Origin of the sequence: Tepidanaerobacter sp. EBM-38 (assembly GCA_001896545.1) — a bacterium.
Taxonomy (GTDB): domain Bacteria; phylum Bacillota; class Thermosediminibacteria; order Thermosediminibacterales; family Tepidanaerobacteraceae; genus Tepidanaerobacter.
Genome location: MPOT01000027.1, coordinates 1 through 107,953, shown reverse-complemented (window position 1 = coordinate 107,953; position 107,953 = coordinate 1). Strand labels below are relative to the sequence as shown.

Annotated in this window: 111 protein-coding genes, 1 pseudogene, 1 riboswitch and 1 other annotated feature; of the genes and pseudogenes, 6 read left to right on the top strand and 106 right to left on the bottom strand. The window is 38.4% G+C overall.

Annotated features, from left to right (window positions below):
• Positions 1-45: 45 nt before the first annotated feature.
• From BUC45_RS03170 to BUC45_RS03155, 4 genes are all read right to left on the bottom strand, one after another.
• Entirely contained in the window at positions 46-681 is a 636-nt protein-coding gene (locus BUC45_RS03170; protein ID WP_296970242.1) for a DUF6305 family protein, read from the bottom strand.
• 22 nt (positions 682-703) lie between these two features.
• Positions 704-2,434, bottom strand: coding sequence for a gamma-glutamyltransferase (gene ggt, locus BUC45_RS03165; protein ID WP_296970241.1), 1,731 nt, complete (start codon positions 2,432-2,434; stop codon positions 704-706).
• Positions 2,435-2,636: 202 nt separating this feature from the next.
• Positions 2,637-3,077 carry a hypothetical protein gene (locus tag BUC45_RS03160; protein WP_296970240.1) on the bottom strand — a complete coding sequence of 147 codons (441 nt, stop codon included), beginning with the start codon at positions 3,075-3,077 and terminating at the stop codon, positions 2,637-2,639.
• A complete protein-coding gene (locus tag BUC45_RS03155; protein ID WP_296970239.1) occupies positions 3,074-3,211 on the bottom strand; it encodes a hypothetical protein in 138 nt (45 codons plus the stop codon). The genes BUC45_RS03160 and BUC45_RS03155 overlap by 4 nt, the downstream gene beginning before the upstream one ends.
• Before the next feature lie 441 nt (positions 3,212-3,652).
• On the opposite strand from BUC45_RS03155, the gene hydG reads away from it, so the two are divergent.
• Complete coding sequence (gene hydG / locus BUC45_RS03150; protein ID WP_296970238.1) at positions 3,653-5,065, top strand: [FeFe] hydrogenase H-cluster radical SAM maturase HydG; 1,413 nt, start codon at positions 3,653-3,655, stop codon at positions 5,063-5,065.
• Positions 5,058-5,381 (top strand): hypothetical protein, encoded by a 324-nt coding sequence (locus tag BUC45_RS03145; protein ID WP_296970236.1) that lies wholly within the window; start codon positions 5,058-5,060, stop codon positions 5,379-5,381. The genes hydG and BUC45_RS03145 overlap by 8 nt, the downstream gene beginning before the upstream one ends.
• 24 nt (positions 5,382-5,405) lie before the next feature.
• Here BUC45_RS03145 and BUC45_RS03140 read toward each other — a convergent pair whose 3' ends face one another.
• The 79 genes and pseudogenes from BUC45_RS03140 to rpmE all read right to left on the bottom strand — a co-directional run bounded on the left by BUC45_RS03140 (position 5,406) and on the right by rpmE (position 80,265).
• Positions 5,406-6,098 carry an anaerobic ribonucleoside-triphosphate reductase activating protein gene (locus BUC45_RS03140; RefSeq protein ID WP_296970234.1) on the bottom strand — a complete coding sequence of 231 codons (693 nt, stop codon included), beginning with the start codon at positions 6,096-6,098 and terminating at the stop codon, positions 5,406-5,408.
• On the bottom strand, positions 6,092-7,927 hold the full coding sequence (locus tag BUC45_RS03135; protein WP_296970233.1) for a ribonucleoside triphosphate reductase: 1,836 nt from the start codon (positions 7,925-7,927) through the stop codon (positions 6,092-6,094). The genes BUC45_RS03140 and BUC45_RS03135 overlap by 7 nt, the downstream gene beginning before the upstream one ends.
• Before the next feature lie 102 nt (positions 7,928-8,029).
• Positions 8,030-8,211: riboswitch (cobalamin riboswitch) on the bottom strand.
• Positions 8,212-8,311: 100 nt separating this feature from the next.
• Positions 8,312-9,553, bottom strand: a complete 1,242-nt coding sequence (hflX, locus tag BUC45_RS03130) for a GTPase HflX (RefSeq protein ID WP_296970231.1) — start codon at positions 9,551-9,553, stop codon at positions 8,312-8,314.
• Between the two features lie 53 nt (positions 9,554-9,606).
• On the bottom strand, positions 9,607-10,782 hold the full coding sequence (locus tag BUC45_RS03125) for a M20 family metallopeptidase (RefSeq protein ID WP_296970229.1): 1,176 nt from the start codon (positions 10,780-10,782) through the stop codon (positions 9,607-9,609).
• A 197-nt stretch (positions 10,783-10,979) separates the two neighbouring features.
• Entirely contained in the window at positions 10,980-11,615 is a 636-nt protein-coding gene (locus BUC45_RS03120; protein WP_296970227.1) for a cyclase family protein, read from the bottom strand.
• Position 11,616: 1 nt separating this feature from the next.
• Positions 11,617-12,444, bottom strand: coding sequence for a Cof-type HAD-IIB family hydrolase (locus tag BUC45_RS03115; RefSeq protein ID WP_296970225.1), 828 nt, complete (start codon positions 12,442-12,444; stop codon positions 11,617-11,619).
• Positions 12,445-12,493: 49 nt separating this feature from the next.
• Positions 12,494-12,961, bottom strand: coding sequence for an RDD family protein (locus BUC45_RS03110; protein ID WP_296970223.1), 468 nt, complete (start codon positions 12,959-12,961; stop codon positions 12,494-12,496).
• A 135-nt stretch (positions 12,962-13,096) separates the two neighbouring features.
• Complete coding sequence (locus BUC45_RS03105) at positions 13,097-13,729, bottom strand: hemolysin III family protein (RefSeq protein ID WP_366749604.1); 633 nt, start codon at positions 13,727-13,729, stop codon at positions 13,097-13,099.
• Between the two features lie 158 nt (positions 13,730-13,887).
• Entirely contained in the window at positions 13,888-14,160 is a 273-nt protein-coding gene (locus tag BUC45_RS03100) for a metal-sensing transcriptional repressor (RefSeq protein WP_296970219.1), read from the bottom strand.
• Positions 14,161-14,163: 3 nt separating this feature from the next.
• Positions 14,164-16,770: a heavy metal translocating P-type ATPase gene (locus tag BUC45_RS03095; RefSeq protein WP_296970217.1), complete on the bottom strand. Its 2,607-nt coding sequence runs from the start codon at positions 16,768-16,770 to the stop codon at positions 14,164-14,166.
• 221 nt (positions 16,771-16,991) lie between these two features.
• Complete coding sequence (locus BUC45_RS03090; protein ID WP_296970215.1) at positions 16,992-18,125, bottom strand: histidinol-phosphate transaminase; 1,134 nt, start codon at positions 18,123-18,125, stop codon at positions 16,992-16,994.
• Between the two features lie 8 nt (positions 18,126-18,133).
• Entirely contained in the window at positions 18,134-19,528 is a 1,395-nt protein-coding gene (gene nhaC, locus BUC45_RS03085) for a Na+/H+ antiporter NhaC (RefSeq protein WP_296970213.1), read from the bottom strand.
• Positions 19,529-19,933: 405 nt separating this feature from the next.
• Positions 19,934-20,374, bottom strand: a complete 441-nt coding sequence (locus BUC45_RS03080; protein WP_296970211.1) for a EutP/PduV family microcompartment system protein — start codon at positions 20,372-20,374, stop codon at positions 19,934-19,936.
• Positions 20,375-20,493: 119 nt separating this feature from the next.
• Positions 20,494-21,594 carry an ethanolamine utilization protein EutH gene (eutH, locus tag BUC45_RS03075; RefSeq protein WP_296970209.1) on the bottom strand — a complete coding sequence of 367 codons (1,101 nt, stop codon included), beginning with the start codon at positions 21,592-21,594 and terminating at the stop codon, positions 20,494-20,496.
• Positions 21,595-21,786: 192 nt separating this feature from the next.
• On the bottom strand, positions 21,787-22,053 hold the full coding sequence (locus BUC45_RS03070; RefSeq protein ID WP_296970208.1) for a hypothetical protein: 267 nt from the start codon (positions 22,051-22,053) through the stop codon (positions 21,787-21,789).
• A gap of 12 nt (positions 22,054-22,065) precedes the next feature.
• The gene (locus tag BUC45_RS03065; protein ID WP_296970206.1) at positions 22,066-22,626 is read right to left on the bottom strand and encodes a BMC domain-containing protein; all 561 of its coding nucleotides are present in this window, start codon (positions 22,624-22,626) and stop codon (positions 22,066-22,068) included.
• Positions 22,626-23,951 (bottom strand): 4Fe-4S dicluster domain-containing protein, encoded by a 1,326-nt coding sequence (locus tag BUC45_RS03060; RefSeq protein WP_296970264.1) that lies wholly within the window; start codon positions 23,949-23,951, stop codon positions 22,626-22,628. Before BUC45_RS03060 ends, BUC45_RS03065 begins: the two co-directional genes overlap by 1 nt.
• A gap of 18 nt (positions 23,952-23,969) precedes the next feature.
• Complete coding sequence (locus BUC45_RS03055) at positions 23,970-24,242, bottom strand: EutN/CcmL family microcompartment protein (protein WP_296970204.1); 273 nt, start codon at positions 24,240-24,242, stop codon at positions 23,970-23,972.
• Entirely contained in the window at positions 24,243-25,076 is an 834-nt protein-coding gene (locus BUC45_RS03050) for a flavoprotein (RefSeq protein ID WP_296970202.1), read from the bottom strand. It lies immediately after the preceding gene.
• Positions 25,045-25,902, bottom strand: coding sequence for an ethanolamine utilization protein EutJ (gene eutJ, locus BUC45_RS03045; RefSeq protein WP_296970200.1), 858 nt, complete (start codon positions 25,900-25,902; stop codon positions 25,045-25,047). The genes BUC45_RS03050 and eutJ overlap by 32 nt, the downstream gene beginning before the upstream one ends.
• Before the next feature lie 2 nt (positions 25,903-25,904).
• A complete protein-coding gene (gene pduL / locus BUC45_RS03040) occupies positions 25,905-26,540 on the bottom strand; it encodes a phosphate propanoyltransferase (protein ID WP_296970199.1) in 636 nt (211 codons plus the stop codon).
• Between the two features lie 11 nt (positions 26,541-26,551).
• Positions 26,552-27,430 (bottom strand): hypothetical protein, encoded by an 879-nt coding sequence (locus BUC45_RS03035; RefSeq protein WP_296970198.1) that lies wholly within the window; start codon positions 27,428-27,430, stop codon positions 26,552-26,554.
• Between the two features lie 118 nt (positions 27,431-27,548).
• On the bottom strand, positions 27,549-27,842 hold the full coding sequence (eutM, locus tag BUC45_RS03030; RefSeq protein ID WP_296970196.1) for an ethanolamine utilization microcompartment protein EutM: 294 nt from the start codon (positions 27,840-27,842) through the stop codon (positions 27,549-27,551).
• A gap of 25 nt (positions 27,843-27,867) precedes the next feature.
• Complete coding sequence (locus BUC45_RS03025; RefSeq protein ID WP_296970194.1) at positions 27,868-29,325, bottom strand: acetaldehyde dehydrogenase (acetylating); 1,458 nt, start codon at positions 29,323-29,325, stop codon at positions 27,868-27,870.
• Positions 29,326-29,753: 428 nt separating this feature from the next.
• Positions 29,754-30,017 (bottom strand): annotated as a pseudogene (locus BUC45_RS11980) (BMC domain-containing protein); the annotation flags it as partial.
• A gap of 13 nt (positions 30,018-30,030) precedes the next feature.
• The gene (eutL, locus tag BUC45_RS03015; protein WP_296970193.1) at positions 30,031-30,687 is read right to left on the bottom strand and encodes an ethanolamine utilization microcompartment protein EutL; all 657 of its coding nucleotides are present in this window, start codon (positions 30,685-30,687) and stop codon (positions 30,031-30,033) included.
• A 15-nt stretch (positions 30,688-30,702) separates the two neighbouring features.
• A complete protein-coding gene (gene eutC / locus BUC45_RS03010) occupies positions 30,703-31,596 on the bottom strand; it encodes an ethanolamine ammonia-lyase subunit EutC (protein WP_296970191.1) in 894 nt (297 codons plus the stop codon).
• Positions 31,597-31,608: 12 nt separating this feature from the next.
• The gene (locus tag BUC45_RS03005; RefSeq protein WP_296970189.1) at positions 31,609-32,973 is read right to left on the bottom strand and encodes an ethanolamine ammonia-lyase subunit EutB; all 1,365 of its coding nucleotides are present in this window, start codon (positions 32,971-32,973) and stop codon (positions 31,609-31,611) included.
• 15 nt (positions 32,974-32,988) lie between these two features.
• The gene (locus tag BUC45_RS03000; protein WP_296970187.1) at positions 32,989-34,428 is read right to left on the bottom strand and encodes an ethanolamine ammonia-lyase reactivating factor EutA; all 1,440 of its coding nucleotides are present in this window, start codon (positions 34,426-34,428) and stop codon (positions 32,989-32,991) included.
• A 150-nt stretch (positions 34,429-34,578) separates the two neighbouring features.
• Positions 34,579-35,157: a response regulator gene (locus tag BUC45_RS02995; RefSeq protein ID WP_296970185.1), complete on the bottom strand. Its 579-nt coding sequence runs from the start codon at positions 35,155-35,157 to the stop codon at positions 34,579-34,581.
• Complete coding sequence (locus BUC45_RS02990) at positions 35,135-36,601, bottom strand: sensor histidine kinase (RefSeq protein WP_296970182.1); 1,467 nt, start codon at positions 36,599-36,601, stop codon at positions 35,135-35,137. The genes BUC45_RS02995 and BUC45_RS02990 overlap by 23 nt, the downstream gene beginning before the upstream one ends.
• Positions 36,602-36,611: 10 nt before the next feature.
• Entirely contained in the window at positions 36,612-36,959 is a 348-nt protein-coding gene (locus BUC45_RS02985; RefSeq protein ID WP_296970180.1) for a BMC domain-containing protein, read from the bottom strand.
• A gap of 437 nt (positions 36,960-37,396) precedes the next feature.
• A complete protein-coding gene (locus tag BUC45_RS02980) occupies positions 37,397-38,017 on the bottom strand; it encodes a DUF47 family protein (RefSeq protein ID WP_296970179.1) in 621 nt (206 codons plus the stop codon).
• Between the two features lie 35 nt (positions 38,018-38,052).
• Positions 38,053-39,105, bottom strand: a complete 1,053-nt coding sequence (locus tag BUC45_RS02975; RefSeq protein WP_296970177.1) for an inorganic phosphate transporter — start codon at positions 39,103-39,105, stop codon at positions 38,053-38,055.
• Positions 39,106-39,156: 51 nt separating this feature from the next.
• On the bottom strand, positions 39,157-39,720 hold the full coding sequence (locus tag BUC45_RS02970; protein ID WP_296970260.1) for a methylated-DNA--[protein]-cysteine S-methyltransferase: 564 nt from the start codon (positions 39,718-39,720) through the stop codon (positions 39,157-39,159).
• A gap of 117 nt (positions 39,721-39,837) precedes the next feature.
• Positions 39,838-41,067: a tyrosine--tRNA ligase gene (tyrS, locus tag BUC45_RS02965; RefSeq protein ID WP_296970176.1), complete on the bottom strand. Its 1,230-nt coding sequence runs from the start codon at positions 41,065-41,067 to the stop codon at positions 39,838-39,840.
• A gap of 50 nt (positions 41,068-41,117) precedes the next feature.
• Positions 41,118-41,326 (bottom strand) — a binding site (T-box leader).
• Positions 41,327-41,446: 120 nt separating this feature from the next.
• Positions 41,447-41,761: a lipopolysaccharide assembly LapA domain-containing protein gene (locus tag BUC45_RS02960; RefSeq protein ID WP_296970174.1), complete on the bottom strand. Its 315-nt coding sequence runs from the start codon at positions 41,759-41,761 to the stop codon at positions 41,447-41,449.
• A gap of 116 nt (positions 41,762-41,877) precedes the next feature.
• Positions 41,878-42,306, bottom strand: a complete 429-nt coding sequence (gene fabZ / locus BUC45_RS02955) for a 3-hydroxyacyl-ACP dehydratase FabZ (RefSeq protein WP_296970172.1) — start codon at positions 42,304-42,306, stop codon at positions 41,878-41,880.
• Between the two features lie 186 nt (positions 42,307-42,492).
• On the bottom strand, positions 42,493-42,798 hold the full coding sequence (locus tag BUC45_RS02950; protein ID WP_296970171.1) for a rod-binding protein: 306 nt from the start codon (positions 42,796-42,798) through the stop codon (positions 42,493-42,495).
• 11 nt (positions 42,799-42,809) lie between these two features.
• Positions 42,810-43,622, bottom strand: a complete 813-nt coding sequence (gene flgG / locus BUC45_RS02945; protein ID WP_296970170.1) for a flagellar basal-body rod protein FlgG — start codon at positions 43,620-43,622, stop codon at positions 42,810-42,812.
• Positions 43,623-43,701: 79 nt separating this feature from the next.
• Positions 43,702-44,478 (bottom strand): flagellar basal-body rod protein FlgF, encoded by a 777-nt coding sequence (gene flgF / locus BUC45_RS02940; protein ID WP_296970169.1) that lies wholly within the window; start codon positions 44,476-44,478, stop codon positions 43,702-43,704.
• A gap of 36 nt (positions 44,479-44,514) precedes the next feature.
• Entirely contained in the window at positions 44,515-45,519 is a 1,005-nt protein-coding gene (mreB, locus tag BUC45_RS02935; RefSeq protein ID WP_296970258.1) for a rod shape-determining protein MreB, read from the bottom strand.
• A gap of 83 nt (positions 45,520-45,602) precedes the next feature.
• Positions 45,603-45,851 (bottom strand): sporulation transcriptional regulator SpoIIID, encoded by a 249-nt coding sequence (gene spoIIID / locus BUC45_RS02930; RefSeq protein ID WP_296970167.1) that lies wholly within the window; start codon positions 45,849-45,851, stop codon positions 45,603-45,605.
• A 212-nt stretch (positions 45,852-46,063) separates the two neighbouring features.
• Entirely contained in the window at positions 46,064-46,987 is a 924-nt protein-coding gene (locus tag BUC45_RS02925) for a M23 family metallopeptidase (protein WP_296970166.1), read from the bottom strand.
• Positions 46,988-47,093: 106 nt separating this feature from the next.
• Positions 47,094-48,095: a stage II sporulation protein D gene (spoIID, locus tag BUC45_RS02920; protein ID WP_296970164.1), complete on the bottom strand. Its 1,002-nt coding sequence runs from the start codon at positions 48,093-48,095 to the stop codon at positions 47,094-47,096.
• 259 nt (positions 48,096-48,354) lie between these two features.
• Positions 48,355-49,605: a UDP-N-acetylglucosamine 1-carboxyvinyltransferase gene (gene murA, locus BUC45_RS02915; protein WP_296970162.1), complete on the bottom strand. Its 1,251-nt coding sequence runs from the start codon at positions 49,603-49,605 to the stop codon at positions 48,355-48,357.
• Positions 49,606-49,679: 74 nt separating this feature from the next.
• The gene (locus tag BUC45_RS02910; RefSeq protein ID WP_296970160.1) at positions 49,680-50,429 is read right to left on the bottom strand and encodes a YwmB family TATA-box binding protein; all 750 of its coding nucleotides are present in this window, start codon (positions 50,427-50,429) and stop codon (positions 49,680-49,682) included.
• Positions 50,430-50,977: 548 nt separating this feature from the next.
• Positions 50,978-51,685 carry a glycosyltransferase family 2 protein gene (locus tag BUC45_RS02905; RefSeq protein WP_296970256.1) on the bottom strand — a complete coding sequence of 236 codons (708 nt, stop codon included), beginning with the start codon at positions 51,683-51,685 and terminating at the stop codon, positions 50,978-50,980.
• 201 nt (positions 51,686-51,886) lie between these two features.
• Positions 51,887-52,507, bottom strand: coding sequence for a V-type ATP synthase subunit D (locus tag BUC45_RS02900; RefSeq protein WP_013779121.1), 621 nt, complete (start codon positions 52,505-52,507; stop codon positions 51,887-51,889).
• Positions 52,508-52,509: 2 nt separating this feature from the next.
• Positions 52,510-53,892: a V-type ATP synthase subunit B gene (locus BUC45_RS02895; RefSeq protein WP_013779122.1), complete on the bottom strand. Its 1,383-nt coding sequence runs from the start codon at positions 53,890-53,892 to the stop codon at positions 52,510-52,512.
• The gene (locus BUC45_RS02890) at positions 53,889-55,658 is read right to left on the bottom strand and encodes an ATP synthase subunit A (RefSeq protein ID WP_296970158.1); all 1,770 of its coding nucleotides are present in this window, start codon (positions 55,656-55,658) and stop codon (positions 53,889-53,891) included. The genes BUC45_RS02895 and BUC45_RS02890 overlap by 4 nt, the downstream gene beginning before the upstream one ends.
• Positions 55,655-55,984 (bottom strand): V-type ATP synthase subunit F, encoded by a 330-nt coding sequence (locus BUC45_RS02885; protein WP_041591582.1) that lies wholly within the window; start codon positions 55,982-55,984, stop codon positions 55,655-55,657. The genes BUC45_RS02890 and BUC45_RS02885 overlap by 4 nt, the downstream gene beginning before the upstream one ends.
• Positions 55,977-56,981, bottom strand: coding sequence for a V-type ATP synthase subunit C (locus tag BUC45_RS02880; protein WP_296970157.1), 1,005 nt, complete (start codon positions 56,979-56,981; stop codon positions 55,977-55,979). The genes BUC45_RS02885 and BUC45_RS02880 overlap by 8 nt, the downstream gene beginning before the upstream one ends.
• Before the next feature lie 4 nt (positions 56,982-56,985).
• Entirely contained in the window at positions 56,986-57,588 is a 603-nt protein-coding gene (locus BUC45_RS02875) for a V-type ATP synthase subunit E family protein (RefSeq protein ID WP_296970156.1), read from the bottom strand.
• 14 nt (positions 57,589-57,602) lie between these two features.
• Complete coding sequence (locus BUC45_RS02870) at positions 57,603-58,082, bottom strand: V-type ATP synthase subunit K (protein WP_296970155.1); 480 nt, start codon at positions 58,080-58,082, stop codon at positions 57,603-57,605.
• A gap of 37 nt (positions 58,083-58,119) precedes the next feature.
• Positions 58,120-60,060: a V-type ATP synthase subunit I gene (locus BUC45_RS02865; protein ID WP_296970154.1), complete on the bottom strand. Its 1,941-nt coding sequence runs from the start codon at positions 60,058-60,060 to the stop codon at positions 58,120-58,122.
• The gene (locus BUC45_RS02860) at positions 60,047-60,370 is read right to left on the bottom strand and encodes a hypothetical protein (RefSeq protein ID WP_296970153.1); all 324 of its coding nucleotides are present in this window, start codon (positions 60,368-60,370) and stop codon (positions 60,047-60,049) included. Before BUC45_RS02860 ends, BUC45_RS02865 begins: the two co-directional genes overlap by 14 nt.
• Before the next feature lie 48 nt (positions 60,371-60,418).
• Positions 60,419-60,640, bottom strand: a complete 222-nt coding sequence (locus tag BUC45_RS02855) for an AtpZ/AtpI family protein (protein WP_296970152.1) — start codon at positions 60,638-60,640, stop codon at positions 60,419-60,421.
• A 331-nt stretch (positions 60,641-60,971) separates the two neighbouring features.
• A complete protein-coding gene (gene wecB / locus BUC45_RS02850) occupies positions 60,972-62,129 on the bottom strand; it encodes a UDP-N-acetylglucosamine 2-epimerase (non-hydrolyzing) (protein ID WP_366749584.1) in 1,158 nt (385 codons plus the stop codon).
• Positions 62,130-62,142: 13 nt separating this feature from the next.
• The gene (locus BUC45_RS02845) at positions 62,143-63,219 is read right to left on the bottom strand and encodes a glycosyltransferase family 4 protein (RefSeq protein ID WP_296970150.1); all 1,077 of its coding nucleotides are present in this window, start codon (positions 63,217-63,219) and stop codon (positions 62,143-62,145) included.
• A 52-nt stretch (positions 63,220-63,271) separates the two neighbouring features.
• The gene (locus BUC45_RS02840; protein WP_296970148.1) at positions 63,272-63,697 is read right to left on the bottom strand and encodes a dCMP deaminase family protein; all 426 of its coding nucleotides are present in this window, start codon (positions 63,695-63,697) and stop codon (positions 63,272-63,274) included.
• 71 nt (positions 63,698-63,768) lie between these two features.
• Positions 63,769-65,178, bottom strand: a complete 1,410-nt coding sequence (locus BUC45_RS02835) for a methyl-accepting chemotaxis protein (protein WP_296970146.1) — start codon at positions 65,176-65,178, stop codon at positions 63,769-63,771.
• Positions 65,179-65,352: 174 nt separating this feature from the next.
• Positions 65,353-66,207, bottom strand: coding sequence for a MurR/RpiR family transcriptional regulator (locus tag BUC45_RS02830; RefSeq protein ID WP_366749601.1), 855 nt, complete (start codon positions 66,205-66,207; stop codon positions 65,353-65,355).
• The gene (locus tag BUC45_RS02825) at positions 66,204-67,109 is read right to left on the bottom strand and encodes an ROK family protein (protein WP_296970145.1); all 906 of its coding nucleotides are present in this window, start codon (positions 67,107-67,109) and stop codon (positions 66,204-66,206) included. The genes BUC45_RS02830 and BUC45_RS02825 overlap by 4 nt, the downstream gene beginning before the upstream one ends.
• Before the next feature lie 26 nt (positions 67,110-67,135).
• A complete protein-coding gene (locus tag BUC45_RS02820) occupies positions 67,136-67,858 on the bottom strand; it encodes an N-acetylmannosamine-6-phosphate 2-epimerase (protein WP_296970143.1) in 723 nt (240 codons plus the stop codon).
• A gap of 32 nt (positions 67,859-67,890) precedes the next feature.
• Positions 67,891-68,724, bottom strand: a complete 834-nt coding sequence (locus tag BUC45_RS02815) for a carbohydrate ABC transporter permease (protein WP_296970141.1) — start codon at positions 68,722-68,724, stop codon at positions 67,891-67,893.
• Positions 68,721-69,602 carry a sugar ABC transporter permease gene (locus tag BUC45_RS02810; RefSeq protein WP_296970251.1) on the bottom strand — a complete coding sequence of 294 codons (882 nt, stop codon included), beginning with the start codon at positions 69,600-69,602 and terminating at the stop codon, positions 68,721-68,723. Before BUC45_RS02810 ends, BUC45_RS02815 begins: the two co-directional genes overlap by 4 nt.
• A gap of 75 nt (positions 69,603-69,677) precedes the next feature.
• The gene (locus BUC45_RS02805; protein ID WP_296970139.1) at positions 69,678-71,084 is read right to left on the bottom strand and encodes an extracellular solute-binding protein; all 1,407 of its coding nucleotides are present in this window, start codon (positions 71,082-71,084) and stop codon (positions 69,678-69,680) included.
• A gap of 175 nt (positions 71,085-71,259) precedes the next feature.
• Complete coding sequence (locus BUC45_RS02800; RefSeq protein WP_296970137.1) at positions 71,260-71,895, bottom strand: GDSL-type esterase/lipase family protein; 636 nt, start codon at positions 71,893-71,895, stop codon at positions 71,260-71,262.
• Positions 71,892-72,806, bottom strand: coding sequence for a dihydrodipicolinate synthase family protein (locus tag BUC45_RS02795; protein WP_296970135.1), 915 nt, complete (start codon positions 72,804-72,806; stop codon positions 71,892-71,894). The genes BUC45_RS02800 and BUC45_RS02795 overlap by 4 nt, the downstream gene beginning before the upstream one ends.
• 351 nt (positions 72,807-73,157) lie before the next feature.
• Positions 73,158-73,787, bottom strand: coding sequence for a uracil phosphoribosyltransferase (gene upp, locus BUC45_RS02790; protein ID WP_013779153.1), 630 nt, complete (start codon positions 73,785-73,787; stop codon positions 73,158-73,160).
• A gap of 18 nt (positions 73,788-73,805) precedes the next feature.
• Positions 73,806-75,044: a serine hydroxymethyltransferase gene (gene glyA, locus BUC45_RS02785; protein WP_013779154.1), complete on the bottom strand. Its 1,239-nt coding sequence runs from the start codon at positions 75,042-75,044 to the stop codon at positions 73,806-73,808.
• A 41-nt stretch (positions 75,045-75,085) separates the two neighbouring features.
• The gene (rpiB, locus tag BUC45_RS02780; RefSeq protein ID WP_013779155.1) at positions 75,086-75,529 is read right to left on the bottom strand and encodes a ribose 5-phosphate isomerase B; all 444 of its coding nucleotides are present in this window, start codon (positions 75,527-75,529) and stop codon (positions 75,086-75,088) included.
• Positions 75,530-75,593: 64 nt separating this feature from the next.
• On the bottom strand, positions 75,594-76,046 hold the full coding sequence (locus BUC45_RS02775) for a low molecular weight protein arginine phosphatase (RefSeq protein ID WP_296970133.1): 453 nt from the start codon (positions 76,044-76,046) through the stop codon (positions 75,594-75,596).
• Positions 76,047-76,060: 14 nt separating this feature from the next.
• Positions 76,061-77,104 carry an L-threonylcarbamoyladenylate synthase gene (locus tag BUC45_RS02770; protein WP_296970131.1) on the bottom strand — a complete coding sequence of 348 codons (1,044 nt, stop codon included), beginning with the start codon at positions 77,102-77,104 and terminating at the stop codon, positions 76,061-76,063.
• Positions 77,105-77,142: 38 nt separating this feature from the next.
• The gene (gene prmC / locus BUC45_RS02765; protein WP_296970129.1) at positions 77,143-78,000 is read right to left on the bottom strand and encodes a peptide chain release factor N(5)-glutamine methyltransferase; all 858 of its coding nucleotides are present in this window, start codon (positions 77,998-78,000) and stop codon (positions 77,143-77,145) included.
• Between the two features lie 18 nt (positions 78,001-78,018).
• Positions 78,019-79,089: a peptide chain release factor 1 gene (gene prfA, locus BUC45_RS02760; protein ID WP_013779159.1), complete on the bottom strand. Its 1,071-nt coding sequence runs from the start codon at positions 79,087-79,089 to the stop codon at positions 78,019-78,021.
• 30 nt (positions 79,090-79,119) lie between these two features.
• Positions 79,120-79,977 (bottom strand): DUF1385 domain-containing protein, encoded by an 858-nt coding sequence (locus tag BUC45_RS02755; RefSeq protein ID WP_296970127.1) that lies wholly within the window; start codon positions 79,975-79,977, stop codon positions 79,120-79,122.
• Between the two features lie 78 nt (positions 79,978-80,055).
• Complete coding sequence (gene rpmE, locus BUC45_RS02750; protein ID WP_296970126.1) at positions 80,056-80,265, bottom strand: 50S ribosomal protein L31; 210 nt, start codon at positions 80,263-80,265, stop codon at positions 80,056-80,058.
• 262 nt (positions 80,266-80,527) lie between these two features.
• Between rpmE and BUC45_RS02745 the strand changes: the two genes are divergently transcribed.
• Both BUC45_RS02745 and BUC45_RS02740 read left to right on the top strand, forming a co-directional pair.
• Positions 80,528-80,959 (top strand): nucleotidyltransferase domain-containing protein, encoded by a 432-nt coding sequence (locus BUC45_RS02745; protein ID WP_296970124.1) that lies wholly within the window; start codon positions 80,528-80,530, stop codon positions 80,957-80,959.
• The gene (locus BUC45_RS02740; RefSeq protein WP_296970249.1) at positions 80,946-81,368 is read left to right on the top strand and encodes a DUF86 domain-containing protein; all 423 of its coding nucleotides are present in this window, start codon (positions 80,946-80,948) and stop codon (positions 81,366-81,368) included. The genes BUC45_RS02745 and BUC45_RS02740 overlap by 14 nt, the downstream gene beginning before the upstream one ends.
• 59 nt (positions 81,369-81,427) lie before the next feature.
• On the opposite strand, the gene BUC45_RS02735 is transcribed toward BUC45_RS02740, so the two are convergent.
• From BUC45_RS02735 to proB, 4 genes are all read right to left on the bottom strand, one after another.
• Positions 81,428-82,624, bottom strand: coding sequence for an MFS transporter (locus BUC45_RS02735; RefSeq protein WP_366749579.1), 1,197 nt, complete (start codon positions 82,622-82,624; stop codon positions 81,428-81,430).
• A gap of 179 nt (positions 82,625-82,803) precedes the next feature.
• Positions 82,804-83,802, bottom strand: a complete 999-nt coding sequence (gene amrS / locus BUC45_RS02730) for an AmmeMemoRadiSam system radical SAM enzyme (protein WP_296970122.1) — start codon at positions 83,800-83,802, stop codon at positions 82,804-82,806.
• Positions 83,803-84,162: 360 nt separating this feature from the next.
• A complete protein-coding gene (locus tag BUC45_RS02725) occupies positions 84,163-85,401 on the bottom strand; it encodes a glutamate-5-semialdehyde dehydrogenase (protein WP_296970246.1) in 1,239 nt (412 codons plus the stop codon).
• Positions 85,402-85,420: 19 nt separating this feature from the next.
• Positions 85,421-86,230: a glutamate 5-kinase gene (gene proB, locus BUC45_RS02720; protein ID WP_366749577.1), complete on the bottom strand. Its 810-nt coding sequence runs from the start codon at positions 86,228-86,230 to the stop codon at positions 85,421-85,423.
• 512 nt (positions 86,231-86,742) lie between these two features.
• On the opposite strand from proB, the gene BUC45_RS02715 reads away from it, so the two are divergent.
• Entirely contained in the window at positions 86,743-87,807 is a 1,065-nt protein-coding gene (locus tag BUC45_RS02715; protein WP_296970118.1) for an HD-GYP domain-containing protein, read from the top strand.
• Between the two features lie 14 nt (positions 87,808-87,821).
• Here BUC45_RS02715 and amrA read toward each other — a convergent pair whose 3' ends face one another.
• The 14 genes from amrA to BUC45_RS02645 all read right to left on the bottom strand — a co-directional run bounded on the left by amrA (position 87,822) and on the right by BUC45_RS02645 (position 102,533).
• A complete protein-coding gene (amrA, locus tag BUC45_RS02710; protein WP_296970116.1) occupies positions 87,822-89,216 on the bottom strand; it encodes an AmmeMemoRadiSam system protein A in 1,395 nt (464 codons plus the stop codon).
• A 181-nt stretch (positions 89,217-89,397) separates the two neighbouring features.
• Positions 89,398-90,549 (bottom strand): MFS transporter, encoded by a 1,152-nt coding sequence (locus tag BUC45_RS02705; RefSeq protein WP_296970114.1) that lies wholly within the window; start codon positions 90,547-90,549, stop codon positions 89,398-89,400.
• Positions 90,550-90,668: 119 nt separating this feature from the next.
• Positions 90,669-91,751 carry a saccharopine dehydrogenase NADP-binding domain-containing protein gene (locus BUC45_RS02700; RefSeq protein ID WP_296970113.1) on the bottom strand — a complete coding sequence of 361 codons (1,083 nt, stop codon included), beginning with the start codon at positions 91,749-91,751 and terminating at the stop codon, positions 90,669-90,671.
• A 23-nt stretch (positions 91,752-91,774) separates the two neighbouring features.
• On the bottom strand, positions 91,775-92,680 hold the full coding sequence (locus tag BUC45_RS02695; protein ID WP_296970111.1) for a quinate 5-dehydrogenase: 906 nt from the start codon (positions 92,678-92,680) through the stop codon (positions 91,775-91,777).
• A gap of 1 nt (position 92,681) precedes the next feature.
• Positions 92,682-93,212, bottom strand: coding sequence for a transcriptional regulator (locus BUC45_RS02690; RefSeq protein WP_213975715.1), 531 nt, complete (start codon positions 93,210-93,212; stop codon positions 92,682-92,684).
• 218 nt (positions 93,213-93,430) lie between these two features.
• On the bottom strand, positions 93,431-94,393 hold the full coding sequence (locus BUC45_RS02685) for a hypothetical protein (protein ID WP_013779172.1): 963 nt from the start codon (positions 94,391-94,393) through the stop codon (positions 93,431-93,433).
• A 38-nt stretch (positions 94,394-94,431) separates the two neighbouring features.
• Positions 94,432-95,403 carry a tRNA dihydrouridine synthase DusB gene (dusB, locus tag BUC45_RS02680; protein ID WP_296970109.1) on the bottom strand — a complete coding sequence of 324 codons (972 nt, stop codon included), beginning with the start codon at positions 95,401-95,403 and terminating at the stop codon, positions 94,432-94,434.
• Positions 95,404-95,460: 57 nt separating this feature from the next.
• A complete protein-coding gene (locus BUC45_RS02675) occupies positions 95,461-96,231 on the bottom strand; it encodes a type III pantothenate kinase (RefSeq protein ID WP_013779174.1) in 771 nt (256 codons plus the stop codon).
• A gap of 4 nt (positions 96,232-96,235) precedes the next feature.
• On the bottom strand, positions 96,236-96,754 hold the full coding sequence (locus tag BUC45_RS02670; protein WP_013779175.1) for an ECF transporter S component: 519 nt from the start codon (positions 96,752-96,754) through the stop codon (positions 96,236-96,238).
• A 173-nt stretch (positions 96,755-96,927) separates the two neighbouring features.
• Positions 96,928-97,383, bottom strand: a complete 456-nt coding sequence (locus BUC45_RS02665) for a DMT family transporter (protein WP_296970244.1) — start codon at positions 97,381-97,383, stop codon at positions 96,928-96,930.
• A gap of 125 nt (positions 97,384-97,508) precedes the next feature.
• Positions 97,509-99,308, bottom strand: a complete 1,800-nt coding sequence (ftsH, locus tag BUC45_RS02660; protein ID WP_296970107.1) for an ATP-dependent zinc metalloprotease FtsH — start codon at positions 99,306-99,308, stop codon at positions 97,509-97,511.
• Positions 99,309-99,410: 102 nt separating this feature from the next.
• On the bottom strand, positions 99,411-99,956 hold the full coding sequence (hpt, locus tag BUC45_RS02655) for a hypoxanthine phosphoribosyltransferase (RefSeq protein WP_013779178.1): 546 nt from the start codon (positions 99,954-99,956) through the stop codon (positions 99,411-99,413).
• A gap of 418 nt (positions 99,957-100,374) precedes the next feature.
• On the bottom strand, positions 100,375-101,601 hold the full coding sequence (locus BUC45_RS02650; RefSeq protein WP_296970105.1) for a sugar diacid recognition domain-containing protein: 1,227 nt from the start codon (positions 101,599-101,601) through the stop codon (positions 100,375-100,377).
• A 62-nt stretch (positions 101,602-101,663) separates the two neighbouring features.
• Complete coding sequence (locus tag BUC45_RS02645) at positions 101,664-102,533, bottom strand: sugar diacid recognition domain-containing protein (protein ID WP_296970103.1); 870 nt, start codon at positions 102,531-102,533, stop codon at positions 101,664-101,666.
• A 412-nt stretch (positions 102,534-102,945) separates the two neighbouring features.
• On the opposite strand from BUC45_RS02645, the gene BUC45_RS11975 reads away from it, so the two are divergent.
• Positions 102,946-103,074 carry an IS3 family transposase gene (locus tag BUC45_RS11975; protein WP_366749571.1) on the top strand — a complete coding sequence of 43 codons (129 nt, stop codon included), beginning with the start codon at positions 102,946-102,948 and terminating at the stop codon, positions 103,072-103,074.
• A gap of 401 nt (positions 103,075-103,475) precedes the next feature.
• Here the strand turns inward: BUC45_RS11975 and BUC45_RS02640 are convergent, their stop codons facing one another.
• From BUC45_RS02640 to BUC45_RS02620, 5 genes are all read right to left on the bottom strand, one after another.
• Positions 103,476-104,462 (bottom strand): zinc-binding dehydrogenase, encoded by a 987-nt coding sequence (locus BUC45_RS02640; RefSeq protein WP_296970102.1) that lies wholly within the window; start codon positions 104,460-104,462, stop codon positions 103,476-103,478.
• Positions 104,463-104,705: 243 nt separating this feature from the next.
• Complete coding sequence (locus BUC45_RS02635; RefSeq protein WP_296970100.1) at positions 104,706-104,852, bottom strand: hypothetical protein; 147 nt, start codon at positions 104,850-104,852, stop codon at positions 104,706-104,708.
• A gap of 144 nt (positions 104,853-104,996) precedes the next feature.
• Positions 104,997-105,131 (bottom strand): hypothetical protein, encoded by a 135-nt coding sequence (locus BUC45_RS02630; RefSeq protein WP_296970098.1) that lies wholly within the window; start codon positions 105,129-105,131, stop codon positions 104,997-104,999.
• Positions 105,132-105,732: 601 nt separating this feature from the next.
• Entirely contained in the window at positions 105,733-107,058 is a 1,326-nt protein-coding gene (locus BUC45_RS02625) for an SLC13 family permease (RefSeq protein WP_296970096.1), read from the bottom strand.
• A 462-nt stretch (positions 107,059-107,520) separates the two neighbouring features.
• Positions 107,521-107,953 (bottom strand): glycerate kinase (locus BUC45_RS02620; RefSeq protein WP_296970093.1); only part of this gene is annotated, 433 nt, incomplete at its 5' end.

Below are 107,953 nucleotides of genomic sequence, written 5' to 3'. Positions count from 1 at the left end.
CTTTTAGAAAGCAGGAGATGCCATCTCCTGCTTTCCAATAAATTATTATTCAAATGCATTCTTCAAAGGTTCGAGAACATCAGCTATATTTGTTACTGAATCTAATGGAATTTTATTTTCCGATGCTATTTTAGTAAACAATCCGTCTTTGTTTCCTTCTTCAACTACAATAATATAATCAGCCTTTTTAGCTGCTGGAACTATAAATTTATCGGATAAATCTCCCCTACGGTTTTCACCGCCTACATGAACTACTATAATAGTCATATTTTTATCCTTAGCTGCGTCAAGTAATGCTTCCAATCTTTTCAATTCATCATCTGCATTAATTCCTGCTGCTCCTAAACCCTTAGAACTTCCTCCTACTGCTAAAACTAGCGTTTTCTCATTACCAATTTCATCTGATTTTACTAATTTATCTAAATTATACTGTATTCCAGCATTATCCATTAAAGCTTTTACCATTTCTACATCAGCACTTTGACCTATAGATGTAAGAAGAGCAGGCTGTTTAGCAATTGGTCCTTCAAGCCCTACTACTTGGGACATTTCTTGTGAATTGTTACTGGAATCGTTATCTCCTGCCGGCTGATTTGATTCTTTTGATCCACAAGCTGTTACAGAAATAACTAGTAGTATTGAAATAGTAATTAATAAAAGTTTTTTACATATCCTATTCATTAAATCTCCTCCCAACAATTTGTTAATATGCTGCTGCTTTTCCGTCTAGCCTAGGGTCTGCTCCACCATGTAATTTGCCGGATTTATCAAACATTACTCCCTGAACTGCACCAAAATCACCATCATAATCTTTATCACTAACTTCAACATAGTGTCCTCTTGACTCAAGTTCTTCAACTGTTTTTTTATCAAATCTACCTTCTAACTTTAGTTCTCCCCGTCTGTCATACATTCTAGGAACATTTATGGCCTCTTGAATATCCATATCATAATCTATTATATTACTGATCACCTGAGCTACTGTTGTTATAATTCTTGTCGCTCCCGGAGATCCTAAAGTCATAAAAGGTTTCCCGTCCTTTATTACTAAAGTTGGAGTCATACTGCTCAAAGGTCTTTTACCTGGCTCGATGGAATTAGAACAACCTGGCTTCACTTCAAAATCGTCCATTTGATTATTTAGTAAAATACCAGTTCCAGGTACCGTCACACCAGATCCAAAATAATAGTTTATGGTTTGTGTTACTGCGACCATATTGCCTTCTTTATCCATAACTGAAAAGTGTGTTGTACTTCCACTTTCATATTTGTAAGGATTACCTGCTTTTACATCTTGAGCTGATTTATTCATATCTATCTTTTTATATAATTCTTTAGCATAGTCTTTGGATATTAATCCTGTTAATGGAACATCTACAAAATCAGTATCAGCCATATACTTATCACGATCAGCAAACATAAGTTTTATAGCCTCAGACCAAACGTGAATAGAATCCGTAGTATTATGACCTAAATCTCTAAGATTGAAATTCTCCAAAATATTTAATAATTGAACTAAATGAGTTCCACCAGAACTAGATGGGGGAACTGAAACTATCTCATATCCGCGATATGTTCCCTTTACAGGTTTTCTTACCTTTACTTCATAGTTTTCAAGGTCTTCTAGTGTCATTATTCCACCGGTTCTTTGAACTTCATCAACTATAGCTTTTGCTATTTCCCCTTTGTAAAAGGCATCTTTGCCTTCCTTGGCTATCTTTTTTAAGGTATTTGCCAAATCTTTGTTTGTAAATATATCTCCCTCTTCATAGGGCAGGCCATTTTTTAAATATATTTCTTTCGTAGCCTCAAAACTATTAATTCTACCAATATTTTCACCCATAATTCTTGAAAAGTTTTTAGACACAACAAAACCATTTTCCGCAAGATCAATTGCTGGCTGCAACACTTCTTCCCTAGTCATAGTCCCATACTTTTCGAGAGCCATAAGCAGACCTGCAATTTCACCTGGGACTGCTACGGATTTACCTCCTAAGGTAGATGCCTCGTTAATTGGTCTTCCATTTTCATCTAATTCATACATACCAGGTGTAGCATTTTTAGGAGCTACTTCTCTAAAATCTAAAAATACTTCCTCACCCGTATCAGCATATCTTATAAGCATAAATCCTCCTCCACCGAGGCCCGAGGCATTGGGTTCTACTACTCCAATAGCAAAAGCTGTAGCAACTGCAGCATCTATAGCATTACCACCTTTTTTTAATATCTCTACACCGACCTCGGATGCTTCAGGTTTTGCCGCAGATACAACCCCATTTTCTCCTATAGCATCCCTGTTCAAATCAATACTCTTTTCAACTTTTTTTTCAACTTTATTTTCTTCCACTGGAGGTTTTGCTGTATTGCCACAACCTACTAATGTTGTAACAAATACTAACAAAATAATAATTGACAATAATTTTCTTTTTGACATAATGGTTCCCCCTTCAATAGTCTTGTTTATTTATATATTTCTCGAATAATATATTAATCCCTATTTTTTCTCTTATTTCTCTTTACTAAAATCTCTTTCAATAATTTATAAAGTTTTCTTGGATAAATATCCATTTATAAATAGATATTTATCCAAGAATCCCATAATACTAAAAATGTATTATGGGATTTGCGAAAAACTTTTATTCCCAATGCACTTCTTCTACATTTTTCATAGGGCTTCCAAGGATATTTTCCCCTATTTTTATAAAATTCTCTACACTCCCACTAGTATAGAATTTATATGTAGCTTCTTCTTTTTTGTCTAGTTTCAAGTGAGATTTAGCTTGGACTACTACTTCTACAGCAGGGTCTACTATGGTAACATCTGGGGAGATAAACTTTTTTATCACCGGAAGTAATACTGGATAATGGGTGCATCCTAACACAAGTGTATTACTATCGCTATCGTCGAAAACTGATATATATTTACGAACAATTTCTTCCACTTCAGGCCCCGAAATTTTTCCTGATACTACCAAGTCATAAAAAGGTGGGCAGGCTTGACCCATGACTTCCACATCTTTATCTAAATCCTTTAAAGCATTTTGATATGCACCACTTTCTATAGTGAAGACTGTCACAATGACACCGATTTTTTATTTTTCGTCGCCTTTAATGCTTCTTTAGCTCCAGGCTTTATTATTCCTAGGACTGGAAAGTCATATTTGCCTTCTACAACAATATCCAATGCTGCTGTGGCAGTATTGCATGCCAAAATAGCTAGCTCAATATCTTTTTTGCATAGAAAGTCAAGGGTCTGTTGAACAAATTGCGTAATTTCTTCTTTAAGGTAGAAGAACAGATTGCCTACAATTCTATATCGGTAACATTTCTTGCTTTTATAAACTTGGATTTACCGAATTATGTAATGTATGTTCATCTCTAGATACTATTTTACTATTACTATGGACTTCTGCCAACATAATCTTTATGAAAATTCGATTTATGGAAAAAGGTTTTGATATTGTAAATTCATTGAGATAGTGATAAAATGTACAAAGAAATGCAATACACCAAGAGAGAAGTAGTTACTGACCTTAAGGTTGCATTAGCTTATATTCTAAAATCTTGGATGCGTTCCGGGATTGAGGAGGTTAAAATCTATATGTTATATGTGTTTTAGCCTCCATAAATATTAAAATTAGGAGGTTTTTTGATGTCCAAAACACAAGATTTTATTGATGATGAAAAGATTATCAGGCAGTTGGAGGAGGGAAAGGGCGCAGAAAAGTCGGAAATCAGGGAGATTTTTGCCAAATCTAAGGAAAAAAATCGCCTGGAGCCGGAAGAGACGGCAAAGCTTTTGCAAATCGAGGATGAGGATTTGCTGGAAGAAATGTTCTCACTGGCAAGGCAGATAAAGGAAGATGTTTATGGCAACAGGATAGTATTCTTTGCCCCCTTGTATATCGGCAATAATTGCATCAATAACTGCCTATACTGCGGGTTTAGACGTGACAACAAGTCTATCGTCAGGAAAACATTGACAATGGATGAACTAAGAGATGAGGTTATCGCCCTTGAAAACAGTGGGCAAAAAAGGCTTATACTTGTTTACGGTGAACATCCCATGTATGATGCCGACTTTATAGTTAAAACCATCAAGACAACGTATGAGACAAAAACGGGAAATGGTGAAATTCGCAGAGTAAATATCAATGCCGCCCCTATGGATGTGGAAGGTTATCGAAAGCTTAAGGAGGCCGGAATCGGCACATTTCAAATCTTTCAGGAAACTTATCACCATGAAACATATGCGAAGATACATCCGAAGGGAGATATGAAGAGCGACTATCAGTGGCGGCTCTATGGACTTGACAGGGCACTTGAAGCCGGAATAGATGATGTGGGAATTGGCGCGCTCTTTGGTCTGTATGACTGGAAGTTTGAGGTAATGGGCCTTTTATATCATACTATTCATCTTGAAGAAACCTTTGGAGGCGTCGGTCCTCACACTATTTCTTTTCCAAGGCTTGAACCGGCTTTAGATACGCCATTTGTACAGCAGACAAAATATAGGGTATCTGATGACGACTTCAAGAAACTCGTAGCCATAATCCGGCTTTCGGTGCCTTACACCGGAATGATTTTAACCGCCAGAGAAAGCCCCCAAGTAAGGAAAGAAGTTATACCGCTTGGGGTATCGCAGATTGATGCCGGCTCAAGAATAGGCATCGGCGGCTATGCCGAAGCCGCAAAAGGTTATATCCCCGAGAAAGAGCAGTTTCATTTGGGAGATATAAGGTCACTTGATGAAGTTGTCCGTGAAATTTGCAGCTTTGGGTGTATTCCATCCTTCTGTACAGCAGGATATAGGGCAGGCAGAACTGGCGATCACTTTATGTCGCTTGCCAAACCCGGCTTTGTTCATAACTACTGTATGCCAAATGCTGTGCTGACCTTCAAGGAATATCTTTTGGATTATGCTTCCGAAGAAACACGTGCAGTTGGCGAGGCAGCCATACAAAAACAGCTCGAGGCCTTTGAAAAGGAAAGCCCTGCAAGAAGAAAGTATGTTGAGGATAAACTAAAGCTGATTGAGCAAGGTCAACGTGATGTATATGTTTGATGATAAATTTAAAGATATGATAGTATCTTGCCTTACAGAGGCACTGGATGCTGAGGACCTAAAATCCGCCCTTGAAAAATCCTCTAAAATCATAACAGCATTTTATCCAAATACTAAGTTATGGTTTACAAAAAGTTTTGGCAAAAGATGGTCCTTTATTGCAGGGGCAGGAGTAGACTCCTTCATTGAGCCTCAAAGAATCGAATATCAGGATGGTTACGCAGCATTTTTACAAAACTTTACTTTTAAGCAAGAGGAGGAAAAGGCGGTCTTGACAGACCTTTTCAGGATAATCACCACCATCCAACACCAATAAATTCATGAGAAAGCCAGGAGCTCTCTATGTAAATTGAAAGCCCCTGGCTTTAAATATTTCAACATATTCTTTAGCTTTTATTGAAAAGGACGATATAGCCCGAGCATCTTCAAAACAAGGGTTTTGCATAGGCTGATTGTCTTTTGTTCTGCAACGCTGGATTACGTACCTTTTAGCTCGAAAAATCCATTCTAAAATTTGGACATAATCATCTTCGTAAAGCGTCGGCCAGGCGGTAGTTCTAAATTCATAATCAATGCCACTTTGTTTGATAAGTTGCATGCTCTTTGAAATAGAATCGCAAGATACTGAGCCTTTGCATATTGCTCGATATTTTTTAGGCGGAGCTTTGATATCCATGGCTATAAAATCAAGTAAATTGTTTTCAATAAGCTGATTGAGCACTTCGGGCCTTGTGCCATTTGTATCAAGCTTAAGCTTAAAACCCAAATCTTTGATTTTTTGGGCAAAATCTACGAGGTCCTCTTGCAATGTAGGCTCGCCTCCGCTTATAACCACCGCATCTATCAAGCCATTTCTTTTTTGAAGAAACTCAATTATTTCATTTTCTTCATATAGGAAATCTGAGTCTTTTGAAATAAGCTGTCGGTTGTGGCAGTAAATACAGTTCATATTACAGCCGCATGTAAATACTACAGATGCCAGCAAACCCGGATAATCTACTGTTGAACACTTATGCAGCCCGCCTATCAGCATAATTGATGTTCCCCAAGTTTAAACATCTTGCGATTAGCATACTCTTCCTGCTTACCTTTATTAAAGTTCTTTACAGGTCTGAGGTATCCGGTAACTCTCGTCCATACCTCAGTTTCTTTGCCGCACTTAGGGCATATAGTTTGTTCCCCTCGAAGATATCCATGGTCGGGACAAATGCTGAAGGTGGGAGTTATGGATATATAAGGTATTTTATAATGGGTGAAGATCTTGCGTATAATGTTTTTACATAACGATATGTCTTCTATGCACTCGCCTAAGTAAACATGGCAAACGGTGCCGCCGGTGTATAAGGCTTGCAGTTCATCCTGCAGCTCCATAACTTCAAAAATATCATCTGTGTAATCTGCCGGGAGCTGAGTTGAATTTGTATAATAAGGGACATCCTTGCCTGCTGTTGTAATAAACGGATATTTTTTTGTATCCAGCATCGCCAAACGGTAAGAAGCTCCTTCGGCCGGTGTAGCCTCAAGGTTGTAAAAATGACCGGTTTCTTTTTGAAAATCAACGAGCTTTTCCCGTAAAAAGTGCATAACATCTAATGCAAACTGCAGCCCTCCCTTGGCAGCTATCCCAGCACCTACAAAATTTTCCAGTGCTTCGTTCATCCCGATGATTCCGATGGTGCTAAAATGATTGTACCAGTACTCGCCAGTCCTCTCTTTGATATGACGCAGATAATATGTCGAATAGGGATATAAGTTTGCCTCAGATTGCTGTTCGATGACTTTTCGCTTTATTTCCAGGGAAATTTTAGCTAGTTCCGCCATCTGTTCCAATCGCTTAAAAAATTCGTCTTTTGTTCGGGAAAGATAGCCTATCCTGGGTAGATTTATTGTGACAACACCGATAGAACCGGTCATAGGATTACTACCGAAAAGGCCACCGCCTCTTTTTCTTATTTCCGAAGTATCAAGCCGCAGTCTGCAGCACATCGATATCGCATCTTCCGGTGAAAGGTCCGAATTTATGAAATTTGCAAAATAAGGTATGCCATATTTGCAAGTAATTTTCATAAAATCGTCAACTACCGGGTTTTCCCAGTCAAAATCCCAGGTGATGTTGATTGTGGGGATGGGAAAGGTGAATACTCTGCCTCTTGCATCACCCTCTAGCATAACTTCGCAGAAGGCCCTGTTGAATATATCCATTTCTTCCTGAAAATCACCATAAACCTGTCTCATAGCTTGTCCGCCGATAATAACCGGGTGATTCCTTAGGCCTCTCGGCACTTTGATATCAAAGGTAAGATTTGAAAAGGGACATTGAAAGCCGACTCGCGTGGGAACATTTAAATTGAATACAAATTCTTGAAGACATTGTTTGACTTGGGCATATGAAAGGCCGTCGTATCGAATAAAGGGAGCGCAATATGTATCAAAGCTGGACCATGCTTGAGCTCCTGCCGCTTCACCTTGAGTTGTAAAGGTTGAATTTACAATCTGGCCGAGAAAAGAGCGAAGATGCCTTGCCGGCCGACTTTCTACTTTTCCTTTAACACCCCCAAAACCTTCCATTAAAAGTTGCCTTAAATCCCAACCAGCACAGTAAGGGCCAAAAAACCCCAGGTCATGAAGGTGTATATCGCCGGATTCATGAGCAAATCTCACATCTGGAGGGTATACTTCATAGAGCCAGTATTTTTTCGTAAATACTTCTCGCACATAATTATTAAGGCCATTTACGCTTCTTCCGGTATTGGCATTTTCCTCTACATGCCAATCTCGGTTGCCCAGGTAATCTGAAAACATTTCAACTGTGGCTTCGATGAGCGCATTGCCTTCATCGCATTTTATTATTTGAGTAATCATAAATATTCCTCCACAAAAAAATTAATCCTCTCGACAAGTAGTCAAGAGGTTATAAAAAACCATAGAATATAAATTTCATATCCTGCCCCCTATCGACCGTAGAGTAAGGTGTTTGACACAGGCAGGTCTTCTGACTTAGGTTCATAGATACTGTAGGCCTTCCCGAAAAACTCAGTGGCAAATTTACAGCATCTCACCAACACAGCGGCGGGACCGTGCAGGATTTTTACCTGCTTCCCTTTTAACCGAAATATTATATCGGCACCTGTGCTTAAATATTAACTTATCAACATATGGATAGTTATATTGTAACGCATACTATATATTGTGTCAATGCTCTTGCACTATTATAAATGAAGCTTATCTTGGAAATTCTGTATTTCTTTAGTTAACAAGATACTTTTCGTATTTTTTCAATATGGCAATATCAATTTCACCTTTTATCTTTACTCCATCGTCCTTATATTCAATTTCATTAATCAGACCGTTTTTATGGATTTCATCCACAGCCAAACCGCTATCATAGGGTATAAAAAGCTCAGCCTTGCGGCGATTGGAGGGAAGTATACGGCATATCGCCTCTAAAAGCTTATCTAGGTTTTTGCCTGTCAATGCAGAAATTCCTATGGTATCATCTTTGTTATATCCCTCGATAAAAACACTTGCATCCCCGCTTATGTCTATTTTATTTATGGCAATTATTATAGGTGTTTGTTCTGCGCCTAGTTCTTTTAAGACTGAATTTACTACGGAAATATCTTCGTCTATTGTAGGGCTTGAACCGTCAGCCACATGAATTAAAAGATCTGCTTCTTTTACTTCTTCCAATGTAGCTTGAAAGGCTTCCACAAGGTGGTGAGGAAGCTTGCGTATAAATCCTACTGTATCTGATAAGAGTACTTTTCGCCCGTCAGGGAGAACAAGACCGCGAGTGGTGGTATCAAGTGTTTCAAAAAGCCTGTCTCCTGTTTTTACATCGGCATCTGTTAAGGCATTCATCAAAGTAGATTTACCCGCATTTGTATAACCCACAAGGCTTATTACAGGATAGCTGCGGGACTGGATGATAATCTTGCGACTTTTTTGTACATTTTTAAGCTCCTCTTTTAGATGATGAATTCTACGGCGAATATGGCGCCTATCGGTTTCCAGCTTGGTTTCACCCGGTCCACGAGTACCAATTCCACCGCCTTCTTGGGAAAGCTCTATACCTTTTCCCGTAAGCCTTGGCATCATATATTGAAGTTGTGCAAGTTCCACTTGAATCTTGCCTTCGGAGGTCTTGGCTCTTTGAGCAAATATATCAAGTATAAGCATGGTTCTGTCGATTATCTGAACACCTGTGAGATCTTCCAGATTTCTAATTTGAACCGGAGAAAGCTCATCATCGCAGATAATGGCATTTGCCCCAAGAGCTTTTACTGCTTGTGCTACTTCTTCTGCTTTGCCTCTGCCTACATAGTAAGCAGGATCTATTTTATTTCTTTTTTGTACTGCCTCCCCAACTACCTCCACTCCTGCGGTTTGGGCTAAAAGTTTTAGTTCCTGAAAGGAGTCTTCATCAGATATATCATTGCACATACTTAAAAGCAGTGCTTTTGTGCTTTTATCTGAAGTTGAAATCATTGCAACACCTCTTGTATTTTGTTACATATGTCTTCTTGACAAAGAAATGCAGATTACTTTGCTCTCTCCAGCCATCTTGCCGCACCTTGAGCATATGCTGCTGCTCCAATTGGCAGACAATCCTCATTGAAAATCACCTTGGGATGATGCCCGCCATAGCAATATCCTTCCTCAGCACTGCCGGTACCTATTATAAAGAACATGGAGGGAACTTTAGCAGCAATTTCGGCAAAATCCTCCGAACCGCTCATACGTTGGTCAACTTGGGCTACGCCCTTTTCACCAAGCATCTCTTTTAAGGCTTCACCTATTATATCAGCCATCTTGGAATCTATATTGAGTGAACATACAGAACCTTTATATTTAATCTCTGCACTGCCGCGGAAAGTAGAAGCTACTCCATCCGTTACCTCTTGTATTCTCTTTAGCATATAGCTTCTTACTTCTTCGTTAAATGTCCTAAGAGTTCCTTCTAAAACAGCCTTTTCGGGAATTACATTTCCTGCTGCTCCGGACTGAAATTTGCCTACTGTTAAAACAACCATTTCCTCAGGATTTGCTTCACGGCTTATCAGTTCCTGAAGTGCAAGGTGTAGATGGACCCCCATGTTAATTGGATCAATTGAAAGCTGAGGGCATGCACCGTGGCTTCCTAAGCCATGGAGTGTGATTATAAAATAATCGGCAGATGCAGCTACTACCCCTTTATTGTAACCTATAAATCCTGTGGGCAAAAGCGGTATGACATGTGCTGCCATAGCTGCATCTACTTTCGGATTTTCCAGGATTCCATCCGCTATTAAAGCTTTCGCACCTTCAAGTGTTTCTTCGCCAGGCTGGAAAACAAGCTTGACGATACCTTCAAGTTCTTCTTCGGATTCCTTTAGCATCTTTGCAGCAGCAAGCAGCATAGCCGTATGCAAGTCATGTCCACATGTATGTGCACATTTCCCCTTAGCTGCAAAAGGCAGGCCGCTTTCTTCTTCCATGGGCAGTGCATCCATATCAGCTCTCAGCAGTATTACTTTGCCGTCTGTTTTTTTGCCGACAGTGGCTGTTACTCCATAACCGCTTATTAGTTTAGGTTCATAACCCATTTCTCTTAGCTTTTCAACCACAAAACCACTAGTCTTGGGAAGCTCCATTCCTAGTTCCGGAATTTGATGCAGATACCTGCGATTTGCAATTATTTCTTCCTTGATTTCCATTGCTCTTTTTAGATAATCCATTACGAATTCTCCTCTAGTAATAATTGATTTCAGTGCAGAAAGTTATGTTAGCAAATTTGACATGCCGTAGCATCAAGCAAGACATGTTATTCTAAAATGCAATCATTTATTGTCACATTCACCTTTACATAATAAGAGTTCTGCATTTAAATCACAATTGCCTTTGCCTTGCTAATAGCTAAGTAAGTGGAAACCGCTTATTTCTCCAATATGGCATATGCACGCGTAAAGCCACCATCGGATTTATCTATAAGCAGTGGGGCAGCAGAAAAGAATACTCTTTGCACATCTATTTCATCAAGCCGGTTAAGATTTTCTATTATAGGTATGCCGCTTCCCATAAGGATTTTATGCACAGGTGCGGTTGTGCTTTCTACAGGATCAGGTGAAATAAAGTCAATTCCAAGTGCTTTTATATTCAGTTTTACTAAAGCCTGTGCCAGTTCCTCTGAAAGATAAGGTGAATCCTCAATATATTTGGGGTTGCCCCAGTATTTGGAATATCCGGTTCTTATAAGCACTATGTCGCCGGGTTTGATATCACAGCCTTTTAATACATCCGCCTCGATTGCCTTTTTGCAATCTACCTGAGCATCTACAATCACCGCATAGCCTACAAAAGTATCCAAGGGAATCTCGTCCAATGTTTTTGCTCCCTTTATGCAGTGAGCAGGCGCATCACAGTGTGTCCCAACATGGACACCGGCATGAAAATCTGTAACCCTAAAACCCCCCTCATCTATCTGGGCAATTTGCTTAATAGAAATAGGAGCTGTCCCAGGAAATAAAGGCATACCAACTTTATAACTCTGTGATAAATCAACTATCTTCATATTAACCCTCCTTATTTAACACATATTTATATATGGCATAGCCTACTCCTGACATATCATTCGACAGTGTTACATAATCTGCCACTTTCTTCAGTTCTTCTTCTGCATTATCCACAGCAATGGACAGACCGGCTACTTCGAACATGCTTATATCATTGTGGTTATCACCGAAAACCACAATTTCTTCGAAATCGATATCAAGATGCTTAGATAGAGTTATAAGTGCGTTGCCTTTTGACACGCCCCAACTCATAATATCGATTAGACCCCTTCCGGAACTTACGATAGCCAAGCTGTTGTCTGTGTTTATATCTTTATTTAACCTTTCCAAAATATGTTTATCTTGGTCGTTTATCAAAACTTTAATTATATCCTGATTGGAAATATCTAAATCCTTAACGCTATAGCTTTGGGCTTGTAGTTCCTTTTTTACGCTCATATTGTATTCTCTAACTAAATTTATGCGTTTTGAGTTTTCGCTGTAATAAATGCCCTCAGGAGTATATACTAAATAGTCCAAACGGTTGTCTTTGCAATAGTCTACAAGCTTTGCGGCAATATCCGGCTCCATTGTTTTCATATACAAAATTTCACCTGTTAGAACATCCTTTATCAATGCACCGTTACAAGCTATTATAGGAGTTGCCAAGTCCAGTTCGTAAAGGTATTTGTTTGCAATAAGGTCATGCCTGCCGGTTGCTATAATAACCTCTTTGCCCTTTGCTTTTAGAATCTCAATAGCTTTTCGATTTTCATCGGTTATTTCTCCGGCAGCATTTAGCAGTGTTCCATCTAAGTCGCATACAATCCATTTATATTCATTCGCCATTTACTTACACTCAATCCTTCTAGTATATTTATGTATACAATGTGTTAAGTTAAATATCTATTACATCATCTTTTTCTTTCAAATCCTGGCTTTCTGCTACTTGGGTATTTGCCCATCTATCGCCCAGTCTTCTACCGTCATTATCTGTTACTGCCAATACAATTTCAACTACCATCAAAACTAATCCAACTATACTGCCGATTATCCATCCTAAAATAGGTACTATGCCAAAAGCACTGCCTATAGCAATAGGTAAGTTCCTCTTTACAGATATTGTCCAATCTATGTCTTTACCTTCCAGAGAAACAACTTCAAGTCCCATAATCTTTTTACCGATACTACGATTTTTAAAATCTGCATTTTTTGTTATTTCAAAGGCTATGGCATCCTTTGTCAGAAGGTAAACCGTGCTCACAATTGCTCCCAATATCGGAATATAGATAAGTAAGCTCGCAATAATGCCGTCAATCAATGCCGCAAGAAACCTTTTGAATAAATCCGCCTTTTTATACTGCATATCACTTGCCCCCCTTACTTTAAAATATTTTTGTAAACCATTGTAAAATTTGCATGAATATTTTTCACGCGTTGCTGTATTTCGTTTTGTATTTGCAGATCTCCAATTTTTAATATAAATAATGGTCTTTACTGCTTACATGGGCAATACAAACTTCATAATCATTGCAAAATGCAGTACCGAGCCTACAGAAATAAATATGTGAAAAATCTCATGGAAACCAAATTTATTGGGAATAAAGTTGAAAATCTTCGTCGCATAGATTATTCCTCCAATGGTATAAGACAGGCCTCCTAAAAATAAAAGCAAAATTGCCTCTTTAGGATATGCCTGGATTAATTTAGCCATTGGAACTATAGCCATCCAGCCAAGTACAATATAAAATATCGTGGAAACCCAGCGGTGTACTCCTACAAAAAACATCTTTATGATTATACCTACAAGTGAAAGTCCCCAAATAATCGCAAGCATCACCCACCTCCATGTTCCTTCTAGGCCAAAATAGAGCACTGGCGTGTATGTGCCTGCTATTAAGATAAAAATTGAGATATGATCCAATTTCCTGAGTATAAGCTGTTTTCTAGGAGTAGTCTTGGCCCAATGGTATGCAGTGCTTGCTCCATAGAGTATAATAACACTGGCTCCGTAAATTGTCAGCGTAATCAGTTTCTCAGGGTTATTATATGAAAATACAATTAAAAAGACTAGGCCGACAATACCTGCTAAAAAGGTGATAAAATGGGTCCATGTGTTCACTGGTTCCCTCATCATTGCTGTGCCTCCTTAAATTGCCGTTGTATTTATTATCAAATCATCCAATTATATAATACATCCGTATATAATATAGTTATTCGTCATAATATATGCAATTCCTTCAAATGTATTTAGCTATATAGCAAAAACCGCCCGTAAAACAAGTTTGGATTTTATTTCGAAAGTTTATCTATTATCTTGATCATTTCATCGATTTTCTGTTTTTTATCTGCCTGGTCACCGGAATCGAAAACCTCGGTTACGCAGTGCTTTAAATGAGCATCGAGTACATCCTTATTGATATTCTTTAGAATCGCAATAGATGCCATCAGCTGATTAGAAATATCGATACAGTAGCGATTATCTTCTACCATTTTGATAAGCCCATCAATCTGCCCTCGCACGGTTTTAAGCTTTCGCAGCGTCTGCTCTTTATCTGCTTTCAAGTCTTATGCCTCCTCCGCAATGGATGTTACTTCATACCCTGCTTCTTCTATAACATGTTTTAACGTTTCATCAGATATCGGTTTTAGATATGCTACCTCGGCCGAACCATTCTCTAGATTAACACTTGCATTAACTCCGTCTATTGCATTTAAAGCCTTTTCAACACGCATCTTACAGTGTTCACACATCATACCTTTGATTTTTAAAACTTTTTTCATTTTTTCAATCTCCCTTTCATTATTTTTATTATTTAAGGAATTACTTACCGTGGCCACAGTTACTGATGCATTTTGCCGTATGTCGCACTGAACGTTACATTCTGTTTTAGGTACAGTAGGTTTAAATTTTCGAAGCCTCAGCGCATTCGTAACTACGAAAAACGAGCTCATGCTCATAGCTGCCGCACCAATCATAGGAGTCAGCTTTATATGGTAGGCAGGATATAAGATTCCTGCAGCAATCGGAATACCCAAGGTGTTGTAGAAAAACGCCCAGAAAAGATTTTGCTTTATATTTCTTATTGTTGCTTTGGAAAGTTCTACAGCCGCCACCGCATCCATTAAATCACTTCTTATAAGGACGATATCCGCAGATTCAATGGCAACATCTGTTCCGGCACCTATGGCTATTCCTACGTCGGCTCTTGCCAAAGCAGGTGCATCGTTAATTCCGTCGCCAATCATAGCAACCTTTTGTCCCCGGCTTTGAAGCTCTTGAATCTTTTTATCCTTTTCATGAGGCAGCACTCCCGCTATTGCTTCATCAATCTCCAACTGCAGGCGTATGGCTTCTGCCGTCTTAGGGTTGTCTCCTGTAAGCATAACTACTTTAATGCCCATTTGTTTAAATTTCTGAACAGCTTGGCGGCTAGTAGGTTTTAAAACATCTGCAACAGCAATAATCCCTAGTAATGTATGAGCGTTTCCAAAGTAAAGCGGGGTTTTACCTTCATTTGAAAAACGGTCTGAAAGCTCAATAGCCATGTTTATGTCAATTTGCTTTTCTTTCATAAACTGCTCATTTCCCGCAAAGTATGCCATCCCCTCAAGATATCCCTCTACGCCTCGGCCGGGAATAGACCTGAATTCATCAATTTCTATCAGCGGAATTTCTCTTTCTTTGCAATAACTTAAAATAGCTTCTGCCAGTGGGTGTTCTGAATTTTTCTCTAATGCCTGGGCAATTTTCAAAAGTTCTTCTTCGGATTCTGCCCCGCAAAGCACAATATCTGTTACCTGAGGCTTACCTTGTGTCAATGTTCCGGTTTTATCTATGACAACGGTGTTTATACTGCAAAGCGCCTCCAAAGCCTCTGCCGACTTTATTAATATTCCGTGCTCTGCCCCCCTTCCGGTTCCGACCATTATCGCAACAGGCGTAGCAAGTCCCAATGCGCAGGGGCATGAGATAACTAAAACCGATATCCCTATTGACAAAGCAAATTCAAAACTGTAGCCTGCAAAAAGCCACGCTATGCTTGCAATAAGCGCAATACAAATCACTGTGGGGACAAAGACGGCGCTTATCCTGTCTGCGAGCTTTGCTATCGGAGCTTTCGTGGCATTTGCATCTTCCACCAATGCTATTATTTTAGCAAGTGTCGTATCTTCTCCCACTTGTGTAGCCCTAAATTTAAAAGCACCTGTTCTGTTTATAGTCCCTGCACTTACCCTGTCTCCAGGCTGCTTTTCTACCGGAATACTTTCACCAGTTAATGCGGATTCGTCCACGGCAGATTGCCCTTCAATCACTATACCATCCACCGGGATTGAATCTCCAGGGCGTATTACTATAATATCTTCTACTTTGACCGACTCTACCGGGATTTCTTCTTCCAAGCCGTCCCTTTCTACCCTGGCGGTTTTTGGCGCAAGGTCCATCAATTTTCTAATAGCGTCTGTGGTTTTCCCCTTGGCTCGAGTTTCTAAAAACTTTCCTACTGTGATAAGGGTTAAAATCATGGCTGCTGATTCAAAATATAAATCATGATAGTATCTGTGGACTAATTCAAAATCGCCGGCACCCAAACCATAACTCATGCGAAAAATGGCAAATACACCATAGATAAGGGCCGAGCCTGAGCCGATAGCTATCAGCGAGTCCATATTTGGATGACCTTTAAATAAAGTCTTAAAGCCTATTGTGTAAAATTTACGATTAACAAAAGCAATTGGTAATACCAATAAAAACTGAGCAAAGGCAAAAGAAACCGCATTTTCTATGCCGGATAAGAAAGACGGCAGCGGCAGATTTAGCATATGTCCCATGGATATATACATTAGAGGTATCATAAATAAAACAGAAACCTTCAAGCGCAGTTTCATATCCTCTATTTCCGCATCTGCCAAAGTTTTAGCTTTAGTTGTTTCTGCTTTTTGCTTTATTCCATTTTCCTCTTTTAAAGATGCCCCATATCCCGCCTCTTCTACAGCTTTTGTTATTTCAATATCTGAAGTCTTTTCATCATCGTATTTAACACGCATGCTGTTTGTCAGCAGGTTTACTGTCACCGACTCTACACCATAAACCTTTTTTACGCTGCGTTCAACGGCCGCAGAGCATGCAGCACATGTCATGCCGGTTACATTATAAGTTTTTTCCACATTCATTTAAATGACCCCACTTTCTATACACCCCCTCAGGGGTATATGTGGGTACATTATATAGCTTTTTCTAAAAAGTGTCAATGGCTCTGCCCAAAAACAAACCGACGGATTATAGTTGTAATATCCATCGGTTTTATACGGTTAAAATCTTTTAAATTATTACCTCTCACTTTTAATATTAATAAGCTCAGCCAAATTTTAAAATCTCATCACTATGACACAGCTTAATTCATTTTTGCTATTTTCTCCAGAAGAACTTCTATATTAGCAGGTATGCAAAGTCGGACATAATTTCTGCCTAAGTTGGTAAATTCATCTCCAGGAGCGGTTATGACTCCATGTTTTAAAAAGTAATCATATAGGTTTCCCTTATCTTTGCACCCAAGGGTAAGTATCGGCACTTCAAGACCAGTTTCGGATATGGTAAATTTCTCCTTGCACATTGATAAAAGTCTTGCTTTGTTCTGCTTTATGTCTTTTCTGCATTGTGATATAAATTCAGTATCCCTTAATGTTTCAGTTATTATATTACTCATAATATCAGGAAAGACAAATGCAGGTATATTTGCAGTATTGTAATATTCTTTGAGGCGGCCTTTAACAATAAGGTAACCTAACCTTATATTAGCAAGCCCCATGCCTTTTGAAAACGAGCGTACTGTCAGTAAATTATCATATTTTTCACAGATACTTATAGCTGAATTTGAAGCACCCATATAATCCCCATACGCCTCATCTACAATAACAGGTATCCCATAATTTGCTGCTCTTTTGACAATCTCCTCTATTATTGCAATCTCCAAAACTTGACCTGTCGGATTGTTTGGATTGTCAATATAAATGACATTATATGAGTCATTGATTGCATCTAAAAATCTTTCATAGGAGAATTTAAAATTTTCTTCTTCTCTCAAGCCAATGAAATTATAAACTCCTCCATATATTTTTACTAAGTTTTCATACTCCGAAAATTGCGGGCAATAACCCAGTACTTTACTGCCATTTTCTATAAATAATCTGTTCAATTTAGCTAGAATTCTTACAGATCCTGCTTCTAAAAAGATTTCATTTTCCTTTAATTTAGCCACACCTGACCAAAGATTTATAATGGCTTTTTTTATTGCGGTATATGATGTATCGGGATATTTAGCAATACCTTCCCAGTAAATATTACTAGTGGCTTTTTGTGCCAGGGTTGAACAGCCATAAGGGTTTACTCCCAGAGAGCAGTCTATAACATCATCTTTTTTTATTTTATATTTTGCTAATTCCTCCCATGGGTCTTTTGTATAAGATTTGGGTTGAAAGTCATGTAAAATCGGTCTGATTTTCCTTATAATCTTGTCAATAGATATCATCCCTTTATTTAACTTTCTTCTGATTCAGCCGGAAACGTTGCAAAACCTACAAAGGCATATATTATAGCAATAATTGGAGCGATAAAGGGGAGATAGCAATATGGGATATATTCTAAGCCAACATTGAGAACATTTTGCGCATAAACCGATGCAACTCCCCACGGTAATGCTCCGCACATTAAGGTAGCACCGGTTTCAAGAGTTCTCGAAAGAACGCTGGTGTGTATCTTCATATCCCGAAATGCGGGCTCTAAAGTCCTGCCGGGAACTATAATGGATACCATCATTTCTCCCGTTGCAAGCAGCATTATATATGCACTTGCCAGTGAAGCTAAGATTAAGTCTCTTGGCTTCTTTATATATTTCATAAGGTTTTCAAGTAATACTTGTAATATCCCACACTTTTCTAATATACCTCCCATAGCAGTTCCCGCCATAATTATGGCAACAGTACTCATCATAGAATTTATCCCACCTTGAGTAAGGAGCTTATCTATAAGCTCATGACCGGTGTTAGAGATAAATCCATTAGCTCCTACCTCAATTATGCCTGCAAGACTAGCTCCTTGAGTAAATATCGATAAAGCACCTGCCGAAATAAAACTAATCATCAGTGCAACAATGGCAGGCACCTTTAATACTGAAAGGATAATTACAATTGCCGGCGGAATTAAAGTCATAATAGAAAGATTAAAATTGCTGCTTAGAGTTGTCAAAATGCTTTCTACAGTTCCAAAGTCGACACTTCCTGCTGTGGCATATCTATGTCCGACAAAGCCGTAAATTGCTAAACAAATTGCCACACCGGGCCCTGATACATATAGCATTGAGCGGACGTGGTCGAATAACTTGGTTCCGGTCATGGCTGCCGTAAGGTTAGTAGAGTCTGACAGTGGAGAAACTTTATCTCCAAACATAGCACCGGAAACTATAGCTCCTGCTGTTAAGGCACTTGGAATACCAAGGCCTTCGGCAATGCCCATAAGGACAATACCCATAGTCGCAATCGTGCCGAAAGAACTGCCTATCAATACAGAGGTTAATGCACAAAGCATAAACCCGGCAGGCACAAATATTTGAGGCGTAAGTAGTTTTAATCCATAATAAATCATAGTTTGAATAGTACCGCCTAAAATCCATGTGCCTATAACCATGCCGATTACTATAAGGATTATGCAAGCACCTAAGCCATTTCTCATCCCATCAAGCATACCTTTTTCGATGTCTTCCCAAGAATAGCCTAAATAAAAGCCTACAATAACAGCTGCCACAGTTCCCAGCACCAATGCCGTTTCAAGAACAAGAGCAGTCTTAATAGAAATCAAAATTACCGTTATTACTAACAATAAAGCTATAACAGCTTCTTTCAAGGTAGGTTTCCTTTTTTCGATATCATTTAGCATGTTTGGTATCTCCTCTCAGATATATTAACTCCTGCATTTAGTAACAGCATGACTATTTTAACCGGCTTGCCGGATTGTTTATGAAGGCCTTATCGCATTTTGACAATACCTTATTATTTTAACACATATTTAGTTCAATAATATTATTAATTATACCATAAATAATCTAACTTCACTTTAGCAACCTTTTTTTCTAGGTTTATATTCAACACAGAGCCCCGATATATCATCATAATCAAATATTTTTGTATTGATTATTGCAAGTAGTGGGCCTGGTGCAGGTGGCAGGGGAATGATGGCTAGCTCAACTTCTATACTGAATTTTGTAAGAGACAGGGTCGAAAATATAAAGCAACAATTATAATCTTGTGGGGTGGGGTAATGCCTAACCAATAGTAATGGCGATTATATGTTTTTGATCAAATTTTTTATCTCTTTAACTCCTTCTCCTGTTATCGACGACACAGGAAAGTATTGCCCTTTCACCCCACACATTTTTAAATATTCCGCAGCTTTTTGTATGTTAGATTCCGGCAAATCTACTTTGCTTATTATTCCGTACACCGGGATATTGAACATTTCAGCAAAGCCTGGAGGGGTTGTAGGTTTAGAGCTTGTGGAATCCTGGACTACAAATATTGCATCGGCATCCATTGCTGTTGTAATTACTGCGTGATTTAAACGTCTTATGTCCATATATTCCCCTGGAATATCTATAAAACCATCTTCGAAAGTAAGCGCTTGGGTTTTTACAGCTTCTCCGCAGCCCCTCAGTGTTTTTATAAGGGTGGTTTTACCCGACCCGGAAGCGCCAATAAACATAACTCTTTTCTGCAATTCTTTCACCTCAAAATTAGCAATATATTTTACTATGGTTTTTCTATCTTTTAAATTATACCATTAATACTTGAAATTAAATATAAAAGCAGCTAATAGCGTCGCTATTAGCTGCTTTTATATAAATATCATGCAGCTATTTTTGTCTTAGAATCCGCGTTCTTAGGAACAAAGAGGCTTGCTACAATTATAGCGGTAATACCTCCCACCAATTTACCCACTATCATAGAGAATATCATTTCCTGTGCTACGCCTGCCGCAAAGCCTAGATGGTCGCCAAATGTAAATGCTGCACTTACTGCAAAGGCAACATTTAGAACCTTGCCGCGATAATCCATATCATGCATCATCTGGAACATGGGAATATTATTAGCCAATGTAGCAACTATACCGGCAGCTGCCACATCATTCATACCCAGTGCCTTGCCCATTGCCATCAAAGGCTTTTTAAATACTTTTGTTATAACACTCACCATAGGAAAAGCTCCGGCTAATACAATTGCAATGCTTCCGATTACTTCTATCCCCTCACTAATCGGAGCCATGCCGGGAATGATTACGATACCTGTAAGAGTTTCGACTATTATTGCTGCAAGACCTATTGTTATTACTACTACAACTCCCTTACCGAATGTATTAAATCCATTTATCATCTTATCGGGTATTTTCCATAGACCTATGGCAATTAAAGCAGCTACGATTATTATCGGTACAAGATTACCTACTATCATGCTGATGGGATATCCGGCTACCAATCCTCCTGCAAGACAGCCAATAGGTATAGTAATAATACCTGCTAAAATCCCTGTAGCAAGTGCTTTATGATCTTCTTTTTGAATTATGCCCAATGCTACCGGTATAGAAAACACAATCGTCGGTCCCATCATCGAACCTAGAATTATTCCTGCAAAAAGACCCGCTTCTTTAGTCTGAGCCATTTCCATAGCTAATGGAAAACCACCCATGTCACAAGCAAGAAGGGTTGTTGCAAACATGGCAGGATCAGCCCCAAGAGCAGAATATATTGGCACCACTACGGGTTTTAGTATTTTAGCTAAAACCGGCGCTAATGATACCACGCCTACCATTGCAAGTGCTAGTGAACCCATGGCGTTGAACCCTTCTTCAAACTGCTCGCCTAAACCATATTTATTCCCAAGAATTCTGTCAATGGCACCTAAAACCATAAATATAACCATAATGTCAACAATGATTTGGTTTATACTCAACTATTCTGCACCCCTCTCTATTTATAAGTATTAAGATAGAAGATTAATACATAAAAGCTTACATTAACACCACTCCCTTTTTTGTCATATATGTAGTAATAACAAGAACAGCAACAGATTTTTATTTACTGGCTCTTGTTAAAATTTTTTACATTAAACGACCTTGCTGGCTAATATATATGCTTACTTATCCTAAATCTTTACATCGCATTTCGCTATAACGCTCTTTATAATTTCATTTTTCATTGAATCAGCAATCTCTTTTTCATCACAACATTCTTCAATTATCTTTTTAATCTGCTCAACTTGACAATCCTTGGTTCTTACTTTTATTCCTGCAGCCATTAGGGCATCCTTAGCTCCTGGCAGTACTATGGTTTCATCATCAATGTAAATTTCTTTTGTACCTTCAAAATACAATTTATCTACATCCTGCCTGGTTAAAACTTTTTTACCCATTCTTTCACCCCCTTAAAGCAGCGCTTTTAGAACATCTTTCGCTATCGAAGGAATCACAACACTCTTCACTAGCATTCCTTCTGGCTCCGCTTTCTGACGACCTGCATCTACTGCCGATTCCACAGCACTTACATCACCCAACATAGTTACATAGGATTTGCCTCCAAGACCCATGGCCGGTCTTATTTCAACAAGTTTTACTCCACCGCTTTTCACAGCAGCATCGGCAGCTAAAATACATGATGCAACGGAAAAGGTTTCAATCACACCTAAGGCTCTAAGCATTCCGACAGCATCATCAATAATCACCGCTGCCTCTAATGCTGGGAATACATCCTCATGAACATTGGAAATTAATATAGAGTCTGCTAAATAATGCCCTATAACATCACGACCTGCTTTTAAAGAGCTTTTTACTGCTGCTACATCGCCACCAATTAGGACTATAAATTTACCGGGGCAAATAGGTCTAGCCAAAAACAACTTAACCGCCGCCATCTTTACCATGGCGTCAGCTGCTTCTATGCCGCCTGCTATACTAATCGATTCTATAATACCTATAGCATTTTCCATTAAGATTCCTCCCCCCGGATAACGATTTTATCTTTATTACTTTGTATTACTGTCCCATCTATACTGGCATGAATGTAGCAGCCTAGTTTGTCTTCAGGGACCTTACCTATTATTTGACCCCTGTGAACTTTATCACCGGTAACAACAGTAGGAACTGCCGGTGCTCCCGTATGCTGTTTTGTGGGGATGCAAACCTCCGGTGGCTTTACAAAATTTCCATCAACTAATGGTGCAGGCCTGTCAAAAGCCGTAAGCTCTAATCGCGTCTTTAATCGAGCGGTAGGAATCTTCCGCCATTCTCTTGCTTCACGAGGCTCAAAGGCAGTCTTACCTGCAGTGTACTTTATGCCTGCCGCTGCCAGTTCTTTTTTAATAACTTGATTGACACGTCGTGGCGAAAGATGTTGAGGGCATGAATAAGCTTCACATAAACCACATTCGCAACATAGAAGAGCTTGTTTTATATAGTTATCTGAAAGCCTAAATCCTACTGTAAGCATAATCTTGCTAGGTTGCAGGTTATGACCCAAAAGGTATCGGGGGCACTGCTCAGTACAGTATCGACATTGTATGCATGAAATCCTTGCCATCTTTAAAATGTATTCCATGTTAGATTCTTTGACAGTAACGGCAGGATGATCCTTAGAAAAAATCAGCAGCCCACCTGTCGTTTTTACAATGGGAAGACCTGGATTTATAATGTTACCCATCATAGGTCCACCATCGATAATAACCTTGCCTTTATAATCTACTCCTAAAAAATCCAATAACCATCCTATATTAGTTCCAACCGGTACTTTTAATGTTATTGGATTTTTAACATCGCCGCCTACCGTTATAAACTTATCGATGACAGGTGTATCTTCTTCAACAGCATTGTATACGTTGTATAAAGTTTCAATGTTATTGACAACCGACCCTACCAAGAGAGGTATTCCTCCTTCCGGTACTACACGACCAGTAACATCATAGACCAGCACTTGTTCATCACCGGCAGGAAAAAAATCTCCCATTTCAAAAAGTCTCACATTAAAATCGGTATTGCTATTCAATTCTGTTTTTAATGCTTTCAAAGGATGCTTGTATTTTCCCTTTAAAGCGATTATTGCTTCGCCGGCACCAGTAAAGTTTTTAAGGTAAGTCAAGCCTTTCAAAACCTTATCAGGAAAGCGGGACATTATCTCCTTACTCACGTCAAGCAATGGTTCGCATTCAGCACCATTTGCTATATAGTAGTCAATACCACCTTGTTTTAGTTTTGCATATGTTGGAAATCCTGCACCTCCGGCTCCTACTACACCCATTTCTCTCAGTTTTTCACGCACTTGCAAGTTCACCATCTCCTAGCTGCCCGAATCTATTTCCATCGAATCAATAATGCCTACAACTGCTGCATCCACCGGCATTGATTCATCAGACACTTTTCGAGCTGAACTGCCCGATGCCACTATCACTAACTCACCCTTACCGGCACCTATATTATCAATTGCTACAAATGGTTCTCCAATTTCTTTTTGTTGCTCATCAACCCGCACTACTATCAAAAATTTCTGACCTTTTAGGCTTTCTTCCTTACGTGTTGCCCAAACATTGCCCTTTACTCGGCATATCTGCATCTATTTCACCGCCCATTCGATAATTATCTTATTATCTCTTGCAGTATCTTGAGCCATGGGTGTGACAATGGTCTTAGGCGGCAAGATAATTCTTTTGAGCCCTGCTGATATCGCCTTATATATAACCTCTGCAGTAACCGGAGCCTTGTCTTCTAAGATAAAGGCATTTGCTTGTATAGGTTTATCGGGTCCTACAGAAATCTCGGATTCACATTCAATGCAGGTTGAAACTGTTTTTACCGCATTATCATCTTTTTTAATATAAAGGACTTTATCGACCAGTTCTTCAGCTTTGCACATATCAACTCCCAATTGTTCCACTCGCTTGAGTATTTCTCCAACCATACGGGCATAGGTTGCAGGCATAGATTTTAATGGGATTGAATCAGTAACAGCAATAACTCTTTTTTTAAGTAGAAGACCACAGGCAAGTGCTTCAGTGGCCACCGAATCCCTGATACCGATAGCTGCCTTTGCAGCGGTATTCTGGGTTAGAGTGGGGAATATTACCGTATTTGTTTTAGATAGAGCATCATACAAGTTTTCATTTAAAATATTCTCAAGCTCTATATCCTGTTGAACACGCTTTCTACCAATGGCTTTCTCTGCCGCTGATGTAAAAATAGCATCAAAACAATATTTATTCGAAAGTGTCTTTAATTGAGCTAGCACCACATCTAAATTCCCGGTTCCTCCGGTAAAAACCAATAGCAATTTTCCCTTTTGCACTTTTTGCTCCTCTTGACTTCCGGTAATTCCGGTTTCTTTTTCCATTTTTCTTATTACTTCACGAACAACAGCTTCAATAATAGGCCTCAACGTTTCTTGATTCAACGCTGCTCACCCCCAAACAACTTAAGGCTATTCCTAAAGGCGTTACCAATAAAGGATCACGTGGTTTAAATGTGGGTATATTCAACTCGCTTTCAATGACTTTTTCAATGCCTTCGAGACAGCATGTTCCTCCAACTAAATAAACGCTGCTGATATTAAAACCTCGAATTTTATTTTTAATAATACTTGCCACTTTTTGTACCACAGGCTTTACCATAAACATAACTTCTTGTTGGTTATCTGCTTGTTTTTTAAAATCTTCCGCTTCTTCAAAGCTTATTTTTTTAGCACCAGCTATAACCAATGAAAAATGAGTACCACCAGTCGGTTCATCAGTGGTATATACTACTTCACCATCCTGAATAATAGCAATCCCGGTTGTGCCACCTCCGATATCTACAACAGCTCCGTTTTCAATGCAAAGTACATTGTTGGCGGCTGTAGGCTCATCCACCATGTTTATCACTTCAAATCCAGCACCCTCACACACATAAAAATGTGATTTTACTGTGCTTTTTCCAGTATCCGGCGGAAAAGCTCCGGCTGCCTTTACCAATTGTGTACCCAGCTTTTGCTCTAGCTCACTCTTAAGTTCCCTAAGCATGCGGCTAGCTCCTGTGAAATCCACTACTACGCCATCACGCACCACTTGAGCAAAGCGGTAAGTTCCCGCAACCGGATTTCCTAAAGAATCTATTACAGTAAGAACCATATATGCAGTTCCTAAGTCAATACCTGCATATATTTCTCCTTTAGCAATTCCCGGCCTAGTCATACATTTTTCTAAATGTTCAATCAGGTTGTCAGCTTTTTCCATAGTAAACATGGTTAAATTTCTCCTATCTCCAAATATACCGTATCATTGTTTTTTATACATAAAGCATTGGCTTCATCGATATCTAGATGGCACTCTAGAGCATAATTTTCATTAACCCTTACAATTACATCGCCTAAAACGCCTCTGCGCATACCTGTACTAAACCTTATTCGAACAAGCTGTTTATCTTTTATGCCATATCTTTGTGCATCGGCAGGCAACATATGAATATGTCTTCTTGCAACTATTACACCTTGAGTAAGCTGAACCATACCGCAAGGCCCTGCAATATATATTCCGGGAGTACCTTCAATATCTCCTGAATCTCTGACCACAGGTTGAACACCCAAATGGTAACAATCTCCTACCGATACTTCCAATTGACAGGCACGGCGCTCTGGACCTACTACTCTAACAGAATCAAAATGTCCCTTAGGGCCTATAACTTTAACTGTTTCCTCAGCAGCAAACTCCCCTGGCTGGCCCAGAAATTTTTTAATCTTAAGAGGATTGTCGCCAAAAAGGATTTTTCTAGTATGCTCATCTACATGAATATGCCTGTTGGAAACTGTTACTGGAATTGGAATCTTAATTTCCCGAGCAATAATTTCTTCAGTTATTAATTTTACGATTTCATCGTTTTTCACGGCTAAAACCCCTAACTTTCATATTTCCCGGCCTTAAGGCGGCACATCATCACATAAATAGCACTACTCATGCGATTTAATGCTTTTACTATATCTTCCCTTTGTAAACCTTCGGTTAAATCAAAGAAGGCTTCAATTGCTGCGATTTCTGTTTCTCTTACTTGTGTCCTGATAAAATTTAACTGTGCCATCATTTCTCCCATCTCATATGATGGCATAAAATGTGACACGCCAAGGTTTTTTTGGGGATTGTGAGAAATTTCCCGAATATCCTGTTCTGTCAAGCCGAATAAAACAAATTCATTCAGCGGTTCTGACAAGACCTCAGCCCTTAAAATATTCCTGGCTAAAGTTAAAATTTCTCCCAAGTCGCTTACCATATTTTCCATTTTTAATGCTTTTGCTTTCACCTGCGCATTAATTATATATGCTTCTAGAGAATCTATTTTACCTCTAAGCTTTATTCTGGGATGGCATTTCGGGACTAAGTTGTTAGCATATAAATGCGTATAAGCCTCGGGTTTTTTATCAGTTCTAACTCCTGCTCCCATTAAAAGATATTTAGGCTTTTTTACTGCTTCATCCTTGCTATCCGGTTTGCTATCTTGTTTAAAATCCTTTTTAACTTCTTCCGGTCCGACCTTTTCATCATCGGAAAAAACTATGTCAATCTTATTTTCCGAAAGAAAACTGCGAGCAGCCGGTGTAAGGATAGTACCTGATGGTACCCTGTAAGTTGTAACAGAACCCATGTTTTTAAGATTTGTACGCAGGTCGATTTCTGTTAAGACTTTCACATTTTCACCCTCCCCACGGCTTAAAATCTTATCTGCGTGTAAAGCTATAAAAGTTGCAATATCAGCCGTCAGATAGTAGTGTTTACTCTCCATTACCATTACTATCTGACGGCCCTGCTTATCTTGTTAAGCATCTATTTCTACTAGAAAATGCACTTTTTTATCATCTTAATAATTCATAAACATGCATCCAATAACACACAAATTAGTATTATTCTTTTCTATCAAGCCGTGGTAAGATGTATTCCACATCTCCATGAGGCCTTGGAATTACATGAACAGAGATGAGTTCACCAACCCTTGCGGCGGCAGCAGCTCCGGCATCTGTAGCCGCTTTAACAGCACCTACATCGCCTCTTACCATTACCGTAACAAGACCTCCTCCTACATGTTCTTTACCAATAAGATATACATTAGCAGCTTTTACCATAGCATCGGCTGCCTCAATAGACGCCACTAATCCTTTTGTTTCTATCATCCCTAATGCAATCTGACCATCTGCCATTTTTATCTTGCCTCCTTAAATTTTATCAAGAAATCTTTTTAAGGACTTCCATTACAATTTTTTTAATCAATTCTTCATCAGAACCGTCATCTGCTTCCGCAGATAAAAGTTGTCTGGTTAGTTCATCTGGACTCATTATTTCATACGCTAATCTCTTTATATTAAGAAGATTCATAGGACCTATGTTATCAGAGGTTGAATTACCTCCAAATGTTCCGCATCCTAGAGTAAGGGATGGTGTAAGTCCCGTTGTTCCGCCTATGGCGCCAAGACATGACGGCGTATTTACTACAATTCTAGATGCGGGCTTTTCTAAGGCAAAACGAGTTATCACTTCTTGGTCTTGCGAGTGTATTGACAGGGTGTGCCCCATCCCACCTAAAGCCAGTAGTTTTTTTGAAAGTCCACAGGCTTCCTGCCAGTTTTCAACTTCATAATAAGCTAGGACCGGGCTGAGTTTTTCTCTGGAAAGGGGATAGTTCATACCCACTCCACTAAGTTCAGCAATTAGCACTCTTGCATCTGATTTTACTTTTACACCTGCTTGTTCTGCAATATGAATCGCAGATTTTCCGACAATGTTCGGACTTAAGCTTCCATCAGCGCGAAAAGCAAATCGTTCGATTTTATGCATATCTTCTTCAGTCAAAAATACCCCACCCAGCTCATCTAAAGACTTGCGAACCTCATGTGCATTTAACTTTTCGCATATAAGTGCTTGCTCTGAAGAACAAATCGTTCCATAGTCAAAAGTCTTGCTGTCAAATATCGCCTTTACAGCTTTTTTAACATCAGCGCTCCTTTCGATATATGCCGGAACATTACCGGGGCCAACACCGAAAGCCGGTTTGCCCGAGCTGTATGCGGCTTTTACCATACCGCTTCCTCCGGTAGCTAATATTACGCTTACGTCCGGATGTTTCATAAGTTGGTTTGTTGCCTCTAAGGTTGGATAGTTGATACAGCCTATAATTCCCTTTGGTGCACCGGCATGGACCGCAGCTTTATGCATGATTTCAGCTGCCTGACAAGTGCAATCCACAGCTCTTGGATGAGGGCTGAAGATTATGGCATTTCGCGCTTTTATTGATATAAGTGATTTAAAAAGAGCAGTAGAGGTCGGGTTTGTCGTTGGGGTTAAAGCAGCAATCACACCAGCAGGTTCCGCTATGTGACAGACTCTATTTTCTTCATCAGTATGAATAATACCGACAGTTTTAAGATCTTTTATACTTTCATATACCCTTTTTGTGGAAAATAAATTTTTTATAATTTTATCCTCATATTTACCTATATCGGTTTCTTCTACTGCCACTTTAGCCAGCCATCTAGACGCTTTTATCCCTTCTTCAGCCATTGTTCTAACTATCTTATCTATTTCTTCTTGAGTAAAGGTTGCTAGAATTTTCTGAGCTTCCTTTGCCTTTTCAACAAGATTTCTTACCTCTTGAATTGAAAGTAAATCTTTATCAATATTCATCATTTCTGATTATCCCTTCCCTCCTTTTCAATAAAATCCATCAGGGTGATTATCAAATCCTTTTTTCTCATACTGGAGATCTGGGATTTGTCTACATCTTGTATTGGCAGTGCTCTTATCACTTTACGCAAAGCCCTTACGCCGTATTTATCCAATCGCTTATCACTATCAAGAGTCGACTCTTCCCTAGTGCCTTTCAGCATTTCCCTTAATCTCTCAACCGCTGCCTTTAATTCATCTTCAGTATATAACTGGCTATCTTCATCAGTCATATCTTCTTCGGTTTTTGTTTCTTCATCATTATCATCATCATTATCAGCGGTTTCTTCGTCTGTCAGTCTCCCATCCTTATCGGTATCTGGCATATCTTGTTCTGTTTTTGGCATTTCTATTTCTTTTTCATAGATAGCCTTTTTATCTTTTATTTCATCAATAATGTTTAGTGTATCATCGGCAGGACGCGGTATAACATGACTTGCTACCAACTCACCTACTTTAGCTGCAGCAGCTGAACCTGCATCTACTGCCGCTCTAACAGCTCCTACGTCACCTGTCACAATAACGCAGATAAGACCACCGGTTGTAAAGCGATATGATATAAACTCAACATTGGCCGCTTTGAGGCTAGCATCCAATGCTTCTATTGCGGCAACCAGGCCCCGAGTTTCAATAAGGCCTATCGCATTTTTGATCATAAATATCACTCACTTAATATCTCTTTGGATATGCAGCAACTTCCATAACTGCTGCCGCAAAAGCATCACATGCAGCTTTACACGCCGATTGGCTTCCTGTTAAAAGAGCACCGGAAAAGTTGGTCTCGGAAGGCGGTGCAAAGAAAACTGTCATACTAACTTCTGCCGCTTTTATAGCCGCATCTACGGCATATACTGCTTCAATAGGAGGAGCGATAAGATAAGCCAAGGGTTCCCCTTCTCGAATCTCACTCATTGCCGAAAGATATGAACCTGTTCGGGATATGCACTGAGCATAAAAGGCTATTTCACCTTCTTCGTCAGCTGCCCAGAAGCATGCATCATTTTCAGCAAAATCTATTGCTGCATTTATGCCGCTTTTTACCTCGGCAGGGTTGGGTCCGGCAAGTATTCCGATGAATTCACCGGAGAGCGGTCCGGATGCATGCGCTGAACCTGCATAAAAAGATTTGGCATATACCACTTCTACATCGGCTTTTTTTGTAGCCTCATCGATAGCAGTATATCCTACATCATCTATCGACATGGTTAACATTCCTATGCTCCGGTGTTCAGGTTTTAAATTAAGTTCCTTTTTTAAAAAATCATTGATATTAGGAATGAGCTTTACTGCAAGTACTTCAGCCTTAATAGGTTTGAATCCATACATTCTTTTTACCTCCTTTTACTTATTCAGTTTTAAGCCACTTGCTTTTGCATCAAAAATCTTTTTAACAATACTTGCCACGTGAGCTCCCGCTTCTATTGGCGGAAGGCCGCCGTCATGGATATTGGAAACGAGAGTTCGGTCAGATTCGATGGTATTTTTATTTGGTTTATAGCACATATATGCACTCATACTTTTGGCTGTAACCAAGCCCGGTCTCTCTCCTATCAGTTCTACCAATACCTCTGGATTGAGTAGCTCACCGATCTCATCCATCACAGCGACTCTGGCATATTTTACAAAAAATGGCTTACCCATTTTTAATCCATAATTTTTAATTGCAGCTTCAAACGCAGGAATAAAATCCATTGCATTAGCCTCAATAGCTCTAGAGCTAAGTCCATCGCATACAACAAATTGCACATCAGGAGATTTTGGACATTCTTGTAATATTTTTTCTTTTGCCTCTTCAGATAACTTTCTACCTAAATCAGGCCGTGTAAGATATTCATCCTTATCTTTAACTACAGTCTGCACCGTAAACAAACCGAGTTTTTCTATAAGTTCTGGGTCAACCTCTTTTAAGACCGCATCTTTAGCTGCTGCTACATCCATCTTAAACCTAAGCCATGGATTTACTTTAAATCTAGTCCCTGCTCTCCAAATACCTATGCGAGCCGGAGAAGTACTCTTCAATCTTGCCAGTCCCTCCGGGTCCTGAGGATTTGGTATTTCCGTCCAAGTAGTCAAATCTCGAAGCCCTAAGTCAGGCAACATTTCGCCATTATCGGAATCTTCAACGGCTTTGGTGGGCTCAGGATTTGAAACGTCCAAACACTCTTTAGTTTCCTTTAGGTTAAGCTCTTTGATTACACTTTCCACTAGTTCTCGAATATCTTTTTCTGATATCATTTTTCTACCCCCTCACTTCAAGAAAATGGTAGGATCTCCGGCTATAGCTGTCAATTTACCATCCTTCATTATCCCCATTTTTTCCAACCATGGTTCAAATTCGGGGCTCGGCCTAAATCCGAAGACTTGCCTCATAGTAGCTACATCATGGAAGCTACCGCATTGATAATTAAGCATTATATCATCACCCATAGGCACTCCTATAAAATAGTTAGTTCCTGCAACAGCTAAGAGTACTGCCAAGTTTTCAATATCATCTTGGTCAGCTTTCATATGATTTGTATAGCAAACATCAACGCCCATAGAAATTCCTGTAAGTTTTCCCATGAAATGGTCTTCAAGGCCGGCTCGTATAACCTGTTTGCTGTCATATAAGTACTCAGGGCCAATAAAGCCAACAACAGTATTAACAAGCAGCGGTTTATACCTTTTAGCCAAACCATAACAACGAGCTTCCATTGTAACTTGGTCGGCGCCATGGTGTGCGTTAGAGGAAAGCTCTGCACCTTGGCCTGTTTCAAAGTAGAAATAATTGGGGCCTCGGCTTGTACCATACTTTTTAATTAGCTCATAAGCTTCATCTAAGATTTCTACAGAAATTCCAAATGCTTCATTCCCTTTTTGACTTCCCGCTAGGCTTTGGAACACTACGCCTACCGGAACTCCCCTCTTAATACATTCAATCTGGGTAGTGACATGTGCCAAAACTGAATGTTGAGTAGGAATATCCCATTTTACAATTATGTCGTAAAGTGTATTTAAAAGTTTTCCGACATTTTCCGGATCATCAATTACAGGATTTATACCAAGTACTGCATCTCCAATGCCATAGCTTAAGCCTTCGTAAGTTTCTGCAATAATTGCATCCACATCATCGGTAGGATGGTTGGGCTGAAGTCTAGAACTCAATGTTCCCGGCAGTCCTACAGTCGTATTTGCATGCGCAACTCTTCTAATCTTCGCTGCACCAGCCACAAGATCCATAGTGGAACTTAGTTTGGCTACTCCGGCTATCATTTCACTGGTTAAGCCTTGGCTTACCCAATCGATATCATCCAATGTTGTTTTGTCATCATGTATAAACTCTTTTAATTCGCCTACTGTCCAGCTTTTTATTTCGTTATAGGACTTTTCATTAACTTGGTCTTGAATCACTCTAGTAACTTCATCTTCTTCATATGGAACTACCGGATTATTCCTAATATCTTCTAAGCACATATTAGCTAAGACTTGCTTTGCCGCAACTCGCTCCTCATCGGACTCGGCGGCTACACCGGCTAGTATATCGCCGGATCTTTCATCATTGGCTTTTGCCAGAACTTCTTTTACATCCTTAAATTTATAAACTCTTCCTCTTATACTTGTTTTAAGAATCATTCTACCTACCCCCTTTTAGCTATTAGAAAATACTAAGGTTTTAATGACTACTGGAACTACACCGCCATCATAAAGTGGCTTACCTATATCAATGTAATCTCCCTCCTTCATAGTAAGTTGGTCTATGGAAATAACAGGTCTCGGCTTGTTTAAGCCATTTTTTAAAAGATTTCCGAAGGCTTTACCTATATCATCTTCACAGATGATTACAAGCGGACCTTTTTGGGTAACTTTTCTAGCTGCCGCAGCGATTGCCTGAGTTAAGCCCTTTATTTTATAAAAAGAATTACCGAAGGCTTTTGATATAACAATCGCCGGCATAATTAGAGTATCTTGAGCGGAAAACTTATCTGCCTTTGCAATTATCTCAGAAGTTACAGCATCAAAATCATCAGTTGCTGTCAGGTAGATGGCCGGCAAATCTCTAAAAGGCAACACATCCGGATCTGAAACATATATCGTAGAACCACTAAGCTCCGTGGTATGTACACCTGCACCAATTACTGTAGCATATATAGTTTCAGCAGGTTTTAATAGCTTTATTGAATCACTGTGGATAGCTTTTTTTACTTCAATCGCCAATGCCGGACCTAAATCGCCAAATCTTGTCATGCTATCAGCATCGGCAATATCCTCTTCGTCATATATTAAACGACCTACTCCGCCTGAAAACATCACATATTCAGGTACAATATCTTCTACTAATTCCCCCAATGCCAGTTCTCTTGCAAGGTTATTTGGCTTGCCTTTTAAGATTGATATTAATGCTTCAGCCAAGGCAGCTCCTATTTTTAAAATCTCACGCTGTGATAATATTTTGCCTTTTTCTAATGTAATGCCTAGGTGCTTTGATGTAATTTCTCCTCCATTAATAAAACCTTGTACTTTATAAGTCCATGGCTCAAATCTAATCAACCTACCTCCTATATCAGCACACAGTGTAGTGATAAGTTTACCGTCTTTAAATACAGAAATATTGCTTGTACCGCCTCCCACATCAGCATTGGCCACTACTTTATGCTCTTGAGCCGAGTAAGCCGCTGCCCCGGAACCTAAACCTGCAATATATGCTTCCAAATGAGGGCCGGCAGTAGCCACTACAAATGAACCTGCCATCCGAGAGATAGCTTTTAAAACATTTTCGGCATTATCCTTTCGAGCTGTATCACCGGTGATTATGACTGCTCCAGTCTTTATTTCCTCAGGGTTGACTTGTGCTCTTTTATACTCTTCTTTCACTATTTTTTCGATACCGTCAAAATCAATGGTAACTTCATCAAGTAATGGTGTAAAATGAACATCACTGCGATAAATTATCACTTTATCAATAATTTCTATCTTAGGCACCACAAAGCCTGATGCCACATTTTTAATTTTTAGTTTACTTACAACAACGGTAGTGGTAGTAGTGCCAATATCTATACCGGCACTAAATATTTCCTCGATTTTGCTCATATATTTCACCTTCGCTTTCTTTGTAGAGGAAATTTATTAATATATAAAAAAGCCCTGCTCATATGCATGAAAAATTTCACACATATGGCAGGGCTGCTTTGCCCGAAGAAAGACCCCATTGTCTTTCAGTTATTTATAAAATTATAATTACTACAAGCTTGCAACTTCATTGCTCAATATTATGCTTTTAGCTATTTCTACCATATCCATACGTTTTTCCATACTGAGCTTTTGAATCTTCCTGTAAGCTTCCTTTTCTTTCATATCATACTTGTCCATAAGAACTCCCTTTGCTACTTCGATTATCTTCCTTTTTTCCAGTTTATTCTTAAGGTCGATATTTTCTTCTTTTAGTTTTTGCACACCTTGCCACTTAGCTACTGCCACTTTTAAAGCAGGATAGACCTCACTTTCCTTTATTGGTTTAACTAGATATCCATACACGCCTATGGCAGTTGACTCTTCAATTAGTTCCGCCTGATGATATGCGGTAAGTAAGACCACCGGGCAAATCTCCTCTTCTATGAGTATTTTTGCCGCTTGCATACCATTTATACTGCCGGCCATCTTAATATCCATAAGGGTTACATCTGGTATGATTGAACGTGCTAAATTTACTGCTGTTTCACCATCCGAAGCTTCAGCTACAACAATGCAGTTGTTTTCAAGTAGTATCTCCACCAAGTCCATTCTGATTATCGGTTCATCATCCACCACCAAAATCCGCATGCCATACCTCCTCTGTCAGCAAAAAAGGAAATCTGACTTCAACCCTGGTGCCATTTTGTTCAACAATATTTATAATTCCTTTAAGATCTTCTTCTACTAATGTCCTGATAATATTTAATCCCAAACTGTTAGCTTTATTAAGGTCTTCTTTATTAAAGCCTACACCGTTATCGTCAACAATCAATATTACTTCACTATTCTCCTGTCTTACTTGTATGTTTACTGTGCCACTCTCTCTACCAATAAAAGCATGCTCTAAAGCATTGTGCAGCAACTCATTGATAATCAAGATAAGCGATGTGGCTTGCCTAGAAAAGAGCATGAATGAGTCGCAAGTCAGGCTAACTTCTATCTGCTTTTCATGATCCAGCACGCCATTTGTTATCATTTCTAGCATTTGCGTTAATGTACTTGATACATCCACCATGTCCATGCCTTCCTTTGAAAGCACTTCATGAACTACCGCAATGCTCATAATACGGCTTATGCTGTCATGCAGGGCTTTTTTTGTCTGCTCGGAGTCTGCTCTTCGGGCTTGAAGCCGCAGAAGACTTGCAACTGTCTGTAAATTATTTTTTATCCTGTGGTGAATTTCTTTAATAACTACTGATTGAAGCATCAACTCTTTTTCTTTTACACGAATTTCCGTAATGTCTCGGATAAGCATTAAAGCTCCAGCAGCCTTTTCATCAGCACTTTTTAACGGAACTGATGTAAATGCAAGATTTAATCCTCCAATTTGAGATTCTATATACATTTGTTCTGCCAGAACATCATATCTAAAATCAAGTTCTGGAAGTATGTCAATTATTTTCTTTCCCTTAATCTCTTTGCCTCTAAAGCCTATCCTGTCAAACACATCCCTTGCAGCAATATTATAATAAATAATTCCGCCTTTTTTATCAAGGATAAGTAGACCGTCCGGAATAATGTTCGAAATCTTTCCCTCAGCAAAAGCCACATTAAAAAGGGTTTCGGAAAGATGCTCCGCAGTTTCCATTAAATCCTTTACTTTCTTTTCCTGAGTAACCTGCTCGGTAATATCCTGTTCCATTATTAAAACGCCAATGGTCCTTGAGTTTTTATTTGTTATTGGAACTACGCTTTGCTTGATAGGCACGCCTTCCTGACTAATACCTCTCATGCCAATAGTTGGAAGGCCTGTCTGCATGGTTCTTAAAACTGCCGGCTCGTTTTTTCTAAGTGCAAGCTGTCCTGCAACTGGGAACCTATAAAGAGAACGAGCAGTTCTGGGCTTAGCTTCGGCTACTACAATTGCGGCATTAGGGTCCCTGGTTACACAATCGATGAATATATCCGCTTGAGTAAGGTCTGCCATAATTTGCAATAGTTCTGCAATTTTTTCTATTATCTTTATATCGTCAGGCTTTAAGTCTGCATATTGCCTACAAATTTCGCCCACATCTTTTGCAGTGATAGCCATAAGTTTCACCTCATGAACGGGTTATGGGAGCCGGAGAAAACTTGAGAACTTCCCTTAACACATTTATGACTTGCCTTAATGATGCCTCAACTGATGCTACATCCCCTGTTATTACTAAAGAACCGCTAAATCTGTCAAGAAAACCTATATCCACACCAGCAGCTTTAGTTGCTATATCAGCTGCAATAATAGCACCCTCACTTGGAGTGATAGTCATAATACCTATTGCTCCTGCCTTTTCTATCCCTAATTTTTGATAAAGAGAATTGTCAGGGCTGGCGATAAGATGTGCTAAGGTAATTTGTTTGCCTGGAACGTATTCCTGTATAATTCTCTGTTTAGTTTCATGGTCGTCCACACCTTCACCGCCTTTATTTTGATATAAAAACACTTATGAAAAAAGATATGGATGTCTAATTTTATCTTATTACATTAAAAATAATAAGTATAAGTATAATTACTATTATATTTATATTCTATATATTTTTGGTTTTTCCTTCTTTATATGAAATTTATTTTTTAAATAAAACAAGCCACGCTATGAGCATAGATCATCATCTTGTGCTTTCATGACGTGGCTACATTGCCATACTGAAAGACGCCATTGTCTTTCAGTTTTTATATATTGTAGTAAATTTATTCTATTATACAACAATATATATAATTTTTCAATATATTATTTTTTTTGGCTATATACTTGTTTGTAATACTTTTTGGTCAAATAGTTTATAAATCGTTTTATTCAATCAGTTATGGTGAAAGAGAGATTAATCCTTGCATTGTTATAACAACTATTTAGGAATTTTTCATTATTACATTTTCTATAACCTCTGCTACATCTTCGCAAGCATCGCAGCATTTTTCCAGATAATGATATGTGTTATCCCATGCGACTATTTCTTTATAATTTACATTGCTGAGATATAATGCTCTTATGGCTTCAGTGTAGAGTGCGTCTCCTTCTTCTTCCAGCTCATTGATTTCTACAATTAGTTCATGGAGTTTTTGAGACTTGCGGAAATTTGGAAATTCGTCAAATGCCTGTCTTAATAGTCTACAGCATTTTACGATAATCTCAGTCATCTTCTGGGCATGCTTTGTAACCTCACTGATGTTATACATGTACATCCGCATTAATACATCTTCGATGGTATCTGTAACAGTATCAATACAATCCGCTATTGCCATAATATCCTCGCGTTCAATCGGGGTTATAAATTCCTTGACCAGTCTTCCAATCATTTGGTGTCTTGCAACATCTGCAGTATGTTCTATGGTATGCATTTCTTCCATTTTATCCTTTATCTGTTTTGAATCGTAGTCAATCATAATTTGATTTAACAAATCTGCGGCTTTACAAGAATAATCTACCAATTGAACAAAAGTATCAAAATAATAATTATCCTTTTTACGCATAATAGTTGCCTTCCCCAATCTATTGTATTTTTGTTTTAAAACAATCTCATAAATAATAATGCCAATAAAAAACTAATTAATCCGCAGCCCGGGAAAGTCATCAACCAGGCAATTACCATTTCTTTTACAATTCCCCAATTCACGGATGAAATTCTCTTTGCTGCACCTACTCCCATTATAGCTGTTGTCTTGGTATGTGTGGTGCTGACGGGTAGCCCTAGCACAGAAGCTAGAAATAAGCATATAACACCTGCCAAATCTGCAGAAAATCCTTGGTAGGTTTCAAGTTTTACCATCTCCATTCCTACAGATTTGATAATTCGCATACCGCCTATGGATGTTCCCAGTGACATCACTACGGAGCACAATATTATCAGCCATAACGGAATAACAAATTCAGTAACCGAAGCCTGTCCTTGCGCAAGAAATATGCCAAGCATAAATACGCCCATAAACTTTTGACCGTCCTGAGCACCGTGCATAAAGGCCATACCGGCGGCACTGACTATTTGAGCATATTTAAACAAACCATATGTTTTTCTACGGTCAAAGCTACTAAAAACCCTTTCAGTTACTTTAACTACTAACCACCCGGAAAAAAAACCTAAGAACAGGGATAGTGCCAATCCATATAAAACTTTTATCCATTCATCGAAATTTATACCACCTATGCCCTTTTGCAGTGCTATTGCAGCACCGCTTATACCTGCAATCAATGCATGACTTTCGCTAGTTGGTATACCAAACCACCACGCTGCGGTAGACCATACCACAATTGCAAATAAAGCCGCGCATAATGCAATAAGAGCTTTATGAGCATCTCCTCCAAAATCTACCATATTATATATAGTTTCTGCTACCCTCGAGTTAACTATTGTCATAACAAATACACCTAAGAAATTAAAAATAGCAGCCATAATGATTGCAGGTTGTGGTTCCATAGAACGTGTGGAAATACATGTAGCAATGGCATTTGGAGCATCGGTCCACCCATTGACCATAACAGTTCCTAGTGTCAATGCTACGGTAATAATCAAAGCCGGGTTTGAAAATAATTGTACTAAAAAATCTTCAAGAGTAACGGTCATAATTAATCATCTTCCCATAAAAATATTTAAAAACAGGTTATTTTCTTTTATTTAGCTTTTGATATTTGATATTCCTTCTATCCTCAGGAGCTTTTCCTTTATTTCTATTCCGCCTGCAAAGCCGGTAAGTGTTCCATCCTTGCCGATAACCCTGTGACACGGTACTACTATGGACACAGGATTTGCACCGATAGCTTTTCCGACTGCCCGCACGGCCTTGGGATTATTAATTTCTCGAGCTATTTGCGAATATGTCTTCGTTGTTCCATATGGTATGTTTAGCAGGGTTTTCCACACTGATATCTGGAAGCATGTACCTTGTAAGTCTAGAGGAATATCGAAGGCATGCCGCCAACCCTTTAAATATTTTTCAAGTTGAATTATATATGGTTTTAATTTATCTTGATTACAGATTAAGTCGGCTTGAGGAAAATACTTATTTACCCAAATCTCTAACACTCGAAATGGCTTGTTGGACCAAAGCACATAGCATAAGCCTTTTGGACTGGCTGCCAAATGCATCTCCCAATCTCTGTATGAAAAGTATCCCCAAAATATGGCTGATTCCTTTATTAAAACCCTCTCCCATTTATAATATTCATCATAATTATACATCAAAGATTTCTATTTGCATACCATAATACACACCTGCCAAACTAGTTTTTTGTTTTATCTGCTTATGATAAGGAAAATGGACGTTTTGAAATCCAAACGTCCATTTATAGTTTAGGGTTATAATAATTTTACCATATGATAAACTTTTTTGCCTTTTCTAAGTAAGAGTGTTTTGTCATCGTCAAAATCTTTTGCGGCAATTTTTAAATCAACGTCATCAACACGTTGGTCTGCAACATAAATGCCTCCCTGTTGAATGAGTCTTCTTCCTTCACTTTTTGAGGAGGTCAGGCCTGTAAGCATTAAAAGCTCAAGCAATTCCATGCCATCGCTTAACTTTTGTGCATCTATTTCTGTTTGGGGAACTGAAGACATATCTGCGCCGTCCTTGAAAAGTGCTCTTGCAGCCTCTTGCGCCTTTTTGGCTTCTTCTTCGCTGTGAATCATCTTAGTAAGCTCAAATGCCAACACTTCTTTAGCCTTGTTAATCTGGGCACCTTCCAAGGAGCTGAGCCGTTTAATTTCGTCCATCGGAAGGAATGTTAAAAGCGACAAGCATTTTTCAACATCCCTATCGTCAATATTTCTCCAATATTGATAAAAATCATATGGGGATACCTTCTCAGGGTCCAGCCAAAGGGCTCCCGCCTGAGTCTTACCCATCTTTACACCTTCGCTGGTGGTAAGAAGCGTAAATGTCATACCATAAGCTGAATCGCCTTCCACTCTTCGAATTAAGTCAGCACCACTTATAATATTCGACCATTGGTCATTACCGCCCATCTGCAATTTACAACCGTATTTCCTATACAGGTATAAGAAGTCATAAGACTGCATCAGCATATAGTTAAACTCCAAAAAGGTCAAGCCGGTTTCCAGCCGTTGTTTATAGCACTCAGCTGTAAGCATGCGGTTTACGGAAAAATGCCGGCCAACTTCACGCAGAAAATCTATATAGTTAAGTTGCATTAGCCAGTCTGCATTATTTAGCATATAGGCTTTGTTATCCGAAAAATCCAGAAGTTTTTCGAACTGTTTTTTAAATTGTCTTGCATTATAATCTATTTGTTCCCGAGTTAGCATTTTGCGCATATCTGTTCTGCCTGATGGGTCACCTATCATTGCAGTGCCCCCACCCAACAAAGCTATTGGAACATGGCCGGCTCTTTGCATATGTGCCATAGCCATCATTGGAAGCAAATGACCTACGTGCAGGCTGTCGGCAGTAGGGTCAAAGCCAACATAAAAAACAACCTTTTCCTTTTCAAGAAGCTCTCTGATTTCTTCTTCATGTGTCGCCTGTTCAATAAATCCTCTTTCTTTTAGAATATCGTATGCATTCTCCATGTTGTAATCTTTCCTCCTTGAAATCATGTAATTAAAAAGCTTCCCAGTCTTTTAAGGACGAGGAAGCTCGTGGTACCACCTTAATTCGCATTTAAAATCTTTCATCTAAATGCCTCTTATACAGTAACGGCTTATGCCGCTAAAGACAGAAAACTCCTGAGTGTAATTCACATGTTTTGGCACGCATCCTCTCACCAACCGGATTGCTCTCTTTATACTGTAACCTAAAACAGCTACTTTGCTCATTCATCGCCAAAAATATTCATTTATACTATACTAACACAACCATTAATACAATTTCAAGTGCTAACTTTAACATACGTTTCGTACATGTCCTAGACCGTCCTGCAAGAAGGGTTACTTTTTTTATCTTGCGTAGTTAAATTTCTGCACCATTTTCTTCTTTTACCTGCTTTTCTTCCAGCTCTTTTTTCATTTTATCAATAATTTGTTCATAATCTTTTATTGTTCTTGCTTGTTTTTTTATTTGTTGATTCATTTTAAAACTTTTAACAAGACCAAATATCATTATAACCAGTGCTCCAAGCATTGCTGAGCCGATTATCACCAAGGCCTGTGAGGTTGCAAATTCGCCTAGAAATGGAAATCGAATAATAATCTCTGAGGAATTCCACAGTGCAAAAATGGCTACAAAAAATGCAAAAATCAACCCACTAATTAAATAAAACTGCATTTTGATTGCCCCCCATTACTATAAATAATTATAATTTATTTAGATATAGAAAGCTATACCGTTGAAAATCAAGGCATCCTTCCTTTAAATTAAACTTGATATTTTAAAATTTAATCTTACAGGCTTGATATCGCAAACATCAATTCACCTTCGGCTGCTATTTCACCATCTACTGTTGCTTTAGCTTTGCCTTTTCCAATAGGACCTTTTATTTTCGTAAGTTCTACTTCCAGACGCAACTGGTCACCCGGTATTACCTGACGCTTGAATCTCATGCCGTCAATGCCTGCAAAAAGTGCTATCTTGTCACGATTGTTTTCGGAGCTTAGAATCGCACAGGCTCCAACTTGAGCCAAGGCTTCCACTATTAATACTCCGGGCATTATGGGTTTTTCCGGAAAATGCCCCTGGAAAAATTCTTCATTGGCCGAGACATTTTTAATTCCTACTGCCCTCTTTCCTTCTTCTAGCTCCAGTATTCGATCCACTAATAAGAACGGATATCTATGTGGTATTATTTTTTTTATTTCTTCGATATTAAGCATGAAAACCATCCTTTTCAAATAATAATTTGTCTTAAAAATAATTTTTTAGATTCAAAGTATGTTAAACTTATAAACAAAGGATTGTATCTACCGATTCGACAGCAATTGATGATAAAAAATTACCTACTTTTAAATCAGTTAGGGACGAACCACGAAGTCCGTCCCCTCTATATTTAATAAATTTTCTTAAATATATTTTGAAAGCTGTTCATAAAGCTGCTGTGCCAATCCGATTCCTCCGTTTTGAGAAATTTCTTCAGCCAGGGCTTCATCATGCATAGATTGCATAATATCAAAAGTTACACCTTTTTCAAACATGCCTCCATCTGGTATTGTATCCCTCATGGATTTTAGCATATAATTTAAAAAGATCGATTCGAATTGCTGACAAACCTCTTTTAGTTCCGATTCATTTTTGTTTTCGCTTTTTAAAGCATTCATTTTAAACTGGGATATAGGAATAAAATCATTACTACAATCTATTATATCCAAATTTTATCCCCCTAACGCCTAAGATTATTTGCCTGAGCCAGCATCTCATCAGATGCCTGTACGGCTTTAGTGTTTACTTCATAGGCTCTCTGGGCAATGATAAGGTTTACCATTTCTTCCACTACCTGAACATTGGACATCTCTAAAAATCCTTGCAGCAATGTACCATATCCGGGATCTGATACATCTTCCTTTGGCACATATTCTCCGGAGGCTTCAGTTGCCTCAAAGAGATTGTTGCCGATAGCCAAAAGACCCTGCGGGTTTAAGAATTTAACAATACCTATTTGTCCTAATTCTTCTATTGTCCCATCTTCATCCTGTCCTGTAATAAGACCATCTGATGAAATACTGATATCAGTATATTCTTCAGGAATGGTTATATAGCTTTCGTCTCCGCTTAGAACATAATATCCTTCCGATGTGACCAAATTTCTGTCAGTCCCATCCAAGGATACTTTAAATGAACCATCTCTGGTAAAAGCCAGATTGCCGTCGGGTCTTTCTACCATGAAAAACCCTGTCCCTTCAATAGCTACATCAAATGTATTACCAGTAGGCTGAAGATTACCTTCAGTAAAATCCCGCCCGGTAGCCGAAGGTCTAACTCCATGGCCTACTTGAATTCCCACAGGTAATGCTGCTCCTGGAAGCAGCTCGGGACTATCCGGCCGCTGCAGTGTTTCATATAACAAATCTTTAAATTCTGCACGACTTTTCTTGAAACCCGCTGTGTTTACATTGGCCAAATTGTTTGATGTAATATCCATATTCAATTGTTGTGCCTGCATACCAGAACTGGCACTCCACAGTGCACGCATCATAGGCTACTCCTCCTTATATCATCACTGCTTCAGTCAGTCGGCAGTGGAGGGCCTCTGAGTATTCAGTCCGGCCCTAAAATTATATCCTAGCTATATCATTTACAGCTCTGTCAAGTGTTTCATCATTAGTTTGTATTACCTTCTGGCTGGCTTCATATGCTCTAAAGGCTGTTATCAAATCAACCATTTCTGAAATCGTATTGGCATTTGACCCCTCTAAAGCACCTTGAACCACTTGAACCACTTCATCATCGGCCTGAATCATCGGTGTTTGGGAGTTATACAAGTTACTGCCTTGTTTTATAAGCTGCCCTTGGTCGTTAAAACTTACTATTCTGAGCCTGCCCACAAGCTGACCGCTTACAGTCACTTCTCCTTGTTGACTTATTACAATATCACCTTCCTGAGGTAATAACACCGGTCCATTCTCACCTAAGACATAATAGCCGTCGCTTGTAACAATATAGCCCTCCCGGTCCATGGTGAAACTGCCATCTCTTGTATACCGTATGCCCTCGGGAGTCTGAACTTCAAAAAAGCCTTCCCCTCTCAAGGCAATATCCAAGGGATTAGACGTTACCTTTATAGCTCCTTGGGAAAAATCCGTATTTATTTCATCCAACATTGCTCCAGTGCCCAGCATGCCAATGAAAGGCCTCGGATCTATAACCCGATCAAGGCCGACAGTTATCGGATCATCAAACCGATGGATATTCATCTCTGGCAAAGCTCTGAAAATCGCCCTGTCTTTCTTAAACCCAGAAGTATTTACATTGGCAAGGTTATTTGAAATGACATCAGTTCTACTCATTTCAGATAGCATGCCTGAAGCTCCTGTGTAAAGACCCCTTATCAATTAATCACCTCCTCCTTAAAGAATTAAAAAAATAAATTATTTGGTAAAAATAGCATTTGGACCCAGTATGTCCAAATTTTCTAATGCCTTACCGGCTCCAATAGCCACAGCAGAAATGGCCTCTTCTGCAATTATGACCGGAATACCGGTTCTTCTGCAAATCAACTTGTCCATGCCTTTTAGCAGTGAGCCGCCGCCGGTCATTACTATACCCTTTTCACTGATATCAGATGCAAGTTCCGGCGGAGTTTTCTCCAAAACACTATATATGGTGTTGACAATCTGTTCTACTGGTTCCTGCAGTGCTTCACAGGTCTGGCCTGCAGTAATGGTGACGTTTTGAGGAAGTCCGCTAATTAAGCTGCGGCCTCTTACTTCCATCGAAACAGCCTTATCATCGTCGCTTTCGGGAAAAACATCAGCCACATTAATCTTAACCTCTTCAGCGGATCTTTCCCCAATCATAAGATTAAATTCTTTCTTTACAAACCTCACAATAGAATCATCGAATTTATCACCGGCTACCCTTAGAGACTCACCGCAGACAATGCCTCCTAGGGACATTACTGCAATATCCGTGGTGCCACCTCCAATATCAACAATCATGCTCCCAAAGGGTTTTGAAATATCTAAGCCGGCACCTATGGCAGCCGCTATAGGTTCTTCTATTAAATATGTCTGCCTAGCTCCTGCCGCACTGGCAGCCTCAATAACCGCTCTTTTTTCAACAGTTGTAATTACTGCCGGAACACATATCATCATCCTCGGTCGAAAAATTCTGCTATGTGCAATTTTGTTCAAAAAATACTTAAGCATAATTTCCGTTGTGGAATAATCCGCAATAACGCCTTCTTTCAACGGACGTATAGCCACTATATTACCTGGAGTACGCCCTATCATTCTTCGGGCTTCCTCTCCTACAGCCAACATCTTGCCGGTAGATCTATCCATAGCAACTACAGAAGGTTCCTGAAGTACAATTCCTTTTCCTTTAACATAAACCAAAATTGAAGCAGTTCCTAAATCAATACCTATATCCATGAAAGTTTCGTTGCCTCCTGTCAAATTTAACACATTTAGGAATTAATTCTACATTTTTTTCAAAAATCCTCTTTTATTCTTGTTTAAAGATGTATGTATTTTTCTCTTGTGGCTTTTCCGCCTCTAATATGTCGTTCGGCTTTATTAAATTCTAGTACTTCTCTTACCTTAGTTGCTTTTTGCGGATTTATTTCTAATAATCTTTCGGTCATATCCTTGTGCACCGTACTTTTTGATACACCAAAAACTTTGGCGGCTTGTCTGACGGTAGCCTTAGTATCAATAATATAATCTGCGATTTCCAGGATTCGCTCCCTCATATAATCTTTCACGGCAGTTCCCCCTTCAAGCGAGTTTAGTAAATATATATGATGCAAAGTAGCTTTATAGAAGATAAAAAAGCAAAGTATGCTTTTTTGAAATCTAAGTTTCAGACATTTCAATTATTAAATATTCAAAAAAATAAAGCGGGCTTTTTCGCCACGCTTTCGGCTGCTTAAGTGCAGGCATTTCAGTTATGAGTTGCTACGATGCCTTCCGGCATCTATCTGATTTTAGGGAGATACTGCTGTGGATCTATATTTTTACCGTCCTTTAAAACTTCAAAGTGAAGATGTGGAGGGTCTTCTATTTCATAGGGCGCAGTCTTGCCTATAGCCGAAATCACTTGACCTTTCTTAACCTGATTGCCTTCTTTAACCAACTTATCCGAATTAAGATTCCCATATAAAGTTTTAACACCGCCACCGTGATCAATAACTATAACTACCCCCAGCTTAGGATCATTATTTGTTACCACAGCTATCGTCCCGTCTAAAACAGCTTTTACCGGTGTGCCGATGTCAGCAGCAATGTCGATACCACTATGGCAGTTCCATTGCTCCAAAGTCTTGGAATAGACCAGGGTATCCATGGCAAAAGCTGTTGTTACTCTTCCCATAGCCGGCATAGCCATGGTTGCCATAGCTGAAACCACCGCAGTTTCTTCTGATTTCTCTCCTGCTGCTTTTGTTATATTGTCGTGTTCATCCTCTCTTGTTTTTTCAACTTTTCCCGTGTCCAAATCTGCTTGTTGATACAAATTCCCAGATACCTCACTGGGTTTTACAAGGTTTTGTTGCTCTTCTTTTTTCCCTTGACCCTCCTTAGGCGGACTACTCACATTCTGAGTATTATCATTCAAGCCGTATTGCCTCTCTATATTTTCTTCATTTAAAACCTGTTCATTCATATCAATTTGCCACTCAGACAGAGGTTCTTTATCAGCACTTTCGTTAAATTCAAAGCCTTTGTGGGTAGCCCTATACCACCAAAAAAAGCTGTTGGCTATGATTAAAAGTGAAATCAAAAATGCAGCAAATAAAGTCTTTTTAGGCAGTTGAATTACTTGGTTGATAAGTTTATTACCAGACTCCTTAAATCTTTTAAAACTTGAAGAAAGTTTTACTGGCCATTTGAATCGGTTCATATAATCACCTCATCTATATTATGACCAGTATTTTCCTTGTTATGCATTTGTTTACTGCCGCAAGAGACAGATTTTTCCCTTATATCATAACCTTCTGCTAACACCGCTATTCTATTTTTTTAATTATTTCTACACCCTTATAATAATGTTTAATTATGTCAACATAACCGGCGCCATTTTTAGCCATCGCATCAGCACCATATTGGCTCATGCCCACACCATGTCCGTAGCCTGTTGTCATTATTTTAATATTTTTACCGGATCTTTCCCATTTAAAATCTGTTGAGTTCAGCTCGAATAATTGACGAAACTCAGTGCCTTTTATCACCTTATTGCCAACTTGCATTTTTTTGATACGGCCTCCCTCGCTGACTTCTAACACCTTCCACTGAGCTTCCGGATTTTTATGGTCAATAACTATATCAGGCCATTTTTGCCGTAGTTTAGATACAATTTCTTCAACAGTAAACTCCTTTACGGCAAAAAAGCGCGGTGACGCTTCCTCATCTGGACTTACTACACTTCTAAGATACGGAATTTGCTTTTCCCAAACATCTTCGGAATTTTCGGTTTTGCCGTTGCTGGTAGAGAAAAACAACGGATCTATGGGCTCATCCTGATACAATATGATCATGCCTGCAGTAGAGTTTACAGCTTGATTAATCTTGCTGTAATAATGATAATAGGAAAATATTCCCCACTTTTTCAGCATCTCGCTTTTTGTGATCCAAGCCTGACAATGGCTTGGATTATCGCATACATCCGCTTCGGGGTGCAGGCTACATCCATTACCTCCTACCGCGCGCCACCGCTTATATGCATATGTCCTTGCTGCCACTGACTGAGCTTTTAAGGCTTCAATATTAAAACTGGCCGGCATTTCGGCAGCTACCACACCTTTTACGTAATCCTCCAATAACATTTTTTCAATCTTTTTAGATGAATTTATATAGACAGTAATAAAATTGTCGTCAGCTGCCTCTTTTATCCTCTTTTGCTCACTGGGACTTTCAAGCTGTATTGGTTTGCAGCTTTTCACTATCAAACCCGGAACAACAATAACAACAAAAATTATAAGGAAAATTATGTAATAGCCTGCTCCTTTCATCAAATCCCTCCAGATAACTAAGCTAATATTATATTTTATTAGCACCCCATTGGATATATGTGTTATCATTTCGAGTTTAAAAGTTCAGAGCAAAATCTATCTTTACTAAACCTCAAAGCCTGCATAAATATGGCAGCAGACAGCCCTAGTACAAAGAATAATACATGGATACCGGAAATAAATAATAACCACCTGCAAAACAACGGGTGGTTATTATTTATCAGTGAAGTTAGTCAACAAACAAGATAGCTTTATCCTCTTAATCGACTTTTTTTATTTTAGCTCCTAGGCTTTGAAGTTTCTCAACAATATTTACATATCCTCTGTAAATATGGTATGTGTTCATTACTTGGGTTGTTCCTTCTGCAGTCAAGCCGGCTAGAATCAGTGCAGCGCCTGCTCGAAGGTCAGTAGCCTTTACCGGTGCTCCCGAAAGCTTTTCAACGCCTTCGATTACAGCACTTCTTCCTTCTATCTTTATCTTAGCGCCCATGCGCTTTAATTCTTCCACATGCATAAAGCGATTTTCAAAAACCGTTTCTATAACCATACTGGTTCCGCTTGCAATGCTTAAATACGCCATCATTTGCGCCTGCATATCTGTTGGAAATCCCGGGTAAGGCAGAGTTTTGACATCAGATGCAATTGGCCTGCCATTGCCTATTACTCGGAGGCCTTCCGGTTCCTCTGTAATTTTTGCACCACATTCTATCAGTTTTGCTATTACCGGCTTTAAATGCTCTGGGACCACATTTTCAAGCAGTATATTACCGCCGGTTATGGCTCCGGCTACTAAGAAAGTACCTGTTTCAATCCTGTCCGGAATCACAGTATATGAAATGCCTGAAAGTTCCTTAACGCCATCTATTTTTATCACATCAGTACCTGCACCACGGATTTTTGCTCCCATGCTGTTTAAAAAGTTAGCTAGGTCAATTATCTCCGGCTCTTTAGCGGCATTTTCAATAGTTGTCTGCCCTTCAGCCAAGGCAGCAGCCATCATTATATTTTCCGTTGCTCCAACACTTGGAAAATCTAAGTATATAACAGATCCTACAAGTTTATCACATCTAGCCTCCACAAACCCATGTCCAAGCTCGATATCAGCCCCCAATGAAGCAAAACCCTTCAAATGCAAATCTATGGGCCTTGAACCTATAGCACATCCGCCGGGCATTGATATACGGGCTCGCCCCTTTCTTGCAAGCATTGGACCCATCACCAAAAAAGAAGCCCTCATTTTTCTGACCAAATCATAAGGGGCCTCAAAAGAATTAACCGTCCCGGCACTTATTTTTATACAATCTTTATCACGAAAAGCTTTAGCTCCCATAGATTTTAAAACTTCTCTCATGACTTTTACATCTTCAAGTTCAGGAGCATCTTCAATAATACACTCGGCTTCAGTGAGCAGCGATGCAGCCATAACAGGTAATACCGCATTTTTAGCACTGCTTATTCTAACGGTTCCCTCTAACGGCCTTCCTCCCTCAACAACAATACTTGACAACGACTTTCCCTCCGATAGTTTAGTATAACGGGTATTTTGGTTAAAATATCCATATTATACCCTTATAAACTCATTCAGTATTCAAGAGAAATGACTGGTGTTCCAATCCATATATATGTTGTATCTTCATCTGAATTATATCTTATCGCAATATGGATATTATAATTTTTACCTAATATCTGTATACCCTCGGATAATAGTGGGCTAAATCCTATTATACTAAAATTATATTTGTCTTGAATTTTTTCTGTATTGATAATTTCAAAATAACTTGTAATTGTTTCTACTAGTTTATCCTGTTGCGCCTCATCAAGTTTACCATTAAACGTTCCAGTAACACAAGAGGTAATTTTTGACTGACCACCTAAGGAATTAATGGTTTTGCTGACTTTTTTTGCAAAATCATTGTATTTCTCCAGATTCCGACTACTAACACTTATTGTTAAATACGTTTGAGGATCTTTTTCATATTCTGCAGGTAAAATTGCTGACTGAATAATTATTTGTAGAAAAGTATCAGAATTTAATTTACCCTCAGTATTTAATATTCGATATGTTTCGTTGTTTTCCTTCGTAGAATCAAAATTTTCCTTTTCAGCATTAAAGATTTTCATTATTTCATCTTGATATTGCTGCATTTGAGTAAAATCCATAAACTCGCGATTAATAACCGACCAGTCAACAATATCCAGCATCTCTGGATTTGCGCCAACTTCACTAAGGGCTTCTGATAACAAATTATCGCTATCTTGGCTGCAGGTTGCCTTAGGTGTAATGATAACCAAAAGTATTATTGCCACAGTTAAGGTCTTTGAAAATTTCATAAGACGATCCCCCTGAAAAAATATCTTTTTTTTTACGCCTTTTACAAATGTGAACCTTTATGAGCTTCTCGCTTTAGGATTGAATAAAATTATATAAATACGTTTCTTGTATAATTATTACCGTTTCTTACCAAAATTATGCTCTAATGTTTTTAAATTATGTAAAAAGAAGATTCGAGAATTGTACAAGCATCTCCTTCAGTGAATCCTGCTAGTTTTTGTCTATTGTTTGAAAGTGACATATTGTTTTAAGACTTTGTTTTGGTATATTTTAGTTTTTATAACATTTTTTGTGCAGATCATTTTATATCTGCTTTTAACAATAGTATTTGATATATAAACATCTTTTATAATAATCATTTATTTACAATAAATTAATTACCCTGAAAATGCTAAAAGGCACAGTAACGGCAGCCTTGCAGGCGACTGTGCCGGTCAAATATTGGCAGGTTGTGGTTGATTTTTGCTCAGTAAAGTTTTGCATACTTGTCGGCATCACACAAAAAAGCTACTCCAAATTTTTTGAAGCAGCTTTTTATAAAGATTCATTATTCATAATGTGATATGTCCTTAGATAAATTTTTAATTGATTTATCATGTGTTGGAACATGCTTTTGCCAGTTAAAAAGGGCATATAAGCATTCTTTATACATTTGCAATCTGTACATGAAACCACGTTTAAATCCGTATTTTTCCTCTTTGGTATAGTGAGTTATATCTTTTAAAGCCGGCTCAATTACTGGTATATTATTCTTTTCGGCTAAACGGCTTAAAAATACCTCAACACCGAACCTGGCCCATGAAAGTGAGGGAAGACTCTTTACAAAAAAGTTTGCTAGCCCTCTTTGCCCATTTAAAATTGAAAAATATCGTTGAGCCAAATCAACATTCTTCTTGCCCCCGCTTTTAAACATACCTATCGTCATACCTACTTGCGGATTTTCTTCCAATGGTAAAAGCAGGGCATCCATGTGCTGGTGTTTTAAATTAATTAGGTCTGCATCAAGAAAAAGCCACAGAGGTGAATCATCAACATAATCTATCCCCGTCTGCAGTGCAGCTCCCTTTCCGAGATTTTTTTCATGTCTTATTACCTCTACTCCGGTTCTTTGGGCAGCTTTGTATGTATCATCCACAGAACCATCATCGATTACTATTATTCGCTTTTCTCGCGGATAGCTACATACTACATCTAGAACAGCTCCAATCCTAGGCGCCTCATTGTATGCCGGAATAAGAACAGTAACAGGTTTCATAACCAAGTCATTCCCTTCATGTTATATGCTCTATTGTCTTAATTCGCCTGTTTTTGATAATATCCTCCTTTGCAAAACCTTTGCTTATTGCCAAAAGCAGATAAACATAATGGATATCAATATCTGCTGCAAACGTGAATTAAAAGGAACCGTCCCCAAAAATGGCATTTTTAGGGACGGTTCCTTTTGATTCATTTAAGTTTACATAACCATTTCTTTGATTTTCATAAGTCTTGTGATATTTGAACGTTCATTCTCATCGAGTTTCATTGTAATATACTTTATAGTTTCTTCCATTGAAGGAATCATGACGTATTCCAATGCATTGACCCTGCGGCGAGTTTTTTCGATTTCATCAGCCATTAACTGACAAGTTTTTTCGATTTCCGAAAGTTTTAGCATTTTAGGCAGCATACCTGAAAGTATGCTTATGGCATTGTCCAATTCTGCAGATGTATTCGCAAGACCATATGAGTAGATATTGCTGCCTTCTTGCAAGTGAATATCAATTTTCGGTACATTTACACTCATGATATTCTGTTTCCCAACATCTATATTTACCTGTGCTGCCGGAATCATGAGACTTTCCTCAAGCACTTCCTGAGGCATTTGACTTCGTGCCATGGTAAAGCTTTTCAGGGCCATCTCCAAATCGTGTTCTACTTCTTCTCTGAGCCTTTTATTTTCCTTAATTAAGTCGATAAATTTTTTAATAAGCTCATCCTGCTTATCCTTAAGCAGTTTGTGTCCACGACGTGCAACAACTATTTGCCTCTTTAAACGGGTAAGCTCCATTCGAGTGGGATTTACTCGAGTTTTCATTCTCAGTCTTCTCCTTTTTTAGGTAAATACTTGTCAATATATTCATCCCTAACTCTCTTAAGCTCTGCTTTGGGTAAAATGGTCAATAGCTCCCACCCTAAATTGAGTGTTTCCTCAATGCTTCTATCTTCATTTTCACCTTGAGAAACATAACGTTTTTCGAATTCATCGGCAAATTTGGCAAAGAGCTTATCTGCATCACTAAGCGCAGCCTCACCCAAAATTACGGCTAATTCCTTCGCTTCTTTACCGCGAGCATAAGCAGCAAACAGCTGGTTCATAGTGTCGGCATGATCTTCCCTGGTTTTACCTTCACCGATACCCTTATCCTTAAGCCTTGAAAGCGAAGGCAGCACGTCAATAGGCGGCATTATGCCTCTTGTATACAGTTCACGACTAAGGATGACCTGACCTTCTGTAATATATCCTGTCAAGTCCGGGATGGGATGTGTCTTGTCATCTTCAGGCATCGTTAAAATCGGTATCTGCGTAATTGAGCCTTTTTTACCCCGCAAACGCCCTGCTCTTTCATATATGGTGGAAAGGTCTGTGTAAAGGTATCCAGGATAGCCTCTGCGGCCTGGAACCTCTTTTCTTGCGGCTGAAACTTCTCGAAGGGCTTCACAGTAGTTGGTCATATCAGTTAAGATAACTAGGACGTGCATATCCTTTTCAAATGCGAGAAACTCAGCACATGTAAGTGCCATACGCGGTGTTGATATACGTTCAATAGCCGGATCGTTGGCTAAATTCATAAAAAGCACTGATCTGTCTATAGCGCCGGTTTTTCTAAAGTCTGAAATAAAATAATCTGCTTCTTCGAAGGTAATACCCATCGCCGCAAAGACAACGGCAAACTTGCTTTCTGTTCCCAGAACCTTTGCCTGCCGTGCTATTTGAGCTGCAAGCTGGGCATGCGGCAAACCTGAACCTGAAAATATAGGCAGCTTCTGACCTCTGACCAGTGTATTTAAGCCGTCAATAGCCGAAATTCCAGTTTGTATAAACTCCGATGGGTAGTCACGTGCCGCCGGGTTTATAGGGCTGCCGTCTATGTCAAGCCGCTTTTCGGGAATTATTTTGGGACCATTATCCTTGGGTCTTCCTGAACCATCGAATACTCTGCCTAACATATCGATCGAAACACCCAATTGGATACTCTTGCCCAAAAATCTTATTTTGCAGTCATTTATATTAAGTCCCGTTGAGCCTTCGAAAAGCTGAACTAACGCTTTATCGCCGTCGATTTCAAGTACTTGTCCGCGTCGTATTTCGCCTGAAGCCGTTTCAATTTCAACGAGCTCATTGTACTTTACGCCTTCTACATTCTCTACCATCATTAAGGGGCCTGCAATTTCCCTAGCAGTTCTATACTCTTTAATCATTCAGCTTTTCCCCCTTCCATTAAGGCTTTAAGCTGCTGTTTTAGTTCGGATTCAATTTCATCAAATATTTTCATGTCTTTTTCATCGGCATACTTAACTCTGCCAATCCGCTCCCGAACCGGCAAATTTTCTATTTCAGAAAATACTACTCCGCTGTCGATTGCCTTTTTGGATTCTTCATAGAACATCAGAATAAGTTTCAACATTCTATACTGTTTATTCAAAGAAGTATAAGTATCCACTTCATGAAAGGCATTCTGATGGAGGAAGTCTTCTCTTATTGACCTGGCTACTTCCAGTATGAGTCGATCCTTTATCGAAAGAGCGTCAATACCTACCAATCGCACAATTTCCTGTAGGCTGGCCTCTTCCTGTAAAAGTCTCATAGCCTCTGCCCTTAACTCTTTCCAATTACCAGATATGTTTTGATTCATGTAATCTTCTACCGTATCAGAGTACAGGGAATAACTGGTTAGCCAATTTATAGCTGGAAAATGTCTGGCATAAGCCAGCGATGCATCCAATGCCCAGAATACTTTCACAACACGGAGTGTAGCCTGAGTTACCGGCTCCGAAAGGTCGCCGCCGGGAGGTGAAACCGCTCCGACTGCCGTAAGGGCACCTTCCCTATTATCACTGCCGATGGTAACAACTCTTCCGGCCCTTTCGTAAAACTCGGCAATCCTTCGAGATAAATACGCCGGGTAACCTTCATCACCGGGCATCTCCTCAAGACGTCCGGACATTTCCCTTAAGGCCTCGGCCCAACGCGATGTTGAATCAGCCATTAAAGCTACACTGTAACCCATATCCCTAAAATACTCGGCTATGGTTACACCAGTATATATAGAAGCTTCTCGAGCTGCCACCGGCATGTTTGAAGTATTTGCAATCAGAACAGTTCTCTTCATTAGCGGTTCACCGGTTTTGGGGTCAAGAAGCTCCGGAAACTCAAGCAAAACATCAGTCATCTCATTGCCACGTTCACCGCAACCGATGTAAACAACGATTTCCGCATCCGCCCACTTTGCCAGCTGGTGCTGAACAACGGTTTTCCCGCTGCCAAAAGGTCCTGGTATACAAGCTGAGCCGCCCTTTGCTACCGGAAAGAACGTGTCAATTACTCGCTGTCCTGTAGCCATAGGTTCCTCAGGAGGAAGTTTTTCTTTATATGGCCGTATCATTCTGACAGGCCATTTCTGCATCATTGTAACATCGACGATATCACCGCTATCAGTTTTTATCTTTGCAATTACATCTGTAACAGTAAATTCTCCTTCATAGATTTCTACAACTTCACCTGAAATATGCGGAGGCACCATAATCTTATGCTCCACTATTACAGTTTCTTGAACACTTCCGAGAAAATCTCCTCCTGATACTTTCTGTCCTTTTTTAGCAATGGGTTTAAACTCCCATTTCTTTTTTCTATTAAGTGCCGGGACATCAATGCCTCTTGTTATATAGCTTCCCATCGTTGATTCTATAACATCGAGGGGTCGCTGGATTCCATCGAATATCCCCTCAAGTAGTCCCGGTCCCAGTTCAACGCTGAGGGGAAGCCCTGTAGAAATTACCGGGTCCCCGGGGCCCAAGCCTGAAGTTTCCTCATAGACTTGAATGGAAAGTCTTTCTCCATGGACCTCTATAACCTCACCAATTAGGCCTTGCTCTCCTACTTTGACCACGTCGAACATCTTGGCTTCGGGTAACCCCGTTGCCACTACGAGGGGACCGGAAACTTTCACTACAACACCATTCGTCATTCCTCTCCCTCTTTTCCAAATATGATATCTACTCCAATGGCTTTTTCCACGGACTTTTTCACTTCACCTATTCCGATTCCAAAAGTGCCCTGGTTGCCGGGAATCAGTGTTATGGCCGGAAGCATCTGACTCCTGAACTGGTCTATTTTCTCCGGAATTTCTTTAGCAATCTGTTCTGTAATAAAAATAACCGCATAATTTTCCTTAGCAAGCCTAGTTATTGTAAAACTTGCCTCCCTATCGCTTAAGACGGGAAAGATGTCGACCCCCAGAGATTTAAAAGCAAGTACTGTATCCTTATCTCCTACCACCGCTATTTTATACATAGACATCTCTTAATCGCTCCCTTATCATATCCGCGGATATGCCGTTAATCTTTCCAACTATTATGATTCTCAGAAGCTTCAACTCGTTTTCCCTAGCGGCCATATAACCTATAACTGTTTCCGGGCCAAAAGGTTTATAAAGACCTCTTCTTGCCAGAGCAACCATATAATTATCAATCATTTTTTCAAAAACTAAAGGACTACCTGTTGACTCCCATGATGCAAGACCTTCTTCAACCACCTCATGATACGGCGTTGAATTAAAAGCTTCGATTATATTTTGAGTAGTGCCGGTAAAAATCTCTTTGAAAAATTCTTTTGTTAAATTTCCGCCGTCAACTAATGCACTTTCGAGAGTTCGTATATCTGCATCTATCTTTTGCAATCTCACCAGTGTTTTTATGTTTGTAAGGTCTGCCAAAGCAGCCAGGTATTCCTTTAAAAAGGAATCACTTGAGCTTTCAACAATCTTTGTCATTTCTTCGAAAAGGGCCTGATCCAACACTAAATCTACCTTTTGTGGGTTTTTTGTTGTTTCATATGTTTCCACAGCTCTATGATAAGCTTCTTTTAGGCTATCAGGTATTATTGCTCCGGTATCCCCTTGTGCATATTTTTGCATTTCTTCAGGGGAAACCTCACCCAGTTGTGAGAAATATTCTTTAAACTCCGCACCAAGTATATTCCCCTTTACGATTACCTTTAAATTATGATAATCATTTTTTAAAGTAAAGAATCTTATAATCTCGTGATTCTTAAATGATTCCTTTAAAGTCTTGATAGTTCTTCCCATGCTCTGTTCTAAGACTTTTTCGAAATCATAGATGTTTTCCATATCGGCAATGTCGCTGCCGTACTCAGTATCACTCAATGCTTTGATTACATCCTCTGCTTCTGGAGCATCAAGCAGCCTATCAATAGCGTTTTTCCCGAGGAGTTTGGTTTCCAAAAATTTTATTCGGGCCGAAACATATAAAAAATCCGTATCTTTCGCCATTTAATCACTCCTCGAAAAGTATTTTGGCTATTTCTGTTTCCAATTCTTCCCTTTCCATGTTGATAAGGGAATCAAATGTGCAATTAATCTCCATGTCCTCGGATTTGAGTATAAATCCACCTATCATTTTGCCGGGAGTTTCGGAAATTCTAAGATTTCCCTGTTTTCCCATGCTTTTTAGCTTTTCATTGATTTTTTTAATAAAATCCGGTGTAATCCTATTTTTGTCATCTTCAGAAATTACCACTTCTTCATTTCCGGTAATTACACTCTTTAAAAGCATTTCAGCGATCAGGTTGCGGTAATCTTCATCTGACATATTCTTGAGTTTAGCTTTTGCCTTTTCGAAAACTTCATCAATTATTTGTTGTTTTGCTTGAAGTAGTGCTTTTCGATTTTCCAGCTGGGCCATAGAAAGTATTCTGCGCTTTTTCTCCTCAGCCGCCCTGTTCGCCTTTTCTAAAATGTCGTTTAAAATTTCCTCGGCTTTATTCTCATACTTAGCCCTTATATCCCGAGCTTGAGCCCGAGCATTTTCAAGAAGTTTTTGCTTTTCTTCCTGGGCTTCCTCCAATATCGTCGCTTTTATCTTTGCAATACCCTCCATGGCAAGACACTCCCTTATATCACGATGCCGAACAACATTAATATAGTCGCCAGCAACGCAAGCACAGCATAGGTCTCAACCATGGCCGCAAAAGTAATACCCTTGGCTACTTCTTCAGGGCGTTTAGATACTATACCTATTGCAGAGGCAGCTACTCGACCCTGATAGATAGCTGACATAAAGCCGACTATGGCAATAGGCATACAAGCAGCGAATATAAGCCATCCCTGAAAAGTAGTAATATCTACCAATGTTCCGGATAGTAATCCAAGCTTTTGGATGGTAAGAAATCCTGCCAAAAAGCCATAAATACCCTGTGTTCCCGGAATTGCCTGAAGTATCAACGCTTGACCAAATTTGCTCGGATCTTCTGTTATAAGCCCTGATGCACTTTCACCCACAATGCCTACACCTCTTGCAGATCCAATTCCCGGCAGGCCTACAGCCAGTGCCGCCCCTATTAGTGCTATAACCTGTCCAAAAGTTAGTGACATTTATAACTCCTCCTCAAATATTATTCTAAATGTATATTTATAAATCTTCCAATTCAACATAAGTTGTTTTGATTCTCAGCGGGTCAAAAGCTCGACCGCCACTATCATAAAATTTGCTGAAAAACTCAATATACTGCAAACGGCTACTGTGAACATATGCACCTAATATATTGATTAATATGTTAAACACATGTCCTCCTAGTAGAATGAGTACCATTACTACATAACCAACTATGCTTCCGCTTACTGTTTTGGCCATGGTATTTATTACAGTCGCTATAACGCCTGTCGTAAGGCCTAAAGCAAGCAGCCTGGAATATGACAGCACATCGCTAAGGTAGCCTGTAATATCATACAAGCTGAGGACTCCTGAAGCAAGTTTCATTATAATGTTCTTTTGTGACCTTCCTTGCGTCAGAATCAATCCAACTGCTCCAAAGATAGCTACATATTTGGCTACTGCTCCTAGCTGCGGAACTGCAAACATCAACAAACCTGTCAGCAGCACCAGCCACAACCCCTGATCCATCAAGGCATCAGCCACGTGACCCTCTCTGATGTTTTTATATGCATTTAAGATAATTCCTGTGTATATCTGTATTATCCCCATGATAAACGACAATATCAGAACAGACATGGGATTATCTAAGGGATTTATCCATAGCGGCTTGACTTTGATGAGATCGCCGAACCAGCCGCCAAAAATTGCTCCCCAAATAACTGTCGATATACCACAAAGGAAAAACATTGATACAAATTTCCTGCCAGAGCCCTCCAGTTTAAATTTTAGCAGAGCTAAGGCCGTAAGCAGGCTTACTACAATCCCATAGCCCGCATCACTGAGCATCATTCCAAAAAAGACAAAGTAGAATGGTGCCATGTATGGATTTGGATCAATTCCTCTTGGATCAGGCAAACTGTAAAGTTCAGTTATCACTTCGAAAGGTTCTACCAATTTTGCATTTGAAAGCAGCACCGGCATATCATCATCTTCATCCGGTTCTTTAAACTCAATATAAACCGATTCAGTAACACCTAAAATCCTATCCTTAACAAAATCCTTATGTTTTTCAGGAAGCCATGCCTGCAAATAGAAGGATTTATCAGTATCAAGCAGCTTTAGAATATTGCTTTTTCTATCTCTTTCTACAGAATAATAATCATATAGGATTTCAAAATACAGTTTTTGACTAGATAGTTCCTGTGACTTACGCTTGATATCTTCACGTTCCTTTTCTATATCGGCAAGTCGCTTTTTATCCTGCTTTATAATTTGAGCCGGAGTGCCGGTTAAACCAGGAAAGTCTTGAACTGTTACCGAGAATTCCTTAAACAGACTCTGCATAGCTTCTTTGTGATTTTTGTGATATATCACCAGCGTATAAACATCATCACGGTTTTCACCAAGAGCTTTTATGCAGGCTAGCAATTCATCTTCTTCAAGACTCTTTTCAAGCTCATCCTTTGCCTTTCTGGGCATCACCGCCGTAATAAAGACAGTTTCTTGCGTATCGCCAAGCTGTTCAAATGGAATATCTAAAGATTGCCACGGTAAAAGTATTTCAATTTGATTTAGAATTTTTGATTCTTCCACTTTTAACTGTGCAAGTCTTTTGTCCAAATCAAAAACAGCTTGTAATGCCTCTAAAACCTGTGCTTCATCTTTTAAAACCTTCGCCAATTCATCTTTTTTAATATTTGGCTTCCCTTGTATGAGCGGATTTACAGATTTAGCAAAGGGTTTTAAAAAATCAATGCCAAATTTCAGATTATTAAGTTTAGATTCCAAATCCATTAAATCTTTTGTCAGTTCACTGCGAATCTTACTGTCTTGCTGCACCTCTTTTGCCGTTTCATCATTATCCTCTACTATGTCAATTACTTCAACAATACCGGTTTTTTGCAAAGCACTCATTATCTGACTCTGCTCTTTTTTCAGGCCTAAAAGGTGCATTTTTTCCATTTTAACTATCGCCATAGGACTTCACGATCCTCTCTACGATCATGTCCACCGCCGCTTCGGTTTTGCCGGCGGAAATCTCTTTTAAGTGTTTGACCTGTTCTTCATGCTCCTTCTTGAGGCTCTCAACTATTTTCAATGCTTCAGCCTCTGCTTCCTGAATAAGTTTTTGTCTTTGCTCTTCACCTTGCTTTTTTGCATCTTGAAGGATTAATTCTCCTTCCTCGGCTGCATTTGCTACAATAGCTTTTGCCTCTTTTTCAGCTTCATCTAAAATATTTTTCGCTTCTTGTTCTGCAGCCTTTACATCTTCTAATGCTTCTTTCAATATCTACCACCTCCCTTTAAAAATTGAAAACGGGTTTTCTAATCTTTATTATTTACCCTTTTTCTTTAATTCATGGGATATCAACCTGTAGACTCCTGTAATACCAGAGAAAACGCCCAGCAAAGTGCCGGAAATTAAAAAAGCGCTACCAGTGGAAAACTTTTGGTCCATATAAGCTCCAATATACATACCACCTGCTATAGGTAGTGCAATATTTATTCCTATTTGTGTAGCAAATACAATATATTGTAGACCTTTATAATCTTTCATGGTATAAATTATATAACATTGATATAAGAAATTCAAACTTTATCTCACAACTCAGTTGAGGGTTTTTAGCACATTTTGCATCTATGATTTCTTTCTATTATATTGTATTATTATATGTGAATCTTGTCACATTTGCAAGTACTAATTCTAAATATTAGATGCAAATTTTATATAATTTTTATTTCAAAAGTTCCCAAGCTTTAATGAATAATAATATACATGCAATAAATATATAAAAAAAGGCCCTGTTTAAGGCCCTATTTTGCCACATTTGCCAGTTTGATAGGTAGCAAACAGATAACTAGGCCTGCTGCTCACCTGCACCATTATTTTAATATTGAGCTTTAAATTCTATCGGTTTATCTTCTTTAATCCCGAAATAATATAGTAAAAAATCTGCGATTCTTTCCGAGGCATGACCATCACCATAAGGATTAATAGCATTAGCCATTTGTTCATATTCACCTTTATCTGTTAAAAGCTTCTTTGCTTCTTCATAAATGGTTTCGCTTTCTGTGCCAATTACCTTAACAGTACCGGCTTTAACCGCTTCCGGTCTTTCGGTTTCATTTCTTAAGACCAGCACCGGTTTGCCCAAAGATGGAGCCTCTTCCTGAAGGCCGCCCGAATCGGTAACTACCATATAGCAATGAGCCATGAGGTTGTGCATTTCATCGGTATCTAAAGGTTCAAGGAGTAGTATGCGCTCATGCCCACCAAGAATATCAAAAACAGTATCCCTTACAGCCGGATTTAAGTGCACCGGATATATTATTTTGACTTTGGGAAAGTTATCCGCTAATTTTCGAAGGGCATGACAAATATTAGCCAAAGGCTTGCCCAAATTCTCCCGACGATGGGCTGTAACCAGAATAACTTTCTGCCTTTTATAGTCTAGATTATTTAGCAGATCAGTAGAAAAAATAAAATCTTGTTTTACCGTAGTTTTTAATGCATCTATTACCGTATTACCGGTAACCAATATTTTTTCCGGTTTTACTCCCTCTTCCAAGAGATTTTTTCGAGCAATTTCAGTAGGTGAAAAGTGTATGTCAGCAAGAGAGCCTGTGAGCTTTCTGTTCATTTCCTCGGGAAATGGAAGCCATTTGTCGTGAGTTCTAAGGCCGGCTTCAACATGTCCCACCTTAATTTGATGATAAAAAGCCGCCAAGGCACCGGCAAATGTAGTGGTGGTATCGCCATGAACTATTACCATATCAGGCTTAACTTTATCTAAAACTTCCCCTAAACCAAGGAGGGCGTTTGTTGTAATGCCAAATAATGTTTGCTTTTCAGTCATTATATTTAAATCATAGTCAGCTTTTATGTTAAAAAGGCTCAGCACCTGATCCAACATTTCCCGGTGTTGAGCTGTAATTGCTACTTCACACTGAAAATTATCTCTCTTTTTAAGTTCCTGCACCAATGGTGCCATTTTTATAGCTTCAGGTCTTGTACCAAAAATCACCAGAATTTTTATTTTGTCCAATGGCTACTCCCCTTTACATTCCATGAGTAGATTTTTTCGCTTCTACAGTTATATTTATATACCTTACCGAAACTAACAACATAAAAATTACTAAGGCGAAGACTACTGCTGCCTGCTTAATGCCTATCATGGCCAGAACCACAGAGCATATCCCCAGCGAAATACTTATAACATACATATACAACACAGCCTGTTTCTGAGATAACCCTATAGCCATTAGTCTGTGATGTACATGACCTTTATCTGCCTGCATCAATGGCTTGCCATTTACAAACCTGCGTAAAATTGCATAAGCTGTATCAAAAATAGGCAGACCTAAGGCTAATATGGGAACAATCAAGGCTATGGCAGTAGCGCTTTTAACAGCCCCTTCAATAGCTTGGGCAGCTAGAACGAAACCTAAAAACATAGCACCTGTATCACCCATAAAAATCTTAGCTGGGTTAAAATTATACGGCAAAAATCCAATTGCAGCGCCGGCAAGAAGAGCCATTATAAGAGCTCCATTAGCCTGTTCAAGACTCAAATTTACCAGCATCATAGTAAAAGCGGCAATAGCGGCAATTCCGGCCGCCAACCCGTCAAGTCCGTCAATAAAATTTAGTGTATTGGTAATCCCCACTACCCAAAATAAGGTTGCGGGAATGGCTAATTTCCCAAGGAGAATCATGCCTCCGAGCGGATTTGTAATCAACTGTACTTTTATACCAAAAAGCAGCAGCACTACTGCAGCTGCAATTTGCCCCAACAGCTTTACTTTAGCGGGAAGGTCGTAGATATCATCTAAAATTCCAACTATTACAATTATGGTTGCACCTAAAAATATCCCCTGTACATAAGGAAGATTTAAAGGTAAAGTTATTAACCCTACTACCACAAAAGAAATATAAATGGCAAGACCGCCAAGCCTAGGCATTGGTTTTTTATGAACTCTTCGGGTATCAGTAGGTACATCAATAGCTCCAATTTTCCAAGAAAGTTTCATTACAAACGGTGTCACTAAGTATGCCAAAACCATTGACATCAAAAAACCGTATATGTAATGTTGCAATGAAATCGCTCCCTTTGTAGTGTATGCTCTTTCATTCATTATTTTATTTCAAATAAGATGGTTTGTCAATCTCAACTAAATGCCAAGCTTTTTAGTAGTTGTTATCTTTGCTAGGCATACAAACCACTTCTATCCAAGGGGCATCTTTGAACCAATCATAATCAGGTGGGTACTCAATAGCATATACCACTCGCTTTATACCTGAGTTTATGATAAGTTTAGAACACTCTGCACAGGGGCGAGCGGTGACATATATGGTAGCGCCTTTGCGTTCTTCAGGAGAACATTCTAAGAGGGCATTGACCTCAGCATGAATAGTCCGCACACAATGGTTTCCTCGCATCATACACCCTACATCATCACAGTGATCCATACCTGAAGGGCTGCCGTTGTATCCTGTTCCTTTTATTCTGTTATCCTTCACCACTACAGCACCCACCTGAAGCCTTGGGCATGTAGACCTTTCCCTTACCTTGAATGCTATTTCTAAAAAATACTTATCCCAGTCTTTCCTCATAATAAAAGCTCCTTCCAGGCAGTTAGTATGTGTGTAAGATTTCACAGCAAATCAATTATTAGCAAGAATATTTAAGCATTACGGTTATTTAAAACATTTATTATTTCATCTATGATTTTATATACCATCTGCGAGCTTTGTTTTGCTATCTGATAATAATTATTCGCTTTTTCCATATCTCCATCCCTTATAGCTAGTAAAGCTTGTTCTCCAGCGTCATGTAATTCATTGTGATATCTGTCAATACTTTCCCATAATTTCTTAATTTCATCGTCTTGTATTATAAGTGAATTGTAGAAATGACCAAAACCACATTTATCTGCATCAACTTGTAATGGAATAATCTTGCTATTCCTTACAGCTTCTTCTAGGATATCCATCCATAAGTTATGCTGTTTACTAGCATTTTTTAAAATATTTACTAATTCTTCTTTTGTAACTTTGCAATCATTGTCCATAAATCTTTGATAATATTCTCTATTTTGCTCAATAAAAGCTGTATCCATATCATTTATTTCATGCTTAATAGACTCTAATTTCTTTATATCACTGTCAAGTCTATTGACTATACTAACTATTTCTTCGGTTTCAGTAGAAAGACTGTGCATGGCAGAAGTTATTTCATTTATCGCTGTACTTATTTGCTGAAAAGATGCGGCAAAACCTTCTATATCGCCTTTGATTAGGTTAACGGCATTAAAATTTTTTTCAACTGCCTCCTTGATAGTCCTTGTTACCAAGGGAATTTGTTTCATGACTTCATTAGTCTGTTTCATGCTTTCTAAGCTCTTAGCAGAATCTTTATGGATTTCTTGTGTAAAGCTTTTGAACTTGTCTAAGCTTGCTTTAGTGCTGTCTGCTAATTTCCTTATTTCTTCCGAAACCACAGCAAATCCTCTGCCGGCTTCTCCCGCCCGTGCAGCTTCTATGCTTGCGTTTAATGCTAAAAGATTTGTTTGATCTGCAATCTGTTCTATTACCTCAACGATGTTTCCGATTTCCTTTAAATTATCCAAAAGCTTGTTTAGGGTAATATTGACAGTATTATTGCTTTCTGTTACTTTATCACACACTTCACCCATTAATTTGATGCTCTCTATATTCTTATTATTGTTTACTACAATATCTTCGATATTTTTATGAATCGCATCTATATTTTCTACATTATCTTCTATGGCTTTATCAATTTCTCCCATAGAAGCTGTAGTTTCTTCTGCAAAAGCCAAGGTATTTTCTGTTTGAAGACTCAGTTTATTCATAATAGCTTCAATTTCATCTATTAAATATGCCACATTCACTTCTAAGTTGCCTAGTGAAGAGCTCAAAGATATGGTTTTTAGCAGCATCTCTCTCGTGTCTTCTCTTATATTCTCTAACTTATTTATTTTTTCTAGTACGCTTATAGCTTTTGGATTTTTTGTAGATATAGGCTTTTCTTTAATGATTGCATCTAAAATTTTATTTGTATTTTCAAAAAACATCTGTTCCCCTCCTCATGTATTAATAATTGATATCAAAACAAATAGTGATGATAATCATTATATTTAGTATTTTATCATATACAGCTATAAAATAGAAGTTTAATTTTTAAATATAAAAAGCCTTGCTACTTTTTAAGCACGAAAAAGTAGCAAGGCTGCTAAACAAAAAATCTATTAAAGCAGTTTTTCGACAACTGCCTTAGATGTATTTTCTTTATTTGCTATGGATTCTTTGCGAGTCCTTTTAAAATACTCGGCATAGAGGATATCGAGCAAGAAAAGCTGTGAAATTTTTGCAGACAAGCTGGCGCTTTGAAGGGGACCTTCGTTTACACCGCACAGCAAAATAACATCAGAATATGCAGTAAGAGGTGATTTGGCAAATCTGGTAATGCAAATAGTTTTGGCGCCTCTTTCCTTTGCCGCTTTGGCAATCTCGATTATATCCTTAGTCGAACCTGAATAGGAAACTAAAACTGCTACATCATTTTCATCCATCAAAGCCGCTGACATGATTTGCAAATGTGAATCTAAAGAACATTCGGTCTTATTTGTTATTCTCATAAACTTATTTTTAGCTTCCAAAGCTGTAATGAGCGAGGCTCCAACGCCAAAAAAGTGAATCCTCTTTGCCTCTATAAAATAATCTACAGCTCTTGCAATATCTTCTTCTTTTATCAGATTATAGGTTTCATTTAAGGCGCTGATGTTTGTTGAAAGCAGCTTTGAAGATATCTCTTTTATGGTATCTTCCATGGTAATTTGACTTGACAGATGAAAAGTTCCTTCATCATCAGGTGAAATACTGTGAGCAAGTGCTATTTTAAACTCTTGATACCCTTTAAAATCTAAAGTCTTGCAAAATCTAAATATGCTAGAGTCTGCCACACCGCACTCATCGGCCAGGTCGGTAATTGACATATAAATTACGTCATTTGTATGCTCGAGAATATAATCCGCAATTTTCTTTTCAGTATTAGTAAATAAGTTATACCTTGAGCGAATTTGTGAAAATATATCTGATTTTATAGTGCCTCACCTCTTTCTACCGCCTCTTTCAAATGAAGGGATACTGCTCCAAGAACTCCGGCTCTATTTCCGAGGGATGCTTTGATAATTTTAACATCTCTAAAGCTCTCCATAATCATCCCATGTACTTTATCAGAAATCATACCTACAAGCACATCCTGTTCCATGACCCCTCCACCCAGGATAACGGCAGCCGGGTTAAATACGTGAATTAGGGACGTAAGCCCTAGTGCTATCTCAAAGGTCCATTCATTTACCATATTCTGCATTTGGGTATCGCCTTGTTTCATTCTATCAAAAATCTCTCTTCCGTCCAAGGGGGTTTTAAGCAGTTTTTCGGCCTTTTCTACCAGAGCTCTGGTAGACGCATAAGCCTCATAACAGCCCAAATTGCCGCAGCTGCATTTTATTCCAAGGGGATGTGTTACAATGTGGCCAAACTCAGCTGCAATCCCATTATGACCTTTATAAAGCTTGGAGTCTATGATAATTGCCCCGCCGATACCAGTGCCATATGTTAGACAAAGAAAATCGCTAAACCCTCTGCCTGCTCCAAAATACTTTTCACCGAGAGCTGCTGCATTAACATCATTTTCTACTTTTACCAGGACGCAAAATCTGCTTTCTAAAATATCCTTCAGCTTTGTTCCTGTGTAATTTGGTATGTTTTCATTGGCATATATAATCGAGCCTTTTTCGCAATCCACCTGTCCTGCAGTGCTGATACCAATAGCTTCAAACCCTTCATACCCGCTTATTATGTCTATCAGCTTTTCTACAAGAAACTTTCCACCTTTTTTAGCTTCCGACGGGTATTCCTTAAAAACTTCAAGATTGCCTTTTTCATCAGATATGCCAAGTTTTATGGACGTTCCTCCAATATCCGCAGCCAGTATCCTCATTAATAATCATCCTTTATAAAATCCATCTATTTAACACATATGCCAGAATCCACTACTTCCTCAATTGCACTTACAAATCTCTTAGTTATCTCCATAGGCCTTGTTATTGCACTGCCAACGACGGCTGCATGGACGCCTAAGCTAAATATTTTTTTAATATCTTCAGGAGTCCATATACCGCCTTCGGCTATCACAGGAACGTCAAAATCTTTGACAAGCCTTCCTATCAGTTCCAAATCCGGCAGCTTTCTATCCTTCGTATATTCCGTATATCCGCATAAGGTAGTGCCAAGGCAGTCAAATCCCAATTCATAAGCCTTTTTTGCCTCCTCATATGTTGAACAGTCTGCCATAAATATTTGGTCAGGATACTTTTCTCTAAGTTTCGGAAATATTTCACTGATTGTGGTGCCATCCGGCCTTATTCTCTTGGTGGCATCTGTTGCGATAATGTCAACACCTTCATTGTATAATGATTCGACTTCATTTTCGGTTGGTGTAATAAAGACCTCTGAGCCTTCATAAACTTTTTTTATTATACCGATTATAGGGAGTTTTACATTCTTTTTTATTTCTCTTATATCTTCAATGCTGTTAGCTCTAATCCCACCGGCTCCGCCTAAGTATGCCGCATAGGCCATTTTACCCATTATAAATGAACTGTGAAGTGGCTCATCAGGTAGTGCCTGGCAAGATACGATAAGTTTGTTTTTTATTTGATTAAATATCTTGTCCTTATTGTCTGTCATCTTTATATCTCCATATATAAAATTATTTAAAATTATTCTTTTACTGAACCAATGGTTATGCCCCTTGTAAAATACTGCTGGAAAAAGATAAATATAAGCAGCATAGGAATTGCAGCTACAGTGGCTCCTGCCATCTTATAAGCAAAGTTGGGATTTAAATCCTGCATAAGGGTGGCTATGCCAACCATCAAAGTCTTTGCACTTTTTTCCTGACCAACTACTAACTGCCATAGATAATCATTCCATACCTGGACAAAATTCAGGATAAATAGCGCTCCAATTCCAGGTTTAACAACCGGCAGCATTATCTTGTAAAAAATCTGAAATTCACTAGCGCCGTCAATTATGGCTGCTTCTCTTAATGAATCATGGATAGTATCAAAAAAGCCCTTTAACATAAACACTCCAAAGGCAGTGGCAACATTGGGCCATATCATACCGCTGAGTTTGTTTGCCATATTAAAATTTTGTATAATCCTATAAAGGGGTACTATCATAACTTCTTTAGGTATCATCAAACTTGAAATAAATACCAAAAAGATTATATCTTTACCTTTGAATTCAAGCTTTGAAAATGCGTAAGCCGCCAATGAACTTACTATAATTACGCCTATCGTTGCAACAAGTGAAACAACTATGCTGTTAAATGCCCATCTTAAAGCAGGCTGGTTCTGAAACACATCTACATAATTGGAAAAAGTAGGCGACTTCGGAATCCAGTCAGGTGGCATTTTTACCACATCTGCACTATTCTTTAGTGAGCTTGTAAAAAGCCAGTAGAGAGGAAATAGATTTAGTATGGCAAAAAAAGTTACTATGATGTTGGCTACTATATCGACGGTTTCTCTTTTAATTTTCTTCTTCATTGTTCCTGCCCCCTAAACATGGCTCTTAATTGCGGCACCGACAAAATCAGTGTGATTATAAACATGATCACGCCCACTGCTGAAGCAACTCCTAGGCGGTTGTATTTAAAGGCATTATTGTATAAGTAGTACATTAAAGTCGTAGAAGCATTGTTGGGTCCACCGCCGGTTAGCAGTTGAATAACTACAAATATCTTCAAAACCGCAATAATATTGATTATTGTTATATAGATGGTAGTAGGTCTTACTAATGGAATAAGAATTTTGAATATAACTTCAAGCCTATTTGCTCCATCAACTTCCGCAGCTTCAAATATTTCTTTGGGCACACCAATCATGGCGGCTATATACAAAATTATGGCCTGGCCCACATTAGTCGTAAAGGTTATAAATATTATAACTGGTTTTACAAGACTCCTGTTACCCAAAAAATTCACTGTCGGTAATCCTGCTTGCCTTGCTAAGTAAGGTATAAGTCCATTAGCCGGATTCAGTAGAAAGCTCCAGATCATACTCATAACTACCATCGAAACCATAACCGGAATATAGTAAGATCCACGTATAAAAGATACATATCTGGCATCTTTATCAAAAACTGCAGATGCTACAAATAGTGCAAAAACCACTGTCAGGGCTACTATACATACAACAAAAATAATAGTATTTATTGTAGCTTGGGTGAATACAGGATCTTTAAACAATGTAATATAATTTTGTAATCCCACGAAGGTTTCAGTTTTATAATCGATTTTATACAAGCTGAGTCTTATTCCTTCAAATATGGGATATACCATAAATATTAAGAAAAGCAAAAGCTGTGGCATTATGAACAAATATCCTGTAAGATTTTGTTTTAAAGATTTTTTATTGATTTTCATCAATATCTTTTACCTCTCTATGATTTGTCTTAAGCCCAAAAGGGCTTAAGACAAACTTTCTTTTTTATCGAAATGCTATTTATTGTAAATTACAGAGTTCTTTTTTGCATTCTGTATTACTTCATTACCCTTTGTTTGATAATCTTTAACGACCTGTTCAGGTGTCTTTTCGCCGGTATACAAGGCTTGTAGTTCAGGATACAGCACTTGTCTTAACTCACTATAGCCGGGTACATTTCCCGTAAAGTTAAATAGGTATTTGGAATTTTTATCATATGCTTCAAATAATGGTTTTTCTGACTTGAATTCCTCAGCTACTGATGTTCTTACCGGAACACCATTTTTCGAGGCTTTTACAAGTTCCGGATCTGATGAGAAGAACTTTACAAAATCTTTGCTTACTTTCATTCTAGTTTCATCATTAGTGTTGAATACACAGCTGCCTGTTACGTAGGTAAAGGTCAGCGGTTCTCCGCTCTCTGAAGGAATGTTGGCAAGTCTTGCATCAAATTTAGCTACTTTGCCGCTTTCCATATCAGCCTTTAGATTATTAAACAAAACTGAATTAGTAAAACTTATCGCAAGCTGCTGATTTTGGAACATAGCGTTGCAGTCATTGGAAGAAACTGATTCTGCTCCCGGGTTTGTCAAGCCTGCATCATATATCTTCTTAAGCCATTTTACGGCTTTAACACCTTTTTCGTCATTTAAAATTATATTTCCATCTTCATCAAAAAACTTATTTCCAAACATCCTTAGGTAAGCAAGATTCCAAGTGTCTCCTTGATTGTTTAAAGCAAATAGAGCCATTGGATAAGCATTTGTATATTTATCTTTCGGAAGTTTTGTTTTTAAGGTATTTAGAATCTTTTCAAATTCCTCTAATGACCATGTTTTAATTTCATTTTCCCCGCCTATATATTCATCTAGGCCTGCAGCTCTGAACATATCCGCATTATAAACTAATGTGCCCGGCATGTGAGAAAAAGGATAGAAATAAATATCATCGCCAAATGTCACAACATCCCAGAAGTTTTGGGCTATATCTTTTTTAGCAGTATCATCTACGATATCATTTAAGGGAACCAATGCACCCCTATGTGCATAATCTCCCATTGCGAATACACTTTCATAGAAAATATCCGGTGGTGTCCCGCCATTTAAGTTAACATTTAACAGTTCATCACGCTGGTCTCCTGCAATTACTTGCACATCTACTGTTACATCATAATCCTCATATTCCTCGGAAAATCTCTTTGCGGCATATTTGAAGAAGCTGTCATAATCAGCACCTTCTTCATTAGCCTCAAAGACGCCTTTCCATTGCGGTGTAAGCCAAAGCGATATCTCTACTTTCTCCTTGCCTGTGTCTTTTGCCCCTTCAGCATCAGGCTTGTTTTCGGCTTTCTGTCCACAGCCTACAACTAATGTAAGCATAAGTATTGATACCATCAATAGAGCCACTAAACGCTTCCTTAACATAAATACAATCCCTCCTGAAATTAATAATTATAATAGATTCTTTTAATAGATCCTTTGCTATCGCTCAGTATGACATATTAAGTATAAACAGGGTGACGGTTTTTGTTATTTGTAATAATGTTTCACTTTTTTCGTAGGCTTTCCTCCACCTCCTGTCAAAAATCCTATAACATCTCTAAAGTAAGGGCTTGACCTTTTTACAAACTATATTTGCTAATGTTTTATGACCTTTTTCATCAAGGTGCATATAGTCCACCTTGTTCATAGAAACTATTCCTTTTGTGTCTAGAAACTCTATTTCCTCAAGTTGCAGCAGTTCTTCCAGGTGATGTGCAAGTTCGCTAGATTTAATATCACAGTTTGCCCCCATAGATTTTCCTACTTCAGTGTTAAAATATTCGCTGCCTATTGGAGGTGGTGCAACTACTAAAACCTTTGGAAAACCGCCATCCTTGCCCGCTGGAACGCTCCTAGCTTTAAGAGCAAGTCTTGTTATACCCTGTGCTATATTATAAGATGTCAGATTAAACCTTTCTTTAGCATCATTAGTACCGAGCATAATTATTACAAGTTCTGACGGTGCATGGCTCATCAAGCAAGGATAAATATACTCATAACCGTTCAAGCCTTCAAATAAAGGGTCATCTGCGACACTGGTTCTCCCGCAAAGGCCTTCTTCAATTACCTGAAATTCATCTCCAAGAAGTTTCCCTAAAAGGCATGGCCACCTGATGTCTTCCGAAAATCTTTCCATGGTAACGGCATTATAGCCCCATGTATTTGAATCTCCAAAGCATACTATCCTTCTCATTTTATTTCCTTCCATTTCAGAATTGTAGTATCAATAAGTTCCTTTATTTCCTTTATTTTGTTTAAATCTGCTCCGGATACAGGTTCAAGCGGCGCCCTTACACTGCCGATATCTACTCCTCTTAATTTTAAAATTTCCTTTATTGCAGAATACATTGACCCATTAAGTGAAGTTAATGCTATAATAATATCATTAATGTCGCCTTGAATTGCCCTGGCATTTTTAAAGCTGCCGGATGTTACAAATTCTTCTGCCGCAAGGAATAGTTCCGGCATTACCCCATAGGTACCCCCTATTCCTCCATCGGCACCCATTAATCTTCCTGCAACATACTGCTCGTCAGGACCGTTAAATACTATGATGTCATCGCCTCCGGCTCTTTTGAACCTTTCAATGTCAAGCACCGGCATGGAAGAATTTTTTACTCCTTTAACCTTTTTATTCGTAAGCATCTTTTTAAACAAATCTAAGGAAAGACTATATCCTGTAGTCTGTGGTATATTGTAGATAAAAAATGGCAGGTCTGTTGAATCTATTATTTCAGTCCAGTAGTTGTAGATAGAACTTTCAGGCAACTTAAAATATATTGGTGAAATTGCCGATAATCCGTCGTAGCCTAATTCTGCAGCATATCCTGCAAGTATCTTGCTTTCTCTTGTAGAAGGTGCGCCTACATGTGCAATAAGTGTAAGCTTACCTTTTGCCGCTTCAGACGCATACTTTAACGTAGCTTTTCTTTCTTCTAGGCTTTGATATATACACTCACCTGAACTTCCACCTACGTAAAGGCCTTTTACGCCTTTTTCATAAAGGTAATTGCATAAACTCATTGTTCTTTCTCTTGATATTTCCCCTGCCTCATCATAACAAGCATATAAAGCAGGGAAAACGCCTTTAAATTTTTCCAGCATCACTTTTATCTCCCGCCTGTTTTTTAAATTGTTTAAATAAAATATATCATAAAAAAATGAGAATGTAAATAGTTTTTTTCATAATCTTAAATCCTGGAAAAAATTTTTATTTATAAAATGCAAATTAAAAAACTGTTGAAATGATAAATTGTCCAGAGTCTTTATAAAATATACGAGCTATATTAATCCAGAATGGAAGGTTTTCGAAATTCATAGAAATAGTTTTCAGCGTGAAGTTAGGGTTAATCATGATATAAAACAAATGAGGAGATACTTTCACCGCTTAAAAAGCAGTTAGGTACCTCCTTAGTGTAAAATAGGCCGTCCTAAATAGGACAGCCTCGTTTATCTTTATTTCGTTCCATACAGCCTGTCGCCGGCATCGCCTAGGCCGGGAACTATGTAGCCGTGGGAGTTTAATTTTTCATCAATGGAAGCAGTGTATATTTCTACATCAGGATGTTTTTCGTGGACAGCTTCTATCCCTTCGGGGGCAGCTATTAAGCACATGAGTTTTATATTGGTTGCTCCCTTTTCTTTGAGAATCTCTACCGCTTTGGCAGCAGATCCTCCCGTAGCCAGCATTGGATCTAATATAATCAGTTCTCGCTCGCTTACATCAGATGGTAATTTGCAGTAATACTCTACCGGCAAAAGGGTATCAGGATCCCGGTATAGGCCGATATGGCCAACCCTTGCTGCCGGAATTAGTTTCAACATGCCGTTTACCATACCAAGACCTGCTCGTAGTATGGGAATTATGCCCATTTTTTTGCCTGAGAGCACTTTAACTTTCGCCGGACCTACCGGAGTTTTTACTTCCGTTTCTTCTAATGGCATGTTTCTCGTTGCTTCATAGGCCATAAGAACAGCCACTTCTTCCACTAGCTCGCGAAATTCTTTTGAACCAGTGTTTTCATCTCTAATCAAAGCCAGTTTATGCTGAATCAAAGGATGGTCCAATACAAATACATTTTCCATGGATGGCAACCTCCTGTTTTACTTAGAATAGAGTGGAAATTGCTCACATAGGGCTTTAACCGCTTTGGATATTTTCGCCTTTATACGTTCATCTTGGCCCTTGGTAAGAGCTTCATCCATCAGCTCTGCAATCCTTTCCATCTCCTGTTCTTTCATTCCTCTGGAAGTAAGAGCAGGTGTCCCTACTCGTATGCCGCTAGTGACATTAGGACTTTCCGGATCAAATGGAATAGCATTTTTATTTACTGTAATTCCTACTTCCTCCAAGAGGTGTTCTGCCTCTTTTCCTGTTAGGTTCTTGCACCGCATATCAATTAATATCAAATGGTTGTCTGTGCCTCCGGAAATTAGGTTGTATCCCTTGCCTAAAAGGGCTTTAGCCAAAGCTTTCGCATTTCTTACCACTTGATTCTGATATTCGACAAATTCATCAGTTGATGCCTCTTTTAAGCAAACAGCTTTAGCAGCGATCACATGCATCAAAGGTCCGCCCTGAATTCCGGGGAAAATGGCCTTGTCTATTGCTTTGGCATATTCCTGTTTACAAAATATCACGCCACCTCGCGGACCTCTGAGAGTTTTGTGAGTCGTTGTTGTAACGAAATCACAGATAGGAACGGGATTCGGATGCAAACCGGCTGCTACTAAACCTGCTATATGAGCCATATCTACCATAACATAGGCTCCAACTTGTTTTGCAATTTGGGAAATCCTTTCAAAGTCAATTATTCTGGGATATGCGCTGGCACCCGCTACTATCATTTTGGGCTTGTGTTCTTGTGCCAAGGCTTCCAATTCATCATAGTCGATATATCCGGTTTCTTTGGAAACACCGTATGGAATAAACTCAAAGTATTTTCCTGAGATATTTACCGGACTTCCATGTGTAAGGTGACCGCCATGGGCAAGATTCATGCCTAAGACTTTATCACCGTAATTAAGATAAGCAAAATAGACTCCCATATTAGCTTGAGAACCAGAGTGCGGCTGAACATTTACATGTTCTGCAGAAAATAACTTCTTTGCTCGATCTCTGGCAATATTTTCTACAATGTCTACAAACTCACAACCGCCATAATAACGCCTGCCGGGGTAACCCTCTGCGTATTTATTAGTAAGCACCGAACCTTGAGCTTCCATAACTGCTTTACTTGTAAAGTTTTCAGAAGCAATCATCTCCAGCTTGTACTGCTGACGGTAAGTTTCTTTTTCAATAGCATCAGCTATTTCAGGGTCTACAAGTTTAAGTATATCCAATTTTGAACACCTCTTTTTTAATTGTTAGGAATTAAACTTATTTATATGCTGTTTTCATATTCGCTTATCTTTTCCACTCTGCGCTCATGGCGATTTCCTTCAAAATCACCAGCAAGCCATTCTTTTACAATATCTATGGCAAGCCCCGGGCCAATAACTCTACCGCCCATAGTCAAAACGTTAGCATTATTATGCTGTCTTGACATCCGAGCAGAAAAAGTATCATGACACAGTGCCGCCCGAATACCTTTTACCTTATTGGCGGCAATACATACGCCTATTCCTGTGCCGCAAATTATTATGCCCTTTTCAAATTCTCCCCTGGCAACAGCCTCTGCGCAAGGAATAGCTATATCCGGATAATCTACGGATTCGGTGGAAAACACTCCCATATCTTTGTAATCTATCTTACTTTTATCAAGATATTTCATTATCTCTTTTTTTAATTCATAACCGCCGTGGTCGCTTGCTATCGCTATGGTCAACTCTTTCCCTCCTTGCATTTTAAAATTATCTTCGTTAATTATATACTTAATTTACGAATGTTGTCTAGTTGTTTTCCAGCCTTTCAATTACTTTTCTTAATTTTTGTTTAATTTCCTCAGCTACCATCTTATATACTTCTACACCATGACCAAAGGGATCACTGATTTCCATATTATCGCCTGCAAATTCTCCTAATGTAAAAACTTTACCTTTAGCCTCAGGAAATCTATTGATTATATAATCTTTATGGCTCTGAGTCATCGTAAGAATAAGATCTGCCTCTAACATATCCCTAGTAAAGGGTTTTGCCCTGTGTGCCTCCAAATCTATTCCTTCCATTTCCATGACCTTCTTTGCATTTTCAGAGGCCGGTTGCCCTTCAATAGCACCTATGCCGCAGGAAAAAACCTCAATTTCTTTATGCTTTCCCAAGTCGCTGAGCATTTTTTTGAAAAGGGCTTCTGCCATACTGCTACGGCATGTATTGCCGGTGCAGACAAATACTACTTTTTTCAATATCAAAGCACCTCCTACACCTTCAAAATCTTATATCCCGCCGCTTTGTAAAGTCTGTTCATCACCGCAAGGCCAATACCGTCTTTAGAAATACCCTCAGCCAGAATCCTATCTACTCCTAGACGATCAAATTTCCTTAAAATGGTGAAAAGGTTTGATGAAATTGTAAGCGGTGCCGTTCTATCACCTACGGAAATGACATAACCCCTTGTGTATAGGTGCCGGGTCTGCGCCGTTGCCATTATGCCTACTTTAAGTCCACCGCTTTCCAACTGCTTTGTTAACTCTTGGATAGTTTTAACTTGGTTTTCCACACAACCTTCTATAACAGTCATTTGGGCTTTTGGAGCATAATGCCGGTATTTCTGTCCCGGTGAGCGGGGCTTTTCTCCCGGAGCAAGGCCCGGATCCAAGTTTACACACCCCAGAACATCTTCTAAATCCTCTTTAGTAACTCCGCCCGGTCTTAGAATAATAGGCACTTTTTCGGAAAGATCCAAAACGGTAGACTCTACACCCACCGATGTTGGGCCTCCATCTAGAATCATTTCAATCTTTCCAAATAAATCTTCTGCAACATCCTCAGCACATGCAGGGCTAGGCCTTCCTGAGATATTAGCACTGGGTGCGGCTATAGGAACTCCTGACTCCTTAATCAGTTCAAGGGCTACAGGATGAGCCGGCATCCTAATAGCCACCGTATCAAGACCTCCTGTAGTGCTATATGGTATTATATCCCTTTTGTGAAATATAATTGTAAGGGGGCCCGGCCAAAACTTGTCCATCAAAACAGCAGCCCTTGTGGGGATTTCTTTTACAAGTTCATCAAGTTGGGAAAGAGAATGAATGTGAACAATTAGCGGATTGTCTTGCGGCCTTCCTTTAGCAGCATATATCTTTTTTGCCACATGTTCATCTAAAGCATTGCCGCCCAGCCCGTAAACTGTTTCAGTGGGAAAAGCAACCAGACCTCCTGTTTTTATTATTTCTGCCGCCTTTTTTATTTTATAATCTTCCGGCCGGTTTTTATCAACGGAAACTATTTGAGTGTTTAACATTAATTTAACCTTCTTTTTAAATAGCTTTAGCCTCACCGTTATAGGCCGCAAAAAACACCTGAAATTACTCTGTCAAAGCCTGCATAATCTTTTATTACTTTTATATCTTGAAATCCGGTTTCTTTTAGCATAATTTCTACATCGCGAGCTTGATTCCAACCTATTTCAAAAATAATCCTGCCGTCGATTTTTAAAAATTCCGGAGCTTTCGAAACTATCCTTCGGTAGAACTCAAGTCCACCGGTACCACCATTTAGTGCAATTTGCGGTTCGTTTTTAACATCATCAGGGAGGGTAGAAAGTTCTTCCTTAGAAATGTATGGAGGATTTGAAACGACCACATCAAAACCCCTGATATTTCTTTCTTCAAAAGGCATCCATAAATCTCCCTGCATCAGTAAAACACGGTCTTGCACCCCGTGTAATTTTATATTTGTCCTTGCTACTTCACATGCCACATCTGATATATCCGAAGCATATACCTTTACTCTGTTATTATTTACTGCCACAGCCACCGAGATAGCTCCACTTCCGCAACATAAATCGGCAATCAATGGGTTTTCAATAGAATAAATGACATTTAAAGTTTCTTCTACTAAAAACTCGGTTTCAGGTCTGGGAATCAAGACCCCGGGTTTTATATAAAAATTAAGGCCGTAAAACTCCTTCCAGCCTATAATATATGCTATGGGTGTAGATTGGCATCGAAGTGCCAGTAAATCATTAAAACATTCAAGCTGCTGCTTGGTAATGCTCATCTCATCATCGACCAATAGTTTAAGCCGGTCCTTCCCCAAAACATATCCCAATATCAGTTCCGAATCCAGGGCAGGGTTTGCTACACCCGCATCGGAAAGTCTTTTTCTCCCTATCATTAAGGCTTCCCTTACCTTCAACGATAAAACTCCCTTTTTTTATTCTGCTTGAGCCAGTTTTTTAGCTTGATCCTCTGCCACTAATGCATCTATTAATTCATCAAGCTCTCCCTGTAATACATTTGTAAGTTGATGAGTAGTTAGATTAATACGATGATCTGTAATTCTCCCCTGCGGAAAGTTGTACGTGCGTATCCTTTCGCTGCGGTCACCAGAGCCTACCTGGCTTCTGCGGTTTTGCGCTATCTCACGTTCCTGCTCTTCTTGAACTTTTTCCAAAAGTCGTGCTCGTAAAACCTTCATGGCTTTATCCTTGTTTTTGAGCTGTGAGCGCTCGTCTTGGCATGTAACCACTAAACCGGTAGGAATGTGTGTTATTCTTACCGCCGAGTCGGTGGTGTTAACTCCCTGGCCTCCATGCCCTGACGCTCTGTATATATCTATTCTAAGGTCATCCGGATTTATCTCAATATCAACTTCATGGGCCTCAGGCAAAACCGCAACCGTAGCTGCAGAAGTATGAATCCTGCCACCGGCCTCTGTAGATGGAACCCGCTGCACCCTATGGACGCCGGATTCATACTTTAAACGGCTGTAAGCACCCTTGCCATTAATTTCAAATATGACTTCCTTAAACCCTCCAAGTTCAGTAGGATTTGAATCTATAATCTCAACTTTCCAACCTTGTTTCTCTGCATATCGGCTGTACATACGGAACAAATCCCCCGCAAAAAGAGCAGCTTCATCGCCGCCGGTTCCTGCTCTTATCTCCATTATTACATTTCGGTCATCATTAGGATCCTGGGGAAGCAGTAGGATTCTCAATTGCTCCTGGAGCTTAGATTTTTTTTCTTCTAATGCCTCCAACTCACTTTTTATGAGCTGTTCCATTTCAATATCACCAGCAGCATCTTCTAAAAGCTCGGAATTTTCTTCCAACTGCTTTAAAACCTCTTTATATTCTCTAAAGTTCGTCACAATTTCTTCGAGAGAAGCATGTTCTTTTGTAAGACCTATCCATTCTTCCTGCCTTGCTATAATTTCCGGATCTGCTATTTTTTTCGTCAATTCATCATATTTCTTTTCTATGATTTCCAATTTTTCTATCATATAATCACCTTCCTGTAGTTCGCACAAAACTCAATTTAAAACGCCTTTTATCGCTGCTATAGCCACCTCTAATTGAGACCTGTCAGGTTCTCGCGTAGTCAGCCTTTGGAGCCACATACCCGGAGCATTCAGTGCCTTTATAAGTGGGCTATTGCTTTTACCGGCAAGCTGGATAAGCTCATATGAAATTCCCGCGACCAGCGGCAGCATAACTATCCTTGATAATATCCGCTGAATTATCCCCTGCCAGCTAATTACAGAAAATAATAGTATACTTACAACCATTACAAGCATCATAAAGCTGGTTCCGCACCTGGGATGAACAGTTGAGTATTTTTCAGCATTTTCGGGAGTTAATTTTTCATCATGCTCATAGCAATGAACTGTCTTATGTTCGGCCCCGTGATACTCAAAAACCCTCCTTATATCCTTCATGGAGGAAATAGCTATGATATATATTACAAAAATTGCTATTCGTAAAAGGCCTTCCGCAAGACTTAACAAGAATGGATTTGTTAAATTACTACTTATAAATTTGACAGCAACTGTGGGTAAAACCGCAAACAATAAAATAGCAAATCCCAGAGCAAAAACTAATGCTAAGGCAATATCCTTACTCGTTAATTCTTCTTCATCCTCATACCCTGCCATGCTTGCAGAATACGACAGAGTTTGAATGCCTAAAATCAGCATTTCAATTAATGACACTATACCTCTTAATATGGGCAGTTTAAGGAACTTGTATTTATCTGAAATCGAATGGTTTTTTTCTGTTTTTATAATAATCTCACCATTTTTTCTAACAGCAATGGCCGTAGTTTTAGGTCCTCGCATCATAACACCCTCAATTACGGCCTGCCCACCAATACTGGGTTTGACTGGCTGCATTTTCTTCCTCCTCAAATTAATAAATAAAGGTTAAAAGATTAAGAAAAAAGGTCAGAGACAACCTCTAACCTTCTAAGACTACTCATCATCTTTTAAGCCATATCTCTTCTTAAATCTTTCCACACGGCCACCGGTATCAACCAGTTTTTGTTTACCAGAAAAGAAAGGATGGCACTTTGAACATATTTCTACACGCAGGTCTTCTTTTGTTGAGCCTGTTTCAAAAGTATTTCCACAAGCGCATCTTACTGTGGCTTTTACGTATTTAGGATGAATTCCTTCCTTCATTCCTTTCACCTCTTTATTGTAATCTTATCATATAAAATTAATTTCTGTTAAAAATAAAATACCTTTTGTATTATAGCACACGCTATAATTTTGCACAAGGGTTTTTATAAGGCTGCTTTGCATACTATAAGTTTATTTACTCTAACTTTATCAGCATTAGTCAGGGAAAAATAAAATATAGGCCGTTTAACTTTGGCAAAATTCTGGTATAATTAAAAAAGAGTTGTCTTGTTTCTAAAGTTGTTAACAAAGGGTGATTTGAGTGAAAAGAAGTTTAGAAAACATAAAAGATAAAATACAAGAACTTATTGCTTATATTAAGCAAAACGAAAACATTATCGCATTGTATATTTTTGGCTCTTATGGTACAGAGTATCAACATGCAACCAGTGATGTGGATTTTGCCATATTGTTTGAAACCAGCCCAACACTATTTAAAGAACTTGAGATTGAATCAGATATCTGCCAAATATTTGAGCGAGATGATATAGATGTTGTAAATCTAAACAAATCACCTATTGATATCAGCCATCAGGTATTGTATACCGGTGATTTACTTTTTTGCAGAGATGAAATATTGCTTGCCGACTTCAAAGAAAAGGTACTTAACATTTATGGCGACTACGGAATTGTCCTCAAGAAGTTTTATGATGATTTTCAGGAAGGACTGAGTGAAAAATATGGCACAAATTGATAAAAAAAGAATTTTGGATAAAATTAGAGTCATTCAAGATTGCATATCTAAATTAGATGTTCTATCCCAACTTTCTATAGATGAGTTTATTTCTGACTTTAAAAATTTTGATTCTGCAAAATATAATCTTCAAATAGCCATAGAAGCTATGATTGATATTGGAAACCATATAATATCACGAAAAGGGCTTGGAACTCCAAAAACTTATAGTGATACTTTTGAGATTCTACATAAATATAAAGTCATACCAAAGGAAGATGCAGTATCTTATAAATTGATGGCTAAGTTTAGAAATAGGATTGTCCATTTCTATGATGATGTTGATGATGGAGAGGTTTATAATATCTTGCAAAACAATTTAGATGATTTTAACTCTTATATAGAACATGTAAATAAACTTTTAGTCTAAAGGCATTGAAATAAAATGGAGTGTAGCAAACTTTTTCTAAGTGGTTTGCACAAGGGTTTTTATAAAGCAACATCGGTATAATCGGCAAGTAATGACCTTTTTAGTATGGCTAAAATAGCTATGCACAAAGTTAAAATTAAAATTGAAATTATATATATCAGCCGAGGATTTAAATCATAGATATACCCTGATATCAATCCCATTGCCGCGCTTAAAATTGAAATACCTGTATTCACTAAAGAATAAATCGTAGCTCTTGTTTTGCCTTCTGTAAGCTCTGCTAACATAGAATCTACGCAAGGCTTAAATATTCCAAATCCGGCTGCAAAAATTACAAGGGAAAAGGCAGTAATTAAAAAATTATTTTCTGGTATTGTGACAAGTAAAAAAAGTGCGGCAGCTTGTAGTATTAGACCTACTATCATATTATTGACCATATCGCCTCTACTTAAAATGGGATTTATAAATACAAGTACGATAATCATCGTTGCAGAATTTGCAACACCCAGCAATGAAATCATAGATTTTTCAATTCCCAACACCTCTGACATATATGGCGCAAAGTATAGACTCAAATGTGTCCCAATTGTAGTGTACATGTTAAATAGTATGACAACACTCATTATCATTAAAATCGTAGGTTCTAATCGTAAATCTGCGGCTACTTCTCTATATATGCCTTTATTTAGACCAGACTTTTTATCATGCTCAAGCCGTTCTTGCAATATTGTTTGGCCTATTAAGGTTTCGGTATGAAAATGGTAGCGCAAAATCATCATAACAGTCATACTTATTACTGCAAAAATTAAAAAGAACCTTTCAGCCTTAACAATACCATATAATTTTACAGCTATTCCTGCAATAGGAGTTAGTAGGCCTGCTGATATATTTATTATGTTGATTAGATTAAATGCCGCAAAGCGTTGTTCATTGCTAGAATCTTCTATGACCATAAGATTGAAGGAAACTGCAGTAACTCTGTGAGCACCATTGACAATAATGCCAAGGGCAAACATCCAAAAGTTGTGAGCAAGTGCATATATTAGAATTGAGCATGGCCAACCTATAATATCAAAAATCAGCGTCGTTTTTCTTCTTCCTAAAGTATCTGTTATCGGCCCAGCAAGCATGGAAAAAATTATAGCTGAAATAAAACCCAGAGATATCAGAAAACCTATTTGTTTATCTGTTATACCCTGACTTTTCATATAAAGACTTAAATAAAAATTATAGAGTACATAAGGTATGCCCCACATAGGCTCAAATATTACACAAGTCCTGGCATTGCCATCAAGTATTTTAAATGATTCAATAATATTTGCTGGTTTAGTGTCTATGTCATTTTCTCCTCTCTGTTTTTTATGTCTTAATTTCGCTATTTTGTAATATTTTCGACGTCACAGGTTATATTTCCTGGGAAATAGACATATTCCTTCTATTTTGCACTATCTTTAGTCAGCAAAATTGGTGTCCCGCATTTTGGGCATTTATTATCTTCCGTTTTCACTTGTACCCGATAGCCTGCCCTTTCAATAATGAGTTTGCCACACGAGGGGCAGTAAGTATTGCCGCCGATTTCATCTATCATATTACCGGTGTATACATAGTCTAAGTATTTCATTGCAGTATCTCGTGCCATTTTTATTTTTTCTACAGGAGTTGGCAAAATATCGAGTCTATAATTAGGGAAATAACGAGTGAGATGCAAGGGTATATCCTTTCTTAGTGATGAAAGCCACTGTGCGAGAGCTTTTATCTCTTCCATGCTATCATTTATGCCCGGAATGATAAGTGTAGTTATTTCCACATGGCATTTTCTCTGTGCCTCTTCTACGGTTTCCTTTACCGGTAAAAGTTGTCCGGAAACCATGTCTTTATAAAAGTCTTCGTGAAAAGCCTTTACATCAATATTCATAGCATCGATAAATGGGAGGATTTCTTGCAGCGGTTCTTTCTCGATAAAGCCATTGGTAATAAGCACATTCTTTAAGCCTTCACGCTTAGCTAGTTTTGCACATTCTAGTACAAATTCATACCATATAGTCGGCTCATTATAGGTATAAGCTATCCCTATATTGTCTTGCCGCTGTTTGGCTGCATTTATCAATTCCTCTGCCGATACTTTGCTAGTTGGAATATCCGTAAGTTGTGCAATTTGCCAATTCTGGCAGAATTTGCATCTAAAATTGCATCCTGCACCGCCGACGGAAAAAATCATGCTGCCGGGGTAAAAATGATACAGAGGCTTTTTTTCTATAGGATCCATAGCCAAAGATGAAACCCTGCCATAATTCATGGAATATAATTTACCGTCAATATTCTTCCTAACCCTGCAAATACCGCTTCGACCTTGGCTAATCCTGCAATGATGAGGGCATAGACCACATTCGATGGTACCATCATTGTTTTTTTTGTAATACATAGCTTCTTTCATATCAGATTGGTGGTTTTTGTTAAAAGAAACCGCCTTTAACCTCCTTAAATCTATTATCGCGCTACACTCCCCATTTATACGGACCTTTCCACAACTACATTATAACTTTAAATATAATGTTTTTACAAGGGTTCTACCCGCTATAAGACATTATTTATACAAGGATGGCTACTATTCAGAGGTTGAAAACGACTTGTAATCTTGAACGCAGTAAAGGATCTTTGTAAGGATTAAATAAGATTCTTCGCTCTAAAAATATTTTCGAAAAATCATTTCATATGTGAAAAAAGAGCGTCTTAAAACGCTCTAATAATCAAAATTCATCTATATTAAAAATACTTTAACTTTCGACCATATTCATTAATTGCGTACCTGGCCATTACCCAAAATCAAATATTTTGTTGTAGTAAGTTCGTCAAGTCCCATTGGCCCCCTAGCATGGAGTTTTTGTGTGCTGATTCCTATTTCTGCCCCCATGCCAAATTCGCCTCCATCAGTAAACCGTGTGGAGGCATTCACATATACGCAAGCCGCATCCACCCCTGAGAGGAATAAATTTGCCCTTTCGTAGTCTTTAGTAATAATGGCTTCAGAATGGCCTGTCCCGAAACGGTTGATATGCTCCATGGCTTCATCGATACTGTCTACCACTTTAACACCGATAACCATGTCGAGATATTCAATAGACCAATCTTCTGCTTTTATAGGCACAACATTTGGGTAAATCTTCCTCGTTCTTTCACATCCGCGAATCTCTACTCCACAGTTTTGCAGTTCTTGCAAAGCCTCCGGTAAAAATGCATGAGCAATTTTCTCGTGAACAAGCAGTTTCTCCGCTGCATTACATACAGAAGGTCTGCTGGTCTTTGCATTTATCAGGATACTTTTTGCCATATTAAGATCGGCAAATTCATCAACATATATGTGGCAATTGCCTTCACCGGTTTCTATCACAGGTATCCTGGAATTTTCCACAACATTTTTAATTAGAGCACTGCCACCGCGAGGAATCAATACATCGACATAATCCCTCATTTGGAAAAGTTCTTGAATCCTCTCTCGATTGGTATCTTCTATTAGTTGTATGCAGTATGTGGGAAGATTTGCCTTTTCAAGCCCTTGGCAAAGTGCCTTAACTATAGCTTTATTAGAATTAATTGCCTCAGACCCACCTCTAAGGATGACACTGTTTCCTGCTTTTATGCAAAGGCCTGCAGCATCCGAAGTAACGTTAGGACGAGATTCATATATTATGCCGACTACACCCAACGGCACCTTTTGTTTTAATAAGGTGAGACCATTGGGCCGCTTAATCACTGTACCATTTCCTACAGGATCGGGAAGGTCAATAAGAGCCAAAAGCTCTTTTATCATGCCATCAACCCGAGTACTGTTTAACATAAGTCTTTCTATTAATGCTTCCTTTAAACCTATTTCACGAGCTTTTGCAACATCTTTTTCATTTGCCTCAATTATTTCATCTTTCATTTGTTCAAGTGCTTCTGCCATCATGCGAAGCGCATCATTTTTAACTGCTGTGGAAATACCGGCTATTTTACAAGATGCTTCCTTGGCTTTTTTAGCTATATCTAAAACCATACTCAAAAAAATCACTCCATTAAATCACGTTTTTTTTTGATGTACATGCCTTGCTTTTTGGCTCAAAAAATGTTCCACAATTCGTCCCATCTAAAATATTATAAATATCAGTAGGATTTTCCCCATCGATAATAGCCATAGCAATACCCGCTTCAGTAGCAATTTTTGCTGCCTTTATCTTGCTTTGCATACCGCCTGTTCCTAAATTTGAATAAGTGCCTTCTGCTATTGCCTCAATCTCAGGTGTAATCTCTTTAACATAAGGTATTTTTTCTGCTCCGGGTTCATGTGGCGGCAAGGTATATAGGCCATCTACATCTGAAAGAAGGACTAAAAGGTCTGCATCAATCAGCGTAGCTACAACTGCTGCTAATGTATCGTTGTCACCATATACGATTTCTTCTACTGCAATTGTATCATTTTCATTTACTATAGGAACAACATCGAACTCAAAAAGGGTAGTCAAAGTATTAAAGGCATTTTGACGTCTGACACCATTTTCTAAATCATCCTTTGTAAGCAATATCTGAGCTACATTTATGCCATACTCCAAAAATAATTTTTCATAAAACTGCATCAATATGCCCTGTCCCACCGCTGCTAAAGCCTGTTTTATTATAATATCGCTTTTCCCTTTTATCCCGAGCCTTCCTGCCCCTGTTCCTACAGCTCCTGATGTAACTAAAACAACATTTTTCCCGCCATTTTTGATGTTGGAAATTACCCTTACTAATTTTTCCATTCCGGCTATATTTAACTTTCCATTTTCGTGAACAAGCGTCGTTGTTCCGACTTTGACCACTATGGTTTTATATATGTCTGCTTTCAAAGCTTTCACCCCAAGTATATTTAAAGTTTTTATAATTATGCATTATATTGTATAATTATAACACATATATGCAATAATGCAATCCTTTTTTCCTGTATTATTTGATAACAGAATCATTGACCATAGTCCTTATTATATCATGTTTTTAGGGCAGTGTAATTACAAATTCTAAAATACTTAGTTTTGCAACAACGTTACTGTTCAGGGGTTCAAAACGACTTGTCATCCTGAACGCAGTGAAGGATCTTTGTAAGGATCAAATAAGATTCTTCGCTGCGCTCAGAATGACAGCAGTATATAGCAAAATGACAGACCTCTGAATAGTTACGTAACAATTGTAAATAAAGACAATAACAATAACTTTCTTAAGAAGGCTTAAGAGTAAAAGGAAACTGAGTTTTCAAAATCTGTCTATATATTTGGGAGGTGTTTATCATTTTATGTAGAAATATCTACTTAAAAGACGATTTCTCAACATATTATATCATTTATGATCAAGGGAGGCCTATAATGTGGAAAAATCCGTTTTGATGATCCCGCCAACAAAAAAACTTGTCAAGATCGTGGATTGCCACGAAGGTCAAATAGTCGCTGAAGATATCGTCACAAACCGAGGTGTCTTTCTCCTACCCCAAAACACTATGCTTAACGCTTATATCATAAACCAGTTAATAAACCATGGAATTAGTCAGATATATGTATTTTCTAAAGACGAAAAACAAGTTAGTGGGATAAGCACGCAGGAGTTAATGGAGGCATATAACAAGTCGTTAAATTCAGTAAAAACAATATTGCATAATCTCGCCTCCGGTAAAAAAATATCTCATCAAGAGATTGCGCAAACCTCTGATTTTATACTTACCAAAAGCGAAAGTCCATTTGGTGTGCTAAAGTGCATCAATGAACTCAAAAAGGCCGATGAATACACATACACACACAGTTTTAATGTTGCTATATATGGCATGCTGACTGCTAAATGGCTTGGGCTTTCCGCTGAACAGATTCAGCACGTTATTACTGCCGGTATTCTTCACGATTTAGGCAAAGCACGAATACCTAGCAACATACTAAATAAAAAAGGAAAATTGCTCCCAGATGAGTTTAATTGTATGAAAAAACATACTATCATCGGTTATAACATGTCAAAAAATGTTACAGGATTAAGGCATGATATCCGACAAGCTATTTTAATGCATCATGAACGTGAAGATGGAAAAGGCTATCCTTTCGGAGTAAAAGGAAATAAAATCCATCTTTATACAAAAATCATTTCCATTTCCGATGTTTATGATGCAATGACTTCAGATAGAGTTTATAAGAAAAAAATTACACCTTTTGATACATTCAGAGAGTTTCAGAGTGTTGGTCTGGGACATTTTGACACCAAGATAATGATAACGTTTCTCTCAAATATTGCTAATTATTATCTTGGTGCCAAAGTTATGATGAATACCGGCCAAATTGGAGAAGTTGTGTATTTACCACCGCATAATCCGTCTATGCCTGTCGTTCGTATAGACAATAACTACATTGATTTGAATATAGATAAAAAATATTGCATTAAAGAAATGATATAATTACCCTATTGAGATTAAGAATGCCTGACCACCTCAAATTTTTTTATTTGATATTTCTCATCAGGACTTATGCCGGCTTTTGCAAGTGCTATACTTAACTGCTGTTCTACAGTGTCAACACCGTCCAAATCGGGCAATAAAAGACCGGATCTAAAACCTTTTTGCACAAGAATACCGTATTTTTTAGGATCAAGCTCATCTAAGCTGTAAACAGGCCTAGGTTCTGTCAGTACATCAACGGAATACTCGAGTTCAGGTAATTCTTCTGCTGTAACAGGATAAAATCTCGGGTCTTCACATCCGGCACTGATAGCGTTTCTTTGAATCTCTTCGGCAATATTCTTGCAAGTTGGTAAAAAAGTCCCTATACATCCACGCAGCTCTCCATGTTTTTTTATTGAAACAAAAACTCCCGCTCTTTTGGTTAGCATTTCCTCAGGTAAATCCTCAATAGGCAAATCAGGTATTATTCCATCTTTAACATAAGTTTCCAGAGTGTAACGAGCCAGTTTTACATACGGATCTTCTGTTTTCTCTTGAGTATCAGTGGTTTTCACGCTATTCTTGCTGAACTTGCCAGATTCACTTTCATCTTCCGGCTTAAACCTTGCTATACAGTAACCGACTCCAAAAGGCCCCTCATAAGAAAGCACTTCTGCTCTTACCTTATAGCCATCTAATGCACCTGCCATAATCCAAATAGACCTAAGTCCGCATTCGCCAGCCCTTTCTATTATCGAAGGTTCTATAGACCGCAGGGCTTCCAAATCAAATTTCTTCAAGGCATTTACCAGTTTTTCATCAAATAATTTTCCACAGGGGTCATACCCTGCCGGCGCATCTATGGTAAGCCTGTGAGAAAGGTCGCCACTTGCTATCACTGCTATGTTTTTATTGAGCACTTTTGCAGATTCTTGTATAAGTTTTCCAAAAGCATATAACTGCTCATACGGCAGCATGCCAAAGGCCAAAGGCAGTAATTTAAAGTTTGAATAATACTTTGTTATAAAATACATCGGCACTATTACTCCATGGTCCAGCTCTTCTTTAAACCCATATCTTGTCACCCTTACTTCACTGGTTGTCACTGTAGGAATACCGTGCTGATTTGCCCTTTTGCGCAGTTCATTTGCTAAATCATCATCACGCTCAAAACTCATCTTAACTTCAGGTGCCCCAAATGCTGCAAGACTGCCCTTTAACGGAAAATCATAAATGCACAATGCGTCGGAAAATATAGGGCCATGGGGAGATATAATAACTACGGTGTCTGGAGATAATTCTTTAATTTCTTTGCCCACCACATTAGCAGCATTTACAGATGAAATTACCTTTTGAGTTTCGCCTCTGCCAACTTCCTCTACCATAATCGGCGGATGTGGCATCAGATAACCTGACAACTTGCTCATTTTCGGACCTCCTCGTATACTATGTTTAGGCCCACATTTTAAGTGGTCCAAACATAGTTATTTTTATTTATTTTAAAAGAAATATCCTAATGCTAAAATAAAGCTACAAGATGATTAGCAAAGGATAATTCTTTGACCTCCTGCAAAACCATAATTCCTAAAATTGATAATATCTGTAGTTTTAACGAATTTCTCTTATAAAAGGTCTATAGATATACTGATACAGGCAAAAACCGATAAAAGGCAGTATTGCCAAGAAAAGATAAAGCCGTTCAAAGTCAATATATTTGCTAAAACCGCCTAGCGTAACTCCAGCAGCTACACCTAAATCAAAAGCTGCGGTAAACACCCCCAGCGCCATACTTCTCGATACTCCTTGGATAGTAAGCACTAGCAAAGATGTCATTAGCGGAAATAATAACGCAAAACCCACTCCATAGATTACTGCTACTATAATAAGTTTATCAAAGCTATCCACAAAGCTCATTAAAACAAACGAAGCCGTAAGAACCACTAAGGCAAAGGCTATTAATTGTTCAAGATAGCGATTGCTCCATCGCCCTATGACAAGTCTAGTTATTACCACAACCGCAGTATTTATAACAAAAAAATACTCTGTTCCCGTTATCCCTTTAGCATCGGCAAAGACCGGCAGCATTGCAGAAATCGCACCAAAGGTGACCATGCCGCAAAACAATACAATGGTTGGTAAATATACGCTTGGATGCAATAGCACCTTAATAAAGTTTGAATCAACATCCGCTTTTGCATCACTTTTAATATCAGAAATACAAAGTATTAAAATCAATGCTATAACCGCAGCTCCCACAGTAGCATATACAGCAATATTAAAATTATAATTATCTATAAGTTTTATTCCAATTGCCGGTGATAAGCCCTTTGCAATTATAACCGAAATTGAATTAAAACCCATAAATTTTACAAGATTTTCCGATGAAGCTATTTCGGCAGTAAAATTTGCCGATGCTACTGTAAAAGTGCCGACAGTAAATCCGTAAACCAGGAGGGTTAAAGCTAAGCCTATTAAAGTATACGGCATTTTTATCAAAAAGGGAGTTAAGAAAAATATTACTATAGATGCCAGCATAACTTTTTTGCTGTTATATGTGTTTATCCACACACCCCCTACCGGCCTTGCAATCATAGAACTCACTGAAAAAAGACCCATTGTAGTGCCTATGGTTAAATTGTCAAAGCCCATATTGAGCATATACTTAGGAATAACCGGCATCATTATGTAGTATGTAGAAATAAAAGCAATCGTTGCAAATAAGACCATAATGAAACTTTTCGTTTCATCATTTTCCACCATACTAATCCCTCCCTCTTAAACATCATTCTTCCTGTAATTGTTATTTTAACATAATGCCGAGTAAAAAGTAAGAATAAAATCCCATCCACTCCAAAAAGAGCAGATGGGATTTTAAGCTGTCAGCTTGCCTGTTCTGATTTCTTCTTTGCATTTCGTATGATGCGTTCTATCTGTTCTTGTGTTACTTCTCTTTCAAAGCTCCTGAATCCTGCCAATTTAAAGCCATGCTTATTGGCTATTTTCGTTATTTCTTCAACTTGCTTTACGGTAAGATCTCTGCCCAAAGAAAAGCTTTCATAACGGCCTTCCAATGCTAGCATCATGGTTTCTGCCATGCAGGCATAGGCAGTTTTAGGTGAAAAACCAAAGTTGAAATTGAAGTTAACATCACCCGGAACCTCAACTACTCCGCCTTCAATAATGAGAACATCATCCCGCTTTTCAGCAACTTCTTTGGATACATCGCGCGGGCGTGAAACATCACACACTACCGCACCCGGTTTTAAGTCTTCCGCCTCTATTATAGCATCAAGACTGCTGGTAACGGTTATGATTACATCCGCATTTCTAACAGCATCCCTGACGTTTGAAGTGATTTTAACAGAAAGGCCGGTGTCTTTCAGTATCTTATCAGCCACTTCTTCAAGCTTTTCCGTATGCCTACCGGCTAATGTCAAAAACTTGCAATCTTTAGCCATTATTTGTGCACATACCTTGCCTATAGAGCCGGCAGCCCCAATAACCAACACTTGAGCATCTTTAATATTTTTACCCATAATTTCCGTGGCTTTTTTAGTTCCTTCAATTGCCGTAGCTACAGTATAGCTGTTGCCCGTAGTAACGGGGATATTTAAATTTTTGGCAATGGTGATGCCTGCATCTCCTACAACTGAAGTGAAAGCTCCTAAGCCAACTATCTTTGCACCGAGCTTTTCAGCTAATTTTCCGGCTTTGATTATTTTTTTAATTACATATTCTTCCGGCAGCTCTATCATTTGTTTAGTTGTAAGCGGGCAAGTTACAAACCAACCTTCTGCTTCATTGTATTGACTTTTCACACCTGTTATATGTGAAATTGTAAAAGGCGGCACTATCTTCATTGCTTTCTCTACCATGCTTTCCGGCAGCTTCTGCATAAATTTTAATTTCCTGTATACATCAGAAATTTCAATAGGATGTATTATAAATGCAAACTTTTCCATGATTACACCTCATAAATTATTTTCTAATTTAATATTTCTATCCTCGGAGCAAATCCAAGCTTATCTAAAAGTTCTTCATAATCCTTGGGAGTTAATGATTTATAAGGTTTTTCCGAAAGCGATACAAGTACTGCTTCCATTACATTAGTTCCAAAGGACCTGCCGTTTAATTCGGGCGTTGTCGTAATCAACATTTTGGCACCGCTTTTAGAAAGCATCTCTACATCATCGGCAGTAACCGTATTCGTCAGTATAATTTTGCCAGGGATTTTATCCGGCATATAGCGTTTTATGAAAAGAAAATCACCAGCAATAACATCAGCCTCATCATAGAAACGCTCAAATTTCGAGCTGACTTTTTTCTCCTGTTTTTTTCCAGTGGGATATAACATGCTAAACGGCAATTTGCAAATAATAGGAGCTAAAATACTTGCCAAAACATTTAGGCTATTAAGTGATTTGATGGGAATCGGTATGCCTACTGTAAAAATCAAATCTCCTAGCACTAAATCACACCCGGTTTTTTCTAATGCCTCCGCCATCCCAAATCTGTCTAAACCGCACACTAGAAGGACTTTCTTGTTTTTAAAATCTATAATTTCATGTTCTGTTAGATAGTATATGACTTTTCTTTCTAAAGTATTTTTAAGGCCCGAACCATCAACAATAGGCGATATTTTCGCTGCCTGTGCTATGGGTACGGCATCTTTTATTGTAAAGCGCTTATTGCCTATGCACACATAAAGATCGATGCCACCCATGCCAAAGGCGCTAACTTTGCCGTCATTTTCCTGAATAATTTCTATGGCCTTTTTTATGTCACCATCAGTTCCTACTCGCTCAATTATGAATTCTTCTCCTAGAATTTTTGTTTCGACTTTGTGATTTCTCTTGGAAGAACCTATACTCACGCTCATAACATGTTTCATTTCAATCTTCCTTTTTTGTCATTCTTATGATCTTCCTCAAATTTTGCGGGTCTACATAAACATCTTCTGTCATCGGTGATTTACCAATGTCTACCGAAATCACTTCCTTATCCAAAAGTGCCTTGAATAGTCTAAGTCTTTGGTCAGAACCTAGCAGAATAACCACATCATACTGTCTTACTTGATATATAAGGCCCATAACCTCATTTAAAAGTTCGATGCCGCTTTTTTCATAAACAAAATCCCAGCGCTCTTTATCAGTCATCAGCAGTGAAAAGTCTACACCTTCCTGAAATGCTAGCTGCTTAAGTTCTTCAGTATTTTTTAAAGGAAACCCGACTATTGCTATGGTTTTACCTTTTCTGATTTCACCCAGGCTTTCCAAGCGGGATAGGAAGGTCCTGTCAGTATTAAACTTTTTGGCAACCTCAGCTTGAGAAACCCCTTGCTGCCTTAAATCCAGCATTTCTTGTATAATATTCTCTATACGCGATACACTGATAAGCTTATCTCCAATTCTTATGAGATCCACAGCAGCACCTCCTTGTGCACATTTTTGTGCTCATACTATTTTATACCATGTCATACAAAAAATCAAGAGTGCTTAACCTTAAAAAAGGTTAAGCACTCTTGATTAGTAACTATTCAGAGGTCTGTCATTTTGTTATATACTGCGTTCAGGATGACAAGTCGTTTTCAACCTCTGAATAGTAACCTTGACTATAATATTCTGAGATTATTTAAAAAAAATTAATTCCACGGATTCGCTGGAAATTTCATTATCACTCGTTTTAAGACCTTCAATTCCTCCGGTGTATCATCATGAAACATACCCTTCTTTAAGGCTTGAAGTTGCCTTAAACCCTTACGCGAACTTATATCCATATCCTTTGTCAACCTAGAAACAGTCTTTTTTCTAGCTTTGGATAGAGAATTTAAAATGTCTTCGCCACTTTCTATTTGGTTTTGAAACTCCTCGGAAAGATAGTATGAAGCCATTTGTGTCAATGGATTTCCACAAAATCCGCTTTTTGTTACACCAAAAACTTCAGGAAGTTTTTTAGCAATTCCGATTTCTACAGACCACTTCAACTCTTCCGTTTCCTTCTCCATACATTCCCTTAGGGTTTTTGGTGTGCACATGGCATAGTTTTTAAGTGAACGGATTATGGCATGTTCTACTGTGTGTGCCTTTTCGGGTTCTATCTCACTACCCAAATATCCCACAATAGCCACATCTTTACCCGTTTCCAATTCAAAACCGTATATTGTAATCTCAATATCCTTTCGATTTGAACCAAAAGTCGTATATCCTCCCGTAGGATGCCATCCGGCCCCGCAGATTATAGGATAACCCAAAGATCGCAATTCATATATATCTATTTTCTCAATATCCAAGGCAAAAAGGCCTTCATTGGAAAGAGAAAATTTCCTTGCTTTACATCTTTCTCGGCCGATTACCCGTGCAAAAAGAGCTGTAGCGTCACTACCCTGAGGAACTTTATCCACCCACATATCTTCAATTCTAACTAAAACTCCTACGGGATATAAGCTCTTGTCATCGGAAGAAAGGGGAAATAAGAAAATGTCATTTCCAACACCGGTTTTTACTAACATATTGGCAAAAAATGAGTCGAGAAACACTCCTTGAAGTACACCTCCATCAGGGCGCGGCAGTACTCCGTTTACAATTGGTATTGCATAAGTGTCCATAAAGCAAACCTCCTTTCGCAAGTTCCTCCTAACATGTTCTAATAACCAGTCTGCTTCAGTCTATAAAAATAATTATTCAGTATTTCCTCGATACTGCCAACATCCTTGCACTGCTGCAAAGCATTTTTAACAGGAGCAGAATGTGGTAATCCTTTTATATACCATGCCAAATGTTTACGCATTTCCAATATCCCCAAATGCTCTCCGTGATAGGATATAGCCTTATCTAAATGAAGTAACATTATTTCAAGCCTTTCTTTCAAAGTAGGAGCTGCAGCTTTTTTCCCTGTTTTTAAAAAATACTTTACTTCTCTAAAAATCCAAGGATTACCTAGTGCACCTCGGCCTATCATTATACCATCACAACCTGTTTTTTTAAGCATTTCAACCGCATCTTCGGAAGTAAAAACATCCCCATTACCTACTACCGCGATATCTACCGCATCTTTAACACTTTTTATTATATCCCAATCAGCTTTTCCGGAATAAAACATCTCCCTGGTTCTGCCGTGAATTATAATCATAGATGCCCCGCTGTCTTCAGCCGCAGATGAAAACTCAACAGCATTAATACTGTCCTTATCCCAGCCCTTCCTAATTTTTACAGATACCGGCTTTCGAGAAGCTCTGGCAGTCACTTTTATTATGCTTGATGCCAGCTTTACATCCTTCATTAAAGCACATCCGTCACCATTTTTGACTATTTTAGGAGTGGGACAGCCCATATTTATGTTTATAAAATCAAACGGCAGGTCATCAATCTTTTTTACCGATTCTTCAAAATCCTTCGGAGCATTGCCAAACAGTTGAACTCCTATAGGATTTTCATCGGGATTTACCTGCAGCAATTTTGCAGTTTTATTATCATTATATACAAGTCCTCGCGTGCTTATCATTTCTGTCATTAATACATCAGCGCCCATTTGCTTGCATATAGTCCTAAAAGGCATATCCGTAATACCGGCCATAGGTGCAAGATATAATGGAATTTCTTGAAAGGGTTTTTGCAATATATAAACCTCCGGTGTTATAAAAGTTAAGGGAAAACCAAAGTTTTCCCTTAACTTCTAGCTAACATTTTTTTCATAAATCAGCTTCAAGCCATCCAGTGTAAGCATCATATCTACTGTATCTATATTTTTGGTTGTGCTGCATATAAGAGGTGCCAGACCCCCGGTAGCCACTGTAAATACATGACCGTCGCCCATTTCTTCCTTCATCTTCTCAACAATATTTTCTACCAATCCTACATATCCATTATAGATACCGGATTGTATGCTAGTTGCTGTATTTTTACCTATCACTTTTTCCGGTTTTGCAATTTCTACTCTGTATAATTTAGCGGCAGTCTTAAACAGTGCCTCGGAAGATATCCCAATTCCCGGAGCAATAGCACCACCTAAATAGTCGCACTCAGCTGTCAATGCATCAAAGGTAGTAGCAGTGCCAAAATCTACGATTATAACAGGACCGCCGTATTTGTGAAAAGCAGCCGCTGCATTGACTATACGATCAGCTCCGACTTCTTTAGGATTTTCATATTTTATGTTTATTCCACTTTTAATGCCAGGTCCGACTACTATCGGTGTAAAATAAAAATACTTTTTACACATTTTTTCTAAAACTATTGTCAAGGACGGAACAACTGAGGAAATAATTCCTCCCTCAATGCTTGCAGGATTTATGTCTCTAAAACCCAGTAGTGAATTAAATACAAGACTGTATTCATCCTCAGTATATTCGTGATGTGTTGCTATTCTATATGATGCTTTTAAATTTTCATTCTCGTAAATGCCAAAAACCATATTTGTATTTCCTACATCAATTGCAAGTATCATGAATTCACCTTCTGCTTTTTCGCAAAGCTCTGGAAATAGTAACGGTGATAGCAACAGCGATTATCATCTCGGGTATACCATGTGTGAATACTACCATCCATGCTGCTGCTGCCGGCATATATCCTCGCAGAACAGCAAGACTCATAACACCCGCCGTATTAGTCAAAGTACCACACGCTGCTGCCAACGCCTCACTACGTGTTAGACGGTATACGCCATAAGTCACTATGCCAATAAGTATCCTAGGGCCGATTGCTATAAGCGGGTCAGCAAAAAGAGCACTGCCTGCTCTCAAAAGACTGTAAAGGCCAAAAATTAAACCCGTAAGGGTTCCTACCATTGGTCCTTCCAAGATGGCACCTAGAATTGCCGGCACGTGCATAATGGTAGCATGACCTGCTGCGGTTGGAACTGGGATAAAGCCCAGCGGAGTCATTCCAAGCACAATGGATAAGGCTCCCAAAAGTCCTGATACCGTCAGAGTTCGCGTGTACCGACGATTGACCGTTAACTCTGTCTTCATTTTTTCACCTCCGTTCCAGCTCCTATATAGGATGCCGGACGTTTTTATGTTTCGTTCATTTTTATTTTACCAATACATTAAATAAAAAGCAATACTGAGTATTATCAATTTCAAGTTCCAACATATAGTCAATGTTTCCTGACTAATTCACATTGCTTTATGAAATTACCCAATTATCCTAAAAGCAGCTTTGCTCCCAATGCCAAAAAACCAACACCTAAAAGCTTTAACCAAGTCATCGGCACCTTTTCCAGACCGAATAAACCGAAGTGGTCCAAGAGGCATGCAGCAAGCACTTGACCTACGATAATAGATGTGGTGGCTACAGCCGCACCCAATTTAGCAATGCTTATAACTACGCCGTAAGTAATCATGACACCTATAAGGCCTCCGGCATAGTAGTACCATGGAACTTTTGTATAATTAGCCCAATTTCCGTTTCCCAAACCTAATAGTAATATAATGAACATAACCAGTGTGGCACTCAGGTGAACTATGAAGGTAGACTCAGATAAACCGATCACTTTACTTACCGCTGAGTTCATACTGCCTTGGCCGGCCATGGCAACACCTGCCAAAAATGCCGCAATAAGAAATAATATATCTCCTGCATCTATGTACAATAGCATCACCCCTGATTTATGCTCCCACATCACATTTAAAATTATACTTTAAACTAAAAATCTTAAATGACCGTGTACAGCAAAAAGAAGCTATGGCTATGCCATAGCTTCTTAACATTTGCGATTTTAGATTATACACTTGCAAATACTTCCAAGAATTCTTCTTCTTTGAGCTTTTCATTTTCAAGTAAGGCTTGAGCAACCTTATGAAGTTTATTGATATTTTCAGATAAAATCATTCTTGCACTATCATAACAGCTTACAATAATGTTCTTAACTTCCTTATCTATGGAAGCTGCGACTTCCTCACTGTAATTTCGGCCTTGAGCTAAATCCCTTCCCAGGAAAACTTCTTCTTGCTTATGGCCCAAAGTCATAGGCCCAATATTCTCGCTCATACCAAATTCCATTACCATCTTTCTGGCAATCTGAGTTGCTCGCTCCAAATCATTCTGTGCACCGGTACTTATTTCGTTGAGCACTAATTCTTCGGAAACCCTGCCGCCAAGCAAATGCGTTATCTGATCCATCAATTCACTTTTACCCATAAAGAAGCGATCCTCTTTTGGTAAAATCATAGTATATCCGCCAGCCCTGCCGCGGGGTACAATAGACACCTCATGGACTGGATCAACTGTTGGCAACAAATGTGCCACTACGGCATGCCCTGCTTCATGGTAAGCTACCAGCCTGCGCTCACGTTCAGTCATGACACGGCTCTTCTTTTCAGGGCCGGCAATAACTCTGGTAATTGCCTCTTCCAGCTCCGGCATTTCTATCTTTTTCTTATTTCGCCGTGCTGAAAGAAGTGCCGCCTCGTTGACCAAGTTTTCTAAATCGGCCCCGGTAAACCCTGGTGTCCTTCGGGCAAGTACCGACAGATCTACATCTTCTGCCAACGGCTTGTTCCTTGAATGCACTTTCAGTATTTCTTCTCTGCCCTTTACATCAGGACGATCCACTACTACTTCTCTATCGAATCTGCCAGGCCTAAGCAGTGCCGGATCTAAGATATCAGGCCTGTTAGTTGCTGCTAAAATAATTATACCTTCATTTATACCAAAACCATCCATCTCAACCAATAATTGATTTAATGTTTGTTCTCTTTCATCATGTCCTCCACCAAGCCCTGCACCCCTGTGGCGGCCAACGGCATCTATCTCATCGATAAACACAATACATGGTGAATTTTTTTTAGCCTGTTCGAACAAATCCCTAACTCTTGCAGCTCCTACACCTACAAACATTTCTACAAAATCTGAACCGCTTATGCTAAAGAATGGAACACCTGCTTCTCCAGCAACTGCCCTTGCTAAAAGCGTTTTTCCTGTTCCCGGAGGCCCTACCAGCAAAACCCCCTTGGGAATACGTGCTCCGATTTCTATAAACTTCTTCGGATGCTTTAAAAATTCCACTACCTCTTCTAGTTCTTCTTTTGCCTCATCAACCCCTGCAACATCTTTAAAGGTTACTCTTCTTTTATCATCAGTATGAAGTTTAGCCTTGCTCTTACCGAAAGACATCACTCGGCCGCCTCCGCCTTGGCTCTGCTGCATTAAGAAATACCATGCACCTACTATAAATACCATCAGTAAAATCGGCGATAAAATCTGTGTCCACCAAGGAGTGGTAGGTTTAGGTTCTGAATCAACTACTAATTCACCTTTTCTTGCAGGTTGATCTATTTTAGCCATAAAAGTAGTCAGATCCGGGACATAGCTTACAAAATTTTGACCATCTTTTAAAGTGCCTTTAATGTTGTTTTCAACTATAACAATTTTTTCAACCTCTTTATTGTCAATTCGCTGAAGTAATTCTGAATATCCCAGTCTAATCTGAGCTGCTTCCTGGTTAGAATACCATTGTACCACTGACAAGACCAGAATAATAATTAGCAAGTAAAAGCTTATGCTCTTGAAAAAGTTGTTCAATAATTCTCCTCCTTCCCGGATTTAGTTATCCCACGATATTTTACCACACACAAAACATTTTTACAATTAAACAAAATCTTATATACACCTCTCGATTTATTGTTAATCCTGATAAATCTCCGGTTTTAATACGCAAACATCGCACAAATTTCGGTATTTCCCAGCATAATCAAGGCCATATCCAACAACAAAATAATCGGGAATTTCAAATCCCAGATAATCTACATCTAACTCTACTTTTCTGCGGCTTGGCTTATCAAGTAATGCACAAATTTTAATACTGGCAGGCTTGCGAGATTTTAATATGTTATACATATAACTGAGAGTCAAACCGGAATCGATTATATCCTCAATTATTAAAACATCCTTACCTTCCACAGATTCATCAAGATCCTTTAAAATTCTTACAACGCCCGATGACTCCGTAGAAGTGCCATAACTTGATACGGCCATGAAATCAATCTGCAGTGGAAGATTGACACATCGAATCAAATCAGACATAAATACCACAGCACCTTTAAGCACGCCTACCATAAGGAAATTATCACTGTTTTTATAGTCGCTGCTAATTTTTTTTCCTAACTGCTCTACTTTCTCTCTAAGCTGTTTTTCAGTTATTAAAACCCTCTCTATGTCATTATTTAACAATATTATCCTCCTGTCTATATATGATTTACATTACTGCAAAAACTTCAACAAAAATGCCTTAAGTTAATTAAAGTTAATTTTATCATAATGCCTTTAGCCAAGCAAGTGTTTGTTTTGGCAATTAAAATGAACGCTAAATGCAAGTTAAAATGAAACACTTTTATCTCTGTTAGTCTGTTAATATGTATTGCTTTCATACTTTATAAACTCTTCTACATCAGTCTATGTTCTTCTCCCCTAGGGGAGAAGTTTTTTTGCTAAATCTACAAAAAATAGCAGATATATTACTTAAGTCAAATATATCCGCCATTATTTATAAAAATAAGCTTTTAAATAAAACACTATTCCTGAACAAGTCACACTGTAGTTGACTATGGATTTAGAAAAGAAGTCGCTCAAGGGAATTAATATATATTTGTTATTTTAGATCAATAGTTGTCAGCAAAACTTTCAGCTTTACCGCATCATTAAAATTGCTCGGTTTGAGTCCGGTCAGCCTCTTTATTTCATCAAGCCTGCTACTAACAGTATTCCTGGTAACTTTCAATTCTTCAGCAGTCTTGGAGATATTTAAATCGGATGCAAAATATACCCTTAATGTTTTAACCAGCCTTATATCATCCAAGAAATCTGCTGCACCATGTTTTGATAATACCTGGCTTTTATATGTTTGAATGGTTTCTTCTGATATATTTGCCAGCATCATCTCAAGCGCCATATCAAAGGCAAAAACAAATTCTGGCAATTTATTGTTTGCAGATGCTTTATCTTGAATTTGTATGGCCTTTACAGCCTCTTTATAAGACTTTCGCAGCCCGGTAAGTTCCGGATAATAAGAGCCCACTCCGATGCAAAAATTGACTGAGTATTTTTTAAGTCTTTCCTGAAAAACTTCTGCGATTTCCCTTAATTGATTTTTTATAGTATCAATATTAATCTTCTTAGGTGCAAAAAGTATGATATAGTTATCGCTGCCGTTATGACTTATCATGTGCTGTGGATCGTTATAGACGCTCTTTATGCAATCAAGTATTTTCTCCTGTCTTTCTTGTACAATCAAATCCAAACTGTGCTTTACGTTTTTTAAATGTGTTTTCTTGAGAAGATCTTCTTTGTTTTTATTGTCATCAAAATCATATATTTTTACCACAAGAGCTATTCTAGGAAGAGACATATCATATCCCAGCACTTCGCCCTTTGCAAAAAACATGTTGTCATCTTGGATGTTGCCGTTTATGATATCATGGATGTAAAGTTCTTTTGCATTCTGTTCCATACGCAGCTGCTCTGATAGGAAAAACTGTTTTAGCATGGTTTCAACAGAAATTTTCAGCAGCTGGCCAAACGGCCTTACTTCATCCGGTTCTCCAGTAATTCCGACAACACCTGCTATTTTATCATTCAAATATATGGGGAGATTAACTCCCGGTTTTGCCCCTTCCAGCTTTTCAGCTTGTTCGGAGGTTATCTCCATCCCTTTTCCCGTTTTTATAACTTCTGCCGCACCTTCATGAAATGTATCTATGCGGGATTTATCGCTGCTTCCCACAATTATGCCCAAACTGTTCATAATATTAATGTTTTTACCAAGGAGATCTTTGGTTTTTTCAACTATACTCTGAGCGTATTCATGGGTTATTTCCACCGTGTATTCCCCCTGCCATTACTACTTTATCTATTCGATATCTGGGCATTATAATCCTTTTTCTACATATCAAACCTTTCCATTTCTTTTTGTATTTCTGATATGCTATGCTCAATCTTCTTAAGCGCCTCTGCCTGGGCTGATGTGCTTTGAGCATTTTGATAAACACCACTGGCTATGTTTTGTATGGTTATTTTTATCTCATCTAATACGGTATTTATATCTTTTAGAGAATCCGCCGAATCAAATGACAATTTTCTTACTTCTTGAGCCACTATAGAAAAGCCACGTCCGTATTCGCCTGCCCTTGCAGCTTCTATAGCCGCATTAATCCCTAATAAATTAGTTTGATCTACTATGTGCTTAATTAGTGCTAAAACCTCATTTATATTATCAACTTTCAGTTCCACTTCTTTTGAAAGCTCCTCCATGTTTTTACCGGTTTCTGCTATTTTATCAGCTTCAAGCGAAACTTGGCTTACTGCCTCATACGCATTTTTTATTTTTTCTGCCATGTTATTTATTATTTCTCTCTCATGAGCAATTTCAATGTTTTTTCTTACTTCATCCGCAACAATAATTGCCGCCATTTTTTGAAGGGCCTCGACTCTCTCCGGATCTCCGGTTATACCTATACATCCTATTCTTCTTCCATCAAGTTCAATTGGGCCGTTATAACCCGGCATAACACCTTCCATTTTCTCAGCATCTTCTTCTGTAATAGATACAAAATCCGCCTCCATATTCATTATTTTTCTTGCACCTTCATGCACAGTACCTAGTCGATGTTTTTGCCTAGTAGCAATTATGATTCCTTTATCATCCATTACATTAACATTATTCCCAGTAAGAGAAGATATGATATCTACTATCCTGTTTGCAAGTTCTGTCGAAATTTTAAATCGGTCCTCCATTACTTCTTCACCTCGCATACACTTATAATATCGGTTTTTTAAATATCTTAAATTGTTTTAGATTTAAAACAAGCATTATAATTGTGTCTTTATAACCCCCAACCAGCTTTGAGAAAATCTTTGTATATGATAGTATAAAAACACAGGCTGGCTTAAATGGCAAGAAAACAATATACATAAGAATTTAAAAGGCAAATAATTAAAGAATGTCAGCCTTAATAATTGATTACCATTGGGGCTATCTTTTCTATCAAAAGATGCAATAAGATTACTTAAAATTTGCTAGCAAAAAAGATTCGCAAAAGGTTATGATACTTACTCAAATAAGGACGGATAACGGTCCGCAATTTACTTTTAATCTTTTTTGAAAAAACAGTAAAGGAATTAGGCGTCATATATGAGAGAATTCCCGTAAAAACTTAAACTATGAATGCTAATAGAAAATTTTCATTCAATTCTAGAGGGTGAGTGTTGCAGTCAAAACGAGTTTCAAAGTTTTATGAATATCTATTTCATAGTAACGGGATACATAAAATACTATAATGAGCGCAGGAGGTAAAATTCATGTTACCACATGAGTTTTATAAGGCTTTTATAGATGATAGAGTTAATCAGGTCAAACCTTTTACAGCATGATCTTTAACTTTGAGCTAATTACTAAAATTAATGCAAGAGTATGATTTTATAAGAAATACAAAGATATTCTCCGGAGATAAGGGACAAGACCGGTTGTGGCAAGTAAGCCATCTGCATAATTGCAGATGGCTTACTTGTTATTACTTTTTTTGCGACGTTTCTATGATTATTTAACATATGCTAATTGACTTTCGAACTACATTCCTAAATAAACATCAAAACTTTAATAACCACTTTAAATAGTTGTTCTTAAATAAAAACAAAATTAAACTTTTTCTGTCTCAGAAAGCAATTGTCGCCGCAAAACGAATTTACTTAAATGAGTTATGGGCGGAATATTACTTTTATTGCTGCATCATCTTTATCTGCTAGTTCAAATCCAGCTTTAATATCATCAAGCTTAAATTGGTGAGTAATAAGAGATTTAATATCTATAAGCCCAAGTTGCACGGGTTTTAAGGCATCAAATGTCCAAACATATCTATGATGCCACGTGTGATGCACGAGGCATGTATTAATAAACTCTATTCCATCATCATGCCACCTACTTATATTTAAAGTTACAGGCTGTGTAACCCAACTGTAGAATACAAATTTGCCATTGTGTTTAATTATATTGCTTGCCATATTGAGGGATTCTTGAGTTCCTGCAGCTTCTATAACTACATCCGCACCTACGCCCTTTGTAATTTCGTATATAATGTCTCTAACGTTTTCTCTTTCTGAGTTTAATATAATATCAGCTCCAAGTTTTTTAGCTAGCTGAAGCTTACCATCCAGAACATCTACAACAACAACTCTAAAGGCACCTTTTTTCTTTACGCACTGAGCAATAATCTGACCAGCAAACCCTCCACCCATTATTACTACAGTATCACCTAGCTGAGCACCACTATTAAGCCCCGAATGCATTGCACAAGCTACTGGTTCACCAAGGCTTGCAATGTCTAAATCTAGTCCATCTGGGACAGGCTGAAGTTGCCATGTCTTTGATTTAAAATATTCAGCATAATTATTATTCCAACCAAACGCCATAACTTTATCTCCAGCTTTGTAATTTGAAACCTTGCTCCCAACCTCAACTATTACACCACCACTTTCATGACCCAGCTCAAATGGATATTTCGGATCTTGTCTAAACTCAGAAGTTTTGGGTGGCATTAAGCCTCTATACATATTTTTGTCCGAACCACATATGCCGATTAAATGATTTTTTACTATGACTTCATCTTCTCCGCAAACTAATTCTTTTTCAACTAGTTCAATATCATAAGGTCCTTTTAACAGGGCAGCTTTTGTTATAATACTCATATTGTATTCTTCCTCGTATGTATATTTAGGTTAATAAAGGCAACCTATAATCCTTTTTAATTATATATACAAAGTTACTCAACTTTCCCACCCGCTGATTGTAGCTAGAACCTTGGAAAATCTATATGTTAATGTATACAATAACAATTTTTGCGTCAAAGGATGTTGTACAGCATTCGAAAATATATCCATAATCATCTTAGCCATTTCCTAGTTAAGCAAATGCAACTTCTTATTAAGAACTTAGTGAAACACATCAACCAAAATCATCAACAACTGAGAAAACTTTATGTCTGCTAATTCTTTTTTAAGATAGAAAAAGAGAGCACTTGTAGTTCTATCATCTGTTGCATTTCTTGCTCCCATAGATACGAACGACTTCTTCATCACTCACGGAAATATCAGCTAGAGAAGAAGAGGCCAATATCCGAACTACGGTCTTTCATAAAAACAATTTTGGTGGCATCGATAAATTTATCAGTAGTGGAGGCCTTATCCTCCTAAGTTTGACACATACTAACCCGAGAATGTCTTTCATATCGGAGGACTTTTTACTCTTTTGATAGATGCTCTTGACATTTTTGCATTTTCTTTGGGATTGATAATGGTTCCTTTAACATCACGATTTTCTCTGGTCAGCCTATCAATGGATAAAATTAGATACGTCATTATCAACTTAAGCAATTCTTCCCTTTTAAAGCAACTATCATTAAGGAAATAATAAGCATTACTTTTATTAAAAACCAAGTATTCGATCTTCATGGACAAGTTTCAATAAAGATTTCTGCTTTTAAAAACGAGAGAAAACATGTTTTTGAGATGCAACGTATGTCACTCAAGATATTTTCTAAAAATTGCATTTTATCATGATTTTTGACAAGTCCAATCTTTTAAGAAAATAATCAATTCGAGGCTCAAGTAACTTAGCCATTATTTTGTAAATTTGATATACTAGTCATAGGGAATTTACTTAGTGCCTGGTATTATTGGATTTTAGTCACTTCAATTTACCATTACATGGGGAAGGTTTCCTGTTGTTTTAATGTATATTTTTACATGAATTTTCAAAAGTTAAAGCCTATTTCATGTGTGGAAAAGTTGAGTAGCTAATTATAATTGTTTTTTGATTACATAAAACCAATTTATTAAAATATAAAATCAAAGGTTACATTTTTGCAATCTACTCTTTAGATTGTTCTCACCAACATAAGTAGTGTAGTATGGACTTATATTTTTTATAGAATATATTTCAAAGTCCTTTTTGAAATTATTAAATTAAACCTATTAATTGAAGTATGATAGTTACTAGAGCTCCAACAAAACCCGCAACTGTCGAAAATCCACCAATAGAAATAATGCCTTGAGTTAGTGTCATATTTGACATTGAAGTTGTTACCCAAAAACCAGAACTATTGGAATGTTTAAACATCAGTGCGCCTGTTCCACTGGCAAGAAAAGCTGCAAGTGGTGAAATATCCAAAATTTCTAACATAGGTTGAACGAGGGCTGCAGTTGTCATGACACCGAGAGTATTGGAACCAGTTATAACATGTATGATAGCTGCCATTAAAATAGGTATAAGAATGCCAGGTATAGCTGTATTTGCAATTGCCTCCGCAATTTGTTCTGCTACCTTAGCGTTTTTTATAAATATAGCAAGCGATCCACCAAGGCCAGTAACAATTATCGGCATCGCTGCAGTTCTAATTGATTCTTCTACCCAATCATTAAGAACTTTTTTTGTTTTCCATTCTGGTCCTATGAGAATTGTAGATGTAAAACAAGCAATAAGCAACGCTGTAAGTGGATCACCAATAAACGAAAATATATTAGCAACTATAGATTTTTCAAAATACGTATTGAAAAAAGTGTTAAGCATTATTAAGACAATTGGAACAATAATTGGTATTAGCGATTTTGTTGTAGACGGAAGTACAGCATTATCAGCGTTTTTTGCAGCTATAAGATACTCTTCTTTGGGCTGAACTGGTATTTTTAGCCTTTCTAGATATAAAACACCAGCAATAATAGATGGAACTGAAACAATAATACCCCATATAATTGCATCACTAATTGGTAAGCCAAGTAATGCCGCTGCTGCGACCGGACCAGGTGTAGGTGGAACAAGGGAATGAGTTACTAACGCCCCCAGATACAATGCACCACCATAGGAAATCATAGATTTGCCTGTTTCTACCGCAAGTACTGATACAATTGGTATAAGTAGTATAACAACTGAGTCAGCAAATACAGGAATTCCTAATATAGCTGAACTTACTGCTATAGCCCAAATAACATTTTTTGTACCAAACATTCTAACAGTAGACTTTGTTATGCTCACTGCAGCATTTGTTTGCTCCAATACTTTACCTAGAATGCAACCCAGAAAAATTATAATAGCTATACTCTCTATTGTATTTGCAAAACCTTTATTGATTGTTCCCGCAATCTCTTCAAGAGGTGTGCCAATTACAATACCAAGTATTATGACAGAAAGCAAAATACCCATCGCAGGATGAACTTTGAATTTAGAAATCAAAACTATCATCAAAACAATTGATGCTGCAAATGCAGTAAGTATATACGCTGTATACATTAAACTTACCCCCTAACATTATTTGTAGATTTTCGGAAACTCAGTTTCCTTTATTATCAAGCCCTCTCAAGAGGACTATTATTTTTTTACCTCCATTTTTACCTTCCTCAAAAAAAGCTGATATCAAAGATATATTGAGACATTAAGAGTATTTATATATTGTTGCAAATAACTGCTTGTAATCATACTTGACTTTTTCAGAGCGCCACCACAATTGAAGTAGATGGTATTGGATCGGCTACAATTAACTAGACAGAAATTTTAAGGGCATATATGATAATATTAACAAGGAAAGGATGATGGTTTTGATATCTGGGCTGAGGTTTTGGGAAAAGCTTTAGCAGCTTAGAATTTAGAATCCAATAAGTTAAAAAGGTTATGGTTTATTATCTTTTTGTTGGGTTTGTTAGTTTTTTACAGGGAATTATTAACTGCCTCCGAAATTACTCATTTTTAAATTACTTATAATAATAACAACCGAAATAAATTCTCTGATGTCTTATATAGTAATTCTTCCCCCCTTTCCATTGCTTCCTTAAGGTCCATTGGTTTATTTAATATGCTGAACATTGCTGAAATTCCATATTCGTATAATTGCTCATGCCCTTCGAGGAGCGAACCTGAAACACATACAACAGGCTTATTATATTTTCTTGCGACCTGACCTACCCCAAAGGGAACTTTGCCAAATTTTGTTTGATAGTCGGTAGAACCTTCACCTGTAAAAATAATATCTGCATCTTTTACTTTTTCCTTAAAATTTGAAAGCTCCATTACAATTTCTATCCCCGGTCTCAGTTGTGCATCTAAAAACGCCATCAAAGCTGCTCCCAAGCCCCCTGCAGCTCCTGCTCCCGGCAAGTCTTTTATATCCTTGCCAAGATCTCTTTTTATT

Coding starts and splice junctions, on each gene's coding strand:
- fabZ (WP_296970172.1), bottom strand. CDS start 42,306: ATGCTTAATATCGAAGAAATAAAAAAAATAATACCACATAGATATCCG.
- BUC45_RS02770 (WP_296970131.1), bottom strand. CDS start 77,104: ATGTTAAACACTCAAATAGTTTCCGTTGATAAAAACCGGCCGGAAGAT.
- BUC45_RS02755 (WP_296970127.1), bottom strand. CDS start 79,977: ATGCAGCCAGTCAAACCCAGTATTGGTGGGCAGGCCGTAATTGAGGGT.
- hydG (WP_296970238.1), top strand. CDS start 3,653: ATGTCCAAAACACAAGATTTTATTGATGATGAAAAGATTATCAGGCAG.
- eutL (WP_296970193.1), bottom strand. CDS start 30,687: ATGTATGGATTCAAACCTATTAAGGCTGAAGTACTTGCAGTAAAGCTC.
- amrA (WP_296970116.1), bottom strand. CDS start 89,216: ATGAGCAAGTTGTCAGGTTATCTGATGCCACATCCGCCGATTATGGTA.
- BUC45_RS03125 (WP_296970229.1), bottom strand. CDS start 10,782: ATGGATTATCTAAAAAGAGCAATGGAAATCAAGGAAGAAATAATTGCA.
- BUC45_RS02910 (WP_296970160.1), bottom strand. CDS start 50,429: ATGAAATTTTCAAAGACCTTAACTGTGGCAATAATACTTTTGGTTATC.
- BUC45_RS02695 (WP_296970111.1), bottom strand. CDS start 92,680: ATGAAACATGTTATGAGCGTGAGTATAGGTTCTTCCAAGAGAAATCAC.
- BUC45_RS02805 (WP_296970139.1), bottom strand. CDS start 71,084: ATGTTAAGGAAGCGTTTAGTGGCTCTATTGATGGTATCAATACTTATG.
- BUC45_RS03065 (WP_296970206.1), bottom strand. CDS start 22,626: ATGGAAAATGCTATAGGTATTATAGAATCGATTAGTATAGCAGGCGGC.
- BUC45_RS02880 (WP_296970157.1), bottom strand. CDS start 56,981: ATGGCGAAAGATACGGATTTTTTATATGTTTCGGCCCGAATAAAATTT.
- BUC45_RS02825 (WP_296970145.1), bottom strand. CDS start 67,109: ATGAGGATACTGGCTGCGGATATTGGAGGAACGTCCATAAAACTTGGC.
- BUC45_RS03110 (WP_296970223.1), bottom strand. CDS start 12,961: ATGCAGTATAAAAAGGCGGATTTATTCAAAAGGTTTCTTGCGGCATTG.
- BUC45_RS02855 (WP_296970152.1), bottom strand. CDS start 60,640: ATGAAAGATTATAAAGGTCTACAATATATTGTATTTGCTACACAAATA.
- BUC45_RS02895 (WP_013779122.1), bottom strand. CDS start 53,892: ATGATTAAAGAGTATAGAACTGCTAGGGAAATTGCAGGCCCCTTAATG.
- BUC45_RS03000 (WP_296970187.1), bottom strand. CDS start 34,428: ATGAGCAAAATCGAGGAAATATTTAGTGCCGGTATAGATATTGGCACT.
- tyrS (WP_296970176.1), bottom strand. CDS start 41,067: ATGGAGAATGCATACGATATTCTAAAAGAAAGAGGATTTATTGAACAG.
- nhaC (WP_296970213.1), bottom strand. CDS start 19,528: ATGCTAAATGATATCGAAAAAAGGAAACCTACCTTGAAAGAAGCTGTT.
- BUC45_RS03140 (WP_296970234.1), bottom strand. CDS start 6,098: ATGCTGATAGGCGGGCTGCATAAGTGTTCAACAGTAGATTATCCGGGT.
- BUC45_RS02685 (WP_013779172.1), bottom strand. CDS start 94,393: ATGGACACTTATGCAATACCAATTGTAAACGGAGTACTGCCGCGCCCT.
- BUC45_RS03025 (WP_296970194.1), bottom strand. CDS start 29,325: ATGATGAATATTGATAAAGATTTACTTTCAATTCAAGAGGTAAGAAAT.
- BUC45_RS02875 (WP_296970156.1), bottom strand. CDS start 57,588: ATGGAGGGTATTGCAAAGATAAAAGCGACGATATTGGAGGAAGCCCAG.
- BUC45_RS02700 (WP_296970113.1), bottom strand. CDS start 91,751: ATGGAAAAGTTTGCATTTATAATACATCCTATTGAAATTTCTGATGTA.
- eutJ (WP_296970200.1), bottom strand. CDS start 25,902: ATGTTTACTATGGAAAAAGCTGACAACCTGATTGAACATTTAGAAAAA.
- BUC45_RS02740 (WP_296970249.1), top strand. CDS start 80,946: ATGGCACAAATTGATAAAAAAAGAATTTTGGATAAAATTAGAGTCATT.
- amrS (WP_296970122.1), bottom strand. CDS start 83,802: ATGAAAGAAGCTATGTATTACAAAAAAAACAATGATGGTACCATCGAA.
- BUC45_RS03090 (WP_296970215.1), bottom strand. CDS start 18,125: ATGATATCTATTGACAAGATTATAAGGAAAATCAGACCGATTTTACAT.
- BUC45_RS02995 (WP_296970185.1), bottom strand. CDS start 35,157: ATGCGGATTTTGGTGGTGGATGATGAACCGATAATCAGAATGGACTTG.
- BUC45_RS02840 (WP_296970148.1), bottom strand. CDS start 63,697: ATGAGGAAAGACTGGGATAAGTATTTTTTAGAAATAGCATTCAAGGTA.
- mreB (WP_296970258.1), bottom strand. CDS start 45,519: ATGGATATAGGTATTGATTTAGGAACTGCTTCAATTTTGGTTTATGTT.
- upp (WP_013779153.1), bottom strand. CDS start 73,787: ATGGAAAATGTATTTGTATTGGACCATCCTTTGATTCAGCATAAACTG.
- ggt (WP_296970241.1), bottom strand. CDS start 2,434: ATGTCAAAAAGAAAATTATTGTCAATTATTATTTTGTTAGTATTTGTT.
- BUC45_RS02865 (WP_296970154.1), bottom strand. CDS start 60,060: ATGGCGATAGTTAAAATGGAAAAAATGCACCTTTTAGGCCTGAAAAAA.
- BUC45_RS02845 (WP_296970150.1), bottom strand. CDS start 63,219: ATGAATGAAAGAGCATACACTACAAAGGGAGCGATTTCATTGCAACAT.
- BUC45_RS02670 (WP_013779175.1), bottom strand. CDS start 96,754: ATGAAGACAGAGTTAACGGTCAATCGTCGGTACACGCGAACTCTGACG.
- BUC45_RS02885 (WP_041591582.1), bottom strand. CDS start 55,984: ATGTATAAAATAGCGGTGGTAGGAGATAAGGATACAGTACTTGCTTTT.
- BUC45_RS03095 (WP_296970217.1), bottom strand. CDS start 16,770: ATGAATGTGGAAAAAACTTATAATGTAACCGGCATGACATGTGCTGCA.
- BUC45_RS03170 (WP_296970242.1), bottom strand. CDS start 681: ATGAATAGGATATGTAAAAAACTTTTATTAATTACTATTTCAATACTA.
- BUC45_RS02890 (WP_296970158.1), bottom strand. CDS start 55,658: ATGACGAATGGTGTTGTAGTGAAAGTTTCCGGTCCCCTCGTAGTGGCA.
- BUC45_RS03115 (WP_296970225.1), bottom strand. CDS start 12,444: ATGGCGAATGAATATAAATGGATTGTATGCGACTTAGATGGAACACTG.
- eutM (WP_296970196.1), bottom strand. CDS start 27,842: ATGGCAGATGGTCAGATTGCATTAGGGATGATAGAAACAAAAGGATTA.
- BUC45_RS02815 (WP_296970141.1), bottom strand. CDS start 68,724: ATGAAGAAGAAAATTAAAAGAGAAACCGTCGATATAGTAGCCAACATC.
- BUC45_RS02970 (WP_296970260.1), bottom strand. CDS start 39,720: ATGTATAATTATGATGAATATTATAAATGGGAGAGGGTTTTAATAAAG.
- flgG (WP_296970170.1), bottom strand. CDS start 43,622: ATGATGCGTGCACTGTGGAGTGCCAGTTCTGGTATGCAGGCACAACAA.
- BUC45_RS02810 (WP_296970251.1), bottom strand. CDS start 69,602: ATGAAAATCAATAAAAAATCTTTAAAACAAAATCTTACAGGATATTTG.
- BUC45_RS02835 (WP_296970146.1), bottom strand. CDS start 65,178: ATGTTTTTTGAAAATACAAATAAAATTTTAGATGCAATCATTAAAGAA.
- prfA (WP_013779159.1), bottom strand. CDS start 79,089: ATGATAGAAAAATTGGAAATCATAGAAAAGAAATATGATGAATTGACG.
- BUC45_RS02630 (WP_296970098.1), bottom strand. CDS start 105,131: ATGACGTATCTAATTTTATCCATTGATAGGCTGACCAGAGAAAATCGT.
- BUC45_RS03070 (WP_296970208.1), bottom strand. CDS start 22,053: ATGGGTAAAAAAGTTTTAACCAGGCAGGATGTAGATAAATTGTATTTT.
- BUC45_RS02625 (WP_296970096.1), bottom strand. CDS start 107,058: ATGTATACAGCGTATATACTTACTGCATTTGCAGCATCAATTGTTTTG.
- BUC45_RS02640 (WP_296970102.1), bottom strand. CDS start 104,462: ATGAGTATTATAACAAAAGCTGCCCTGTTAAAAGGACCTTATGATATT.
- BUC45_RS03105 (WP_366749604.1), bottom strand. CDS start 13,729: ATGAGGGAACCAGTGAACACATGGACCCATTTTATCACCTTTTTAGCA.
- BUC45_RS02645 (WP_296970103.1), bottom strand. CDS start 102,533: ATGCGAGGTGAAGAAGTAATGGAGGACCGATTTAAAATTTCGACAGAA.
- BUC45_RS02870 (WP_296970155.1), bottom strand. CDS start 58,082: ATGTCACTAACTTTTGGACAGGTTATAGCACTAATAGGGGCGGCACTG.
- BUC45_RS03035 (WP_296970198.1), bottom strand. CDS start 27,430: ATGGAGAGTAAACACTACTATCTGACGGCTGATATTGCAACTTTTATA.
- BUC45_RS02675 (WP_013779174.1), bottom strand. CDS start 96,231: ATGATACTTGCAATTGATGTAGGAAATACAAATATGGTTTTTGGCATT.
- BUC45_RS02795 (WP_296970135.1), bottom strand. CDS start 72,806: ATGCTGGAAAAATTTAAAGGCGTTTTCCCTGCTTTATATGCTTGTTAT.
- BUC45_RS02980 (WP_296970179.1), bottom strand. CDS start 38,017: ATGCGTAAAAAGGATAATTATTATTTTGATACTTTTGTTCAATTGGTA.
- BUC45_RS03005 (WP_296970189.1), bottom strand. CDS start 32,973: ATGATTCTTAAAACAAGTATAAGAGGAAGAGTTTATAAATTTAAGGAT.
- BUC45_RS02705 (WP_296970114.1), bottom strand. CDS start 90,549: ATGGTGGAAAATGATGAAACGAAAAGTTTCATTATGGTCTTATTTGCA.
- BUC45_RS02975 (WP_296970177.1), bottom strand. CDS start 39,105: ATGACCGTTACTCTTGAAGATTTTTTAGTACAATTATTTTCAAACCCG.
- eutC (WP_296970191.1), bottom strand. CDS start 31,596: ATGATATCAGAAAAAGATATTCGAGAACTAGTGGAAAGTGTAATCAAA.
- BUC45_RS02905 (WP_296970256.1), bottom strand. CDS start 51,685: ATGAAACCTGTTACTGTTCTTATTCCGGCATACAATGAGGCGCCTAGG.
- BUC45_RS02820 (WP_296970143.1), bottom strand. CDS start 67,858: ATGACAGACAATAAGGACAAGATATTTAATCAAATAAAAAACAAACTT.
- BUC45_RS03145 (WP_296970236.1), top strand. CDS start 5,058: ATGTTTGATGATAAATTTAAAGATATGATAGTATCTTGCCTTACAGAG.
- BUC45_RS02925 (WP_296970166.1), bottom strand. CDS start 46,987: ATGAACCGATTCAAATGGCCAGTAAAACTTTCTTCAAGTTTTAAAAGA.
- BUC45_RS03120 (WP_296970227.1), bottom strand. CDS start 11,615: ATGAAGATAGTTGATTTATCACAGAGTTATAAAGTTGGTATGCCTTTA.
- BUC45_RS02990 (WP_296970182.1), bottom strand. CDS start 36,601: ATGGCTATCACTGCAAAAGATGTGGGCGAAATTTGTAGGCAATATGCA.
- rpmE (WP_296970126.1), bottom strand. CDS start 80,265: ATGAAGGAAGGAATTCATCCTAAATACGTAAAAGCCACAGTAAGATGC.
- hflX (WP_296970231.1), bottom strand. CDS start 9,553: ATGATTTCAACTTCAGATAAAAGCACAAAAGCACTGCTTTTAAGTATG.
- BUC45_RS03135 (WP_296970233.1), bottom strand. CDS start 7,927: ATGATTACTCAAATAATAAAATGCGATGAAGGCAATGCGCTCATCGAA.
- BUC45_RS02725 (WP_296970246.1), bottom strand. CDS start 85,401: ATGGTTTTAGATATAGCTAAAAAAGCCAAGGAAGCATCTTGTAAAATA.
- BUC45_RS02735 (WP_366749579.1), bottom strand. CDS start 82,624: ATGTGGGGCATACCTTATGTACTCTATAATTTTTATTTAAGTCTTTAT.
- BUC45_RS11975 (WP_366749571.1), top strand. CDS start 102,946: ATGCTAATAGAAAATTTTCATTCAATTCTAGAGGGTGAGTGTTGCAGT.
- BUC45_RS02960 (WP_296970174.1), bottom strand. CDS start 41,761: ATGCAGTTTTATTTAATTAGTGGGTTGATTTTTGCATTTTTTGTAGCC.
- BUC45_RS02900 (WP_013779121.1), bottom strand. CDS start 52,507: ATGAAAACTCGAGTAAATCCCACTCGAATGGAGCTTACCCGTTTAAAG.
- BUC45_RS02800 (WP_296970137.1), bottom strand. CDS start 71,895: ATGAGAAGGATAGTATGCTTTGGAGATTCAAATACATGGGGCTATAAT.
- BUC45_RS03055 (WP_296970204.1), bottom strand. CDS start 24,242: ATGCAGATATGCCGAGTAAAGGGCAATGTTTGGGCAACACGTAAGGAA.
- BUC45_RS02665 (WP_296970244.1), bottom strand. CDS start 97,383: ATGCTATTGTACATAGATGCAGGAGATATATTATTTCTTATTGCGGCA.
- spoIID (WP_296970164.1), bottom strand. CDS start 48,095: ATGAAAGGAGCAGGCTATTACATAATTTTCCTTATAATTTTTGTTGTT.